Genomic DNA, 115,343 nt, shown 5'->3' with positions numbered 1-115,343 from the left:
GCTTCTCACTAGCAAACGGGTCCGGATACTTGCCGTTGCCTGCGCCGGGCAGCGCGGCCGAGTAGGCACCGCTCCAGGCTGGGATCGTGCCGTCCTTGTTCCCTGCCTTTTCCGCACCCAACGGGGTTAGCGTCGCTCTCAACTGTGCCGCCTCGTCGGCGGAAACGGCGGCCCACGTGGGGCTTGTCGCGAGCGTAGCAATGGCGATGGCTGCGGCCATCTGCTTGTACTGCGTCATGCTGGTCTCCTGGAGTTTTGGTATCTGTGGGTGTCAGAACGTGGTCTGCAACGTGAGCGCGATGAAGTCCCGGTCCTTGTAGAACTGCTGGTACGAGGCATAGGTCGGCGTTGGACCGGTGGACAGGGACGGAGCGGAACCACCGCCACCGAAGAAGTGGGTGTAGTTCAGGCCCAACTTCACATTGCGATGGATGGTCGCGACCATGCCGAGCGACAGATCGCCGCCATGCTCAGGGGCCATGTGCACAACCGCAGAACGGCCGAACAGGCCATAGCCGATGCCGATCGGCACGTCGACATCGACGTTGGGCCAGACCTGGAAGAACGTCGGCGTAAACACGACACGCAGGGTGGCGGCATCGCGCGTGCTGGTCGAGCTGACCGGATCCGGCAGGCCCGGTGCCACGACGGGCCGGTAACTGATATCCAGCAAGCGGTTGTAGGCAAGCTCGCCCACTAGGCTGGCGCCGCCCCACAGCGCGTTGCCGCTCAACACGCTGATGGCCGACAGGTTCAGGTGCAGCGAGTTGCCACGCGCGTAGGGTGTGTTCCGATCATTGTCGGCAGCCGGGTTGCTGCTCATGATCAAATCACCGGGAACCACCAGCGGCACATTGCGGCGCGTGGAAATCTCGCCGGCCACGTTGGTTTCGCCCACGACCGTGGAAAAGCTCGCCCCATACACGTCGATCTTGCGCGCATACATCAGGTTGTACGTGCCGCTGCCATAGTTGCCACCGCCCATCGCGATCGACGGAACATTCAACACCGGGATCGGGCTCTTGTCGTCATAGCGGGCGGCGTACAGGCCGTAGTCGACATCTCCGACCTTGAACCGGAACTGCATGCCGAACTGGCCACTGTTGCGCCCTTTGGCGTCGGGGCCGCGCGTGGCAAATGGCGTCGGCGCACCGAGCGCCTGCTGCATTGCCGGCGGAAGCAGCAACAGGTCGGCGCCATCGCCAACAAAATCGGCTGCGCTGAAGTAGCTGCCGGCAGCGGGAATGCGGTTGGCCCGCCAGCCGAACTGGTAGTAGGCGCCAATGCTCATGTCCGGCGCAATCGAGAAGCTGCCGGAAACTTGCGGCACCGGCAGCGCAATCTCCTTGAACTGGGTATTGGGCAGCGACAGCGCCTTGATTGCATCGACCGGCCCCTGTGCGGCGGCAATGCCGTTCATGCCAAGGAACAGCGACTCGCCATACAGGAGCGTGTGCTGGCCGGCACGCAACGTCAGGCTGTGCTCGCCGATATCGAATTGACCGAAGACGAACGCATCCATCAGGTCAGCACGCTCGCCCATGGTCCGCGCGGTGCCATGGGGGATGGCGTTGTTGGCACCACCAACAGCCGCTGCCTGCGTATTCGGCACCGGGGTGTTGAAGTCGTTGGCCCCACGCGTGTATCGGCTGTCGTTCCAGTACGCGCCAGAAACACGAAAACCAATGTTCTGATACTTCACGTCCAACTCGGACAGCAGATCGAAGCGGCTGTTGATCAGTCCGTTGCGATTGCCCAGATCGCCAAAATCGGTGTTGGGCTGCATGCCGTTCTGATTGGCCACGTTGGTATCTGCGGACTTCAGGCGAAACGCGCCGGTGTACTTGATCGTGTTATCCCAACGCGCCTTGATGTCCGACCATCCCTCCATCTCGAAGGCGTGCGCGCTCTTGCCGCCGAACAGCATGGCAACAGAAGCGAGAAACAGCGGGCTCACAGCGTTCACGCTGCGCCGTGCCTTAGGCTTCTTCATGTCTTCCTCCACCAGTCTTCTGGTTGTTGGTCCATGAACCCGGACCTTCTCTATGTTTGTGCGCCACCACGGCGGGTGGTCAGCTTGGCGCTTTTCCCCTCCCCGGGAGAAGCGCTGATCCTGATCAGGTTTGCATGGGAGCGGGCACGCCAAACACGCCCGGCGGAATCGGTTCACCCAGCATGAACGCGCCGAGAATGGCGGAGAAGTCGTCTTCGTTTTGGGTGATGTGGTTGCACGCGGCCAGCAGCGAGCGGAGTTGGCGCTGCATCGGCGTATTGAGGAAGATGCCGCGGGCGCCGCTCTTCTTGAACAGCATGTGGCCTGCTGAGAAGCAGTCCTTGCCCGTCGCTTGCACGTCCAGGAACTGCTGCACGCGCACGTCCAACGGCACCAGTTCGCCACGCTCGGCATAGGCCCAGGCCTCTTGCGTGCATTGCAGAATGCGGCCACGCGCAGAGCGGATCTGGAGCATGGCGGTGCCCAGTTTTTCCTGGACGAACGGGTTCTTGGCCGGATTGGGCCCCAGCGCAAACTGGTTCTGCTTGGGCTTGGTGTGCTCGATGAAAACGTCGACCATGCCTTGCGCAAAGCCCACGATCGCTGACGAAATCACACCCGAGAACACCTGGTTGAACGGCAGTTGGTAGGTCGCCGCCCCATGGCCCAGCTGATAGTCGAGGAAGCTATGCGATCGATGCTCCGGCACGAAGGCTTCGGTCTTGATCTTCAGACTCTTGCTGCCGGTGCCGCACAGGCCCACCACATGCCAATCGTCGATCAGCTCATAGTCTTCACGCTTGACCAGGAACGAACGCAGGTCGCGGAAGTCGCCCTGTTCGTCATACACACGTGCACCGAGGAAGGCACCGCCGGGCGCATGCTCGGAACCACTCGAGGTCGGCCACTTGCCGGACAGCATCCAGCCGCCCTCGACCTTGCGTGCCTTGCCAAGCGGCGCATAGGACGAGCTGACCAGCACTTCCTGATCGCTCCCCCACACTTCCTCGCCGACGCGCGGATCCATCTTGCCGAACTCCCACTGATGGATACCCAGGATCGCCAGCGTCCACCCGCTCGAAGGGCAGCCGCGACCGACCTCCATCACCACGCGATAGAACGATTCGGGGTTCATCTCATAGCCGCCCCAGGCGGCCGGCTGCAGGATCCGGAAGAAGCCGGCACGGCGGAATGCTTCCACGGTGGACGGCGGCACGGCGCGGTTCTCTTCCACACTCTCCGCCTGCTCGCGCAGCCACGGAATCATGGCCCGCGCGCGCTGCACCAGTTCTTCCGTGCTGGGCACGGCAATGTTCTTTTCCACAACGACGCCCACTTTGTTGTCTCCTTGGTTCTGTTGGTCTCAGCACTGACCCGTGGTCAAGAACGTGCGCATGACGGTGTTGAACTCATCCGGCGCTTCGTATTGCGGCCAGTGCGCGGCATCGGCCTTCATTACGTAGAGCTGCCCCTTGGGCGTGCGCGCACATGCGGCTTCGGCGGAGGCGACGTCATGGACGGGGTTGTACCGTGTCCACAGGTAAAGCGTCTCGCACTGCAAGTCTTGCGGCTGCATCACCGCGCCGGTCTCTTCCATTTCGTGATGGCGCCGAACCAGCGCGAATACCAGCGGTGCCGTCTTCTGGAAATCTGGGCGGCTGTACAACGCAAGCCGGCTGCCGATCAACTCGTCGTCCAGCAGGTGCCAGTTCGACTCATGCATCAGCCATTGCATGCGCAGGCGGATGCTCTCCATCGAAGGCGGTTTGCCGAAATTCTTGCGGTTCAGCTCATCCAGGTCGCGCAGGTCCTGGCGGCCCTTTTCCGTCACCACGGGAATGCCGGCGGCGGTGTTCAGCACCAGCCGCTTGACACGATCCGGGTACATGGCCGCAAAAACGCCCGCCACGAAGCCACCAAGCGATTCGCCTGAAATGTGTGCGGAGCGGATGCCCATCACGTTCATCAATTCGGCCAGCAATTTGGCGTAGGTAATGGGTGTGTACTCAACGTCTTCGCGCTTCTCCGACAGGCCGTGGCCGATGAAGTCCAGTGCGATCACGTGAAACGTGTCGGACAAGGCCACGACGTTCTTCGCGTAGGCTTCGATGTGCCCGCCAATGCCGTGCATCAGGAACAGTGCTTCCGGATTATTCTTGCCGGCTTCAGCGATGCGGATCAAACCGAAGCTGGTCTTGACATAGCGAATCTCAGCACCCAAGAAATCAAGCCACAGGCTCATGGAGGTCTCCCTTTGGGATAGGTTGTGTTTGTGAAATCGAAGAATTGATCAGTACTCACGCGCCGCAGTCATGCCGGCGTCGAAGGCGGCGGGCGATGCCCCCAGTCGCTCAGTTGCGTGTAGTTGCGGATGTTCCAGGCGTCGTCGTCGATCACGATGCCGCCCCAGCCAAACTCAATGGCGAAGCCCGATGGCGCCATGCAGTAGAACGACACCATCCCGTCGTTGGGGTGGTGGCCAATTTCCATCAGCACTGGCACGCCAGCCTTGCGCACCCGGTCGTAGGCCAGGCCGACATCGTCGAGCGACTGCACCTGCAGCAGCAGGTGGTGCATTTTTTTCGGGAAGGGCATGCTGGCCGTGGCGAACGAGTGATGACGGCCAGTGGCAACGTGGAAGAAGGTGGAATCCACCGTCACACCAGGAATGGTCTCGGAGTCGCGGATATAGTCAGAGACCTTGAGGCCGAGCACCTCGGTACTGAATCTGACGGCACCCGCGTAATCGCGCGAGACACCGAAGACATGCCCTACGCCCAGCCGCCCCGTCTCGAACCCCTTGCCAACGAGTACGGAAGAGCGGAACGGTTGCGACATCGGCGCGTGGGTCGGGCCGCAGAAGAACTCATGACGAAAGCCCTCCGGATCGCTGCAATAAAAGACGGCCTCGGCCTGACGAGATTCTGCGAGCTGGCGGCTACCCTCGACGACTTCCACATCGCACGTACGCAAGCCCTTCACGTAGTCCTGCAACGCCTCCTGGGTGTCGAAGTGCCACCCGAGTGCGACCAGATCGTCGTCATCCCCGTGTTCCAAAAGGATGCGCTGCGCCCACTCGTCCATTCGCAATGCCAGCGCGCCGTCCGTACGGCGGCCGCTCTGCAGGCCTAAGATGTTGGTGGCAAATGATTCCCACTGACCAAGGTCGCTCACGTTCAGGACAACGTAACCGAGGGCCGAAATTTCCGACATGCTGTCTCCTTGCTCTCACCTGGCAGTGCGGTCACCGGCAGGCATTGTTCTTAGGTTGAGAAAATCTGCCGTTTTCTTGCGGCGACACCCCCTATCTGCAATGGGCGTGCCAAGACCTCCGGCAAGCGTCGGATGACGCGCCGGGCCGATAGGCATGTACTTGATACAGCGAGGTTTTTTCTGAAGACAAGGACTCGCATCGCCCTGAGAGGTCGCGCGTCCTAAGCGAATCAGTTGCTAAATTTCTGAGGAAGCTGAATTCTCGGCGCTGTTCCGCTTGAGAATTTTCTCAAGCTGCATAGCAACAAAAAAACAAAATCTATGGTCACCCCCACTTTTGCAACCATGATGTTCGATGGTGTGGTTGGCTTGCCTAAATCTATCCGGCGTCAATGTGGGGACGAGCTCCCCGCGCCACGATGAGAGTCGCGCCTGACGGTCCTTAAAACGCCCTCGGCTTCAAGAGCCGATTGTTTTACCAGGGTGTCCGTCAGGCCGGTGTGCCGTTCACGTCATCAAATCTTCAGCAGTCGCAAAACCAGATGGGTTGACTTCAGGGAAACGGAAGTGAGTAGGTTGGGCTCAAGCAGCTATGGTGCTCACTTCCTTCTTGAAGGCGGTGTTGTGGGTCGTCAATGCCCACGCGGTGCGCGCCAGCTTGTTGGCCAAGGCACAGGCCACCACGTTTGAGTGCCGCCGCGCCAGCATGTTGCGCACCCAGTCGGCAAGACGACCGCTCTGGCGCTCCAAGCGCATCATGTAGCTACGCGCGCACTGCACCAGCAGGCGTCGGATGTTCTTGTCGCCTCGCTTGCTGATGCCCAACAGGTGGGCTTTGCCGCCAGTGCTGTACTGGCGCGGCACAAGTCCGAGCGCAGCCGCGAAATCGCGGCTGCAGCCGTACTGCTTGCCATCGCCCATCTCGGCCGCCAGCACGCTCGCGGTAATCGGCCCCACGCCGGGAATCGACAACAGGCGCTGACCGAGATCGTCGTCAGCGAGCTGCTGCCGCAATTCCTTGTCGATCTCGCCAATCTGTTCACTGAGGTACTTGTTGTGCGCGTGCAATCGCTCAAGGATGGCGACCAGGCGCGGGGGCAACGTATGTTCGGCCAGAACGGCCGGCAGCCGCGTGATGGCCGCCATGCCGACCGGCAGACTGATGCCGAACTCAAGCAGGAACCCATGGATCTGATTGACGGCCTTTGTGCGGTCGCGGATCAGCGATTCACGGACCCGATGCAGGGCTGACAGTGTTTGCTGCGACTCCGTCTTAGGTGTGACGAACCGCATGGACGGGCGCGATGCCGCTTCGCAGATCGCCTCGGCATCCACAAAATCGTTCTTGTTGCCTTTGACGAAAGGTCGCACGAATTGGGGCGAAATGAGCTTGGCTTGGTGTCCAAACGTCGCCAGCTTGCGAGCGATATGGTGCGCGCCAGCGCAAGCCTCCATGACCACCGTGCAGGCGTGAAACGTGGCGAAAAACTCGATCAACTGCTCGCGCCCCACCTTCTTGCGAAACACAGCCTTACCGTGTCGATCTTGGCCGTGAAGGTGAAACGTGTGCTTGCCCAGATCGATTCCAACCAGCGTGACGTTCTGCATGATGGCCTCCACAAAGAAAAACACCCTACCAGCGTTACCCGCTCGTAGGGTGGGGGTGACCATCTCATTATGCCCGGTAAGCGCAAACGCTTCCGGGCATGGGCAAGCAGACTGGGCACGCTAGGGCGCCAGCGTGTCAGTACAGCGACGCGCCATCCTCCTCCATCTTCTTGATCCGGTAGGACAGCTGTGCCCGCGTAATCCCGAGCAAACCGGCTGCCTTGGTGAAGTTGCCTTGCGCCGCTTTAAAAGCGGCTTTGACCAGTGTGTTCTCGATGAAGGCCATCGACACCTGCGAGCGCGCAACGATGCCCTCCGCCCAGACATTCAGCGCTTCCGCTTCATGCCCCGCTTCCGGCGACGCATCGTCGAGGTCGTAGTCCCGCTTTTCCGTCAACAAGCCCAGTTCATTGAGCGCCATCGGGCCGTGCGCGCCCATCTCGCTGTCGACGGTCACCAATTGGTGGTAGCCCAGAGGCTGGTCGTCCTCGCCCAAGATGATGCCGCGCTCAATCACGTTCTCAAACTCCCGCACGTTGCCGGGCCACCGATAGCTCAGCAGAATCTGCAACGCTTGCGCTGTCACGCCTGAGATGCGCCGGCCGTAGCGCTCGCTGTACTTGCGCAGCAGATGCTCCAGCAGCAGCGGAATGTCGTCGCGTCGCTCTCGCAGCGGCGGAATCTGGATCGGGAACACATTCAGGCGATAGAACAAGTCTTCGCGAAAGCGGCCCTCATTTACGGCAGCCCAGAGGTTCTCATTGGTGGCGGCGATGATACGTACGTCCACCTTCTTGGTCACCGCACTGCCGAGAGCCTCGAACTCACCGGTCTGGAGCACCCGCAAAAGCTTGCCCTGCGCCGTCATTGGCAAGCTGCCAATCTCATCAAGGAAGAGCGTGCCGCCATCGGCCACCTGGAATCGCCCCGGCCGCGCCTCCCCTGCCCCGGTGTACGCACCACGCTCGACACCGAAGAGTTCCGCCTCCATCAACGACTCGGGAATCGCCGCACAATTGATTTCGAGGAATGGCTTGTCCGCGCGTGCACTGAGGCGTCGCACCTGCCTGGCAAATGCGCTCTTGCCCACACCGCTCTCACCGAGCAAGAGGACGGTCGCCGTCGTCGATGCTACGCGCTGAATCTTGTGCATAACGGTGTTGAAGGCCACAGAGGCGCCGATCACCCCCTCATCGTTGCTGAAGCGGGAGCCGTCCCCCTTCCCGATCGGGATTGCCCGTTCAGCGGGGCGCGCTGATGGCACCTGCGGCGCGAAACTGAAGGGGCGGGGTTCGTAGTAGGCAAGATCCAGCTCCGCATCCGGCCAGTCCTCGACGGGGCGCGCGATGCAGTGGCATACATCCGCACCCATGGCCCGACACTCGACCTCTCGCACGAGAATGCGCCTGCCCAGACAAGTACTGAGAAAGCCGGACGCATAGCCGGTCTCCATCCAGCACGCGGGCGAGCCGCCAATGCCAAACGCCTCAATATGTGATTGGTCTTCGTAGCTGTTCTTCCAGTAGAAGTCGATATGGCAGGAGCCCTTCTCGATATCGACCTCCTGCGTCAGCACGATCGGCGGGCTGACGATGCCTTGAAGGGCATGAAAATAGCCGCCGCTGATGAGTAGCTGCTCCACAGAGGTGCCGGCCGGCTGTAGCTTCAGTGCGAGCTCCGCGTCGCGGCAGCCGGCGGTATAGCCAAAACGCGTCAGCAATCCACGCGTCGCCTCCATACCGACGTTCAGGATGAACTCCTGCCGCAGCGCACCGAGCGACTCCACATGCAGCAAGACCATCCGACGGTCTTCCAGCCAAATGAGCCCTTCGGCCGGATTGAAATGCAGGTGTTTGAGGACATCGCCCGGTTCCAGACTCGGCGTCGCGCGTTCCATCACGCCGTCAGTCTTCCTGCTTAATGACTTCTTCGACATCCCTCTCCTGCCTTGGAGGCGGCCTATGCCGCCAAGTCGGTTTAGCTTTGGCGGTAGCGTATCAGAGTGCGCGCATTTGAGCGGCGACGAGGTGATCTGCTCTTCGAGAAACCAGCGGTGGTCCAGCGCTGCTCGACCCCGGTCGCCTTCCTTGCATACCTGCGCGCGGCGCTCCACCGGCCCCGGGGGGTCCCTCCTCCGCCGAACCTGGACGCGCCTCGTTATCTTTTTGCCGCGCCCGTGGCCGTTGAAGGTCAAGATCGAAACTTCGTGAACTTTGAGCGCCGTCATGATCGCGGTGTCGGGTTCGCGTTGCGTTGCTGGGTAGCGATCTACTCACCAGCCGAGAAGCTCCCGCGCTCGCGTCACGACCCAATCTTGCTCTGGCTCTGAAAGATCCCACTCCCCCCTCTGCACTTTCAGCGCGAACCCTTTACGCACGTTTGTCAGGCAGCGCTCGTGGGTCAATGCAGGATTCTCTGCAACCTTGCGTGTGCAGTAGATGACCCACTGCTGCGCTAGATCCTCGCAGCCGTCGTATCTCTCCAGCCACTCCTCGTCTGTGAGCCCAGAGATGTACTTACCGTTGACCAACCGCGCCGCCAGCTTTGGGTGCGCACCGGGCACGGATGCCAGCGGTGTTTCGCGCGGAAAATCGGGGGGGGATCGTTCGCTCTGCCATCGCTCTGTTCCTATGCTGGGGTCATAGTGTAGTGGTCTAATGAATCCGGACACTCACTTAGGCGAGAATGCTCGCTGTGGAGAGGTGTCTGATGGCCAAGCAACGTCGTTCGTTTTCCCCCGAATTCAAGCAGCAGGCTGCCAGCCTGGTTCTCGACCAGGGCTACAGCCATATCGAGGCGAGTCGCTCGGTCGGCGTCGCCGAGTCGGTGCTGCGTCGGTGGGTGCAGCAGCTTCAGATGGAACGCCAGGGCATCACGCCGCAAGGCAAGGCCATGACCGCAGATCAGCAGCGTATCCAGGAGCTGGAGGCGCGCATTGAGCGCCTCGAGCGCGAGAAGGTCATTTTAAAAAATGTATGGTCTGCCCCGGTTTTGCAAGCTGTCTTTGCCGACGTCAGAAGAACGTTTTGCGTCAATGTATCCGGCCTACGGTTGAGAACGCTGCTCCCTGGCCTTGATGGAATCCGCGCGCGCCTTGCCTCATAAGGCGTTCAGTCACGAAGGACTGCTTTTTTAGCCAGGCTTAAGGTGCGCCGGTCAACGGTTCTGTCATCAACAATCGCGGCTCGCAAAAACAAGACGGTGTGACTTCCTTCAGATGTTCGGTGGTGCTCACGCGGTCATCGGTACATTCGGAAACGGTCGGTACGGTTCACCGCTGACGAGCACCTTCCAGCAGATGCGGGCGATCTTGTTCGCCAGAGCGATCAGGGCAACATGTGGGTGGCTACGTTTCTCGATTTCCTGGAGCCATTGCCCCATGCGAGATCGCTCACGCTTCATGTGGATCATCAGCGCACGCGCACCCTGGATCAGGAGCATGCGCAAGTAACTGTTGCCCCGCTTGCTGATGCCGCCGAGATTGGACTTGCCGCCTGTCGAATACTGTTTGGGGACCAGGCCCAGCCACGCAGCAAGGTCTCGGCCCTTGACGAACGCTTGGCCGCTACCGACTGCGGCGACCATGGCGCTCGCAATGATGGGACCAACCCCCGGCACCGTGATGGCGCGACGGCACAACTCGGAATCCTTGGCGATCTCGTGGATCTCGGTGGAAACCGAATCGATCTCCTTATCGAGTCCCTGCCAGCGTTCCCGCAACCGCTGCAATAGCTGGCGCATCCTGATCGACAAGCCGTTCTCTGCATCTTCCAGAATGCGCGGCAAACTGCGTGCGAACAGGGCGCGGCCGACCGGGACCACGATGCCGTGCTCTAGCAGCAGGGCACGCATCTGGTTCACGACAGCGGTGCGTTCGACGATGAAGCGCTGCCGGACGCGATGCATGGCTTGCATCTCCAGCTGGTCGATCGACTTGAGTGGCACCGTTCGCATGGTGCCGCGGCTGGCGGCTTCGGCAATTGCTTCGGCATCGTTGAAGTCGTTCTTGTTCGACTTCAAGTAGGGCTTCACGAACTGAGCTGGGATCACACGCACCGTGTGTCCGACGTTCTGGAAGCGACGTCCCCAGTATTGCGAGCCGGGACAAGATTCCATGGCGACGATGCACGCCGGCGACGTAGCGGCGAACTCCGCGAGTTGCGCGCGATTGAGCTTCTTGCGAAACAACGGATGGCCTCGATCGTCCATGCCGACAAGATGGAACCAGTTCTTGCCGAGATCAATCCCGATGACGCGAACAGCTTGTGTGCTCATGGCGGCCTCCCGTTGAAGAAACCTCAGTATGCCGATGCTCGGCAGGAGGGGCAGACCATTCCATTAGGCTACCGCGCTCTTGATGTCGGAAGGCATCGAACGTACGAGGTAATCGATCAGATCTGCCGAACCGAATCGGTCGAGTTGGCTTGCGCGGTCTTCGACGTGTCGCGGTCTTGCCTGTATGCCCACCGGCAGCGTTCCCAGCGCGTCGACAGCGAGCGCATGGCACTGCGCAGCCGAGTGCACGAGCTGTTCGTCGAGAGTCGAAGCTCGGCGGGCAGCCGCAGCATCATGGGCATGCTGCGTGAACAAGGCACGGTGATTGGCCGCTTCAAGGTCAGTCGTCTGATGGGGGAACTGGGTCTGATCTGCAAGCAGCCCGGCAGCCACGCCTACAAGCAGGCCACGGTGGAGCGGATCGACATCCCGAACCGGCTCAATCGTCAGTTTGCGGTCGATGCGCCGAATCAGGTCTGGTGTGGTGACATCACCTACGTCTGGACTCAAGGCCGCTGGCATTACCTAGCGGCAGTGCTTGATCTGTTTACGCGCCGGGTCGTCGGCTGGGCATTCTCGACACGTCCCGACGCCGATTTGGTCGTGCAAGCACTGGACATGGCCTATGAGCAGCGTGGCAGACCGCAGGGGCTGCTGTTCCACTCGGACCAAGGTGCCCAGTATGCAAGCCGGAAGTTCCGGCAACGCCTGTGGCGCTACCGGATACAACAGAGCATGAGCCGCCGTGGCAACTGCTGGGACAACTCCCCGATGGAGAGGCTGTTCCGCAGCCTGAAAACCGATTGGTTGCCGTCAGTGGGTTACATGACGGCGCATGAAGCACACCGGGACATCAGCTATTACCTGATGCACCGGTACAACTGGATACGGCCACATCAGTTCAATGACGGACTGGCGCCGGCTGTTGCGGAAGAAAAACTTAACGCAGTGTCCGGGATGGGTTGACCACTACAAAACACCTCGCGGGCGCAGGGCTAGGACAACCCAATCAAGTAGGCTGGGCCTACCCATTAGCTTGGTTGGGTGGCTGTGTCCGGAGATTCACTAGGCTGTTCCACTCGAGCACTTGACTCTGAAAATTGGTCAATAGGATGAACCTGCGTGGCCCGCTTTAGGCCACCACCGTTCCATAACCGGAGAATCCAATTGACCAATAATTTTTCTCTACTGGCATACACGCTCGCGTCCACGCTGTGCCTCTCCGCCTGCGGTGGCGGCGACAGTGCAGTCAGCTCCGATGCTGGCTCCTCATCCAACGTGCCAACGAACTCGCCCACGCAGAGCGTTCCCGGCACGGTAGCAACGCCGCAATACGCCGGCGCGAGCGCCCAGCTCGCAATGTTCATTGCCATCAATCAGTACCGCACTCAGTGCGGCTTTCCCGCGCTGCGGGAGAACACGATTCTCGATCAGGCTGCGCAAGCGCACGCGAAGTACGAAGGGTTGAACAACGTCATAACGGATACCGAAGTGCAAGGTAGGCCAGGCTTCACGGGTGTGACAGGCGCCGATACGGCGGCGACCCTCGGCTGGCCCGCAGGCGTGTTCACAGGACGCGGCGACGCTGGCTTCTATGACGGGGCTCTCGTGACCCCAGCTCAATTCGGCCGGCAGTTCGTCTCTGCATGGGCAAGCGGCGTATATCACGTTTCGATCATGACCTACCCTGCCAACTTGGTCGGCTTTGGCGAATACGAGACTACCTACAACGGTTTCCCTGCCGGTGCGGGCACGGTGCAGTTCGGACAAACGGCAACATACACACTTGCCAACGCACCCCAGACGTTTCCCTGTCAGGGTGTGATGGGTATCGCGTACCGAGGCGCAGGCGAAACGCCGACCCCGCCAAATACCAGTGGCGCTTGGGGTACGCCGGTTGCGGTGATGGGTAATCTCAGCGATACGGTGATGCTCACCAGCGCCATCTACACCGCCCCGGGTGAGGCGCCGATCAGCCTGCAGATACTGAACTCGACCGCCGATCCGAACCACCTTCTTGGGCAGTACCAAGCGGTCGCCTATCCGACCACGCCGCTGCAGCCCAACACGCAGTACAGCGTGGTCCTAAACGGCACAATCAACGGAACAGCGTTCTCACGCACCTTCACGTTTACAACCGGTAGCTAGGCGCTCCAGCATCGCATCACCCAGCGGCCGCACAAGCGGCCGTTGTTTTTGGGCGCTCGCCTATTCCAGCTCTCCACCTTTAGCGCAGGGCCCACGGCTAACTTGCGCCCAGGTTGCCCCACCCGCGCCGACTTGCATCCCGGAATGTGCGTGAGAACCTTGAACTGTCTCTCGATCGACCACGTCGTGAGAAAGCCGAGGCCGAAAGGTCGACCTCCCGCTTTTACCCCCTGGAGAATCCAATGGACCACCACCCACTTTGGAAGGTGTTCGTGATCGAGTGCCGCGACTTTGTCGTGGAGTGCATCGAGCCCTTGCTTGCACTGATTCGCTGGATGCGTTCCCGCCGCCGATGAGTTTGCGGCTCCCGAATGGCCATTTCACCAATCATTCGCCTTTTTGAAGGGACCGACATGCAAATTCGCCGCCCTGTCTCTCACGTTAATCAGCGTGACGTCACCCGTATCACCAATGGCAATAGCCAGCTTCTGATTCCAACGACAGTGCCGCCAAGTGCAGTTGAGGTGTTGCTGCGCCGCTTGCGCGACCGGTTGATACGTCCCCTCGCATGGAAGCGGCGGCAGGAGCGGCAAGAACTTCGGCTTCGTGTCCAGGAAGCCCGCGGACAGGTGCGTCGCGAGCGCCGACAGAAGTCGAGCGGATAGCCTCGTCCTACCTGTGCCTGCCCAGCTTCGCGCCGGGGACTGCCCCAGAGACCTGACTTGCATTGGGGAGACCGGGCAGGACACTAAATCAGCCCGCTAAAAGCACCCTGCCCTGCTATTCCTACTTGCGAGATCACCATGCCACGCATCGCCGCCTTGCCGAAGCCCGCCTCTCAGAATGCTGACGTCGCGCGTACAGGCCATACCGTGCCCCATCCGGCTGATGTGAACCAGTACTCTGACGCCACCCAAGCGTTCGCCCACTGCATCCACAGGCCCCGGCTCAAGTTGGAAAACGTGGCGGGCATGAAAGAAACCAAACAACGGCTGTGTCACAGTGTCTCGGAGATTCTTGATGCCCAGCAAGGCCAAGGTACCCCCCGCAACGGCATCCTGCTCTTCGGCGAACCCGGCAACGGCAAAAGTCTCCTGGCGGAAGCACTGGCAGGCGAATTCTCCCTCCCACTGCTCTCGATCTCCTTCGGCGACGTCGCCTCGAAATGGATCAACGAGACTCCTCAGAAGATCCGGGCGGTCTTTGATGCCGCGCGGGAAATCAGCCCATGCGTGCTCTTCATTGACGAGATCGACTCGTTCCTCAAACCGCGCGACGGCACGGCATCGGCGCACTCGATGGACAAGGACGTGGTCAACACCATGCTCACGGAGATCGTTGGCCTGCGCACCACGCCCATCGTTTTCGTGGCCGCCACTAATTTTCTGGAACAACTGGATGCGGCTGCCATTCGTGAAGGTCGCTTCGATTTCAAGATCGAGATCCCGCCGCCTGATCTCGCGGCTCGGATCTCGCTGCTGACCCATTCGATCGGGACCTGCCTGGGGCCGGATGCTGTTGACAAGGACACCATTCAAGCCCTTGCAGAACGTTGGGACGGTTTCAGCGCCGCGCGCTTGCGTGCGCTCGGCAAGCAGCTTCAGGAAATGCAGGCCGATGGTAAGTTCAGCGGTAAGGTCACCTTCGCCATTGGCCGACAGGCGATGCGGCTTCTGCAGGGCCGGGGCGGACATCTTCCCCCGGACGTCAAGCCAATCGAACAGATCATCATGCCAGCGGAGTCCCGGCATGCCCTACACGACCTTGCCGATCGACTGCAAAACGCCGACCGCCTTGAATCCCTAGGGGCAAGTTTGCCGACGGGGCTGCTGTTTTATGGGCCGCCCGGGACTGGCAAGACACAGGCAGCCATGGCGCTGGCGAGGGCATCCGAATATGCATTTCTGCAGATCGACGGCGCGGACATCATCGGGCGGCCCGACGCCTGGGATCGTCTCATTCGAGAGGCTCGTGACTTGCGGCCCGCCATCGTCTTCATCGATGAAGCCGACGATGTGTTGGCCGACCGTCGCCATTCCGGCTACGCGACATTGACGAACAAGATCCTATCGACGCTCGACGGTGCGCGTGGACGTTTGCGGGACGTCGTGTTCATTGCAGCGACGAACCACTATGACCGCCTGGATCAAGCGGCGTTGCGCTCGGGCCGGTATGGCATCAAGGTCCGCTTCGACATCCCGTCAGGTGCTGATCTTGATGCTTATGTTGCCAGTCGGATTGAAGCCCTTACCAGCTATCTATGGGTTGACGCCGGTGCGTTGGAGAAATGTCAGACGGTGTTGCGTGGTCGAACCATCGCCGATGTGGACACCCTCATTAACGAGGTACTCAGCATTTGCGCGATCCGGGATGTTTACTGCGACGCGACTGAGATACAGGCTGAGGATGTCGATGCTGCAGCGCGGGCACTGTTTGGAATGCCGAAGCGAAGCTCCTGAGACGGGCGCGAGTACGACGCAACTACTTCACTACCTCGGCCGGAAGCAGCCGGCCGGCACTCTATCGACCAGCCGCTGCGACCGACCCACGGCAGCCAGACGCAGTCTGCCGTAGCCGACCCACTGCCGCCGCCTGAAGCCACTAGATCCGACGGCAGCTATCGGAGTGGCACCAGCCATACATGTTGCTCACGAGCAATGCCGACTCATTGCAAGAACCCTGCGTTACGCAGCGCCTCCTCAGCAGCCTCATGGTCTTGAACGGATGTTCCCCCGGAAATACCGATGCCACCCACCAGACGCCCTTCGTAAAAGAGCGGTACGCCGCCGCCTACTGGCGTCAAGCGCGGATGGTGCGCCAGCGGAGCAACGGCGGGTTCGGCCATGTATTGATTCCATTGGTGCGTAGCCATGCCGAACGAGGCGGCGGTCCATGCCTTGTTGATGGCCACGTCAACGGTCAGGAAAGGGGCGGCATCCGCGCGCTCGAACGCGCGCAGGTGGCCTCCTGCATCGGTAATTGCGATTGTCGCAGCGAAGCCGCGCGCGGTGCACGCACGGCGCGCTTCGGCCAGCAGTGCTTGCGCGGCTTCTAGGCTGACCGTTGCCGTGCTGACGATTAGCGATGTCATGTTGATGCTCCCTGTCAGAAAAGTTCAGGGGTTGGCAACGACGACCTTGCCCATCATGTTGCCCGCCTCGACCAGCGCATGCGCTTCGATGAGACCGGCGGCATTGATGCCGTCAATGCGTCGGGTCAGGGTGTGCTTGAGGCGGCCCTGGTCAACCAGTTCCGCCGCGCGGCGCAACAAGGCGTGTTGCCGTGCGATGGAGTCGGTGGTGAACATCGCGCGGGTGAACATCAGCTCCCAGTGAATCGAGATGGATTTCCCCTTGAAGGGTCCGATGTCCAGACCGACCGGGTCATCGATGAGGGCAAACTGACCTTCCGGGCGCAGCACGGCGGCGATTTGCGGCACGTAGGCGGCGCTGTTGTTCAACCCGGCAACGTGGGTCACGTGCTCGATGCCGAGCGCGGCCAATTGGGGGGGCCAAGGCTGATGGTGGTCAAGAACGTCATGCGCGCCATGCGCGAGCACCCACTCGCGGGTTTCGGGCCGCGAGGCCGTGCCGATCACGGTCATACCCGTCAACTCGCGCGCGAGCTGGGTCAGGATCGAGCCGACGCCGCCTGCCGCTCCAATGACCAGCAGCACGTTGTTGTCGCTCGGGTCCGCTGCCTGAACACGCAGGCGGTCGAACAGCAACTCCCACGCTGTGATCGTCGCCAGGGGCAGCGAAGCGGCCTCGGCAAAGTCGAGTGATGTCGGCATGGGGCCGACGATGCGTTCGTCCACGGCGTGCAACTCGCTGTTGCTGCCGGGCCGCGTAATGTCACCGGCATACCAGACGCGGTCGCCCGGCTTGAAGCGTGTAGCCAGCGGACCCGTCGCACGGACGATTCCCGCTGCGTCCCAGCCGGCAATGCGCGCACCGCCCTGGGGGATATCTCCACCGCGCCGGATTTTGGTATCGACCGGGTTGACCGACACCGCTTTCACTTCCACCAACAGATCGTGGTCGCGCAACTCCGGTGTCGGCAGCTCGATATCCTGCAGTGCCTGCGCAAAAAGAAGCTGCGTTGGCGAACTGGTTCGAATCGCTGCGCTGCTCGGCTAGTGACCGCCGTCTCGGCCTTCAACTGCGGGAGTGGTATCGGCGGCGCTATGAGCTTCCGCCACTGCCTTGCTCTACAAACGATGCAATTTCATGGGCAGTCCGAATGTCGAGGTTGCCTCAAACCTAGAACATCGATGGCGTTCGACCATCGGCCGTAATGAGCGGTAACGATGGTCGGTGCACCTCGCCCCATCAACGCAATAGCGGCGTAACTATGCGCTCCAGACGCTCTGCGGTCCAGGCGGGTTCGCGCGAATCCCAGCCGTTGTCGGCCAGTAGGCCATTGCGATCGATCGTGAAATTCACCGGAATGCGCCAGACACGGCCATAGCCCCCCGCATACGCGCTGCCCAACAACCCGACGGGAAAACTCCAACCCGCCGCCATCTGCCGGACCTCGGGCAGCGAAGCCGGCTCATCCAGGCTAAAGCCGAGCACGCGCAAGCCCTGACGCGCGTGTTTGGCCGCGTACTCAGACAGGATGGGTAACTCTTGGTGGCAGGGCCCACACCACGTCGCCCAGAAGGTGAGCATCACTACGTGACCGCGCAGGTCGTCGGTAGAAATGCTCTGTCCGTCCACGGTGTGCAAAACCAAAGGCGGCGCAGGACGGCCAACCTCTAGGCTGGCCGCCTGCGCCACTGTATGTGTGCCGCCCAGACCGGCGCCGAGCGCCAGCGTGCCGGCCGCCTGCAGCAACACGCGTCGCGACCAAGATTGTGCCGATTGGAGTTGTGCATCAGAACGCATAGCTGGCTCCCACTGTGCCCGACCAGCGCGGGAAGAGCTGGTAACCCTGCAGATTGCTGTACAGCGCCTTTTGCAGGAACGCGTAGATCTGCACGTTATGGGACACGCTGATCGTCACGCCAGGCGACAGGTAGACCGCCGTGCCAGCCGTGTTGGTGGTGTCGGCCAGCGCACCCTTGTCGGCGTTCTTGCGCGTCACGTTGAACTGCAACTGCGGGACGATGTGCGGATTGGCTTCGTAGCGCACGCCAAAGCTTATGGTGGCGAGATTGCCGGGGCGGAAGTCCGCACCAGTCTCGCTCAAACGCTGGTGTACGGCGGCCTGGAATTGGCCGTTGATAAAGGCGTCGAAATCCTGACTGACGGGCTGGTAGTAGTACGCGCCAAGGATCAGGTCGGTGCTGCCGGTACCCGGTTGCAGGCTGCTATCTAGTGCCTGTCCACCTGCGACGGGGCCGCTGTTGAAGAACACCGGGTTGCGCCCAACGGTATTGCCGGTCAGTGTGTTTTGCCCGCCGTAGCGCCCCGTAGGCAGCTTGACGCCCAGTTGCACGCCAAGGTTATGCGTGGGCAGAAAGCCCTGATAGCTAGCGATGAGCTTCAGGTCGCCCAGGCCGCTGGCGCTGGCGCCGCTGATGTTGTCCGGGGTGAGCCGGTCCGATGTCGCTGCGCCATACGTGGTATGGCTGCGATCCACGTACGGCACGATCGCGCTGAAGTTCCAACTGCTGTTCGGGCTGTAATGGATGCCGAGGTTCATGTAGCGGTTGATGGTCTGGCGCTCGACTTCCTGATTGCCGCCTGCATCATTGATGCTTGCCACCTGCGCTGGCGTGACCGATTGGGTACCGCTACGCAACTGGTTCTGCGGAAGGTAAGTGTAGTCCAGGCTAATGCGCCAGCCCGGGATGGCCGAGTAGCCCATCGCAGCATCGGTGCTAAGCGAACAACCGCAGGTTGCACAGGCCTGTGCAACAACAGGCGCGAACGCGCCGGTGGCGCAGGCGAGCAGCGCGGCGCGCCGAATGGCCCTACATGGCGTTGTCATTTGAATTCCTCACTCTGATATGTTCGTGCGCGGCTCCTTTGCGCATTACGCGTCATAGGTGCGTCGCACGATGTCTTCCCTAAATCGGCTCCAGCCAGCGGCGAGGCGATCTGTCGTCGCGGCCTCAGCTAACGGGTCAGAGGAGGAAGGGGGAGTCGCGCGGTCGTCCGGTGTGACGAGCCTGATGCACCGGCAGGCGACCGGGCTCGGAGGGCCATGCCGTTGCGTGGATGGGCGCCGGCGACACCATCGACGAGACGGTCGTCGGCACCAGCACGTGTTCTGCGAGCAGATCGCAATAGCCACACGCCGCATGGTGGTGGGCCGGTACCTCGTGTCCGGCCGGCAAATCGACGCTGGCAGTGGCCGACCCATTTGCCTCGCACAGCGGCATGGCATGTTCGAACGTACGCAGTGCGTGCGCCTCCAGCGCCTGGCTCACCATCGGCACAAAAAGCACGAGCACCATCGCCGCCAAGCCGAGCCAGGCAGTCAATTTTTTACGGGTGCGGGCGAAATGCATGGCTATCAGTGAAGCCGCTGGAAATCTTTTGCGGAGCGCGTCTACAGAAATGGATGACGACCATCGACGGGAAGCACTGTCCCCGTTGTGAATCTTAGTGCAACGGCAGTGAGAACTGCGTCAGCTACGTCCTCTGCATTCGCTACCCCGTCCAATGAGGTACGCCGACATTGAAGTTGTCGGAAGGATTGATCCTCTGATTTCCAGAAACCGATATCAGCCGCGTTAGATGACACCGATACGACCCTGATTCTTGGAGCAAGCGCCCTCGCCATCGACAGTGTCATGTTGTCGAGAGCGGCCTTGGAGGCGCAGTAAGCAATGTTGCTTCCCATCGCCGTTTGCGCAGCGGTGGACGAGATATTGATCACCAAGCCGTCGACGGCCCTCTCGAGCAGCGTGCGAAAGGCGCGAACCACCGCGAAGGGGCCACGGATGTTTGTCGAAAGAATATCGTCGAACAGTGCGTCATCCAGGGCGTCGAGGTCGTGATGCGGCACAACCCGCGTAGTACTCGCGCAGTTAACCAGAACATCGACACGATCAAAATAGTCAGCTACACATGCTGCACCCATCCGCAATGCCTGCGTATCGGTGACGGGCAGTGCTATCGGGAGATGCTGCGCTCCCACCGCCGTGGGAAGTGCTTCTGCTAGCGATAGCGCTGCATGGGGAGACTGGTTGAATCCGAGGACTACGCTGGCCCCGGCGGACGCAGCTGCCTCGCAAATTGCTGCGCCAAGACCCCCGGTCGCTCCGGTCACCACGAATGTGCGACCGCGAAGTGGCTGATGATTGGTCATGGTGGACTTCCTCGTTTGAACTGCTTCAGCGCAGCACCTAGCCGTCTGGTACGCCGAAGCGCCAGCCGTGACTGGGCGTGGTCTCGATCGCACTCACTATGCGTCGAACCACGCCTGCTCAGCCTTGGCACATGTATTGGTGTCCTGCAGAAAGAACAGCCACATGTCCACGAAGCTGCATTGAGCCCGGCGATTCTGGGTAGCGAAACTGACTGAACTCTTACTAGACCACGCTTTAGCGATGAGCCGATCACTATGGTTTCCCCTAAAGCAGTCGAGTTGCTACTGCTTTGGCATGTGATCGCGCATCGAGTTGGGGTTAATCAGTATGCAATTCCTCGATAGTCTGCAATAACCAAATATCTTTGTTCCGTAGCGCGCACTACCATCCTTCCAGCCAACTGGCAGGTTGAATGACAGCGCCACACGAAGCGGCGCGAGCGCTTATGGAACGAAGCACCAACACACAGCAAATGAAGCCATGGCAACGGCGCGGATATGTCGCGCTGATTGCCACCATAACGGCACTGCTGCTCACCTACTGTGCCGTGCGGCATCTGTCGTTTGCTTCGTCAAATCTCCCCGAGCAGCAGCATTTCACCGTCCACGTAGATCGAGGCAAGGCACCTTGGGAGCGGCCTGTCTTCGCGATTCGTGAAGGTGTACCCGCCCATATCAACGTGCAGTCGAAAGAGCCTGGCGTGTTGATGGTGCACGAGATACCCGGGGCCTTTGCCGCATGCGCGGCCGGGACCCAGCAATCGCTAGACATCGTTCCGATTGGCATTACAGGGCGCTTCTCGCTGCATTTCCATACCCAGACAGGTGAACAACTCGAACTCGCCACACTCGAGATCTATCCGCGATAGCAAGGGAGCATCGCGCGACATTTGAGCAGTCCCAGGCTTCTACTACGACAACTAATGGAGCAACGACTCCTAGGAGACCATTTCATGCGACGTTACCAGGCGCTAGCCACAGCCCTACTGGCGGCAGCGGCCATCGCGGCTTCTCTTGCGGCTTGCGGTGGCAATGACAGCCCCATCGCGACAACCCTCGCCGCTGATGACCTGCCGGAAACGGGCCTTCAGGGCCAAGTCCCCATCGCCGATCAAAACAACGGCCGCTCAGCGAGCGGCTATCGCAAAGGTATGACGCTCGTCGGACGGTCCACGCTGATGGATCGGGGCGGCAACATGCAACTGGCCTGGTACAAGAACTGCGCCTACGTTGACAACGGCTCGGCGGGCGATCACCCGCTTGAAGGTCTGGCCGTGCTCGATGTCAGCGACCCGACAAAGCCGTCCCTCGCCAAGATTGTCTCGAGCCCCACCGGGCGCAACAGTTGGGAAGGCCTAGAAGTCGGCCAGACCACCGGCGTCATGGTGGCGTTCGCAACGTCGCGCACGAATCCCATTTTCCCGAGCCTGTTCGGCGCAGACAATCCGAGCATCGATGCCATTGCCGCAGATGCGCTGGACGTCTATGACCTCTCGCAAGACTGCAAGAACCCGGTTCGCGTCGCAACGTTGAGCACGCGGGATCTGTTTCCCGGCGGCATGCACGGCTTAAAGATTTCTCCAGATGGCAAGACTGCCTATATTTCGACGATCAAGGGTTCTTCAGCGCCAGCATCGCAAGCCACGCTCGCTGCCGTCGATCTGACTGTGCCGTCATCCCCGAAGGTCATCGCGACCTGGAACTGGAGCGACGACCCGGACAACACCGGTGCCGAGGCCTGGCACGACGGCGACATCAGCCCGGACGGCAACACGCTCTACTGGGGCACCGGCGTCAGCTTCACGACAGAGCCGGTAAAACACACGGGCGTTCGCGCATTCGATGTCACGTCGATCCAGAACCGCTCCGCCAATGCGTCATTCAAGTTGCTCGGGAAAGTTGACTGGACGGACTGCGGAGACCAGCAGGGACACACGGTGCAATTCGCCACCGTCAATTCCGTACCCTATGTCTTCGCAGGCGCCGAGTGCACGGGGGTTCAGTACCACGTCATTCCCGTGAGCGATCCGGCTCACATGACGGTGGCGGCAACGTACATGACAGAAGCCAGCGATCCGAAAAACGCTGCTGCAGTCGCGGCCGACAACGTGACGTACTGGGGCCACTACACCGGCGTAGACAACGTATCGGATGCCACCACGTTGTTCGTCACGTGGTACGGCTCGGGCCTGCGCGCACTCGACATTCGCGATCCGCTGCACATCAAGGAATTTGCGTACTTCAACCCGCCGGCGCATCCGAACAACGTCTTCTGCGGCCTGATGTGTGCCACCAAGAGCGAGTACCTGATGAGCGACGTGCATTACGACACGAGCACCGGAAACATCTGGTTCGCAGGCGTGAATGGCGGCTTCTACGTCGCGCATATCACCGCGTCGGCCGGTTCAAACGGACTGAGCACGCATTGAACCGATGGCTGCCATGCCGCACCTGCGCCGCAAGCGAAGCCTTTTGTGCGGATACGCAAAAGGCTTCTCTGCCCTCGCCTGTGTTGTCCCGTCAGCGGTCCACGCCCATGCATTTGGCGCGACCTATACGCTGCCGTTGCCGCTCTGGCTTTACCTGTATGGCTGCATCGCCGCGCTGGTGGCGTCGTTTGCCGTTGCCATCGTCATCGGACAGGACGGCCGCTGGCTCCGCATGCAGCTTCAGGGGCAGCCGGGCACGCGCGCACTCGGCAATCAGCACATTGGCTGTACTGGTCCTGAGTGGCCTCGTGCCGCCTGGGTGATGGCGCTGCTCGTCTGCGCCGTAAGCGCGGTGGTCGGCTCACAAGTCGCCAGCGCGAACGTGAGCATGACGCTGTTCTGGATACTGTTCGTGCTGGGCTTCCAATATCTGTGCGCCGGCTTCGGAGATCTCTATGCAAGCGTCAATCCGTGGCGTACCGCTGCGCACATCCTGCGTGTCCCGCAGGCCCCCGTCAGGGCAACGCGGCACGCCGGCTCACGCGGCTACTACGTCGTGTTCGCTTTCTTGTACGGGCTGATCTGCATCGAACTGTTTGGAACGGGCAGCCCTCGCGAGCTCGGTATCGCGCTGCTCGCCTACACCGGGATCAATCTGCTGGGCGCCTTCGCCGTGGGCTCACGCGTCTGGTTTGCGAGCTTCGAGGCGTTTGCGGTCTTCTTCAACATCGTCGGGTCGCTCTCGCTGCTGCGCCCATCCAGGCGCGAGCTGAAGATCGTCGACCCGATCATGGTGCCTTGCGCCAATGGCAGCGTACTACGTGCGCCTCCGACCGGGCTCATGCTGTGCATCCTCTTCCTGCTGTCGTCAACAGCCTTTGACGGCTTTCGCGATACGCGCGCCTTTGTCGACCTCTACTGGGTGCACCTCTACCGGCTGCTCACCCCCTGGGTCGGCACGGACATCATCAAGTCGTTTCCGCTCCTGCAGTCGGGCTATCACGCATTGCAATACACCGCGCTACTGCTGTCCCCCCTGCCGTTTGCGTTGGTGCTATGGCTGGCTTGCCTGTGCGGCAAGGCCGTACTGCGGACGAACGTTTCATCGGTCACGCTCGCGCATGCCTTCTCTCCGGCGCTCATCCCCGTGGCTGTCGGTTACAACATCGCCCACTATTTCACATTGGTCGTGTCCCAAGGGCCGGACATCGTCCGGCTCCTTTCAGACCCACTGGGAAGCGGCTGGAACCTCTTCGGGACCGCGTACCACCACCCAACCGCCTTGATCCTGCCCGCAGACGCGGTCTGGCACATCCAGGTGGCCGCGATATTGATCGGCCACGTGGTGGGCATCTTGTGTGCGCACCGAATCGCGCTGCGCATCTTCGGCACGGGAAAGACGGCTGCCTTCAGCCAACTCCCCACACTCATTGTCATGCTGCTCTACACCACGTTCGGGCTTTGGCTGCTGTCGGCCCCGTTCGCGGGCGGCGGCATGGCTGTTGTTCGTTAAAAAAATCGACGCTCATGTCGAATACAAGAGGAGACAACCATGCAACTACCGATTCAGGTGGCGATCGCAATATCGCTTGGTACGCTCGTTCTCGCCGGCTGCGGCGGAGGGTCCGACGACACGGCGGCAGCCGCCACACCCACGGTATCCGTAGCGGACTACATCGTCCCCAAGGTGACAAGCTGCAGCCCCGGTGATACGCCCGAGACAGCGTTGCAAGGCCAGGTGCCGGCCGCGCTTCGGCAGGCCGGCTTTGGCGGTTTCAACTGCAACCTGAAACTCGTCGGCCAGCTCCAGGGGGAAGGCGCATCATGGTCTGCTGCAACCTACACCGACAAGAAAGGGCAAACCTGCTTCTATCACTCGACGATGGGCAGTCCGGCGTTCAACAATCCGGCTGCGCCGCCGCGCGTGAATCCGGGGGTACCGGTCATCAACATCACCAACCCCGCGCAACCCGTACGGGTCAGTTCACTGACCTCCACATCAATGATAGACCCATGGGAATCGCTGCGAGTCAACGTCGCGCGCGGGATCCTTGCTGCAGACAACGGTATCAATGGCGGCGGCGGCCCTGAAATTGATCTGTACGACATTGCTTCGGACTGCACGTCGCCACAGTTACTTGCCAGCGTTCCCGTCGGCACGGGTGCAGACGGAGGCATCGTCCCCGCCACCACGGCACTAGGGCACGAAGGCGGTTTTTCGCCGGATGGGTTCACGTACTACATCGGAGGAAGCGCTGCGAAGGCCTACTACGCTGTTGATCTGACCGTGCCGGCACGGCCAAAGATGATCTCCGCGATCAGCATGTCCGATCTGGGATTCGGAACGTATTCCCATGGTCTGTCCGTTAGCCAGGACGGCACGCGCGCGTACTTTGTCGGAGGAGGAAATGGAGGCCCGGCGGTTGGCATGGGTCCGCCTCCGCTAAACAACCCGAACGCGACTGGGGACAATGGATTCTTCGTCATCGATACCAGCGAGGTACAAAGTCGGCGCCCAAATGCACAAATGCGCCGAATCTCCACAGTGCCCGTCCGAGACGGCAGCTTCGCGCAACACGCACTCTCGTTTTCTGTAGGGGGCAAACCCTATCTTGTCGAGGTTGACGAAGCGGGATCCGCCGGGCTTCAAGACCCCGGGGCAGCAGGCGTAAAAACCGCCTGCAATGCCGGCGTAACACCGTTTCCGCTGGCACACATCTACGACATGTCAAGCGAAGCCTCACCCCAACTCGTGTCTGAGTTGCGACTGGAAACGCACGCAATCGAGAACTGCAACAAGGTCATTCCCGATGTCCTCGGCCTCACGACCTTTACGTATGGCTCTCACTACTGCAGCGTGGATAACCGGGAGAATGCAACGGCGCTGGCTTGCAGCTACTTCAACTCCGGCGTGCGCGTCTTCGACATTCGGGACCCGTCCAAACCCAAGGAGATCGCGTACTACAACCCGGCTTCGGCGAAATCCCCGGGCGCTGGTTCGGGGCATCTCATGTTCGGCCAGTACCGTGCAGGTGGTCCCGACTGGTGCAGCTCGCGCCTCGACTTCGACTTTGACCGGCATCTGTTGACCACTGCGTGCCAGGACAACGGTCTGCTCGTCATGGCATTCGAGAACGGCACGTGGCCATTCCCAGAAAGCACGAAAGCAACAGCCAGCGGCAACTAAACCGCAAAAACCGAGCGCGGCGACATTGACGCCGCGCCACATTGACATTTCTGGCAGTACAAGCGGAGACAAACATGCAAGTCTGGACTCGACTGGTGATCGCGTTATCGCTGGGTACACTCGTACTCACCGGCTGTGGCGGAGGCAACGACGACACCCCAGCCGCTACAACCACCCAACCGACCGTGTCCGTCGCAGACTACGTCGTTCCCAAGGTTCAAAGCTGCGCGACCGGCGATACGCCTGAAACGGCTCTGCAAGGTCAGGTGCCAGCGGCGCTTCGCCAGTCCGGCTTCGGCGGCTTCAACTGCAACCTGAAGCTCGTGAGTCAGGTTCAGGGCGAAGGTGCTTCGTGGTCTTCCGCCACTTACACGGACAAAAAGGGCCAGACGTGCTTCTATCACGCAACGATGGGTGCATCCCCAGCATTTACGAATCCGGCTGCGCCGGTGCGCGTGAACCCCGGAGTTCCCGTGATCAATATCACCGATCCCGCTCGGCCCATTCGGATCAGCTCATTGACGTCCACCGCAATGAACGACCCGTGGGAGTCGCTGCGCGTGAACACCTCCCGAGGGATCCTTGCTGCAGATAACGGGCTCGGTGGTGGTGGTGGCCCCGAAATCGATCTGTACGACATTGCCTCGGATTGCACCCAGCCCCAGTTGCTGGCGAGCGTTCCGGTTGGCACAGGGACTGACGGAGGCATCACTCCGGCCAACAAGCCCCTTGGCCACGAAGGCGGTTTCTCTCCGGATGGATTCACGTACTACATTGGCGGGGCATACAGCAAGTCCTACTTTGCGGTCGACCTGACGGTGCCAACGCAACCGAAGCTGATCTCCGCGATCACCATGGCGGACCTTGGAGTCCAAAGCCTTCCTCACGGCTTATCCGTGAGCCAGGATGGGACACGCGCCTACTTCGTCTCGGCGGGCAACATTGGCGCGATCGGTGGCACGGCAGCCCCGCCACTGAACGACCCCAATGCGACCGGAGACAACGGGTTCTTTGTCGTCGACACCAGTGAAGTGCAGAGTCGGCGCCCCAATGCACAAATGCACCGCATCGCGACGGTTCCGGTTCGAGACGGCAGCGTGGCCCAACATACGATCTCGTTCTCCGTGCGCGGCAAACCTTACGTGATTGAGGTGGATGAGGGCGGATCTGGTGGGATCCAAGACCCTGCCGCCGCAGGCGTCAAAACCGCCTGCAATGCCGGCATGACGCCCTTCCCGCTGGGGCACATCTACGACATGTCCAACGAAGCGGCGCCACAACTCGTCTCGGAGCTTCGACTGGAAACGCACGCGACACAAAACTGCGACAAGGTCATCCCCGACATCCTGGGCCTCTCGGCGTTCACCTATGGCTCGCATTACTGCAGCGTGGACAACCGTGAAAACGCCACGGCGCTGGCCTGCAGTTACTTCAACTCGGGCGTGCGTGTGTTCGATATCCGGGATCCATCCAAGCCCAAGGAAATCGCGTACTACAACCCTGCTTCGGCGAAATCCCCCGGCGCCGGCTCTGGACATCTCATGTTTGGCCAATACCGCCCGGGCGGCCCCGACTGGTGCGCTTCTCGTCTCGACTTCGACTTTGATCGACATCTGCTGACCACCGCGTGCCAGGACAACGGCCTCGTCGTCCTGTCATTCGAAAACGGCGCCTGGCCCTTCCCAGAAAGCTCGAAGGCGATCGAGATCGGCAACTGATACGCACGCACCACGCCCCTTCGTGGCTCGGCCCAAGGGGGCGTACCTAACGAGGTCAACACGAGCACCAACATGCAGCAAAGATTCAGCCTCCCGATATTGGTACTCCTGACCACGCTCGCGGCACCGCTGACGTGTGCCGCATTCGAATCCGATGTGCATTTCGGACTCACCTTGTGGCTGGCGAAGCAGGCCGGATTCGCACCCGGTGAAGCCGAGGCCATTGCCCTCGCCAATCAGCGCTTGGATGCGGGATCGATCGAATACATGACGTCCCCGCTGCAGTTTGCTTGTCTGTCGCGCTTTGCAGCGGATGCCTTGGATGCCCAGACCCGCCACTATCCGAGCGAGCATAAGGTTCCGGGTGGCGCGCAAAGCCGGCCCGTCGTGCCGGGAGGAACGCCAGCCCTGTCTCTGGTCGACACGGCACTGCACCGCGCCGATGGCGGTAAGGCTGCGTTCATGCTCGGCGAGTTCGGACGGTCACTTCATTCGCTGCAGGATTCGTGGGCACATCAGGGCACGCCATCCGTTCCGGACTGGAGCCGCTACGGAATCGACTGTGACGCGCGGTTGGCAATGGCCGCACCGCTCGATCGCGGCACACCACAGAGCCACGCCGCCGACCTCACATGGCGCTGGCCTGCCGATGTGGAAGACATGGCAAAGTCCACCTACACGCAGATGCTGCGCTACCCGAAGATCAACGGATCGCCCAGGCAAGCAGCCGGCTGGGAACAGGTGCGGCAAGCGCTTCCCGACTTTATTGGCGCACGAACAAAACGCGCCAAGTCGGACTGGTTCGTCGCGAACGGCATTGCCGACACGTCGTTTCTGGATGGCACGAGCCTGCCGGACGGCACTGCATGGAAAGCCGTCCGCTGGAAGGGCCGGCGCGATATTCCAACGCCGATGCCGCCGAGCGCGCAGTCCGGCGTGGAGACTGATCTCGTGAATTTCTATACGCGGTTCTTCACCGATTGGGTCACAACGTCGCCGGTGGACAAGCGCTGGCTCCCTGCGCTTTCAGTTGAGCACGCATCCAAGTCCGACCAAGCGCTGGTTGACCAGCTCACCGGCTGGAGACTGCGAGATCACGGAACCTATCTCGCCCTTGAGAACCCGGCACAGCAGGCCCGGCTTTCCTCGTCGCCGTTGCGTAACCGCACTGCATTCGAGGTCTACAAGTCACTGAACGCCGCTGTGCTCCCCCTCATCGTGGAGGGCGACAAGCCATCGCCGATTCTGCCGTTCATCGTTTTCCCATTGCCCGGTTCGAGCGGCGGCAGCAAACGTGCCGTAGCGCTCATCAAGCTGCTCGACGCGCCCCACGACACCATCGGCGTGATTGCCGAGAAGCGAACCGGGGCCGACTGGAAACTCACCGGCGTGATCTCCTCTGCGGACAACTGAGCAGGAAGACGTTGACATGATGGATGACGCTGCAAACGGCGCAACCCACGCGCCACGTAAAGCGGGTCGGCTGGCCCTCTGGTCAGCGCTGATCGTCGCCTGCGTGCCGGCATTGGCACACGCGCATGCCTGGAATATTCCGTACTACCTTCCGGTTCCACTCTGGCTGTATGCGTATGCCGCCACAGGCACGTTGATCATCTCCTTCATGGTCCTGGCCTTTGCATCCGGCAACAGGCTTGCCGATTCGCGGTCTCGCGCGAACCAGCGCAAGAAAGGCGTACGCATACCCGCTTCACTACTGCGAGCCGGACAGCGCGCGAGCGCGATCTTCGTTGTTCTGCTGATCGTCTCGAGCCTCGCTGGAACCCAGAACCCGTTCCTCAACCTCAGCATGTCGGGCTTCTGGATCTGGTTCTATCTGGGATCGGTCTATATCAGCGCGATGTTCGGTGACATCTATGCCTTCACCAATCCGTTCGCCCTGCTGTTGCGAGTCGCCGCGCGTTACTTCCCCACGCTTGAAACTGGGCGGTATCCCTACCCTCAATGCCTCGCGTGGTATCCGGCCCTGCTCGTCTATATCGTGCTCATTGCCCTGGAGTTGTTTGGGGCTGGCAGGCCAAGAGATGTCGGCCTGTTCCTGAGTGGATACGTTGCATATGCGCTCGCAGGTGCGTTCTGTTTTGGACGGGAGCGCTGGCTGCGCCAGTTCGACACGTTCGGCATGCTGTGCGGGCTGTGCGCCAAACTTTCGCCGCTCAAGTGGTCTGCCGCTTCAGGCGACGAAGTCACGATACAGCTAAGAAACCCCGTCGCCGACATCGCTCAGGAGAAGCCTTCGCACATCAGCGTGGTCGCCTTCCTTTCCTTCATGCTCGCCTCGACCGCCTACGACGGTTTGCGCGACACTGCGACCTGGAATGCGTTTTTCTGGCGCGGCGTGTACCCGTATCTCGTTCAGCTATTCCCATCGCTCGGAAAAAACTACGCAATGTCCGGCGAGGTGCTCCTGACCTGGCAATGGCTGACATTTGCGGCAATAGGCGTGGGGTACTACGGCCTGTTCCGAGGTTTCTGCGCGCTCGAAGCGATCGCCTCCCGATCGTCATTCAATGGCAAAGGCGTCGCACGGCAATTCTGCTTCGCGCTGTTGCCCATCGCGCTCTTTTATAACGTCTGCCACTACTTCACGCTGTTCCTGGATCAGGGCCGGAAGATCGCCGCGCTCGCGGCCGATCCGCTGGGGCTCGGCTGGAAGCTGTTTTCTATTCCACCCAATCAGGATTCCGCTGCACAGTCCCTGATCAATGCGGCGTACATCTGGCACGCCCAGGTCATCCTGATTCTCGTCGGGCACATCCTGAGCGTGTACATCACCCACGCGATCTCGATGAGGCGCATCAATCGCGCTGCAAGCACGGCCATCAACCAATTGCCGCTGCTTGTGCTGACGATTGCCCTGACGATCAGCGGCTTGTGGATACTCTCGCTTCCTCTGGCGTAGCGAGGATGGGGGACGGCTTGAGCTCGGACGGCGAGATGCCCCAGCGCTTGCGGAACGTCGCAGAGAAATGGCTAACTGTCGCAAAGCCACAGGCGAGCGCAGCTTTTGTTACATCGCATCGCCCGCTGGTGATCAGATCGCGCGCAGCCTGCAGGCGGTTCTCGATGATGTACTGATGCGGCGTCACCCCGTTGGCCTTCTTGAAGCTTCGGATGAACGAATAGAGATCACCCGGAAAGTCCACTGCATTGGCGACCGCCACAAGCGTCAATTCGTCTCGGAAGTTGCCTTGGATGTATTCGGCGGCCTTTTGCATCATGGGCCCGTGCGCGTACTCTCTCGGGCGCGGGCGCGATTCCAGGTACGCGATGCGCCGCAGTGCAGCCGCCCCGAGCGCTTCCGGGTACATCGGGCCCAGCGGCATTCCTGCCAGCGCATCTTCGTGAATCGCTCGGACGATCTGCATGAGCAAATCGTCACCCACGTCATATCGGGGCACGCTTGAGCCCGGCTGCCAATTCGCCTGCAAACCTGATCGCGCCAACCACGCCGAATCAAAGTGGACGGTGATCCACTCAATAGGCATCGACCATCGTCCAGAGAAGGAAAATCCGGGCGCAACATAGGCCAGCGGCGAGCGGAGGTGCAACGTGGACCACCCTCTACCCTCGCTTCGCAGCTCCACCTTCGCCTGCTTCGTCAGGTACAGGGTGAGCATCGTTCCGGTGGTCTCCATATTGATAAGTTCGGAGTCGCCGGCAAGGCAGTGGTCTACCGTGATCGGGGAAATGGAGGGCGCAATGGAATGCCGCTTCCATGTCGAGGGAGGCTCCCAGCGCGCTTGGCTTCCATTAGGAGCAATGGTGCACAGGCCTGGCATGTTCGTCGGGTTGCCCACGAATCCTCCTGGGTTCGGCATGCATTCTGGAAATTGCCCGACTCACGATCACCGTGCTCCGTGCATCTAGCAACTCTAGGCACCCATTCTTACTCGAGTCTTACCCATTTCTTGATTAGCGCCGAGGCCAGCATTAGTCATGCGGAATACCGAACCAGACCCTGTGGGTTATTGGTGGACAGACGCGGCAGCTGCCGAGGTTGGTCGGCGTCATGCGGGAACTCATGACCACTGCAGACATGCCAGCGCCACGGTTTCCACATCACGAAATTTTTGCAACGAAATTGACGAAATGGGTGGGGGGGTGGGGAGGGTAAAACGACCCCAACCTGGGGGGTATCACACAACGTCGAATTGCCCGAAAAACCTTATAGGATGCGCGCTTCGGGCTCCTCTGTGCGATAGTCTTGCGAACGGATTGTGCAACAGTGTTACAAAGCCGGACCTGGCGCCAGCGGCGAGCGAATGCAGCAACGCGATCGTAGGAGCCGGTGAAGCTCAAGGCACACAGATCAGTGTGGATCTGCTTGAGCGTGCGTCGTTGCTTGCGCGGCTTGTTGGCCTCGGTCTTGAGCCAGGCGGAGAGCTTGGCCGCGTGGCCGTCGAGCTTGCTTGGGCTCTGCCGTGCAGGATAGGCCGGTGCGGTGGTGTCAGCGCGCAGACAGCGCCTGACCGTGTTCCTGGAGATGCCCAAGCGCCTGGCGATCTCGCGCAGCGGGATCTGGTCGCGAAGGTGCCAGCGTCGAATGATGCTCAGTATGGCCACGTCGATCACTCCAATCTCCCGCTCGTTGCCGAGCGGGACAGTGTTCTATACGTGGGTCAACATTCGATGCAAAAACCTACCTCGGGTGGGTCAGGATTCGGTGCAAATCAACACTCTATCTTTACTGCGAAATTCCGCCTACGTGCTACCTGATTCGAATGGCTGCTCATGGCCGCGAACAGTCGGTCAATTTCTGGGCATGGCCTCCTGTCGCTAGGCCATGGTTGCAGCTGAATCAAGCGATCAAGAACTTGTCACGGTTTTTCCCGATCCATGCCGGAGCGCGGCCACGACCGGACCATGTGGCGCCAGTTTTCGGATCTTGATACTTCGGTGCCACGGTCGCCTTCTTCTTGGTAGCGCGACCAGGCTTCGACGCGAGACCAATGTCTTCTGCTGTCAGACCGTACTCTTCCACGACTTGGCGGACCTGCTGGATCACCGATTCAAGCTCTTTGACGCGAGCGCTTTCAAGTTGCTCTTCCAGCTTTGCCTTCTGTGCCAGCAGTTCCTTGTATGTGGCCATGTCCGATCCTTATCAGGGTTTTGGAAATCAGATCATAACTGAGGCTGGGAGGCCTGACCAAAAAATACCGCAACCGTTCCATTGGCTATATGCGCAAGCATGATGGGAAGACCCCCAAGTCATACTGAATGGCGAATGCTTGCCACAAAGCCAATCGGACGAGTGCGGACGCCGAAGCCGTTACGGCTCTCTATATTTGCGGCTCGACCAAGCAGCAGCCCCCTGAATTGAACCCTGAAATGCGCCACAGGAATTACTGCCAATATTGACTCTCCGCGACGAATAAAAATACGCGCCCTGTTGGGCGCGCACATGCCACCAAATCGCAGAAGCTGGGGACCTCAACTTGCCTTACTGCTCCACCCGATAAAAGGCAGAGCCGTCCAACTCACCAACGCTTACGAGATCGTTCGTGCTACCAAACAGCAATTGGGCCACATCCAGCTGAACTTCAAGCTCGTGCAGAACTTTTCGTCCGAACCTCTTTCCGCTCTCGGAAATAGCCTCCCTCTTGATAATGATCGGAAACGTGCACTCTTCAGTGATCCCGTGCCTTTCACAGCGATTCCGGAACTCCATCAGCATGGCGACCGTTACTTTCCCGATTGCTTTTGCCCACATGCGACTCAGCCCTCGATCACGCATCTCCGGAACGATGAAATCGGAACCCAGCTCAACATGTACCGCCGGGATCCCTTGTTCGAAAATCTGATCGATCCGTAGCTCTACAGTACAGAACCCGATCTCTACATTCTGGTCGCACAACACGAAGCAGTGCCGTTGGCTTGCTGACATTCCAAGCCCGGCTACGTGGTGGACGGACGTCTCTGGCCACGCTCCCGGCCTTGCCAGCAAGTCGTTCGTAGATGACGACCTCCCATCGAAATACGTTATTGGGTCATTCACGTCTGACACGCGAGCCTTTTCGTGAAGCGATCGGATCACGGCGGGCAACGTCTTTGACGGGTGACCGTTCGCGTAGACCACCATGGTCGCCTCGCCCAGGTAATTCAACTGCACAAACACAGGGCGCCCCGTCACCCCTTCGATCAAAAACGGTTCAGACAATGCATTAGCGACAGCCTTCGCCAGCGGCGACAGCGTAATCACCTCGCTGTCACTACCAACGTCAACCGAACTATCATGCTGCAACATAGGAAATCCTCCCGCCTGCCAATAAACATTGGCATATAAACGCGCAAGCTAAGGCTTAAAGAGCCAACGCCTGCATACCAAAGAGATACGCTTGTGGATACAAGCGCGCAACGCGATCAATGGAAAACTCGTGACTTCGATTGCGGACTGCCCGAAACCGATCGCAACGTAACGGACAAGATTCAGGGCTGGGATATGGCCGGCGACACTCGCCGATCCCGCCATTTCAGGATTTGTGGACTCGTCATTTTTTCAACACGCAGCAGATCCGAAAAACCTCGTCGTGGACAAAGCTTTTATAGGAAACAAGCTCAAGCTTGGGCGCGGCGCACAGGCGTTGTACACGCCGCGCCTCTCTAGTGCTCGTATTTGCTGGTGCTTGTGGGTGAAAGCCAGGTGGAGAAACTAGATCGAAGTTGGCCTAGCGATACGGCCCAGGACGACGATCAGCGAAACCTCTGGATCGCTTCACAAGACCACAAGATCTGATATTGATGTACATGCCGAACCGTGACGACTGCACGGTGGAGTTGAGATTTATCGAGGCTCAATCAGCCTGATAAATATTGACTCGACGACGGATCGGTCGAGAAGTGAATCATGCCGCTTATGCACGGCTACTTAAACAGTAGCACGGCATTTGACGGTAAAGCAAGCTTGGCAGAGAAATATCATGCAAATTTCCCCGGAGTACCAAGCCTGAAAGCGAAAATACCTTGGCCCACCCTTCCGGCAGGGGGTCGCAATATCATTCCCTACACCACGCGACTGATCGAGGCCGACATCGAGCCCTCGGTCGGCGGCCGCCACAACAGTTGCGTCAATGCGTTGGCACAAACCATCAGGGGGCTGTATGACAATACGGCTGTGTCAGGGCGACTGCTCTGCCTGTCTGTATTGTCGAAAACCGTTTCCACATAAAGCTGTCAAGACCACCCGTCTTGCGTCACAGCCTCGCTTATATGCAACGATTCTGGCGGCGTTTCACTCCGACTCCAGCCCCCTGTGCTAGACACCATGCGCTGCGGAGTAGCGCTGAAGCTCAACCCAAAGATCGGAGCCCGTGATTGAATGCCCCTCCTGCGTGGTAAAACAGTATAAGACCGACGCACACAAATGCCCCGCGTGTCGCCTCAGGCCTCTAACGATCTGCGTTTCCCGGCACCAAGCGAATTCGCCTCAAGCCTCCCGCCACCTCGACAGCATGAGCGTTGCGCAATGAGCTCGCAAAGCGCCACCTAAACGCCACTTAAATCTTGTCGATTTAAGAATCCCTGCTTTTCAGCCCACCAAGTGCCGCCAATGCGCCACTTGTCTACAGCCTCGGAAGCGCTATAGAGCATCGCCACAACCGGGCTTGCGGTCTGATGGCGTCGGTCGGTTCCACATGTATGGATCGTGCGACCACAAGAGAAACGGCTGTGTCAGGGTCAGTCGGCAAAGCGAGTCTCGCTTCAAACTCAAGCCCAACAAGCCTTTAGGCGTTCCAGCTATCGAAAAACGAAATCGTTAAACGCAACGAACGTGAAGATCGCCCGATCCCAGACTTGTAAGCAGCTCCTCATCAAATCGAAATTATCTTAAGGCGGCACTTGCCTAGTCGACCACATTGCCTTATTCTGAAAACTAGAAAAACCGCCGGTATGCCGGCATGAAGCTGATCGACTGCTCAGTTGATCGACACCCAGGCTTAACGGGCGCCCTACCTAGAGTGCCCCCCTGAAGCTAGGAACATCCAGACAACCTGGACGCGCAGATAGCACGTCGCAAGAATGTGCTGATCGCCGGGAAATTGCGATCACCCTGCTGTGATGCAATCCCGCCGGCGCCGAGCTCGACTCGAGTGATGTCGGCAACGACACTCACCAAGAAGCCCCGTCACCCGCAATTTCGACCCCGTGCCGTTCGGCGCGTTCGGGCCCTCAGATGCGCTGCCTTCTGACCGCGCTCAATAAGTCCCCCGCAATCCTCATCCAATCAAGTCTTCGCACGCAGGCCGCGCGCTCGCGAACGACGAAGAAAAAAGCAACATGGCGGCAAGTCGCGTTCCTGCGGGAACGCGCACGGCCTCGAGCCGATCATCTTTCAAAGCAGCGCAGGACAGTACAGACCAACTTGCATCGCGCTATAGCGGCTGCAACATACAGATCGACAACACGAAGGCTTGTGTTTGCAGACGACCCAATGACTTAGGTTGGGGCGCAGATCAATTTGCAGACCAGCTCAGACATTTCATAACCCATCGGAGGGCCCATGCGTACCGAACCTAGCTTCACAAATCGATCGACGACCCTGGGCGTGGACGTCGGTTACTCCTTCACCAAATATGCGTTCATGCACGACGGAAAAATCACCACGGGGAGCATGCCGTCGGTTGCGCGCCGCTTCGCCGAAACTACCTTTGAGTCAAGTCTGGAAGCCGTCGGTGCACGTGAGGCCGATCTTCAGATCGAGGTCAATGGAATGAAGTATCTGGTGGACACCACCGACGCCGAGGTTGTCCCATCAAGCATCATCCGGACCGAAACCGATGATTTCCCAACATCGAACGAATACTATGCCCTGCTCGGCACTACCCTCGTTCGTTGTCAACAAAGGTACATCGACGAGCTGGTGCTGGGGCTTCCTTTGCCAACGTACCAAATGCACGCACGGGGCTTGATCGAGAAATTCCGCGGCAGCCACGACTTTGGTCGTCACGGAACCTTCACCATCCGCAACGTTTCGGTTCTCCCCCAGCCGTTGGGAGCTTATGTGTTTTTGCGGTCGACACACCCGCAGGCATTTTCCGGTGATACGTCGTGCTGCATCGTTGATTCGGGCTGGAATACGACGGATACCTTCGTATCTTCGTCCAGCTTCAAGGTCGACCGAGCGCGTTGCGGCGGCTTGCAAGGCGGAGCAGCGATCGTGCTGCGAGAGATCGCAGCGCTGCTACAGCGCAAACATAAGGGCCGGTTCAGCAACTTGGACCGCATCGATCGGGCGATCGTAACCAACAAGCCGCTGATGCATAACGGTGAAGCGATCGACCTTCAACCGTTCCTTAACTCCGCGCTGCACGTCACGATCCCGATCGTGCGGTCAGTTTTGACCACCATCAAGACACGAGAGGATTTAACTGTGTTTGCGGCGGGTGGCGCGGCGCACTACTACTTGCCGGCGCTTCGTGAGACGCTCGGCGGTGAAATTAATGTCGTCGAGCAGCCTCGCTTCGCAAACGCGGTTGGCTTTCTACTCGCCGGCGAGGCCGCACTTAAGGGGAAACGATGACATTGCTGAAAGGCAGATTCACGGTGCACGAAGTGGAGGATGCCCATATAGCCGAAGTCCTCGCACTCGAGCCGTCCCCTCGCCGACGTTCGCGCTTGCTTGTCCGATATGCCAACCTTGGCCGCATGCTGGAGAAGATGCGATTGGCCGAAGGAGACGGCATTGGCACACGCTTGCGACCGGCTCTCGAAATCAGTGAGGCCCCGCCGTCCCAGCAGCCTACCGTAATCACTGACTTGGGGGATGCATTCTTCGCGAATGCTCTCTCTGACTTCATGTCCCCGCGAGTCGAAGGCGATTAGAGCGATGCCAAAGACAACATGGGCGTTCGGCTGCGTGGTGATTCTCCGTTTCCATAGAGTGGAGTGCTCCGATTCAGTTGTGATCCAATCGCCCATATCGTTGTCCTTTGTATTGCTGTGGCTTAAAGGCAACGCGAGTACGGCTACTTCACGTTGGTCTAAAGTCGGTGTAGTATGTTTTTACGCCGCACATGCGGCATGAGCCCTTCGGGCACGTGTAATCAATCAACTCCAACTTAGAGTTGTAATTCATTCAAGCAAGCGTTTCCTGCGCCTTGAAGAAACGCACCTCCCGCCATTCGCGGAGCACCGGTGCGTTTACCATCGACTGAAAATCCAGCCTGACTGACACCCCGCGCCCAGCGGCGGCGCGTTCTTGTGTCCGTTTGCGCCCTTCGAACCTGTTCCGCCCGCAGCAAGTGCGAATCCGCAATGCCGATACGGTTTGCGACTCGCCTCGGCGACCCGCGCTTCCGAAATCTGTAGTTATCAATCAGGTCGGGGCACCGCGCCCCCCTCGAAAGGCCTTAGCCACGTCGCGCCCCTGGTCCGGGTACGCCTCGCATCAACCCGCAAAGCTTTCTGACCCGTCGCTACATGAGCGACGGCAGCGTTTTGCTGCGCGGGTTGCATTCGCCCTACCGAATGCGAGATTTGTCGTACGGAGGACCTGCCATGTCCAGTCGTAACAAACACTCAAAGCTCGATCGCCCGGAGATCGTCGCTTTTCTACGCCGTTGCGCAGTGGCGCGGCTAAGAGCAGCGGATAAGAGGGTGTATTCGCTCCACAACCTCGCCAGCAGAATTCAAGAGCGCTTCCACATCAAGGCGAACAAGTCGACCATTCATCGGTTCCTTAAATGCCTTGGAATCAATTTCGCGTGGGAGTCGGTCAAATGACGCGGGCAAAGAGAACCTATTCCCCCCAGGAATTGGCGCGCAAGCTGGTCTCATCTGTCGTCGCACTGGGAAAAACAAAGAGTTCGCTCGGTGCACTCCTCGGCCATGTCATCGTGTCAATCGGAACCGCCCGCTGCGTCGAGCAATGCGTACGAGAGTTCCTCACGTGGCGCCTCGGCAGCGGGACAGGGATCGATGCGCCCGTCACTCGCGCCGAACTTGAACAATACCTGATGCAAGAAAGTCAGCGCTGGCGCCAAAAAACTCTGGACCAGCACCGGCAGGCGCTCAGTCTTTTGTTCTGCGTAACGTTGCCGAATCTCGAGGCGGAGATTCCAACGTTCACCATTGGACGCGCATACACGCGCGAAGAGATGGAGCAGATTGCTCGCTGTCAATCGGAGCCCAACGCCCTCGGGACACGGATCGCGTTTAGCGGAGGCTTGCGTGCGAGCGAGCTGATTGAACTGCGCGAAGCACATGAACTTGACCCTGAATCGAATCGCCCATGGCGCCACGATTTATTCCTGGGATTACCAGAAGGCTTCATTTACCGGACGACCGGCAAGGGGGGATTGGCACGCCGCGTTTGGGTTCCACTTGAATTGCACGAGCAGCTACAGTTGCGCCGGCTCGAGACTCCGGCCTCAGTGGTAGATCGCAAGGTACGACGAACTCGCGTGTTTGATATCGGCGGTGGGCAAAGCCTGTCGGAATCCTTTTCTTCTTCGAGTATCCGGACGCTCGGTTTCTCGCTGGGACTGCACGGACTGCGTCACTCCTACGCACAAAATCGCGTTGAAGTTCTCCTGACATTGGGCCTGGCCCCTTTAGATTGCCTGGAAATCGTCAGCCAGGAACTCGGTCATCTCCGGCCCGACATCAGTCTCGCATACACGCCGCGGAGGAAAAATGCCGCCCAAAACTAATCGCCCCGCCGATATGCGTGCGCGCCGTAATCGAGACGGCACGTCCACCTTTTATATGCTCCGTCCCGGAGGGCAGAAGCTCATCCTGGGCAACGACTTTGGCGTCGCCTGCTCTCGGTGGGTCGACGAGCAACACACACGAGTGCGGCAATCTCGCCCTGCTACTGCACTCGCATTGCTTGATGCGTTCGAACAATGCTCTCTGCCATTGCTCGACACACACGCAACTGCGCACAGAAGCAACGAACTGGCGATTCTTCGAGAGTACTTCACCAAACGCCGTAATCCACGCCTCGAAGCAATCAACTGCGAGGTTGACTTCCTAACATGGTACGGAGCGGCCAAGCGCGCAAGTTTGGCAGATGCGGTGATCCGGCTTTTCCGCCTTGTGTGGAAATTCGCTCAGCGGCTAGAAATCAGCAACGACGCATGCCCCTGGAAATCGTTTGATCTCAGCAAGGCCCGCCTTCAGCTCGAGGCCGCTGACGTTCTGCATGGTTTCGCGCCGCCTCCGCTAAAAGATCTGCTCGGCGCGCTGCTTACCAAGGGGGAAACAACGACGATCGAGCATGATCGCGATCCCAGCGAGTCAAAGAGCCTGCAGGTTCAGCTAAGACAGGCGGTATCCCTTGCGGTTGCTAGGCTGCGTAGTTGCGGGAGGCTCGATTTGGTGCCGGCAATGTACCAACTCACTGTTGATGATCTGATCGCACTGCGAGGGTCCCCTACCGTCGCGCTGGCTCGTCCGCCGGGTCGCATTCTGCTGGAGCATCGGCGCAAAGAGGCTCTGGCCTCGCTGCGGTCCGAAGCTAAACCTCCGACCGCAGCGCGAACAGCGTGTGTGAAGTCGCACACAAATGCGGTTTCTCAGACGGACAACAATTTGCCTGTTGTCGCGCCGCGCGCCCTCCGGCAGGAGGAACAATGAGCGATCCACTGTCGACTGCGGAGCTACCGAAAGGGGCCGACCTCATGTTCCTGACAAAAGCGGAACTGGCGTTTCTAACCGGGCGCCATCAGCGACGCAGTCAGGCGCAAGCACTTCGCACGATGGGTATCCAGCACTGTATTCGACCTGACGGCCATATCGTCGTGCTACGACGGCACGTCGAGCTGCTATTTGGCGGCGAGACCGCACGTAGAACAGCCGTGGAACCCACGCCCAATTGGAGCGCAGCATAATGCCTAAAAAGAGAAACGCTGAAAACAAAGGGCTGCCACCGCGGTGGCGAAAAATCCATGGGGCTTACTACTATCGTGTCCCAGAAGGGTTCGAAACAGCGTGGGACGGGAAGAAGCAATTCAGGCTCGGCAAGACTCTGCCGGAAGCGTACAAGGTGTGGGCGGACCGGCTCTCGATACTGGACGACGCAAAGACCATCGGCCAATTGCTTGACCGGTATGCGCTTGAGGTCGTGCCGATGAAGGAGTTGACGACGCAGGCGCACAACGCGGTCGCCCTGAAACGCCTGCGCGCCGTGCTCGGCGCCATGCCGTTGACGTCGATCAAGCCGCGCCACATCTATCAGTACGTCGATAAGCGTTCGGCAAAGACTGCGGCGAAACGCGAAGTCGAAGTGCTGTCGCATGCGTACACAAAGGCCGTCGAATGGGGTTATCTCGACCGGCATCCCTTCAAGCACGAGGTTCGACTCCAGGGCGAGAAGCCGCGCACGCGCTACATCGAGGATTGGGAGATCGTTGAGTGCCTATCGCTTAAATCGCGTCGCAAATCGGGAAGCGTGTTGGCAATTCAGGCATATATGCGGATCAAGTTACTGACCGGCCTACGCCGCGGCGACCTTCTGCGCCTAACGGTGTCCGACATGAACGAGGACGGAATCCATGTCACACCGGGCAAGACCGAGCATACGACTGGCAAGCGTCTTGTCTACGAGTGGACTGATGAACTGCGCGAAGCCGTCACTCTTGCAAAATTAGTGCGCCCGGTATCGCTCACGCCTTGGCTGTTCTGCAACCGCCGCGGCGAGTGCTACTTCAACGACGACGGGCGCGCAGGCGGATGGGACACCATGTGGCGCAATTTCATGGAGCGCGTACTCGAAGAAACAAAGGTGAAGGAACATTTCACCGAACATGACTTGCGCGCGAAGTGCGCAAGTGACGCGGAAACGTTGGAGCATGCGCAGGCGCTTCTCGCGCACGCGGACAGCAGACTGACGGAGCGAGTTTATAGACGGAAACCCGAACGTGTCAGGCCGCTGCGATAGTCCCGGTCACATCAGCAGACCGTTTGCCACGCTCCGCTTCTCCCCTCTGTCTCATAATCCGCTACCTGTTCCCCGGACAGGAAGAAAGGCAAGCCGCTGTGGAACATATCGACCCAGAAAATGAGGAGGACTGGGGGTTCCTCGACGCGAGCTATCGCGCTCGCTGGCCGACTGAGATGCATGGCGACATCGCGATAGACGGTAGCTTAGAGAGAGCGAAGTCTGAACTTCGCTTTCGAAGGCGATGGCAATGTCCTCCTACTACCAAATCTTGGCGCCGCCAACTTCTCGTACAACCTTCTGAAAGCCGCTGCCGGTGACTATGTTGTCATCGGGCCGATCATTTTTGGCGAGGCCAAGCCTGTTCACGTGTTGAGTGAGGCTGGAACAGTCGTCGCATTGTCAAGATGGCTGCACTCCTTGTGGCTGAAGCGAGTGGACGAGCCGCGACGTTGGAGCGCCCCTGGCATTGATGCACTGTCGACGAGTGCGGAATCGTCGACGATGCGTTAGAGGAGTCCCGTGATTCGAAGATACGCCGACTCACGTTCGAATTGTTCGCCCTGGCCCAGCACTCAGATATCACGCTTGAGCTTTTGAGAAGACCCTACTCCGCCTATCGAGCAATTTACGTGGACCTGGTGCGCCAGATAGATTCGTCTGCGACCGCACGAGAATGCCAGGCGCGCGCGACATTGCTCGCAGCACAGACGGAAGGCGCAACCACTTTGATGTTCGGTTCACGAAAGCACCCCGCAGATATCGACCGCATTTACGATTTGATGAGGGTCATAACGATTCGTATCGCGCACGGGAACATCGCCGCGAAGGAGGCTGCGTAGCACCGCAGCCTCCTTCGCTGGTCACACCTGCCCGCTAACGCGCAGGACCCAGCGACCTCAACGGGCGGAGCAACTGGAGCGGCGGGCGTCTCTACGGGCTCCCCGTCTCCCCGGCGCACAGTGTCGCCCCAAGCGGAGACAGTGGCCCGCAGCACCTCGATCAGCACCTGACGCGCCGTAGGAGACGACCAATCAACGACAAGCCTACAGGCCGGGGATTTTCCGCTGAGGTTTTGGTCTTGCCATAGGTGCGTTCCGATCTCTGTGTGTCACTGGATCAGTGCTGCACTTTTGTGTCGCAAGCCCTTGAACTAGCAGGGAAAGCTTGATTTTAGTGGTGCGAGGGAGGGGACTCGAACCCCAGCAATTTGGCTTAACGACGCCTCTTCATACGCAATGTTGGCAAAAAGCTGGCAAACCAGCGAGGCCAACGCAGTGCCTTGTGAGACCCAACTGTCGACCCGACCGCGAATGCTAAGCGGATTCGCCGTGTCCCAGACTAGGTGTCGCGCAAAGGCGCTGCGTAGGTGGACATCGCTACTTCTCCTCGTGGTCATATGGGTTAGGCACGCCGCAGCCGATACCATGCGACACCGACGCCATCGAGGGTGCATTCAACACGGCCAGAATGCATGAGGTAGTTCAGGCATGCCAGGCTCTCGCCCGTGGCCATCCCCAGCAACATCGGGGTCGACTCGTCGATTGGCCGGGCGAACAATGCGCCGAACACATCGACCACGCGTCGCGGCGTGTCCAGTGCGGCTTTTAGCCGGTCGAACGCACGCTGTTGGCCAGCGCTCAATGCGTCAATCCGCGCATGTAGGCCGCGAAAGCAATCGCCGTGTGCCGGCAGCACGAGCACGTCATCCGGCACAGTGCGCTTGAGCTTGGCGAGCGAGTCCAGCCAGTCCGCCATGGGATTGGCATCGGGCTCGACGGGAAACACTGAGACATTCGACGAGATGCGCGGCAGCACCTGATCTCCGGAGATCAGCAGCGCAAGCGCCGGACAATACAGGCAGGCATGTTCGGGAGAATGCCCATTGCCAACAACCACCTGCCAATCATGCTCGCCAATCCGCAATACCTCGCCGTCGCACAGACGGCGGTAGCTGTCCGGCAAGGGGTGGATGTGCTTGCCGAAATCACCAAAGCGAGCGCGGTACGTTTCGATGGCGGAGGCGCTCCAGCCGGCGCGCCGATAGAAGGCGATCGCATCGGGCGGTGCCTCCCGTCCGCTGTCGGACACCAGGACCCGGCAGGTCAGGTATTCGAGGCGGGTCATCCAGAGCCGGATGCCGAATCTGCGCGCCAACCAGCCGGCAAGGCCAACATGGTCAGGATGCATGTGCGTGACGAACACGCGGGTCAAGGGCCGAGCTTCACTGCTGCTCCCGAGCAAGTCACACCAGATGCGCGTGGCCTCTTCGGTGCGGACACCCGTATCGACGACGGCCCAACCCTCGCCGTCGTCGAGCAACCACAGATTAATGTGATCGAGCGAGAAAGGCATCGGCATGCGAAGCCACCGCACCCCCGGCGCGACTTCGATCATCTGCCCGTTCTCCGGCGCAGCAAACGGATAGACCAATCCGGGTTTCCGGGCCGTGATCTGGGTGGGGTTCTCTTGCTCGGTACTGTCCATGGAAAACGGGTCCTCACTGGGTGAGCGGCTATCGCCTCATGTCGCAGGGGTTGATGTCGAGCGTACCGCTCCGGGCCTCGCGACCCTATTCCCGGAGCGGCTTGCGAGCATCAAGCGAGTCAGGCTTAGCCGCTCCGTCAGAACTTATGGCGCAAGCCCACCGCCACACCCAGCATGCTGTTCTGCCCGTTGGGCAGGGCGTAGCTATTGTCCAGCGAAAAGCTGGTGGCAAAGCCGGTGCCCACCGACTCCAGCATCAGCCCGGCATTCTTCGCATACGCGGTGGTCACGTAGACATCGGTACGCTTGGAGAACGCATAGGTCGCCATGAAGGCAATCTGCCAGGGGTTGGCGACATGCGTATCGCCGAACTGGTTCTTGACGTTGTCGTAGTTGTACTCCAGCGTCAGGCCAATGGCCGGGGTGGCCTGGTAGTTCGCGCCGATCCAGTAGAAGTCATCACGCTGGATCAGCACATCGGCCGCGTTCTTGTTCTGGCCCCAGCGGTAACCGCCCATGATCTTGGCCGGGCCATCGCTGTAGCTTGCTGCGATTGTGGCCTTCTTGAAGGCGCCGCTGCCGGTGCCGATGGTCGGATTCCATTGGTCGTAGCCAAGGGCCACGCCGAACGGGCCTGCCCCGTAGGTCGCAGCCGCGCCATAGGCCGTGTCGCGCCGGAACTGGCCGGCGACCTCGCCGTTGCCACCGATCGGCGTGGCCACCGCTGCCGTTGCAGGCAGGGCCAGGCCTGTGCCGAACGACCAGTGCGCCAGCGCCGTGACCGGACCGAATTGGCCGGTGTACTTGACCGTGTTGTCCTCGCGGAAATTCGCGCCCGACTGGAGCACCAGCGGTTCGTACTGCGTGGCGTAGGCCGTGGGCGAGAAGTTGGCCAGGGCCTCGAACATCGAGGTGTACTGGCGGCCCAGTGTGAGCTGGCCGATGCCGGCTTGTTGCACCCCGACAAATGCCTGGCGCCCGAACAGGCGGCCGCTCTGCTGCGAGGTGCCCGTGTCGAGGGCGAAGCCGCTTTCCAGCACGAACAGTGATTTCAGGCCGCCGCCGAGATCTTCCGTGCCGCGCAGGCCCCAGCGTGACAAGGAGAGGCCGCCCGAATCCAGGCGGTAGACAGCATGGGACGGGCCGCGATTGAACTGGTTGAGGCCAGTCGGAACGGCGCCGACGTGATTGACGTATTCCAGGTTGGCGTCCACCACGCCATAGAGCGTGACAGTCGACTGCGCGAAGGCGCCCCCCGAAATCGCGAACAAGACGGCCGCAGCCATGCTCCTGAGTTTCATTGACACTTCTCCTCTGTTTTCCTTTGGTTTTTGATGCGGATATTTCCGCTTAGGTGGGTACTGCTTTGTTGCTGCGCCCTAGGTTGTCGGCGACAACCTAGGGCGCAGAAATGGGGGATGCACGTTCCTATGAGACGGCTGAGATGGGCTGTTCACGGATTAACCATCTCCCTGCATCAACGAGAAGCCACGTAAAACACAAGGCAACGGCCGCCTTATCTCGGCAAGAAGCAAGGCGGCACGGCCCAGGGATACCCTGCACAAGCGACCGATTCTGACGGCGCACCCATTGGACGAACGGCACTCCGAGGAGCTGTCATCTTCCGAAATTCAGCGGATGCAACCAACTGAGCATGAGCCACAGTCAGCGGCAGGTTGAACACACCATAAAACGCAGCCTCAAGCAGGCGGCACGAGCCAAATCCGTAGGACTGCGCAATATCGCCATTCACTTTCGGCAACGCTGGTAGATCAAAAAGAAGACGGGACAGTCGATAATTCCGCACCGTCTCGCGAAAGCTCTCGCCTTCCGCAAAAATCTCGCTCGAAACCGCCTTGCCGCTCATTCCAAATTGCGTGGCGAAAGTCGAGCACCGCCACTCGTGATGCGGCGCAAGGAAGACGCTACGCGCCAGCGCCCGGGTCAGCGCCTTTCCCTGATCGCACTGCAGCACCCTGGCTCTAGACGGATCGAAGCGGGCTAGCCACAGCGCCGGGTTCAACGCCGCCTCCTTCAACGCAGCGCGCTCAACGTCGTCTGTGTGCAGAACGAGTTCGACGATAGCCCCCGGCGCAATACTCAGGTCGAATCGGGCCAACGGCGGCACGTTAAGCCATTCGCCGGCTTCGAGTTTTCTGGTCCAGCCTCGAGCGGTCAGCCACCCCGTATGGGCACGCACCGCGATCGTGGCTGCGAACGGAACGGAGAGTCGGCGAACCACTAACGTCCCAAAACACGGTCCGAAAATCCGAATGCGCACTTTACCCAGCCTTATAGACAGCCTGCACAGGCACATCGCCCGTGCTGGCGGAACACTTTCGGACGGATCGCCCCCCCCCCGCGTCTCATCCGGCACGCCGACCACAGCAACATCCAGGACGGTCGAAGGCACATGAATAACCGCCTCAACCTCTGCCGGGAAACCATCGGAACCACCACTGACAGTCATGTCCCTCTCCCGGTCCACGATCGAGTGACTATGTCAGCGTGGTGCCATGCGAATGGCACCATCCAGACGAATGGATTCAGCGTTCATGTAGCCGCAAGTGGCGAGAAACTCGACGGCATGCGCATACTCCTCGGGTTCGCCCAAGCGCTTGGGAAATGGCACGGATGCCGCCAACGCCTGCTTAACGTTGTCCGGCAGACTTTGCAGCAACGGCGTACCAAAAAGCCCCGGCAGGATTGTGTTGACACGGATCCCCTCGTCCATCAGGTCACGCGCGATGGGCAACGTCATGCCCACGATGGCGGCCTTGCTGGCCGAATAGCTGGCTTGACCAACCTGGCCGTCCTGTGCGGCAGCCGAAGCAGTGTTGACAATGACGCCGCGGTCGCCATCGGCCAGTGGCTCGAGCGTCAACATGCCAGCGACCGACTTGGCAATGCAGCGAAAGGTGCCAACCAGGTTGATCTGAATGATGCGATTGAAGCGATCCACCGGAGAATGACGGATTTCGCCGGTTTTCTTGTCGCGGCTGGCAGTCTTGACAGCGTCGGCGGTGCCGGCGCAGTTCACGAGAATGCGCTCCTGCCCAACGGCAGTGCGGGCCTTAGCAAAGGCCGCGTCTACCTGCTCTTCGGAAGTCACGTCCACGTTGCAGTAAACGCCACCGAGTTCACTCGCCAGCGCTTGGCCGACAGATTCGTTCATGTCGAAGATGGCGACTTTGACGCCATGGCTGGCCAAGCGCCGTGCCGTGGCGGCGCCCAGACCGGAAGCGCCTCCGGTGACGACGGCGGCGATGTTGGAATTCAATTGCATGGCAGTTTCCTTAGTTGGTAATTGGCTGATGCTTACCGGCCGGTGAACCTGGGGGCGCGCTTGCTCAGGAATGCCTCCTGCCCTTCGAGGTTGTCGGCCGAACGCATGGCGACGAAGAAGTTGCGCTTTTCATGCTCCAACCCGTGCTCAAGCGAAGTCTCGAAGCTGCACAGGGCCGCGTCTTTCGCCAACGCCACCGCCAGCGGCGAATTGGCGGCAATCCGACCGGCCATGGCCTGTGCTGTAGCCAATGCCTGACCGTCTGCCGTCACTTCAGCAACAATGCCGGCATCGCAGGCCTTGCGTGCATCGATGAAATCGCCGGTCAGCAACAGGGCCATGGCTTTTGATTTGCCCACGGCTCGGGGCAAGAGCTGGGTGCCCCCGGCACCGGGGATGGCGCCAAGCTTGACTTCCGGCACGCCGAACTTGGTCGACTCGCCTGCGATCACGATGTCGCAGGCCAGCGCAAGCTCCATGCCGCCACCCAGCGCGAGCCGTTCCACCGCCGCGATCACGGGTTTGGGAAAGCTCCGCAGCTCAGCCCAGAAGCTGCCGCCCGCTGCCGCGCGCTCGCCCAGCAACGGCTCGGCGCGTAGTGCGTCAAATGCCGTGATGTCGGCTCCAGCGCAAAACACGCCTTCGCCACCGGTAAGGAGGACCGCGCGCACGGAATCGTCATAGCGCAGTTGCGCAAGCTGGGTGCGGAGTCCATCGAATACCGCGCGGTTCAAACTGTTTTTTGCGCGCGGGCGGTTGATGATCAAGGTGACGATGGCACCGTCACGACTAACAAGCACTTCACTCATGATGGCCCCGCTCATCAAAGTCGTTCGATGATGGTGGTATTGGCCGTGCCCGAGGCCTCGCAGATGGTCTGCAGGCCATAGCGGCCGCCCCGGCGCTCAAGCTCGCACAGCAGGTCGGTGAGCATGCGTGCACCGGTAGACCCCAAAGGATGGCCGATCGCCACTGAGCCACCGTTGACGTTGAGACGTTCGTCGGAAATGCCGAATTCCTGCTGGAACATGAGCGGCACGCCGGCAAAGGCCTCGTTGACTTCAAACAGATCGATGTCGCCGATGGTCAAGCCCGACTCCTTCAGTGCCTTGCGGGTGGCATCCAGAACAGCAGTGAACTGGATGACCGGATCGGCCGCGGCCACGGCGGTACTGACAAAGCGGGCACGCGGCTTCAGGCCATGCTGCTCGGCATATGCTCGGCTGGCGATCAGCAGCGCGGCGGCGCCATCGCTGATCTGCGATGAGTTGGCGGCCGTGGTGGCGCCATCGGCGGCAAACACGGGCCGGAGTGTGGCCATCTTTTCGGGGTTCGGGTCAGCACGCACGCCCTCGTCAGTGGCGACGACCGGACTGGCGGGATTTGCCGGATCATCGGTGAGCCGCACAAGCTGGTCACGAAAGCGGCCGGCTTGTGCGGCCTCGGTGGCACGCCGATGGCTGCGCACACCAAAGGCATCCAGGGCCTCGCGTGTGAACCCGAAGCGCTCATTCATCAACTCCGACGAAGCGCCTTGCGGCAGCAGCGGGTTGTCCCTGTAGCGGGCCAACTCGCGCGGGCTGTATTGCGGCCCGAGCGGTGCGCCGGGCTTGAACGACGGCGGCATCGGCGCCTGCGACATGGACTCGACCCCAGCGCCAATGACCAGCTTGTAAGCGCCAGCCTTAATGCCGTGAACAGCGAAACTGATCGCCTGCTGACCAGACCCACATTGCCGGTCGACCGTCACGGCTGGCACGGATTCGGGCAACCCGGCGGCCAACACGGCATGCCGGCCCAGGTTGCCGTGTTGCTGGTCCCACTGCAGCACGCAGCCGACGATCACGTCATCCAGATCAGTCGGGTCAACGCCCGAGCGCTCAACCAACTGATGCAACGTCTCGCCCAACAGATCCACGGGATGCCATTTTTGCAGGCGCCCACCGCGCTTTCCGACTGGTGTGCGAAGCGCACCGACGATGACGGCTTCATGATCACTCATACTGTTCTCCTGTAGAAAGGCAGGCGTTATTCGGCGTAGCGCTGTGCATGCTCGGCACGCATGCGCTTCTTGTCGTACTTGCCGACGCTGGTTTTGGGGATAGACTCGACGAACAGGATCTGATCAGGCAATTGCCACTTGGCGAAGGCTCTGGCCAGATGAGCATGCAGTTGTTCCAGCGTTGCCTCTTGGCCCGGTTCGAGCACCACCAGGGCCAGCGGACGTTCCTGCCACTTCGCATGGGGAATGCCGATCACCGCGGCCTCACGCACGGCCGGGTGGCTCATCAGCAGGTTTTCCATGTCAATGGAAGAGATCCATTCACCGCCACTCTTGATCACGTCCTTGATGCGGTCGGTAACCTTGAGATAGCCGTTCTCGTCCAGGGTGCCAAGGTCGCCGGAGCGCCACCAGCCGTCCAGGAAGCGCTCCTCGGAGTCGGGCAGGTCGTGGTAGGCGGCGCTGATCCAGGGGCCGCGCAGGCAGATCTCGCCGGCCGAGTGGCCGTCGTGCGGCAGATCCTGGCCGTCGACGCCGACAATGCGAATGTCCACCCCGGTGACGATCAGGCCTTGCTTGCGCTTGAGGTCCCACAGATCGCCCTTGGACAGGCGCTTCTTCAGCGTGGACTTGAGACGGTTGACGGCGACCAGCGGCGTGGTTTCGGTGGCGCCGTAGGCGTGCACTACCTCGGCGCCGGTGAGCTCATGGAAGCCGATCATCATCGACAGCGGCGGCTCGGTGGCGCCGGAGAGCATGCGCATACGGCTGAAGTCCGGCTTGACCGGCATCGTCTTGATGTACTGCAGCATGGGCTGGAAGATGGCCGGTGCGCCGTTGGTGACCGTCACGCCCTCGGCGATCATGGCATCGGTCAGCGGCTTGGTGTCCTCGGCGACGTAGCGGCCCGGCAGCACGATCTTGTTGGCCATCAGCACGGCTGCCTGGGGCAGGCCCCAGCTCTGGCCATGGAACATGGGCGTGATGAACATGGCGCAGTCGTCCAGCGTCATGCCCAGGTTGGTGGCCATGACCGTGGCGTGCAGGTAGATGGCGCGGTGCGAGTAGTACACGCCCTTGGGCCTGCCCGTGGTGCCGGTGGTGTAGCAGGCGCTGTAGGCCGAGCTTTCCTCGATCTCTGGCCAGTCGATCTTCGCGTCGGCGGCCGCCAGCAGGTCTTCGTAGTGGAGCAGCGGCGCCAGCGTGGTCTCGATCTGGTCCAGCGGCTTGTCGGTCATGACGATCCAGCCCTTGATCTGCGGCGCATGCGCGGCAATGGCCTCGGCCACCGGCAGCAATGATTCGTCCACGCACACGTAGGACGCATTGCTGTGCCCGACCACGTAGCCCAGGTCCTCGTGGCCTAGGCGCAGGTTCATCTGCAGCATTACCGCGCCCAGACCAGGGATGGCCCAATACAGCTCGAAGTGGCGCCGGCTATTCCAGTCCAGGACACCGACCCGGTCACCCGGCTCGACGCCCAACGCGCGCAACGCATTGGCGCTGCGGCGGACGCGCGCGTAGCAGTCGGCGTACGTGTAGCGGTCCCAGCCACCGCCTGGTGTGCGGTAGACGATCTCCTGCTCCGGGTGGGTGCGCGCTGCATGCCGGATCAGCGTCGTGGTGTTGAGCTGGCGTGCGTCGCCCATGGTGGAGGGACAGCCACGCACAGGCTTGGCGATCTGGGCGGTGTCGGTCATTTGTTTGTCTCCGGAGTTATTGTGTCGAGTACCTGGAACCGCGGGGCTGGAGCCACATGGATGACCCCCGAGGGGGTGGACTGGTAGATCTGTCGCGCCGCGTTGTGCGGGTGCCGTACTGCCTCGGCCAGGTCGAGCACGGGGGCAAAGCAAGCGTCGCTGCCCTCAAGCAGTTCGCACCAGTACTTCCTGGGTTGACCGCGGATCAGGGTAGCGATGCGCTCCTTCAGCGCGGGCCACGCAGCTTTGTCGTATTGGTCGGCGGGATTCACATCCGTCAAGCCCAGCCTCGAGAGCAGCAGCGCATAGAACGGCGGCTCCACCGCGGCGAGGCTGACGAAGCTGCCGTCGGCACAGGCATACACGTCGTAGAACGGCGAGTCGTGAAATGGACTCGCCTGCGCGCCGTCGATCTGCCCGTTGGCGCGAATCCATTGCACCAGCGTGCCCAGCATGGCCACGATGTCGACGATGGCCGCGTCCACTACACGTCCGCGGCCGCCGGCGCGTGCATCGACCAGCGCGCAGACGATGCCGAAGGCCATACCCAGCGCCCCGGTCGCGTCTCCGAGCACGGTGGGCGGCACGATCGGCGCTTGCCCCTTGCGCGCCGACAGCGACAGCAGGCCCGTCAGCGCGATGTAATTCAGATCATGGCCTGCGGTCTGAGCGAGCGGGCCGTCCTGCCCCCACCCCGTCATCCGGCCGTAAACCAGCTTGGGATTGCGCTCCGCGCAATCGGCAGGGCCGAGCCCCAGGCGTTCCATCACACCGGGCCGATAGCCTTCGATCAGGGCATCGGCTTGGGTGACCAGGTCTAACGCGTGCATCCGCCCGCCAGGCGACTTCAGGTCGACGACCTCGATCTGTTTGCCACGGCGCAGTGGATTTTCCGCTGCGCCGCCAAGCTGCTGCGCCGCGGCCACGGGCTCTGACCGCACCAGTGCGATCACCTCGGCCCCCATGTCGGCCAGCATCCGTCCAGCCAACGGGCCCGGTCCGATGCCCTCGAACTCCACCACACGGATGCCGTGCAGTGGCAGGTAGAGCGTATGCCGCGCGTTCACAGCTTCCTCGAAATCAGGTCCTTCATGACCTCGTTGGCGCCGCCATAGATCTTCTGCACGCGCGAGGCGGCGTACATGCGCGCTATCGGGTACTCGGCCATGTAGCCATACCCACCGAACAGTTGCAGGCACTCGTCGGTCACGCGGCACTGCTGCTCGGTGCACCACCACTTGGCCATATACGCGGCCTCGTCGTCGAGTGTGCCGTCCAGCAGCCGTTGGATGCAGTCGTTGACGAAGCTGCGCACCACGTGCGCCGTGGTGGCCGCCTCGGCCAGCTTGAGGCGCGTGTTTTGCATGTCGAAAAGCGTTGCACCGAAGGCTTTGCGCTGCTGCGTGTATTCCACGGTGAGCGCCAGTGCCTGCTCTATGGTGGCCGCTGCCGGCACGGCGATGAGCATGCGTTCGTAGGGTAACTGTCCCATCAGTTGCTTGAAGCCCTCGCCTTCGATGCCGCCCAGCAGTTGGTCGGCCGGCGCGCGCACGCCGTCGAAGAAGAGTTCGGCCGTGTCCGACGCCTGCATGCCAATCTTTTCGAGCAACCGACCTACATGGAACCCAGGCAGATCCTCGGTCTCGAGCACGATTAACGACAATCCACGGCTGCCCGGTTCACCAGTGCGCGCCACTACGATCAGCAGGTTGCCGGTAAAGCCGTTGGTGATGAAGGTCTTGGCGCCGTCGATCACATAATGGTCACCATCGCGGCGCGCACGCGTCGCGATGGCCTTCAGGTCGGAGCCGCAACCTGGCTCAGTCATCGCGATGGCGGCCAGCATCTCGCCGCTTGTCAATTTCGGCAGCCAGCGCTGCTTCTGCGCCTCGGTGCCGTAGGCCAGGATATAGTGCGAGGCGATGGTATGCACCGCGATGTTCACCGGCATCTCGGCCTTGGCCAGTTCGTCTTGCACCACCAACTGGTAGGCCAGGTTTGCGCCGGCGCCGCCGTAGGCCTCGTCCATCTCGGGCAGCAGGAAGCCCATTTCACCGAAAGGCCGCCAGGTCTCGCGCGGGATGTAGCCCTGGCGACGCCAGCCGTCCAGCTTGGGGGTGAATTCGGCAGCGACGTAGCGGCGGACCTGCTCGCGAAAGGCCTCGATATCGCTGTCCATCCAAGCATGTCGGTATAACTGTGGCAGCATGTTTTCTCTCCTCAGATGCTGCTCAGGCCGCCGCTCCGCAAGACGGTGGTCGCCTTGCTAGCCATGCGGAGATAGGGCTTGTTGACGCCCGGCTTGGCGGGCGTCACTATGCCGACGCCGGCAGCGAATAAATCTCGAATCATGCGCTTGTCTCCTTTTTTGGTAGAGCTCAGATCACTTCTCATCGCGGCATATCTCACAATTCGTTGAGCACTCAGAGCATGCAGGGAATCGTATTAGTCGAGCCCTCAAGTGGCGATGGCAAATCGCTTCGATAAACTGACAAACGACCTCTTATTCTGGGCACCAGCACTCGCTGCGCCCGTTGACCATGCTGCGACCTATCGCCACCGTTCCGATCTTTGCCGTACATGGCCTACTCGACGGCGCACGCGACAAAGGGCTGGCCACTGCGTCATGGTTGGATAACGTTCTGGGGCAAGCCTGTATCGCAGAATCTTTGCTGTATCTGGAGCAGTCGCGGGTGACCATCGAGCAATACATCGCGCTCTTCAGTGCCGTGAAGGACAGCCTCGACGACGAATGCCTGGGCTATCTAAGTGGTAGACCGTTGCGTTGCGGCAGCTTCGTGCTGATGGCTCGCTCAACGCTCGGGGCAAGAACGCTGGCCGCAGCCTTGCAGCGCGTGAGCGAATCCTTCGCCCTGCTGCAGGACGATGTGGCACTTGTGTCTGCCTCAGATGGCTCGCTGTGTGGCGCTGCTCTCGAGGTGCGCGGCGACCGTTGCGAACACTCCGACTTCTTGCATGGGCTACTGCTGCGCGTCTTCTGGCGCCTGCTGGTATGGTTGCACGGCGGCCGATTGGTACCCAGGGGCTTCGATTTCGCCTTCGAGCAACCTCCACATGCCGCAGACTATGTTCGGATCTTCTCTGGGGCGTTGCGGTTTGGGCAGGCAAGATCGGCGGTTTGGTTCGAGGCGTCCTCATTCGCCCAATCGATACACCGTGACACGGCCGCACTTGAGGCTTTTCTACGCGCCACACCGGGCAATCTGGTAGGCCCTCGTCTGAACGAGAGAACATCCTGCGCACGGGTGCGGGCGCTGTTGCAGCAAGTGTGTCCGGAATGGCCCGATCTGGCGGTCGCTGCGCAGCGCCTGCACATGTCGGTCAGCGCGCTGCAACGACATCTGGCCATGGAAGGAACGTCTTTCCAACAGTTGAAGGACGAGTTGCGGCGCGACATGGCGATCGTTCGGCTGACAAGCACCGATGCCACGCTGAGCGCGATTGCCTCGGAGTTGGGATTCGCCGACAACACCGCATTCCAGCGGGCTTTCAAGTCATGGACTGGCAGCGCGCCAGGCGTCTACCGATCGCAGACCCGCAAGACATAGTTCTATTGCAACGCAACCGTGTTAAGTCCGTCTGCGTCGTGCTCGGAAAAAAGGTGTGAGGCATGCCCCGCTTGCGCAAGCGCTGTCGGTGCAGCTCGGAACTGTAGCCCGTTAAATGGAGCAATGAGTTCCGTCCACAACCTTGAGGGCGCCCGCAGCTCCGCATGCTGCTATGCAGACGCTTATTTTCGGGCACCAAAAGCTTCTCCAAGCTGCCGCGCGCGCTTGATCTCATCGCCGTGCAGGTAGATCGAGGTGGTGGAGACTGAGGCGTGGCGCAGGTTGTCCCGAAGGTTGTCAATTCCGCGCCGCGTCCGAGAGCGTGGGTCGCGTACGTATGGCGCATCCAGTGTGGACTCGACTTGCGCAGCTTTTCGGCTAGTACCGCCTGGTCGTTCTCGATGGTGTCGGCAGCTGTCTCAAAAAACCGTTTCACCACACTCCACAGCGGCGTCCCCGTAATCCCGCCGTCAGGATCCAACCCCAGTCCACCAACCAACAGCGTCTTCGGATTCCACCGCGCTCGCGTGACTGGCAGCCCGCGTTCCACTAGGTAGCGATCAAGCGCTCCGCGTGCCAGCGGTGGCAGCGCGACTTTGCCGACGCGACTGCCCTTCCCTATCAAATTGAGCCAGTGATCGCCCTGCCGGTCAGTTTCGACGTCGCCGAACTTGGAAGAAACGAGTTCGCTGGCGCGCAGGCCAGTTGCATAATCAAAATCCAGCACGAAGCGCAGTCGCTGCGCGGCTGGCGCCTCCCAGCCATAGGACCACTCCAAACCGTCCGCAATCGTGCGCACCAACGCCCATTCGCCATCAGTACTCCTCAACCTTTGTTCCCCGTTCCGCTTGCTCGAGCGCTAACGCAATCTGCTCGGCGAACTTGCCAGTCGACCGTACTCACGCGTCGACCTATCCTTGAAGCAGGCACGACACGCCTGAGTCCTACGATCTCATTGAACATCGATCGCAAACCTGCGCACGTATCTACCACCTCGGGCGCTTCTGTGCCTGACTGCCCAGACGAGCCCGCGTAGCGCCTGCTGCTCCGCGCTCTGCACAGCAGCGGTACATTCCTCCAAAACATCATGCTCCGGAAAGAGCATGAGCTCCGCCGCACTCCCCAACACAAGAGCGATATCGAACGGCGAACGGGTCACGAGAGCATGACGCAAAAGGCTGGACAGACGTCGCTCGATAGCGGAACCGTCTGCTCTCGGATCCATAGCAGCATCCTTCCGAATGCTTTCCACAGATGCCCTGATGAAATGGAGCATCTCTTTTGCGGTGGCGGGGGAACACGAAGTCATCGCTGCGTATTACAGTTGAGCGCTTGTTGCTCGGGTGCGATGTCGACTGGGCGATCTCATCAACGTGAGCACTCCCACTTACATGAAGCCCGCGGGGCAAACCAATGCCTCTTTAGATGATTTCAAACAGCCCCGCCGCCCCCATACCACCACCGACGCACATGGACACCACCACGTAGCGTGCACCACGTCGCTTGCCTTCGATGAGCGCGTGACCGGCCAGCCGCGCACCGGTCATGCCGTACGGGTGACCAATCGAAATGCTGCCGCCGTTCACGTTGTATCGAGCCGGGTCGATACCGAGCTTGTCGCGGCAGTACAGCACCTGGCACGCGAACGCCTCATTGAGTTCCCACAGGCCGATGTCGTCGACTGTCAGGCCGTGAAGCTTCAACAGCTTGGGAATCGCATAGATGGGACCAATACCCATCTCTTCCGGCGCATTGCCGACCACGGTCATCCCTCGGTAAATGCCCAGGGGCGTGACACCAAGCTGTTGCGCGAGCTTGCCGTTCATCACCACGCATGCACTCGCACCGTCGGACAACTGGCTTGCATTGCCGGCAGTGATGACGCCGCCTTCCACAACCGGTGACAGTGCGCTGAGCGATTCAAGCGTCGTGCTGGGGCGGTTGCCTTCGTCCTGCGCCAGCGTGATCTCCTTGTGCAAGGTTTGGCCAGTCGCTTTGTCGGTCACCAGCATCTGGGTCGTGATCGGCACGATCTCGTCAGAGAAGCGACCCTCTGCCTGAGCCGCTGCAGTTCGGCGCTGCGATTCAAGCGAATATTGATCCTGGGCTTCTCGCGAGATCTTGTACTTGCGGGAGACGAACTCGGCAGTTTCCAGCATCGGCATGTACGCGGCCTGCTGCATCGCCAGCACGTTGGGATCCCGCTCGGCATACACCCACTCCATGTACCGAGCCTGAACGGCAGAAATGTTTTCCTGACCGCCTGCAAGCACCACCTGCATGCCGTCAACCGTAACCTGCTTGGCAGCGGTGGCGATGGCCATCAGACCCGAGGCGCACTGGCGGTCCAGCGTCTGTGCACCGACCGTAGTGGGCAGACCGGCAGCCAACACACCATGTCGGGCGATATTGTTTCCAGCCGTGCCAGCATTAAGCACCGAGCCGATCACGGCATCTTCGATGCGATCGGGCTCGATCCCCGCGCGCTGCACCGCGTTCCGGATGGCATGACCCAGCAAGGTGGGGGATTGCGTTGCATTGAATGCGCCACGATAGGCTTTGCCGATCGGGGTGCGAGCGGTGGAGACGATGACTGCGTCGATCATGATGCGTCCTTTAACAGATACGAATACGGATAAATCAAGGTGAGCGATGCCATCGCTCAGAACCAGTGTTCGGGCATGTTCAGCGGTGTGGTTTCAACTGGCTCCAGCACGGCAAGCCACCCTGCCACCTTGGGCATCTCCCAGCCAAAGAAGTAATCGCAGGCTGCCAGCTTGCCGTGGTGGAAGTCGTGTGCGTTCGGGCCGCTTGCCAGCGCGTGCGCAGCAATGGCCTGATCGAGCCACAGCCAGCCCACGACAACGTGGCCAAATGCCTCCAGATACGCTGCCGCATTCGCAAGCTGAAGCTCTGGGTCATCAAGACCATGCAGTTCTTCCGTGACTGCGCGGATGCGTACCCAGGCACGCTCGAGCGTGTCGGCATGACGTTGCAACGATGGCACCGCCTGCGCACGTGCAACGGTGTCGACGAGCTTGTTGCCAAGCAACGCCAAGGCCGCACCACTGTTTGCGCGTGTCTTCCGCCCGAGCAGATCCAGCGCCTGAACGCCAAATGTCCCTTCGTGGATTGGGTTGAGCCGGTTGTCGCGATAGAACTGTTCGACGTTGTACTCGCGCGTGTAGCCGTAGCCGCCGTGCACCTGAATCGCCAGATCGTTGGCGACAAGACCCCATTGAGACGACCAACTCTTCACAACCGGTGTGAGCAGGTCCAGCAGACCGTGCGCCTCCTCACGGGCATCGGCATTCTCGAGCGAGTGGATGTCGTCGCTGAGGCGGGCAGCGTACAGACACAGCGCCAGCGCGCCCGAGGCGTAGGCCTTCTGTGCAAGCAGCATGCGCCGCACATCCGCATGGCGAATGATGGGCACTTGCGGTGCGCTCAGCCCGCGCTCGCTGCGCGTGCGCCCCTGCAGGCGCGTCTTCGCATAATCGAGCGCGTGCAGATAACCGGTGTAACCCAACGCTGCGGCACCAAGGCCCACCGAGATGCGCGCCTCGTTCATCATGTGGAACATGTAGGCGAGCCCCTTGCCGGGTTCGCCGACGAGCGTGCCGAGTGCACCAGCCTCGCCCTCCGGACGGAAGCGCCCCTCGCCGAAATTCAATAGGCAATTGACCGTACCGCGATACCCCATCTTGTGATTGATGCCGGCAAGCACGACGTCGTTTCGCTCGCCGAGTTGCCCGTCCGCGCCCACCAGCTTGCGCGGCACCGTAAACAGCGAGATGCCCTGCACGCCAGCGGGCAGTTGACCGTTCTCGTCAGGAATTTTTGCGAGGACGAGATGCACGATGTTCTCGGAGATATCGTGATCGCCACCCGAGATCCACATCTTGTTGCCGAACAGGCGATAGCGCCCATCGCCTGTCGGCACCGCACGCGTGCGGATATCGGCGAGGCTGGAGCCGGCTTGCGGTTCCGACAGGCACATCGTGCCGAAGCACTTTCCGGCGGCCATCGCCTCGATGTAGGGCGAGACCTGCTCGCGCTCGCCATGCGCCATCAGCAGGTTCGCATTGGCGATCGTGAGAAAGGCATAGCCCGCCGTGCCGGCATTCGCTGCAATCAGGTAGGCCATGCCAGCACGCTCTACGGTGCTTGGCAGACTCATGCCATTCCACTCGGGAGGAAATGCCGCACTGATGAGTCCAGCCTCGGCAAAGGCGCGCAGCGCAGCGCCGACTTCCGGATTGACGGTCACACGCTCGCCGTCGAACTCGGGTTCCTGGCTATCGTTCTTCTTGTTGTGGGGCGCGAAGAGGTCAGTCGCGAGGGCTTCATAGACATCCAGCACGGACGTGTAGTCAAACCGGTCCTGACCGGCAAAGCGCGGCCGCTGTGTGAGCGATTCGACCTGAAGCCAATCAAACAGAATGAAGTCCAGGTCGCGACGGGAAAGAATGAGTTCGCTTGTCATGACATTGATGTCGTCAAAAAGAATCCTGGACGTCTTGAAGCCGCTACCAGATTCGAAATCGCCCGATGAGCGTCACGTATTGAGGAGCGTCAACCACTCGGCCACCAGCGCCGGCTTGGGTTGGCCCTCAATCTCCACGGTGACGGCAATCGTCAGCTGGTCATGTCCCGGGCTGCGCTCCGTCACCTGCTTAAGCACGAAGCGGCCGCGTACCCGTTCTCCGCTGCGCACGGGCGTCACGAAACGCAGGCTGTTCATGCCGTAGTTGACGGCCGCGCGCTGGCCCTCAATCGTGGGAATGACGTCGAACGCCATGGCCGAGAGCAACGACAGCGTGAGGAAGCCATGCGCGATCGTGCTGCCAAACGGCCCTGTGCGTGCTGCTTCCACATCGACATGGATCGGTTGCCAGTCGCGCGTGACATCAGCAAAGGTGTCGATCGCGGCCTGATTGATGGAGATCCATTCGGACACCCCGATCTCTTTACCAACGAGATTCAACAACTGCTGTCGCGACAGCGGTACGCGCCCAGACTTCTCGGCAACAGACGCGTCGCCATGCGCTGCATCGTGCGTGTCACGCATATCACTGCCCCGACGCCTGCTTGTCGGTAAAGCCAGCCTTGCGCAATTCGAGCTCCCCTTGCGCCGCGCCCGATGCAGGAACGGTTTCGCTGTCTCGGTTGGCGACGTCGCTGAGCTGTTGCGCGAGGAGATGCGGTACCTGTTCGCCGGCCCCGAGATAGATGCCAGGCGTGAGCGTGATGTGTGCGGCTTCGAAGCTCCCCGCACCAGCACACAGCACCATCCGTGTGGGGGCGTCTTCGCCGACAAGCGCGGCCACCGCCGGGCTAACGGCACCGGGCGCCAAGGCGTTGAGCACGGCCTCAGGCATCAGCCCCTCAAGCATGCGCGTGCCCGCGGTGGGCGCGATGCAGTTGACGCGGATGTTGTTGCGCGCGCCTTCAAGCGCCAGGGTCTGCATCAGCCCGACCAGCGCCATCTTGGCCGCACCATAGTTGGACTGCCCGAAGTTGCCGTACAGCCCCGAAGACGACGTCGTCATCACGATGCGACCGTATTGCTGCTCGCGCATGACGTCCCACACGGCCTTGGTGCAGTTCACCGCGCCCATCAGGTGCACTTCGATGACGGCGCGAAAGTCGTCGAGCGTCATCTTGCTAAAGCTCTTGTCGCGCAGGATGCCGGCGTTGTTCACGAGGATGTCGATACGTCCCCAACGCGACAGCGACTCGGCGACCATGTTCTGCACTTGCTCGGCGTCGGTGACCGACGCACCGTTCGCGATCGCCTCCCCACCGGCCGCTACGATCTCATCAACCACCTTCTGGGCAGCGGTGGCGGAACCGCCTCGGCCACTCACGTCGCTGCCGAGATCGTTGACGACGACTTTCGCGCCCAGCCGAGCAAGCAGTAGCGCATGCTCGCGCCCAAGGCCGGCACCTGCGCCGGTCACGATCGCTACGCGATTGGTCAGATTAATTGTCATGGCTTGCTTCCTTGCTGTGAATTCTGTGATTGCGAACACAACCGCACCGGCCCGCCTTGCGGATAGCGCACGCGAGCGATTGCAGTGTCGTCAACAGGCCCCGTTCGCACCGCCGTCTTCGAGACAAAGCAATACCAACGGAAAGCCGAAAATAGGGTTGTACAGATATCGAACGGGTCGCTAACGTCCACTCAAGTCTGACCTGGGGGCCGCCTGGAGGATTCGGCCTCCAGACGGCGGCCGGGACACATCAGCGATCATTGGGCCGCCGTGCGGGCTGTCAGCTCTCTGCGCGGAAGATCGTCGGCGCGATATTGGTGAAGTTCGGTACGTCGCTGACGACCTTGGCGGTTTTGGCCGACGAGAGAGCAGCGTCAATCCCAGCCTGATCACCGAAACGCAGCATCGCCATGCATGCGAAGGGTTGTGGCCCCGGTGCAGGGAACAGAATCTCGGCCGCGTGCAGCCCAAATTCATCCCATGCGGAGCGGACAAGCGGGACATGGGTCGCAAGGTAATACTCGCGGTCAAATGTCGCACCTTCCGCTGCAGCGTAGCTCACGATTAGGGTAGCCATCTTCAATCCTTTGTAGTGACGTACTGGAGATTCTTAAAGCGCCATGATGTACGTTGGCATTCGGGCAATGTCCATCACATCCGCAGGACGCCTGCCTCATTCATCACGATGCCCGCTCCAGGCCGCTAAGAGCCTGGCCTGAACCAAACTGCAGTTCACGCTGCTGTGCACGCTCCAGCGCGCAATAACCGTAATAGATTGCCGGCGCGAAGTAGGCCCAGCTACACAGCGCAAGCGTGAAGAAATTGAATACGACATTCGTTTCTTCCCCCGGGATCTTGTAGAAATCGTAGATGCCGGCAATGGCGAGCGACGTCACCAGCGCGATGCCAACCAGCATTGCGTTGAACCCCGCCCCCACCGCCAACAACCGTTTGATGAAATAGGCGAGATAAATCGACAGCAAACACCACATCGCGACGAGGTAGTACGGCAGGATTCCCTCAAGGGAATGCACCCCAATCAGAACGAATGTGGCTGCAGCCGAAGCCACAAACGCCAAAATGTCCTGCCGGATCGACGGCTTAAAGCCATGCGTGATTACCATCATGCCGGCCATCGAGATGAGCGGCAGGCCGAAACCTCGAGAGAATACGTCGAAGAAATGAGCGATCGCCCAGGAGACTGGCGACTCGGTGGCAAAGAATACGACAGCGTTCGACGCGGAGGTTCCGACAACCCATAGCTCGATCCCAAGCAGATAGTTGCGCTTCTTGACAAACTTCCAGCCGTACACAAACGAACTCAGCGCCAGCAAGGCGCTGGAAAGCACAAGAACGAGAGACCTGAGATCCATGATTCCACTCCAATATCAATGATCGATTGCGCCGGATGCGTCAATGCTGCTTCGGTTCGAGACTGGCAAGGTAGTTGGCGATCGCCTTGCGGTCTTCAGGGGAGGTGCTTTCAGCAACGCGCTTCATCATGCCGGTGGGTTCACTGCGTGAGCCGGACGCAAATGCGTCGAACTGCGCCAGGATGTAGTCGTAGCCTTGGCCGGCAAGACGCGGAAACTGGTCATGCCCCATCAACGTCGCACCGTGGCATGCAGCGCAATTCCCCGTCGCCACCAGCTGCTCCCCTTTCCCGCGCAGTTGTGGGTCTGGCTTGAAATAGTGGTTTGCCACAGGCGCCGCCTTGGAGAAGTATTCCGCTAGGTCTTTGATCTGTGCGTCGCCCATCGTCATGGCCAACGATCCCATGTTCGGACTGCGTCGTGCACCGCTCGCAAAATTGTGGAGCTGTATCTCCAAATAGACGGCAGGCTGCGCCGTCAGGCTTGGATAGCCCTGATGGAGGGAATTGCCCTTGACGCCGTGACACGCGAAGCAGGTGTCGTTCACGTGTGGCCAAGGGCCTCCGTCGGCCTCGTAAGCCTTCGCTGAGGCGTCGATAAAGCGATCCAGACGATAGAGATCGAGCAGATCCGGACCAAAGAAGATCAGTGCCAGAGCGGCAGTGATGGCGGTAACGCTAATCAAAATGAGTTTCTTCATGTCCGCCCCTTTATGCTCGACGCAGACCATTGAGCACCTGGAGAGACGCCTGATGACCGGAGCGCACCGCACCGTCCATATAGCCAGCCCAGATTTCTGCGGTCTCGGTGCCTGACCAGATCAGGTTGCCGCATGGTGGGCGCAGCGCTTCACCATGCGTTGTCCAGAAGCCCGGCGGAATGGCGGAGACGCACGTAATGGTCCACGGATCGTCGCGGCCCCAATCGTGATCGTGGTAAGCGACCGGGGACAAAGCTTCACGCCCCCATGCCCTGGCGTAGAGCTCTGTCTGCATGGCCTTTGCTGCATCGGGCTCCGACGGAAGCTTCGCACTCATGACAAAGGCGTTGATGACCCCGATTTCTCCACCCGGCGGTGAGTTGTCGTAAGCCCAGATCACTGGCCCACCGATATCAAAGATATGCCCGTTCAGACCCTTGTCGCGCCAGAAGGGGCGGCGATACACCATGGCGGTTTTCCTCGCCGGCGAATGGGCGGGCCACGCACGCTGCAGCGCCGCGCGCTTTTGCGGCAACGGCGGATGGAACTGCACCTGATCACACAGAGCCGGATGGATGGCCATGATGACTTTGCGGGCGTGCACTTCACCTTGATCGGTGTACAGCGTGACGACATCGCGGTCCCAACCGGAAATCTGGCGCACCGGCGTCGACAGGCGCACCTTGTCACCCAACTGCTGTGCCATCTTGCTGCTGAGGACTTGCGAACCGCCGATGAACCGGGTTTCCTGCGCACTGTGCTTGATCGAATCGAGCTGCGAGTAATCGCGGTCGGCAGAATTGATCATGGAAAGAAAATGCAACAGCCCCATCTTGGCCGGGGCCGCGCCACCGGTGAGCATGAGGCTGCCGTTCCATCCCGACTGGTCTTCCGGCTTGATGTTCTGTTTGGCCAGCCAGTCACCGACCGAGAGCTTGTCCAGTTCAGCAGCTCGCGGAGATTTCCACGGCGCGCCCGACGGCACATCGCGGGAGAGCTTGCTCAAGCGCGCGCCAACGGCTTCGTCTGTCCCGAACGTCCCCTTCAGGTCGACCTCCACCCGGCCATCGCCGCCCAAGATGACCGTCTTGCCGGTGTAGTAGCTCGGAAAGGTGCCGACCTCCAGTTCACGGGCGAGATCCGCCACCGCTGTCTGCCCTGGGCCGATCCACTGTCCACCCACCTCGGAAACATAGCCGCCCTCGATGTTGTAGTTGAGCGTCCGCCCGCCGACACGGTCTCGCGCTTCCAGCACCACGAAGGATTGGCAGCCCGCTAATTGCAGGTCGCGCGCTGCAGTTAAGCCGGCCAACCCTGCACCGATGATGGCGACGTCAAGGACACCTTCTGATTTCCGCGCAGTTGCAGCAGCACCGGCGTTTGCTTGCCGTGCGCCGAGCACCAAGCCGCCCGCGGCGGCCGTTGCACCGGCGTATTTCAGCCATTGCCTGCGCTGCAGGTTGGCTGAAGTGTCTGGGGAAGATTTCTCTGCCATGTTGTTTCAGTGACTGCTGTGAATGGGATTCTTTGTATGTGTCTTGCGCCACGACCTCATCGCATCGATCGTGAACTGGCGGATGTTCTGCATGACGCGCTCGCGGTTTCGCGCCGTCGCCACAGAGCGCCGCGGATAGTCGAAGCCATACACTGGACGCCCGCCTCTGCGGCGCTTTCGCTCCCGATCATGGAGCCCGCATTTGCTACGGCACGGTCACACCTTATAGACCTACAATCTACACCTCACTGACCTAATCATAGCGACGCAATGACCTACAATCAAGCTTCTGCAAGGCAGGGAAAACACCGACTGGTACGGCAATATTTCCAGTCGTGAACTGGTGGGCACCGACGCGCCGCAGCATCGGCACTGAATAGCTCCGTGGGGGTGTCGGCGTGCACCAGGGCGCGGGGAAGAGACCGACCATTGGCGATCACAGGGCGCAAGATCAGAGGCCGCTGCGCTTGAGACGGAACGGGGAACGGCGGCCTTACGCACCGGTTTGATGTTCCACGTGGTGCGTCGCCGCAACCTCATGTGCAACGACGCTCGGATTACTCAGACAGCAATGTGAATATGCGCGGTGGCACGATAGGGCTGCCAGCTTTGGGACGTCACGCCCCCACTCACCATTGAGCGGTCGCAGCCCCGAACGAGGAGGAAGCAACGGCTGGAGACATCAGGGATCCTTCGTAAATCATTGATGCGCCCATGACCAAAAACCAGCCCAGCAGCGCCATCCCCGCTCGCGCGCCAGCACAGCCTTCTCGTCACACCTTGAATGGCGACGGAATGGTGCCAGCACATGAAACTCAGTACGTGCGACCGAACAGCGTTACGACGGTAGCGCCGCCCAACCCGCCGTTGTGCTGCAGCGCTATGCGCGCGTTTTCCACCTGCCTAGCCTCCGCTGTGCCGCGCAGTTGGTGCGTAAGCTCGTAGCACTGCGCCAGGCCGGTCGCCCCCAGCGGGTGGCCCTTGGACAGCAAGCCACCCGACGGATTGACGACCACCGCTCCGCCGTAGGTGTTGTTGCCCGCCAGGGCAAACGCCTCGCCTTCGCCTTCGGCGCAAAAGCCGAGCGCCTCGTAGCTGAGTAGCTCGTTCTGGGCGAAGCAGTCGTGCAATTCGCAGACGTCAACGTCCTTGGGGTCGATACCCGAGGTTTCATACACCTGCCGCGCTGCGTCCCGCGACATGCCGTATCCGACCACCGAGATAGCGCTTTGATCTTCAAAGACGTTAGGCCGATCAGTCGTGAGCGCTTGCGCCAGAATTCGCACGTGCGGATCAAGGCCATGCTTCTCGGCAAAATCACGACTGACCAGCAGAGCAGCGGCAGCACCACACGTAGGCGGACAGGCCATCAGCCGCGTCAACACGCCGGGCACGATGGCCGGTGCCGACAGAACCTCCTCTGGCGTGATCTCGCGGCGGAAAAGGGCCAACGGATTCCGCGAGGCGTGCCGACTCGCCTTCGCGCGAATTTTCGCGAAGGTCTCCAGTGCCGTGCCATAGCGCTCCATGTGCTCCTTGCCTGCGGCTGCGAAATAGCGGATCGCACTCGTCAGCTCCGGGTGACCGAAGACTTCATCAACCACTTTGTCGAAGCGCTCGAGCGGGTCGGTCCGATCGTTCCACGGGCTCTGCAGTGCACCGCGCGGCATCTGCTCGAAACCAACAGCAAGAACGCAATCCGCTGCGCCGCTCGCGACGGCCTTGCGCGCCAAATACAATGCCGTGGATCCCGACGCGCAGTTGTTGTTCACGTTGACGATCGGTATGCCGGTCATCCCGACGTCGTATGCGGCCCGCTGACCACAGGTGGAATCACCCATCACGTAGCCCGCATAAACTTCCTGTACGTCGGCGTAGGCCAGCCCGGCGTCCTGCAGCGCCTGATAGATTGATTGGGAAGCCATTTCCGGATACGGAAGGTTGTCGCCCGGCTTCTTGAATGGAGTCATGCCGACACCGGCGACCAAGACCTCGTTTTGCATGATGTATTGTTCCAAGGAAAAAAGAGGAAACATCGCCCGCAATACCGAGCGATGCAGAGAATCAAATCGTCCGCTCGCGGTCATGTCAGTACTTCTTGCGGACTTCGTACTCGGGGATCTTTCCAACGCCACCACGAGCAACCGCTCGACGATTTCGACGCCGTCGAACGCGTTGACGCTGCCCGGCCCGCTCTCTACGAACTGGAGAGGATCTCTGGCGTGGTCACAAGCGGGCGCCCGATCTCGCCCTCTCTCTCAAGGTAGTCACCTGTAGCCCCATGCTTCGACTGGTTCGCCGTACGTTGGCAACACTGTGAAGTTGTCCGCCACACCTAAGGCAGCCTGTCTAACCGGGGCCCCATAGCTTTGATTGACCGAACCAGGTTTGACACCCCGGCAATAGAGGCATCCGCCAGTCAAACGCGGCCAAGCACCTTCATCGCCTTGGTGGGCATCTGTCGATTTCGTGCTATCGCCCTGAACGCGATAGAGAAGCAGGAGACCAGGGCTGAAGATAAAAAGCAGCACGACAACAATGATCGATATATCGAGCAATATGCGTTTCTTCATCCCCGCACTCCAAAAATCGCAATCGTTCTCACGCGACACCCACTGCATGCTCAGCCTGCCAATGCATCTAGAACGTTCGCCCGAAGATCGAATCCTGGCTCACGAACAGGCCACGTCCCGCGGAACGCCTATTCCTTCGTCCACCCGCTCTGATAGAGTTTTCCTGCCAGCACGCCAAGACGTGAAGTGATGGCATAGTTCTCGCCGTCTTCGATCAATGCGGATCGAACATCACGGAAAATTTTCTCGATCGGAAATTCGCGAGTGGTGCCATTGGCGCCGAAGAGCTGGAACGCCTCATGCGTGATCTTCATCGCTTCTTCGGTCACGCTCACCTTGGCCTGTGCAGTCGCGTAAGGGTGGCCTTGCGGCGAAATGCGGGCGTACGCCAGGCTGCGGCGGGCGATCGCACGCGCCATCTCGAGTCGACGCATCATTTCGCCAATGCGCAGTTGCGTCATCTGGTGTTCGATCAGAAGCGCGCCGCCCTGCTTGCGCTCGTGGCAATAGGCGAGCGCAAGTTCGAACGCGGCTCGAGCCGCACCAACGAAGACCTGGCACATATGCGTCCCGGCGTATGACCATGCCGATGCGAGGTTGCCGAGATAGTCGTCCTTCAGCGCTACCGCGAAACGCTTCGGCACCTTGACGTTGTCGAAATAGATTTCGCCCTGCGGCAACGCACGTTGACCGATCTTATCCAGCGGCTTACCGCGCGAGATGCCCGGCAGATCCAGCGGAATGATCATCCCGATGCCGTGGGTGACCGCGCCCTGCTCCCCAGTGCCATAGAAGCCATCACCGTAATCCGCTGCCATGTACGCGAGACCGACCTGCGCCACCGACCCATTCGACACCCACGACGAATACTGTCCGTTGATGACGATTTCGTCGGCGCCAACCTTGGCAGTAACGTTACCCGTCGACTGCTTTCCGCCCGAACTGAGTTCTTCGCGGTAAAGGATCGCGCTGTCCGTGCCACGGTCGGGTTGGGTGTTCAGCCAGCAACCCACCTTGCCCACACACATGTCGATCAGTTCCTGATTGCCGGTCGACTGCGCCATCATGAGCGGAATCATCGCGACCCCAAGCGAAACACCGAGGCCCGAGTCGCCCCAGCCGAATTCTTCGCCAATGATCGATTCAATCCGGACGGCAACCTCCTCGGGAAACTGTGCGATCAGTTGCGGGTCGAGCCCGAGCTTCACGCTCTCGGCCATGGCTGCCCAGTATGGTGACCCTGGGGCAATCACCTCCTCCGGCGTCATGCGGTCGAGCTCTCGCCCAATCGGCCGCAGCACATCGCGCGCAAACCGGTGGACGGTGTTCTGGATTGCATTCTCCTCTTCGCTCAATGGCGTCTCGAAGCCGGTCATTCCGACCAACGGCAACCCTACAGATTTGTGTAGACGAATCATTTCGGCGCTCCTCTTCTCTTGGACTCATGTCCGCCGGATTACAGGGACTCCGGCTTTCTTGGTAGATATCCCGCAGCAAAAGCTCGGGGTTTAGCTTGTTAGCTTCTCAATAGGGCTTGAACCTGAGCAGACTGAAGGCGGCCATCTCCTGGCAAGCCTGAGTTACTCGTCATCCGCCTCATCTTTTTCCTTCACAACAGCGCGCAGTCCTGCCCCAAGGGGTCGCCTGATCTGGTCTTGCCAACCGAATCGTCCACCGACATCCCGCGCGCCAGGTAATGCGAAGTCTCAATAATTCTCGACTCGACCCCCTGCACGTAAGCACGCTTCCCTCGCGTCGCCGCGAGATAAAGTGTTAGCCCATCGACCATTGAGATATGGAGCACTGCTGCCTGCAAACTGTCCGTCAATTCGCATTTCGGGTTGGCGACACGGATAAGCCGCGCAAGCTCGCGCGTCAGCGTGCCGTACCACTCTTCGAGCAACTGCGCACACTCAGGATCGGTTGACGAAAATGTCAGGAAGTGCAACCAAAGTGTGGTGTTTTCAGCATCCTTCGCCTCACGAAGCCTCCGCTCGAGGAACGCGTCCAGCGCCTCGCGAGACGAAGTATTGCCATCAAATGCATGCTTGACATCGTCCAGGCATGCCTCGACTGCAGGCGCCATGACCGCGCGAAGCACAGCCTGCTTCGTCGGAAAGTAGTACTGGAGGTTGCTGACGCTAATTCTGGCGCGAGTAGCAATTGCCCGCTGCGAAAACTCCAGCGCCCCCTCTTCGAACAGAAGCTTTCTTGCCACGCGAACGATGGTGTTGCGCGTGCGTAGGCCTTGGGCTCGCAGGCCGTTGGATCTTGTTCTCGCAGTTGTCCGCGGTTCGGTGCCACTGCGCTGCGCTGTCATCGCATTCGTCATAATGTGGACGCTCCTACCTCGCAAAAAGCCAGATGCACAGCCACTCTCGACGTTGAACACCGGATGCCGTCGGTCCCGATCTTGCTGAACACGACCTCATCCGGGGCTGCCATATCGCTCAGCAACTGCGCTTTCGCTATGCCAGCGGCGAGCAAGCTCAAATCCTCCGTTGCTGTCCTTGCCAGTACTGCTCGCGCAGGTCTTTCTTCAACACCTTTCCGACCGTGCTTCGCGGAAGCGCTGCGACGAAATCCACGCTCTTCGGTGTCCTGACAGAACCGAGCCTCTCCTTGCACAGCGCAATGAGTTCCTCGGCGCTCACGCTCTGCCCCACATTGAGCTCAACAACAGCTTTCACCGCCTCGCCCCACTTCTCGTCGGGTACGCCGATCACTGCGCAATCCTGCACTGCAGGGTGCGACCAGATGACCTGTTCGACCTCGCTCGGGTACACGTTGAAGCCACCGCTGATGATCATGTCCTTGGTGCGGTCTGTAATGTGCAAATAGCCGTCCGCATCCAGATGGCCAATGTCGCCGGTGTGCAGCCAGCCATCGACGATCGTCTCGGCTGTCTTGTCCGGCGCCTTGTAGTAACCCTTCATCAACAGGTCGCCGCGCACGCAAATCTCGCCGCTCTTACCCTGCGGCAACACCTGGCCACCCTTTCCAAGGATCTCTACGCGGATCAGAGGATTGGGGCGACCCACTGAGGAAAGCCTGTCATCCGGCGCAATCCTGCCGGCAACGAAATGCTCGGCAGGAGTCAGATAGGAGATCGACGACGGCGCTTCGGTCTGGCCATAAGCTCCCGCCATGACAGGACCGAACACCTCGATCGCGCGCTTGAGTTTCTCCACCGACATCGGCGCAGCACCGTATAGGAAATACTTGAGCGAGGAGAAATCCCGCTTCTCAATGCCAGGAATATCGAGCAGGCGGTAGATGACCGTCGGCGGCAGGAAGAACTCGGTGACGCGGTACCTCTCGATCGCTTCGAGCAGGAGCGCGGGATCGGGCTTCGTGAGCACGACCACCGTGCCACCGCGCGCAGTACAGGGCAACGAGAGCATCCCTGCGGTGTGCGTCATCGGCGCTGCGGCGAGATTCACCGGGCGCTCCGTTCCGTACGGAAACGCCATCATGAATTGCGCGAAGAAGGTCTGATAGGCGCGGTTCGTGTTCATCACACCCTTCGGTGCGCCCGTCGTGCCACCCGTTCCTGCAAGTGTCACCACGTCGTCCATGTAGTAATCGATACGCACTGCGGTGGAGGGGTGGTCCTCGGTCCACTTCGCCAGCGAAGGCGCCCACGGCAACTCGGCATCGATACACACCCAGAACCGCACCTTCGGCAGGCTGGAACGCAGCGCTTCGATCGTCGATGCGAACGCCTTCTGGAAGAACAGCGTTTCACAGTCAAAGAAGTCGAGAATGAACTGGTTCTCCGCTGGCGCGTTGCGCCCGTTGACGGGAATCAGGGTCATCCCTGCGCGCCACATCCCCAGCATGCAGGTCCAGGCCGTGACGTCGTTATCCGCCCAGACCGCTGCTTTTGCTTCCTTTGCGAATCCGGCGGCAAACAACCCATTGGCGACCCGCCACGAAAGCTCACCGACCTCTTGAAACGAGTAGTTGCGCTCGTCCTGGATATAGGCAATGCCGTGCGGGTTGATACGCCACCCACGGTCGAAGAAATCAATCACTGCCATTTCACGAATCCCCCTGGATCTGCGCCGACCTGGAGAGGTCGCTACGCATGCCTTCCGTGTATGGGTCAAAACGACCGGTGCGCATACCTTCCGTGTACGGGTCAAAGCGGTCGGTGCTGGCATTGTCTGTGTCGGCGTCAGGGCGCGAATCCAGGGCAGCCTTGCTGACCGGCTCAATACGCGCAGCGTGCGCCCATGCGCCGCCGGCCACCAGGCCGCCTGCCAAGATCATCGCGGCGATATCAATGTGCTTGAGTCGCATGGCGAACTCCTTCTTCAACTGATTTTCGATGCTGTCCCAGATGAGTCTGGGATGTCTTCTTATATGTGCCGCCGTGATCCGAACAGCAGACCACGGCTGCACGGCTCTTACAGCTGCGACACCGTCGCGCGCGCGAGCCCACGCTGCTCGAGGAACCCGAGCAGGTAGCGGTGACCAAAGGCTTTCGAGCCGGAAGCGAAGCCGACCTTGGCGGTCTCGCCGTCAATGAGCTTGATCGCGCAGGCAGCCTGAATGGCACCGGTCGAGATATATGGCGTGGTCCCGTGCAAAGTCGCGCGCACCGAGGCGAGCTGGCCGCGTCCGATGGCGAAATCGACAGTGCGCTGAATCGTGGTCCGCTCCCGCGGCGGCATCGTCGGCGTGGTCGAATCGACGACCTGTTTCAGGATCGCGTCTTGTTGTTCGCGCGGCAGATGCTGGTACTCGACCTGCCATTTCTGCTCGAACGCATGCACGGCCTGCATCACATTGTTGTCGTAGAAGCCCACGCTCGAAATACAGCTGCGCACGCGCGGATCCTGCTCGAAGTAGACCGGCAGCGACGTGCCGCCCCACGGCAGGCTGAACACCGATTGCATGAAGGCAGGGTCGACAACGTTGAACGACGCATTCGGAGCATGTTGCTCCAACTTCTTTTCCCACAGATAGCAGGCTTCGTTGCGAGCGCCTTCAAAGATGGTCGCCGCCGAACCCACGCTCACCCCTGCCGAGGTGCGTGGACCGCGACACAACGTGGCGGTCTCCAGCGCGTCGACGCCGGGCGTCTCAAGCGCCAGCTCTGCCGCGATTTCGGCAAACGAGTACATGTACGCATTCGATGGAGACACCAGCAACCCAGCCTGACGATACAGCTCGCCGAACTGGTCGCGCACTTGGCGGATGTACTGTTGCTCGCCGGTAGTGTCGAGGTAATGGCACCCGGCTTTCAATGCAGCTTCGACGGTCACAAGCCCGAAATTGGAAAACGGTCCGACCGTATTGCATACGACCTTCGCGCCGCGGAAGGCAGCGACGAGCGCGTCGACATTGTGTTCCGCTTCGATGATCTCGTAGTTCGCCGACTCAAGGCGCACAACGCGCTGCGCCATCATTTCCTTTACCCGGCCTGCGTTGCGTGCGATGGCCGTGAACGGAATGTTCTCGTCGATCAGCCAATCCATGATCAGCATGCCGGTGTAGCCACTCGCACCGTAGATGACGACGGGGTTCTTTGCCATGATGTCTCCTGCTACTTTGTTGTTAAGAATTGAGGTGATCAAACGTGATTCATATTCGGAGCTGACTTGCACGCCGGGTATGCAAGGCTGGTTTGATGGACGCCATCAACGTGAAGCGCTTGCCTCTGTAGCGTTTCGCTGAAGACCGGGAAGGAAGATCACCAAAGAGCTTCACGTCCGAGGAGACTCTGCATATGCACATCGCACTGGCTACGGTGTCGCGTCACCCGACCCAATCAAACGCATCGGTGAAGCCGGTGTCGAGGTCATCCCTGTGTCGATAAGGATTTACGAAACCTCGTATCGCCCCCCCCTTTCCGCTCCTTCACCTTCCATCCCGGGAGTCTGTGTGGTGCCAGATTCAAACAAACACTTATCTGACCCATCACATACGCTTCATTGACCTAATAGTAGGTCCGCATTGACCTAATTACAAGGCACTAGAGGTCAGGGAAAACACCAACTGGAGCGGCAATACCTTCGTCAATCGGCGGCTTTGCTCACCCCGCCCCACGACGCCCTTGCGCTCGCTAGGCCGTCGTCCTATCAGGCTTGAAAGAGGGCCTCCCCTGATCAGGGGTGCGCCAGGCAAGAAAAAAATGCCGTGCAGGCACGGCATCGAAAGACCCCAGAGGAGACCGGATAACCGGGATCTAGGAGATGTGATCGGCGCAGCTGGATGGCATCGAATCGATGCGTGCGTCGATCTGGTGAGCAGTGGCGACGTCGCCTTAAGGCGAGACGCCGGCCAAGTAGCGCGCCACAACCGGGATGTCTTCGCTCGACAAGGCCGCGGCAACGCCGTTCATGGTGCCGGTTGGATCCTTGCGCACACCCGCTTTGAAGTCGGCAAGCTGCTTCGCGAGATAGTCCGCCCCTTGTCCTGCAAGACGCGGCGCCTGATCCTTGCCCATCAGCTTCTCGCCGTGGCAGGCCTGGCAACTCCGCGCCTGCACCAATGCCAGCCCGCGCTTTTCGAGCGTTGCATCGGCTGTGACTTCTTCGTTGCGTGCGGGCACTTGCTGGGCGAAGTAGGTGGCGAGCGCATCGATCTGCGCGTCGGACATCTCCTTGGCGAGCGGCCCCATGTATGGGTTAGGCCGCTGGTCGTTGGCAAACGCGTGTAACTGGGCTGCGATATACGCCTTCGGCTGACCCGACAGAGCCGGATACCAGGCGTTGAGCGACTGCCCGTGCGGGCCATGGCAGACAAAACAGGTTTCCTGCGTCTGCGGCCACGCGCCCGCGTTGGCCTTGTCGGCTTCACCGATCTGGAACATGGCTTTTTCATAGCGCATGCCAACCATCAAATCGTGTCCATAGAGCGCGCCAGCGATGGCTGCAGCTGCAACCGCCACAACGGTGACGATGATCAACGTCCGCTTCATTTACGCCACCTCGCCCTGATGGGCCAGAGCGGCCAGTGCCTGCAACGCCGCCCGGTGGCCGGAGCGCACTGCGCCGTCCATCGAGCCTGCCCAGATGTCGGCCGTTTCGGTGCCTGACCAGATCACTCGGCCAGCCGACGGATGGAGGAATTTCCCCCACTTTGTCAGGAAGCCCGGCGGCAACGGATGAATGCATTGCAGCGTCCACGGATCGACCCTGCCCCAGTCATGATCGTGAAACTGCTTCGGGTGCAGCGCCTTGTCTCCGAACGCTTTGGCGTAGATCGCCGACAGCGTTTGTTCCGCAGCTTTGGGATCGCTGGGCAGAGAACCCGGTGGCACGAACGCGCTGATAATGCCGACCGAACGATCCGGAGGGGAGTTGTCGTAAGCCATGGAAACGGGGCCACCCACCTGGAAGATCTGGCCGTTCAAACCGTCGTCCCGCCAGAACGGCTTGTCATACACGTGCACCGTCTTGCGCATCGGCGCATTCGCAGGCCAACGTCGCTGCAATTGCGAGCGCCCTTCGGGCAGCGAAGGATCGAAGACGACCTGGTTGCACAGCGCCGGATTCATCGCCACGATGATCTGACGCGCGCGTACGACGCCCTGATCGGTGTGCACCTCGACGACGTCGCGGTTCCAGCCGGCAATCTTGCGCACCGGGCAGGACAACCGGACCTTGTTACCGAGATCCTTCGCCATCTTGATACTGAGGATCTGCGAGCCGCCAACGAAACGCGTCTCCTGCGCGCCACCCTTGGTTGCCTCGAGCTGGTCGAGGCAGTTGCTGGCGCTGTTGATCATCGACAAATAGGCCAGCAACCCGAGCTGGGCCGGTGTGCCGCCTGTCGTCAGCTTCGCGGCCAAGCCCATGAAGTAGCCATCCTCGTATTTCATGCCTTGCTTCAACAGCCAGTCGCCGTAGGTCAGCTTGTCCAGCTCTGCGGCGTCCTTCGCTGTCCACGGTGCGGCTGAGGGCACGCCGCGCGCCAGTTCGCCAAGCTTGGCACCGAGCGCTTCGTCGGAGCCGACGCCGCCGTGGAAATCCTGTGTCACCCGGACATCGCCCGCCAGCACCGTCGTCTTGCCCGCGTAAAAGGTCGGAAAAGTCTCGACCTCGAGTTCGCGCGCCAAATCGAAGATGGCGGTTTGGCCAGGGCCGATCCACTGGCCGCCCGCTTCGGAAACGACACCGTTTCCGATGTCGTGGTTGTATGTGCGGCCGCCAACGCGGTTACGCGCCTCCAGCACGACGAACGATTCGCACCCCGCGCGCTTCAGATCGCGCGCGGCGGTGAGCCCCGCCAGCCCTGCGCCGATGATCGCGACGTCCAGCACGTCAGGCTGCGCCGAGGCCGTAGCAGCCACCGCGCGCGATGCTGCCCCTGCCGCCAGCGACGCCGCGCCCGCTGCTGCAGCAACACCAAGGAGCCGGCGCCGGCTTGGTACTGCCGGCCCACTCTCCGGGGCCATCTTGGATGCCCCTTTTTCGTTTGTCATGTTTTTTGTTCCTCTAACGACGACTAGCCCGGCTTAGCGTTCGGCCAGCACTCCCTCTTTTGAAAACAGAATCGGCTTGCCGCCGGCATCGATCACGGCAGCGGTCAGCGCAGCACGGTCCGGGCGTTGCGCGATATCGAACGGCGCCCCGTCTTCACGCTGCTTCAGCACCAGCCCATCGAGCCCCACCGCCATCAGCCCCTTGCCGGTTGCCACAAGATTGGTGATCGAGCTTTTGGTCTCGGCCGTCAACGGTTGCCAGTTCGCCCCGCCGTCGCTGCTTTGGAACAGGCTGCCGAGCAACCCGCCCACCACGACCCGGCCGTCCGGGGTCACCACACCTGACCAGAGCGAGCCCTTGCCGCCCGTGGCGAGGTAATCCCAGTTGGCGCCGCCGTCGGTCGACTTGAGTACGGTCCCTTGTTCTGCGGAGATGTAGAGCGCGCCCTTGCCATCCGCAAACACGTGGTACAGGTTGCGGTCCGCCTTGCCGCCGTTGGGCGGTTTGGGCAGCGTGGTGCGGGTCCACGTCTTGCCGCCGTCATGCGTCTGCAGCATCAATGACCACAGGCCAACGGCAATCCCATCGTGGTCGTTCGTAAAGAGCACCGAGAACAACGGCTGATCGACCGCCGTGTCCATGCGCTGCTTGGTCCAGGTTTCTCCGCCATCGGTGGTCGCGAGAATCACGCCCCACTGCCCGACCACCCATCCACGCATGTCATCGATGAAGTTGACAGCGGACAGCGTGGCCGAGACCGGCACGCTGCGGGCTTGCCGGTAGGTCTTGCCTTCGTCGTCGGAGAGCAGAACGATGCCGCTCTCACCCACGGCGACGATGCGTTTGCCGGCGTGCGTCGCGTCCAGCAGCATCATGTGCGTCGGCGCGGCCCACGCATGCGCCGGCTTGGCGCTCCAGGTGGCGACCGTTCCTTTGGATTGGGCGAACGCCGTTGAGGCCACGCACAGCGCAATGCCGGCCACAAGAGTCTTGATCATGTCTGTGTCTCCGGATCAGTGGCTGAGCAGGCCCGGCACGCGTGCCGGTTTGCGACGCGGGAACCAGCGCTCCAGCACCGAGGCCAGCGCCGGCAGTGCCGTCATGGCCATCACCAGGTTGACGATGAACATGAACGCCAGCAGCTTGCCCATGTCGGCCTGGAACTTGAGCGCCGAGAAGCTCCACGTCACCACGCCAACCGCCAGCGTGATCGCCGTAAAGATCGTCGCCACGCACTCGAACTCCAACGCACGCTCCATGGCCTTGAGAATCGGATCGCCTTCGGCCAGGTGCCGCTGCAGCCGGTTGTAGATGTAAAGCGCGTAGTCCACGCCGATCCCCACCGCCAGCACCATGACTGGCAGCGTGGCCACCGTCAGGCCGATCTTGAGTTCCTTCATGAACCAGTAGCCGATGAAGGTCGCCACCGTGAGCGGCACGCAGCAGGCCAGCATCGAGCGCCAGTCGCGGTAGGCCAGGAACACGAGGATCACGATGGCTGCGTACACGTACAGCATCATCGGCAGTTCGCTTCTCTCGACTTCGTCATTGGTGGCAGCCAGCACGCCCGCATTACCTGCCGCAAGGCGGATGTTGATGCCCGGGAACGGATGCGAAGTGCGGTAGTGCTTGATGTCATCCAGAACCCGGTTGATGGTCGTCGCCTTGTGGTCGGCTAGGTACAGATGAACGGCAGTCATACTGCAATCGGCCGTCATGAAGCCCTTGAGGCGCGCCACATCCACCGACACCGCCCCGTAGTTGTCTGGGTCGATCGGCACGACGTTCATCTTTGGATAGTCTTCGTTGTAGCCCGCGTTATAGGTGCGCAGCATGGACGAGTACGACTGGACCGACACCACACCCGGCTCGGTGCGCATGGCGGCCGTAAATTCGTTTTCGTACAACCCGACGGCCGGGTTGTCGCACGCCTTGCCAGTCGACTCGATCGCCACCGACAACCAGTCCAGGCCCATGTCGTAGTTGCCGGCGATGGACGTCGCATCGCGATTGAAGCGCGCTTCCTCACGCAACTCCGGAGCCCCCGGCTGCAGCGTGCCGATCACGCGGTCGCGGCTCTGCCACGCCGCCAGCGCAAAGACCACGCAAGTCAGGGCGACCGTGGCTCCTGCATATTTCGGTTGGGCAACCTTGGCCAGCGGACGCAACAGCACCGCGCGTCGACCGCTGCGCTTGAGCGCGCTTTCCGCGTATTCCTTGGTGAAGTTGAAGCACGATGCGGCCACCGGCAGCAGGATCAGGTTCGTGATGATCTTGTAGCCCACACCGAGCGACGCGGTGATTGCCAGTTCGCGCACCATCGGGATCGGGATCAGCAGCAGCGTGATGAACGAGACGAAAGCCGTCACAAGCGCCAGCACGCCGGGGATCAGCAGGCCGGTGAAGCTATGGCGTGCTGCATCGAACGAGTTGTTCCCGCGTGCGATCTCACGCACGATGAAGTTGACCTGCTGCACGCCGTGCGACACGCCAATGGCAAACACCAGGAACGGCACCAGCACGGCCAGCGGGTCCAAGCCAAAGCCCAGCAGCTTCAACGTGCCAAACTGCCAAACCAGCGAGGTCAGCGAGCAGACGATCAGCAGTACCGTAAAGCGCACCGAGTGGCAGTACCAGTACACAGCGAGTGCCGTCAGCAGCAATGCGATCGCGCAGAAGCCCAGCACGGCGGTCGCACCGTCGGCAATGTCACCGATCTGCTTGGCGAAACCGATGATCTGGATTTCGTAGCCGGCATCTTCGAACGGCTTGCGGATCTTCTCTTCAAGCGTGTGGTTGAACGCCACGTAGTCGAGCACCTTGCCGGCGCTGTCACGTTCGTTCAGCTCGGCGGTGATCATCGCGCTGTCTTCGTTGTGCGAGACCAGCGTGCCGACGTAACCGCCCAGCGTGGTCGCGTGACGGATCTTTGCGACAACCTCTGGCGTCAGTTGATCGGGCGTGATCGAGCCCGAGATGATTGGCTCCGCACGGAACCCCTCGTCGGTGATCTCGTTGACGAAGGCGTTCGGCGTCCACAGCGAGCGGACGCCGACGCGATCGACGTTCGGCAGATACGTGACTGCCTGAGTGACTTTGTACAACCGGGTCAATCCTTCCCGTGTCCAGATGGACCCCTTCTTGGCACGCACGACCACGGTGATGCGGTTCGCGCCCAGCAAGTCGTTCCGGTACTTCTGGAACGTTTGGATGTATTCATGGCCAATCGGCATCTGCTTCTCGAAGCCCGCATCCATGCGCAGCTGCACGGCAAAGACGGCCATCACCGCGGTAAACAGGCCGATCACCACAAGCACGATCGCGCGGTGGCCGAAGAAGGCTTTTTCCAGCCCCGCAACAAGACGATTCAACACGACACTACCCCTTCAAGTATTCCAACGGCGCACAACGTGCGCCGTCTCTCACAGGTTCACCCGTCAGAAGTTCCGGGTGACAAACGCACCAATGAAGTTGCGATCCGAGTACGGATTACCCACCGTGTTGTGGCCGCCCCAGAACATCGTGAAGTTGATACCCGCCTGCCACACCGTCGGGTTCTGGTTGAACAGCACGTAGAAGTTGGCCGACTTGGCGCCTTGCATGTAGTTCGCTGTGAACGTCGGCGTGTAGCCGTAAAGCGCGGCGTTCAACGTCACGCCCGGTGTCACCTGCCAGCCGTGGATCAACGTACCGTCATACGTCCAGTTGAAGTCGACCGTCGCGCCCACGGAACTCGATGTACCTTGCGCCATCCCGATGGGATAGCCTGTGCCCGAGTTGTAGTTCAGCCAGGGCAGGTAGCCGGCTTGCGGTACCTGTGTGACCTGCTGGCCATTGATCGTGCGGGTAACGCCGCTCGAACTCAGGCCGGGGTACTTGATCCAAGTCAGCTCCCATGTCAGCGTCGCCGCATCCGCACCGATCAGCTTGATGAACGGCTGTTTGCTAGGCGTCAGGGCCAGAATGCCGTTGATATCGAACTGGATTTTCTTCTTGTCGACCCACTGCTGGCAGTCGATGCCGGCGACGCCGTTCGTGTTCACGTCAAGCGGGCCACCTGCGCCATAGCACCCCGACAGCGCAACGGCGTCACGCGGGCGATACGAAAGCTCGGCGCCAATCGCCCAGTCGCCCACCCCGAAATTCGTGCTGAGACCAAAGAGCTGCCGGTTATCAAGATACGAAACCTGTGCCGTCCCGTTAGCCAGCCCCGTCAGCACTGGAGACTTATCGGTGTAGTTCTCGTAATAGAACCCGAAGTTCGCATCAACGAACGTCGGCGCATAGTTGAACTTCACGCCAAACTGCGGCTTGTACTTCGATGGCAGCTTTGTCGAGCCGGGTATGCCGATATCAAAGAAGGGCGAGCCGGCGAAGTCCCCATTCGCGAGGCCGGCGTTGATGCCATCGATCACCCCCTGATTGCGGCTGGCACCCGGCCCGGCAATCGTCCCTGCACTGGGGCCAGCTGCATTGAAGTTGTTCGTATTGACCGTGATCGATTCCGCGCCGCGGCCAAAAGTGTTCGTGGTCGACCAGAACGATCCCACCGGCGGATAGCGGTTCCCGTTCCACATAAACTGGTAGTAGGCCTCGGTGCTGAGTCCACGGGAAAGTTCTGAGGCGAAGCTAACCATCGGCGCCGGGAGCAGCCCCTGCTTGAGTTGGGTGCCCGGAATCAATAGCTTCTGGATGTCGAGCGAGTTGGTCGCGTTGATGCCGCTCTGCGCAAAGATGCTTTCGCCCCAGTTGATCACCTGGTTGCCGACTCGCACGTGCGCATTCCGCCCGTTGATCGCGAAATCCTTTTCGCCCCACAAGTCCAGGATTTGCGCGTTATAGACGACCTGCGCCGAGGCGGTGCTCGACAGCGGCGTGCGCTCCGTATTCTTGGCCATGAAGTCGTACATGCCCGTGCCGCGCGCCATAAACTTGAGTCCCTCGCTCGGCATCTTCAGGAGCAACTCGCTGGTCGCGCTCAGGTAGGTGGTGAACGGCTGCCCCTTGCGGTAATTCAGGTTGCCGTTGTCGCCGAACCCCCATTGATCGACGTTGGCCGACGCGCCGCAGCCGTTCGAGTTTGGATCGCCAGTCAGCGCGCAACTCGGTTTCTTCGCCCGAATCCCAGCACCTGCCGTGATGTTGCTCACCAGCGAACCCTGGATACTGTCATCTGTACCCGTCGTGAACTCATAGCCGTACGCACTCGACGTGGCTGCTCCCAACACGGCGAGCGAAATCGTGGTCCGCCGAAACATCTTCATTGTTTTCATCGTTCCCTCCTCTATCCCGCTTGATGCCGACGCGCCAATTGGCTCTAACGCGTCGACCACCCTATTCACGCAATGATCTTCAGCGCTCGCTAACTGACCGCAGCGTTTCTGCCGTAAAGAAGTCGGTCTTGAATCGCGGATCGTTGATTTGCTGATACCAGTGGAGGTCTTTGCCTTGACCGATCGAGGAGGAATCGGAAACGTAACGTCCGCTGATCAGATCGTACTGAACGAACGGCTCGTTATCGCATGCGCCACCCAGTTCCCACACCGGGATCGGATAGCTTTCACGCGCCTTCCACAGTTTGCCCTGCGCGTCGTAGTCTTCGCCGGTGAGCACGAGCCAGCTGTCCTCGTCCAGATAGAAGACTTTCTTCGACGTAACGTGGCGTGCCGAGGGCTTGACCGTCGCCTCGACCACCCAGACACGGTGCGTCTCGTAGCGCCGACTGTCAGCGGCGACGCCATTCGGTGTCATCACATCGTGCAGCTTGCTGTTGAACTTGTACATGCCGAACGCGTTGTACGGCACGATCATTTCCTTCTTGCCCGCGAGCTTCCAGTTGAACCGATCGATCGTGCCGTAGAACATGTTTGCGTCATCAACCAGGTATTGGTTTTCGAAACCAATTGCCGGCGCATCGTGCGTATAGGCTGGCATGCGTCGCACGCGCCGCTGGCCGGGGAAGTAATAGAACGTCTCCGACTCCTTGTTGAAATACTGGCGCTGTACAAAAGCCTGCCCTGCCAGCGCCGGTGGCGTATTCATCTGGAAGTAAGTGCCCTGGGCGAATTGATCAACGTCCTGCGGTGTCGTTTTGCCCGCTTTGCCCCACGGGAAATACTGAGTCGCCACGCTGCTGACATCGATCCACTCGCTACCGCCCGGACGTGGGGAAACGGTGGTCACAACCGAGGGCCATTCCAGGCCTTCCCCCCGGTATCGCAACAAGTAGTTCAGGATCGCCTCGGCACCGCTTTTCGGCTGCGGAAACGGCACGCCGGGGAGCATCGCGGCATGCACCATTTCGCCGTTCGGGTCGAGCTTTGCCGACGTGAGATTCGCCTTCGAGTTCTGTGCGGCGACATCCGGCAACTGACATTCACGATGCGACGGGTAGACATCCATTCGATAACCCGTCTTCTGCTTGATCAGTTGGATCTGACCCGGCGAAAGCTTGTCTGCGTACTTGTCGACGTTGGACGCATCGATCGAATAAAGCGGCTTCTCGTTCCGATGTTTCCAGAAATCGCCGCGGAACTTGCCCCACGCCCAGCCGGCCTCGGGTGACTGCTTCCCAACGTAGGCAGGCACAGCGCCGTCCTTGCTCGCTGCGCGGTCGCCGCCCTCAGGCGTGAGGTCGTCTGCCGCGACAGCCGTCCCAATCACCAGCAATACTGCAGCCGCGATAGCAGACGCGACTCCAATTCGATGCTTCTTCATCATGGTTCCCCTTTCGATTCCGCCTTCCCACACCGTTCACGCCTCTTTCAGACGAAACAGGTGCCTTTCGATACGATCGTCCACTACTCGACCAGAGCACTCCTGACCGCGCGCTTCTCACCGTTTCCTGGTCGAGTTAGAGTCAGTGACCAAGGTACGCCTATTCCCTACACTGGATATGCAAGACCATGGTTCTTGCCGATATGGTCTTTCCGACTTACTCACCAAGCACGTTTCACTTCATAGGCACTCCGTAGATTTGCCCGAGGTCTTCCTCCCGACGCGCATTGAGGACGCGCCGGGTGGCTGGCTTAGCTGTGGCCCGATCCGGCCACAGCCACCGCGCGAATCTCGATGCACAACTCGGGAAGGGCCAACTGCGTCACCCCAACAGCGGTCCACGATGGATAGCGGCTCGGGAAGTACTTGTCCTTCACCGCCGCGAACGCCTCCATTTCACCCCGAAGGTCGGTGTGGAAGGTCATCAGTTCAACGACATCGGCTAGGCCCGCGCCCGCTGCTTCGAGAATGTCCTTCAAGCACTCGAACGCGATCTGGGCCTGTGCCTGCATACCGTCGCCCACCTTCATGTCTGCGCCCATCCCGACTTGGCCCGAAACCCAAATCGTGTCTCCAACGCGCGTGGCCGGAGAAAAGTGAAAGGTGTCATACCAGGCTTGGAACGGGGGCGGAACGATCGATTGTTGTTTGATAGTCATTGCCTTGATAGATAAGAAATCCGTTCTTAAACGAACTGACGGAAGCTGCATGGAAGCCTTCCTCCGTCAGCACCCGAAACGCGCGGCTCTTCACCTGACAGGATTGCAAGCCGTCCGGAAAGCCAATGTGGACATCTCGGAGGCTCAGGGAATCAAGCCGACTTCCTGGAAATCCTCCAGCTTCAGGAGCTCGAGCGGCGGCACACTTCGACCATTGCGTTCAATCCAACCGGCGTACGTCTGCCCCATGCCCCAGCCCAGAAGCTGCTGAAATTCTTCAGGGAAAGTTTTCACCTTCTCAATCGGAATGGAGAGGTACTGGTTCTCTTCCTGCCGCAAGTGCGCCAAGATGCAAGGCATCGAGATGCCGGTACGGGGAGCATCCGAGACGTTCGCACCGCCGCCGTGGTACGTCGACCCGAGCCACAGCAGGGCATCGCCCGGGCCCATCTCGGCGGCGACCGTTTCCTCGACTTTCGGCATGCGTTCGTCATCCCACAGGTGACTGCCGGGAATGACCCGAGTCGCCCCGTTCTCGCGCGTGAATTCGGTCAACGCGACCATGAAGTTGACAGTGGTCTCACGCTGAAAACTCGGATGGCGCCAAAAATAGACGGCGTCGTCACGATGCAGCGGTTGCCCGCCTTGCCCGGGCCAAATCTGAATGATTTGCGTGGCGCCGATCTGGATGTCCGGCACAACTTCCGCCTGCTGATCGCCGAACCAGACTTTGGGTGGATTCGCCTGCAGGATCTTGCGCGAAGTCTCCAGGTACAGCGGATTCATCGCGATCGAAACAGCGTGATCCGAGCGTGAAAAGAGCCTAGACATGCGACGCGTCTTGTCACCGTGAAAAAATGGATCATCGCCCGCGGTAGTCTGTTCCAAGAGAGGCAGCAGATCCTGTTGCAAGCCGCTCAGCGTTTCTGGCGTCACAAAATTTTGTACGCAGACAACACCATCTTCCTGCAGGACAGCGGCAATTTCGTCGGGCGACGATGTATTGGGCAGCTTTCGAATGCTCATATCAGAACCTTTCAGTGATTTGACTGGTTTAAACCTATGGAAATCGAAACACTTCACTTTGGCTGGGGCCGACGTCACGCGCCCCAGCCGAACAGCAGTGGCCACATACCGAATCGCTGAAAGGCAACCACTGCCGCGCCTGGATCATTCGCAATCTTTTCGATGACCACAGCAACTTCTCTTCAACACTGACGAGCACGCCTGCCGTCCCCATTCGGCCGGCAGAAAAAGCCTGCCTCGTCAGCGGTCTCGACACAGGGCAAACCACCCCTGCCTTGTCATCCTGTCGGCCAAAGAAGATCACCAAGAAGCCTGTTGTCCGAACAGGCTTCCCAGGAACTTGCTTCAGCACTTATCCCCTACCCCGTCCCCTTCCGCATCGGAGCGGACGCTTGATCACGGTCATGATCACACCCACAAGACCTATCATATGCACCTTGATGACCTAATAGTAGCGACGCATTGACCTACAATCAAGGTACAAGGGGGCAGGGAAAACACCAACTGGAGCGTCGAGACTTCCGGTGAAGAGCGCCGGGGGGGGTCACGCCCATCATGGGGTTGACCTCACGCACCGGGCCCGATGGCGAGCGAATGCCGGATTCAGGCACGATCTCCCGGTAGGGGCGGGGCTAAAATGAGAAGGACGCGACGACGGTTCTTCCTGCCACCGAAGTGACCTATAATCTGCGGCGAATCGATGTACGTTTTTTTGGGAGAACCGACGTGCGACAGAAGGCGGTTGAGCGAGGGACCTCTGACGATATTGGAGAGGCAAGGCCGGATTACGGGCCGGGTGCGCTGCGAAACCGGGAACTGCGCTTTGCGCAGATTAGCCTTGCCGCCCTACAGACATTTCAGGAGGATGGATATACCGGCTTCTCGACACGTCGCGTCGCTGGCCGCGTTGGAATGACACTAGGAAATCTTCAACACTACTTTCGAACGAAAGAGGAGTTACTCAGCGCGGCCCTGCGCACGCGTATTCGTCAGATAGTCAGCGACTACACGGCAATCGCGAACCAGCCGGACATCAGCGCCGAGCGGCGTTGCTCCGCGCTGGTAGAACGCATTTTTCACGACATCAACGAAACCGATCTACCGAAGTTCCTGTTTGAGGTCTGGGCTTTCTCTCAGCACGAACCGCATGCGGCGGAGCTCGTTGACGATATGTACGCCCAGTATCGGGATACCTTCGCAAAGTTGCTATCGGAGCTCCACCCGACTTTGACTAGCGAAGAGACCTTGGCGCGCGCATCCGTTCTTATCACGCAGATGGCGGGAATGATGATATTCGCCTACTACGGCGAAAATTCGGATAAGGACTATGCAGAATTCGTTCGCGTGACAAAGCGAACCGTCAAAATGATTGTGGGCTTATCGCCCCAGGCGCTGGAGAACAACGCGCGTCTTCACGGTTCGCGCGATCGTCAGACACAGGGCACGAGCGATACGCAGGTTGACTCCCTCGGCTCCGAGAAGAGCGTCCGGCATGAACTGTTCGAGTTGAGCATACGGCAGGCAGGACAAGATATCCCCTATTACCGACCCACGGTTCAATGGAAGCGTCGAGAGGTCAAGGTCAACGAAATCATCTCTTCTGCCGCCAGCATTTTGGCGACAGAAGGATATGCGAACTTTACTTTGGTGCGAGTAGCCAAGGAGCTGGGTATTCTGACATCCGCGCTCAAGAACTATTTCCCAACACACGATGATCTGCTCCACTCGACACTTGACGCGCTCGTGAGAGCCTATCTGGAGCGCTATGCAGAGATGGGCAAGCCGAGCAGCAAACCTGCGCTGGATCGACTGTGTGGAATCTTTGACGATGCTTTAGAAGAATCCCGTGATTCGAAGATACGCCGACTCACGTTCGAATTGTTCGCGCTGGCCCAGCACTCGGACATCACGCTTGAGCTCCTGAGGAAGCCCTACTCCGCTTATCGAGGGATTTATGTGGATCTGGTGCGCCAGATAGACCCGTCTGCGACCGCGCGCGAATGCCAAGCGCGCGCGACATTGCTCGCGGCACTGACGGAAGGCGCAACCACTTTGATGTTCGGTTCACGAAAGCAACCCGCAGATATCGACCGCATTTACGATTTGATGAAGCTCATAACGATTCGTATCGTGCACGGGAACATCGCCGCGAAGGAGGCTGCGTAGCACCGCAGCCTCCTTCGCTGGTCACACCTGCCCGCTAACGCGCATGTAGCTGTGCCATTGAGAGAAGCATGCGCTCCTGAAATCAACGATGCATAGCTCGAATCCTCAACCTTCTATGGCACACCTTGCAGTGCCTAAGTGATTGATATCTATCGGTTTCATCGATTCCCCCAAATTGGTTAATAGCCTATCGGGGGTTCGAATCCCCCTCTCTCCGCCAGAACACAAATGCCCGCGCAAGCGGGCATTTTCATTTCTGCGGCACCTTCCATCGCCCAAAAACAAAAGGCCCAGTCTCCCGACAAGGCCTTTTGGATCCCACCGCCGACGCGTCTGCGCGGTCGGCATCCCCTCGCGTAACTCAATGCAGCGTGGCGGGCGTCTCGCTCGTCAGCAGCGTCTGCGTAACCTGATCGCGAATCGACTGGGCTTTCAGCAGCAGGCGCAAGGCGATATCGGCACCACGGCTGTTTGCCACGTGTTCGATAAACGCGTTGCGTGCCCGCTCATTCAGCGTGGCAACGTGCGCTGCCTCTGACCACACGCGCCACGCGGAGGGCTGACCGGCAAACTGCTCGCGGCGGCGAAGCAGGTCCGAGTCAATGGCAGCGGCAATCTCGATGTCTTGAACGGTGCGATTCATGATGGCCCCCTTGCGGTCTGTGCTGTTTTTGCGATCTGTTCGCGGTGCCCTGTGCCGGGCGTGCAGCCTGAGTATGCAACGTCCGTGCCAATACTTGGCGGCCGCTCCATTGGCAGTTTTTGCATGCATGCGTTGTCGTTTTGATCTGTTTGAAACGCCCTGTTGACGCGGGTTGGCGGACAGCATCCCTACGTTGGTGGGGTGCGGAATTCTCATCTGAACACGGCCCCGCCCGCCGGCTCGTTACGCGGAACGTTACGTAACGCGCGGGGCGTTCCACAACCCAATCACGCGCCTCGCACGGCGGCACCACGCCATCTGCAGGGAACGCGTACACAGGCATGCTTGGTGCTTTACCCGTGCGCCCAAGCCCGCTGGCGCGCGGTCGGTCGTGTCACCCACCCCTCTTCTGCGCCGGCCTCTTCGCTTGCTTCGCTTCCCCACCCGGAGCGATCGGCCGCGTGCCGCCACCCTCGGCGCGCCGGCCATCCCCCCACACAAACACAACAAGAGCATTCAAGAGGAGACCCCCATGCAGATGGGCAACCCACGCGTGCGGCACGGCCGCATGCTCATGTCGGCGCTGCTGTGCGCGGCGCTTTCGCTGTCGGGCTGCGGCGGCGGTGACGGTTCCACCGTTGCCAACAGCACACCCGCCGATTCAAACACCACCACGCAACCAACACAGCCCACGCAGCCGGCACAGCCTGCCGCTGCCAACTGGACCACGCTTGGCACGCGCGCCACGCCAGCGCAACCTGGAACGTCCATCACCGGCAACGCCGGCGCCAAGTGGGCCGACTACAATCCGCCCGCGCTCTACGCAGGCGTTGCGAAGCAAGCCACGCAGTACATCACGATGCCCGACGGCACAAAGCTGGCGGCATACGTGACGCTGCCCGCCGACGCATCCGGCAAAGCCGCGACCGGCACGTTCCCGACGGTGCTCGTGCAGACCTCGTACAACGGCGGGAACGCGCAATACGAAGCATCGATTGGCGCAGCGCTGGGCGCGGCGGATCCGTATATCGTCCAACACGGCTACGCGACGGTGGTGGTGGATGTGCGCGGCACCGGCCAGTCGCAAGGCACGTGGGACGCCTTTGGCGCCGATGAGCAGAGCGACTACGGCCACGTGGTCGACTGGGTGACGCAGCAATCGTGGAGCAACGGTGCCATCGGCTTGTACGGCGTGTCGTACCTCGGCATCACGACGGTCATCACGGCGGCGCAGAACCATCCGGCAGTCAAGGCGGCCTTCCCCATCGTGCCGATCGGCGACGGCTACCGCGACATCGTCTTCACGGGCGGGCAGACCAATCTGACCTTCATCCCGGCGTGGTTCGGGCTGGTGTCGGTGCTGAGCCTGACCGACCCGACGCTGGTGACAGACCCGACGATCGGTCTGCCGGCCGTGCTGCAGCACCTGGTGTCAGCGGTCACGACGTTCCAGTTGCCGACCATGTTGCAAGCGCTGCTGGGCAGCACCGCCACGGCCTATGACGGCGCGTTCTGGGCGACGCGTTCGCCGCTGGAGAACGACGGCAAGATCAAGGTGCCGACCTTCGTGGTGGGCGGCCTGCATGACCTTTTCCAGCGCAGCGAGCCGCTCACATACGAGAGCATCAAGACGCAGGCGCCGGCGAAGTTGCTGATCGGGCCGTGGACGCATTTGCAGGCCGCATTGGGCAGCGGCTTGCCGGTCGATGGCGTGCCGCCGCTGAACCACATTCAGTTGCAATGGTTCGACCAGTACGTCAAAGGCATGAAGGTGGGTGCCGATGCGCTGCCCAACGTGACGCAGTACGTGACCGGCCTCGGCCACTACGCCACCGCCACGGACTGGCCCCATCCGCAAGTGCAGGCGCAGCAGCTCTTCCTGCGCGGCGACAAGAGCCTGTCGAGCAGCGCGCCGGCCGCCAACGAAGCGTCGAACAAGGTCGCGCAGCAGCCGCTGAACGGGGCGTGTTCGATCAGCCTGTCGCAATGGACGGCAGGCCTGACGGGCTTCATCCCGCTGTTGTGCCAGACGGACGACACGCTTGCCGAAGCCGCCGACGTGAAGTTCGAAACGCCGCCCATGCCGGCCGATGTCTATCTGAACGGGCCGATCGAAGCGGATGTGTGGATCTCGACCACCGCACTGGACGCCGGCGTCTCGGTACGCATTGACGACGTGGACGCCGCTGGCAACGTCACGCCGCTCACCGATGGGCTCCAGACGGCTTCGTTGCGCGCGGTGGACGCCAGCCGTTCGCGCACGATGAACGGCCTGATGATCCAGCCATGGCATCCGTTCACGCCCGGCTCCGTCCAGCCGCTCGTGCCAAGCCAGGCCGTCATGGTGCCGGTGGAGGTGTTCCCGACCAGTGCCCTCATCGCCAAAGGCCACAAGCTGCGCGTAGCGGTGGGCGCAAGCAACCTGCCGCAGGGCGTGCCGCCGCTGCCTACGCTGCTCAACGCGTTGATCGGCGTGCTGACGATCTATAGCGATGCGGCCCACCCGTCCAAGGTGGTTCTGCCCGTGGTGCCCGCCACCGCGCTGTAGCAAAAGCCGCTTCTGGCAGTCACACGGCCCGCTTCGGCGGGCCGTTTTCTTTACACACCCGACACCACCAAATTACCTAACGGACTAAATCCGTACGTAAAACTACGCACAGCAAGTGATGCCGATAAAAAGAAGGATAACTGACATTAAATAACTTAAATACGGTAGGAAAACGTTGGCGCCATCCGCCCCGCATAATCCATCGCACGATTCGAAATGACGGCAAGCCAGCCCTTGCCACACAAGGTTTCACCGGCAAAACAATCCCCTCGCATGCATTAAGTAAAAACGCGCATGAGAAAGTTATTCAGGATTTTCTTTTGAATGCCGATAACCCCGGGTAGACCGCAAAATCGGACAAAGATGATTCGGTCACACCATGACATAACCTGCATCTTCCTCAAGTGCGCAACACCTTGGATATAACAAACGTGGTCGTCGACCGTCCTTTTCGAGCCGCCCCGGTGCGCGACCGCATCTCCATTCATTCAGCAAACCGGAGGACGCTGTGAACCTTTCCCAGATGACCATCAAGGCCAAGCTCACCACGGGCTTTGGCGTGCTGGCAGCCATTGTTGTCGTGGTATCGGGCATGTCGTTGCGGGCGCTGTCCGAGTCGACCGAAGGATTCTCGAGCTATGTGCACGGCATCAGCGCCCGCGCAGATGTCGCCAACGACGTGCGCACGGCGGTCGACCGCCGCGCCATTGCCGCGCGCAACCTGGTTCTCGTGGTGACGCAAAAAGACCTGGACCTGGAAAAGGCAGAGGTCCTGCGCGCACACGACGACGTGAAGAACAAGCTCAAGCAACTCAACGACATGATCGCGAGCGCCAAGGACGCAACTGACCGCGGGCGCTCGCTGGTACAAGACATCAATCGCGTGGAAGCGCAGTACGGCCCGGTGGCAACCGACATCGTCGGGCTGGCACTGGCCGGCAAACGCGACGAAGCCGTCCAGAAGATGGACAACGAATGCCGCCCGCTGCTGGCAGCGCTCATCAAGACCACTGACGCGTATGCCGCCTACACGCACGAACGTCAGGAGCAGCTCGTGCAGGCGTATGAGGCGCAGTACGTCGCGCAGCGCAATCTGCTGACCGGCTTGTCAATCGGCGCGGTGTTGCTGGCCGTGATTGCCGGCATGGTCATCACGCGTTCGATCACGCAGCCGATCCGCACGGCGGTCGATGTCGCCCGGACGGTGGCGCGTGGTGACCTGAGCAGCCGCATCGACGTGCGCGGCAAGGATGAGACGAGCCACCTGCTTTCCGCGCTGCGCGACATGAACGGCCGCCTGACCGAGATCGTCGACAAGGTGCGCGACAGCAGCAGCAGCGTCGCGGGCGCCGCCAAACAGATTGCCGCCGGCAACGCCGACCTGAGCCAGCGCACCGAAGCGCAGGCGTCGTCGCTGCAGGAAACGGCGGCCAGCATGGAAGAGCTGACGTCCACGGTGAAGCAGAACGCCGAGAATGCACAGCACGCCACCGCGCTCGCTTCCACCGCGTCGGAAGTGGCGCTCAAGGGCAGCACGGTCGTTGGTCAAGTCGTATCGACCATGCACGACATCAGCGAACGCTCGAGCAAGATTGCAGACATCACCGGCATCATCGAGGGCATTGCATTTCAGACCAACATCCTCGCGTTGAACGCCGCCGTGGAGGCCGCACGTGCGGGCGAGCAAGGCCGCGGCTTTGCGGTCGTCGCCAGCGAAGTGCGCAGCCTGGCGCAACGTTCGTCAACGGCGGCCAAGGAGATCAAGGAACTGATCGCCTCGTCGGTGGAACGCATTCACGACGGCTCCACGCTGGCGGGCGAGGCCGGCGAGACGATGACGGAGGTCACACAAGCGGTGGCCCGCGTCACGCACATCATGGAAGAGATTGCCGCCGCATCGGTTGAGCAGAAGCGCGGCATCGAACAGGTCAACCAGGCGATCTCGCAAATGGATGAAGTCACGCAGCGCAATGCGGCGCTGGTGGAAGAAGCCGCCGCCGCATCCCAATCGCTGCAGGACCAGGGGCAGGAGTTGAATGCGACGATGTCGTTCTTCCGCGTCGATCCGCACGCCGTACACGCCTGACCGGGGCACAGTTACCGTAGTAGCCGTCATCTCCAAGTTGTCCTTATGCCCGCCGCCGGAAGGCCGCGGGCTTTTTCTCTTTGTGTTCTGTGTCTTTCGTTAGGCCGTCGTTCGTGACTTCCGCTGCATTGGCGGACTTGTCCGCGCGACGCACAGTGAACTTGCCCCGTCCAACACCCTCGACGGAGCAAGCTCGGGCCGCGCACGGCCCGCCCTGCCGACGAAGGTCACCATGCAAGCCAAGACCTCAGACTTGCGGCGCAGCGCGTTCGGCGCTGCCATGCCGCACACACCAGCCAGCGACGGGAGGCCCGTATGATCCCGCTCGCCCTCACGCAGTGGCTGCGGCTGCGCGCGGTGCAAAAGCCGCAGCCACAAACGAGGCCCCAATCCAGTCCGGCCCTCGCTGAACAACTGCGTGAAGAGTGCGAGGCCATGGCGCGCTACGCCCTGCACCACGGGCTGCCCGTGGCGCCGGATCTCATCGCTCAGCTCGGCGCGCTCATCGACGGCCAGATGCCGGCGCATGCCACACCGCATCACGCGCTGGCCGCCATCCACCGCAAGCTTGCCGCCGCCATTGCACCGGCCACGCCGCAGGCCGTCACGCTGCTCGACGCGCAGCATCGCAGCGATCATCCGTTCCCGTGGCTCGGCCCGGTGCCGTTGATCCGGCTGCTGACCAGCGCCGCGATCGTCTTCCTGATCGCCGTGATTGCCACGGGCATGTCGCCCGACGTATCGAGCGCGAACATCGACCGGGGCTTTCTGGATTCGGACGGCGCGCCCCTGCTATGGAACACGCTGTTCCTGCTGTTCTGCGCGGGGCTGGGCGCGTCGTTTGCCACGCTGTTCCAGGCACATCGCTACGTGGCCGCGTCCACGTACGACCCGAAGTACGACGCCTCCTACTGCGCGCGGTTGATCCTCGGAGTGATTGCCGGATTGATCCTGGTGGAGATGCTGCCCGCGCAATTGTTCGACCGGGGCAGCATGCACAGCTTCGGCAAACCGGCGCTGGCGATGCTGGGCGGCTTCTCCGCCACGGCGGTGCACCGGCTGCTGCAGCGGCTGGTGGATGCGTTGGAAACGCTCGTGCGCGGCGATCGATCCGCCGATGCCGACGCCGCCATGCAGGCCTATCGGGCCCGTGCCGCCAGCGAGCGCACGCAGTGGCAAAGCGAACTCGCCGCCAACCTGATCGATCTGCAGCAGTCGTTTGACGGCACCGCCTCTCCCGAAGCGATGCGCAAGCGCCTGGCCGACTTCACGCGCGCCATGCTCGCCGCCAGCGACCCGGCGGCGCCCCCATCGCCGTCTCTCACGGCTGGCAGCCCTTCCAAGGAGTGACCTCATGCTGTTCCTCTACAACATCCCCGCATGGGCAATGGGCGCAGTCATCGTCTTCGCGACGCTGTTCGTAGCGTTGGTGGGCTACGCGCTGTTCCGACGCATCTTTCCGGTCACGCTCGACGCCGAACAGCGCAACATGACCCTCGCCATGATGACGGCCGTCACCACCATCAACTCATTGCTGGTCGCGTTTTCGGCCATCTCGGTATGGGGCGCCTATCAAGCCGCCGCGGACATCGTGGCCGCCGAAGCTGCGTGCGCCACGGAACTTGCCCGCGACCTCTCCGCGTTCTCGCATCCGAGCGCCGCTGCCGCGCGACGCGAGCTGATCCTGTATCTGGAACGCGTCGTTCATGACGAATGGCCAAGCATGCAGCAGCAAGCGCGCCCGGATGCCGACACGGAGGTCGCATTCAACAGCATGTTCGCCACGGCCAACCGCATCACACCGCGCGACGACCGCGAGCGCGTGCTGCTGATCGAAGTGCTCGCTCGCGTCAACGAGATGGTGAAGCATCGGGAGAAACGGTTGCAGAACCTGGAAGCCGCCATGCCCGCGACACTGTGGGGCGTGATGTTGATCGCCAGCGGCTTGTCGTTGGTGCTGCTCTATGCGCTGCCGGCCACGCGCTTTCACATGGCGCTGGTGGCGGTGTGGGCCACCACGCTGGGCCTGGCGTTCTTTTTTGTGCTGGCCGTGGACCGGCCGTTTGCGGGCGAAGTGAGCGTGAGTGCCGCGCCGCTCGAGCGGGCCATCCAGACGCTCTCGAACGACAAGCCGCAGATCAACCCGTTACCGGACTGAGCGCGCGCTACTTCGCCGCGCCGCCCCCCATTCGCGATGTGGGCTGGCGGGAGAGGTCAGCCCCAAGGGCCGGAGCCCCACACTTCGGCCCTGCCCTTTGCCGGCTCGTCGGGAGCCGGTTTTTTTACAGCGGGTCGCGAATGTAGCCGACGAGTTTGTCGACCACCGGCCGGTTCGGCTTGGTCAACAGGCTCACGACAATCGCCGCCACAAACCCGGCCGGTACGCCGAACGCGCCGGAGGCGATCGGATCCACGCCAAACCACGGCTGGCCCAGCACGCCAGTCATGCGCGTGAAGAACGGGTAGTTGGCGATGATGTAGTACACGCTCACGGCAAGCCCCGTCAGCATGCCCGCGACGGCGCCGGCACGGTTGGTGCGCTTCCAGAACACGCCAAGCACCAGCACCGGGAAGAAGCACGACGCCGCCAATGAGAAGGCCGCGCCGACCAGGAAGAGGATGTTGCCCGGCTTCAATGACGTCACATAGGCCGCCAGCAATGCCACGCCCAGTAGCACGACCTTCGCGCTCGTGACACGCCGCTGGTGGCTCGCCGTGTTGTCGATCATGTGGAAGTACACGTCGTGCGACAGCGCGTTGGCAATGGTCAGCAGCAGGCCATCGGCCGTCGACAGCGCCGCGGCGAGCGCACCCGCCGCAATCAGCCCGGACAGCACGTAGGGCAGGCCCGCAATCTCAGGCGCGGCCAGCACGATCATGTCGGGCTGCATCATCACCTCGGCCCATTGCACGATGCCGTCGCCGTTGATGTCATGCAGCGCAAACACAGGCGGGTCGACCTTGCGCCAAGGCACGATCCACTGCGGCAGGTCGGCAAACGGCGCACCCACCAGGTGCTGCAGCAGATCGAGCTTGACGAGCGCCGCCAGCGCCGGCGCCGACACATACAGCAGCGCCACGAAGACGAGCGTCCAGCTCACCGAGTTGCGTGTCTCACGCACCGACGGCGTGGTGTGAAAGCGCGTGAGGATGTGCGGCAGGCTGGCCGTGCCGACCATCAGGCAGAACACCAGCAGCACGAAGTTCAGCCGCTCGGTGCCGCGCTCGTTTTCTGATGCAGACGGAAACGGCTCGGTGGATGGCGGTGCCATGCGGCTGCGCGCCAGTGCGTCTTCTCGTTGCTGGTTCCACAGGATCGACGCGGTGGCTGCATCGGGCGGAAACTCTTCGCGCTCGCGCTCCAGCGCCTTGATCTCACGCAGCGGCGCATTGCGTTCGCGTGCCAGTTTGAGCTGCGCATTCAGCGCTTCACGCGCATGGTCGAACGACTGCGGCAACTGCGAGATTCGCTCCTGCAGCGCCTGGGCTTCGTTCAGGAAATGGTCACGCACGTGCTGCTCGGCAGGGTCGTGCGCGATGCGCCGCTCCTCTTTCTCGATCTGCACCAGCAGGCGGCCCGTCGACAACTGCGGCACCGGATCGTGATACCGATGCCAGCCGATGATCCCCACGACGCCCAGGAACGACACGATCATGATGATGTACTGCGCCACCTGGGTCCACGTCACGGCGCGCATGCCACCCAGGAACGAACACACCAGAATGCCCGCCAGCCCGAAGAACACGCCCACCGAAAACTCGACGCCGATAAAGCGCGTGACGACCAGCCCGACACCCTGGATCTGCGCGACGAGGTAGACGAAGGAACACAGCGTCGCGCCCAGCACCGCGATGCCGCGCACGACCGAGCTGCCGCCGCGTTCTCCGTTGCCATAGCGGTTGGCCAGAAAATCCGGCACCGTGTATCCACCGAACTTGCGCAGATAAGGCGCCAGCAGGAAAGCGACGAGGCAGTAGCCGCCCGTCCAGCCCATCACATACGCCAGGCCCTCATAGCCTGAGGCAAACACGATGCCCGCCAGGCCGATGAACGAGGCAGCACTCATCCAGTCGGCCGCGGTGGCCATGCCGTTGAAGAATGCTGGCACGCGGCGCCCCGCCACGTAGTACTCGGTGAGATCGGCCGTGCGGCAGATCAACCCGATGCATGCGTAGATGGCGATGGTGACAAACAGGAACACATAGCCGAGCCACACGCCGGGCCCGCGCACGCGTTCGATCGCGCCCATCATCACGATGAAGAGCACCAGCCCTGCGGTATAGAGCCCGTAATAGAGAAACAGCCGCTTGCGGAAGCGGCTGTCTTGTTGGGTGTCGATGGCCAAGATCGGCGGCCAGCGCTGGCGGTTAGCGCGTTTCCTTCAGTTGATCGAGGATGGCCGGGTTTTCAAGCGTGGACGTGTCTTGCGTGATGTCCTCGCCCTTGGCCAGCGAGCGCAACAGGCGGCGCATGATCTTGCCCGAGCGCGTCTTGGGCAGGTTGTCGCCAAAGCGGATGTCCTTCGGCTTGGCAATCGGCCCGATCTCCTTGCCGACCCAGTTGCGCAGCTCGTTGGCGATCTGCTTGGCTTCGTCGCCATCGGGGCGCGAACGCTTGAGCACCACGAACGCGCAGATGGCCTCGCCAGTCATGTCATCGGGGCGGCCCACCACGGCGGCCTCGGCCACGATCGGGTTCGCCACCAGCGCCGATTCGATTTCCATCGTGCCCATGCGGTGGCCCGAGACGTTCAGCACGTCGTCAATGCGGCCCATGATGGTGAAGTAGCCGGTTTCCTTGTCACGGATCGAACCATCGCCGGCCAGATACAGCTTGCCCCCCAGCTCTTCCGGGAAGTAGCTCTTCTTGAAGCGCTCCGGGTCGCCCCAGATCGTGCGGATCATCGAAGGCCACGGACGCTTGACGACGAGGATGCCGCCCTGCCCGTTCGGCACGTCGTGCCCGGTTTCATCGACAACGGCGGCCATGATGCCCGGCAGCGGCAGCGTGCACGAACCCGGCACCAGCGGCGTGGCGCCCGGCAGCGGCGTCATCATGTGGCCGCCGGTTTCGGTTTGCCAAAACGTATCGACGATCGGGCAACGGCCGCCGCCGATGTTCGTGTGGTACCACATCCAGGCTTCCGGGTTGATCGGCTCGCCCACGGTGCCCAGCAGGCGCAGGCTGGACAGGTCGTACTGCTTCGGGTGGACCTTCTCGTCCGCCTCGGCGGCCTTGATCAGCGAGCGGATCGCCGTCGGTGCGGTGTAGAACGTGTTGACCTTGTGACGCTGGATCATGTCCCAGAAGCGGCCGGCGTTCGGATACGTCGGCACGCCTTCGAACACGACCTGCGTGGCACCGGCCGCGAGCGGGCCGTACGCGATGTAACTGTGGCCCGTCACCCAGCCGATGTCGGCCGTGCACCAGAAGATGTCGTCGGGTTTCAGGTCGAACGTCCACTGCATGGTGAGCAGCGCCCACAGCAGGTAGCCGCCCGTGCTGTGCTGCACGCCCTTCGGCTTGCCGGTCGAGCCCGAGGTGTAGAGGATGAACAGCGGGTGTTCCGCACTCACCGGTGTGACTTCGCAGGTGTCCGGCTGGCCGGCTTCGACCTCGTCCATCGCACGGTCGCGGCCTTCCACCCAGTTCACGTTGCCATTGGTTCGGCGATAGACGATCACGTGCTTGACGGCGTCCGTGCCTTCCATGGCGAGCGCTTCGTCGGCGATGGCCTTGAGCGGCAGCGCCTTGCCGCCGCGCATTTGCTCGTCTGCGGTGATGAGCGCCACGGCGCCCACATCGACGATGCGTTCCTGCAGCGACTTGGCCGAAAACCCGCCGAACACCACCGAGTGCGTCGCACCGATGCGCGCACACGCCTGCATGGCGACGATGCCTTCCACCGACATCGGCATGTAGATCACCACGCGGTCGCCCTTCTTGATGCCCAGGGCCTTCAGGCCGTTGGCGAAGCGGCAGACGCGCGCGTGGAGTTCGCGATACGTGATGCGCGAAACGTTGCCGTCGTCGGTCTCGAAAATGATGGCGACCTTGTCGGCGTTGCCGTTCTCAAGGTTGCGCTCGAGGCAGTTGTAAGACGCGTTGAGTTCGCCGTCTTCAAACCACTTGTAGAACGGTGCGTTGGACTCGTCCAGCACCTTGCTGAAGGGCTTGTGCCACAGCAGGTGCTCGTGGGCGAGGCGCGCCCAGAAGCCTTCGTAATCTTTCTCGGCTTCGGCGCACAGGGCACGGTACGCATCCATGCCGGCGATGTTTGCCTGTTTGACGAAGGATTCGGGCGGGTTGAAAACGCGCGTTTCCTGCAGGACAGATTCAATGCCAGCCATGGTGTCTCCTGATAGCGATGTCTGTAGTCGTTTTGCGGCGAATCTAAGGGGCTGACCTGACTCCAGCCTTACGCATTTCTGCGCCGCAAACCGACGTGAAGGGCATTACTATAATGCGTCACTTCTTGTTACGGCACGCATCGCAACGCAACATAACCGGCCAAAGAGCCGCGCCCCGTGCCGGTTTCCACTGAATTCTCATCGTGCCCATCCACGCCCTTTTCCTGATTGCTGCCATGGCACTGGTCGGCAGCAACGTCGGTTTCGGTAAATCGATCGTCGCCGTCATGCCGGTGATGCTGTTTGCGTTGCTGCGCTTTCTGATTGCCATCGTCTGCATGGCACCGTGGTACAAGCCATCGCGGATGCGCCGCGTCACCCGCGGCGAGTGGACGAACCTGTTCCTCCAAGCCTTCTTCGGTACGTTCGGTTTCACGCTGCTGATGCTGAACGGTGTGCGGCTGACCTCGGCGCTGGCCGCGGGCATCATCACGAGCACGATTCCAGCCGCAGTGGCGCTGCTGTCGTGGCTGGTGCTGCGCGAAAAGCCTTCGGGCCGGACGCTGGCGTCGGTGGTGCTGGCGGTGGCAGGCGTCGCGATTCTCAACGCCTACCGCGGCGGCGAATCTTCGGGCGCTGCGCCCGCCGATGCGGCGCAGGCGTTGCTGGGCAATGCGCTGGTGATGGGCGCGGTGCTATGCGAGTCGATCTACGTGATCCTGTCGCGGCGCCTGACGCAAACGTTGCCCGCCATCGAGATCTGCGCATACACGCACCTGATCGGCGGCCTCCTGATGCTGCCGCTGGGGCTGATGCCGCTGCTCACCTTCGATCTGTCCGGCGTGCCGTTGCCCATCTGGGGCCTGGTGCTTTGGTATGCGCTGTCCGCCAGCATCTTCTCGTTCTGGCTGTGGATGAAGGGCATTCGCCACGTGCCCGCTCACCTTGCAGGCGTGTTCACGTCGGTGCTGCCGATTGCGGCTGCCACGTACGGCATCGTCGCACTGGGAGAAACGCCGGGTTGGCCGCACGGCATCGCGCTGGCATGCGTGGTGGCGGGCATTCTCGTGGCGAGCTGGCCCGCGCGGCCACGCCAGCCGATGCAGCGGGGGCGACAACGCGGCCGCGCGGCCGATCCGCTGGACCCGCTGGATCCGTCGCTGGACCGGGAATGAAGCGCGTCACTCGCGTTTTCCGGTAAGCGATTCCGCAATCACGGACCGTTACAATCACGCGGTTTTTCGACCACTCGCCCGTCCTGCCCATGAAGACGCCCATCGCTCCGCTGCGCCCGATTCCGCGCCTGATCTTCTTTTCCCGCTGGCTGCAACTGCCGCTTTACCTGGGGCTGATCATCGCCCAGGCAGCCTATGTGTACCTCTTCGTCGTCGAGGTGTGGCACCTGGTTTCGCACCTGGGCGACATGGACGAAACCAAGATCATGCTCGCCGTGCTGGGCCTGATCGACGTGGTGATGATCTCCAACCTCCTGATCATGGTGATCATCGGCGGGTACGACATCTTCGTGTCCAAGCTCGGCATCGAGGGCCACGAAGATGAGCCCGAATGGCTGGACCACGTCAACGCGGGCGTGCTCAAGGTGAAGCTGTCGATGGCGCTGATCAGCATCTCCTCGATCCACCTGCTCAAGACGTTCATCGATGCGGCCCAGAAAGACACGCACACGATCCTGTGGCAGGTGGCGATCCACGTGGCGTTCCTGGTGTCTGCGCTGGTGATGGCCTGGGTGGACCGCATCGTTTCGCACGCGCATCCGCACGGCGAGGCTGCCGACGCACATTGACGCTGCGCCCTTGTCGGCGCGGCGATTCCGACGAACGCGCTCGGACAATCCGCGCCCGACATTGGGTGTATGATCTCAGGCTGTTCTGAGCCTGCGGCGCCCGCCGTCCAGGTCACAGGCAGGGAGTGAAAGTCACCGACCACTGCCCTGCCGCACCGGCTTTTCATTCCTATACGTTGGTCCCCCACCATGACCGTCATTCGTCAAGAAGACCTCATCCAGAGCGTCGCCGACGCGCTGCAGTACATCAGCTATTACCACCCGATGGACTACATCACTGCTCTGGGCCGCGCCTATGAGCAGGAGCAGAGCCCGGCGGCCAAGGATGCCATCGCGCAAATCCTGACCAACAGCCGCATGTGCGCCGAAGGCAAGCGCCCGATCTGCCAGGACACCGGCATCGTCACCGTGTTCCTGAAGGTCGGCATGAACGTGCGCTGGGACGGTGCCACGATGAGCCTGGAAGACATGGTCAACGAAGGCGTGCGCCGCGCGTACAACGACGTCGACAACAAGCTGCGCGCCAGCGTGCTGGCGGATCCGGCCGGCAAGCGCACCAACACGAAGGACAACACCCCGGCCGTGATCAACATGTCGCTCGTGCCGGGCGACACGGTGGATGTGATCGTCGCGGCCAAGGGCGGCGGCTCCGAAGCCAAGTCGAAGTTCGTGATGCTGAACCCGTCGGATTCGATCGTCGACTGGGTGCTCAAGACCGTGCCGACCATGGGCGCCGGCTGGTGCCCGCCGGGCATGCTGGGCATCGGCATTGGCGGCACGGCTGAAAAGGCCATGCTGCTGGCCAAGGAAGCCCTGATGGAGCCAATCGATATTCAAGACCTGATCGCCCGCGGCCCGAGCAACCGCGCAGAAGAACTGCGCATCGAGCTGTACGAGAAGGTCAACGCGCTGGGCATTGGCGCGCAAGGCCTGGGCGGCCTGGCCACCGTGCTCGACGTGAAGATCCTGGACTACCCGACCCACGCAGCCAACCTGCCGGTCGCCATGATCCCGAACTGCGCCGCCACGCGTCACGCGCACTTCACGCTGGACGGCAGCGGCGTTGCCAAGCTGGAAGCGCCGGACCTGTCGCAATGGCCGAAGGTCGAGTGGGCACCGAACACGGAAACGTCGAAGCGCGTCGACCTGAACACGCTCACGCCGGAAGAAGTCGCCTCGTGGAAGCCGGGCCAGACGCTGCTGCTCAACGGCAAGATGCTGACCGGCCGCGACGCCGCGCACAAGCGCATCGCCGACATGCTCGCCAAGGGCGAGAAGCTGCCGATCGACTTCACCAACCGCGTGATCTACTACGTCGGCCCGGTCGACCCGGTGCGCGATGAAGTCGTCGGCCCGGCAGGCCCGACCACGGCCACGCGCATGGACAAGTTCACCGAGACGATGCTCGCCCAGACCGGCCTGATCGCCATGGTGGGCAAGGCCGAGCGCGGCCCGGTCGCCATCGAATCCATCAAGAAGCACAAGTCGGCTTACCTGATGGCCGTGGGCGGCGCGGCCTACCTGGTGTCCAAGGCCATCCGCGGTTCGAAGGTGCTGGCGTTTGAAGACCTGGGCATGGAAGCCATCTACGAATTCGATGTGAAGGACATGCCGGTCACCGTCGCGGTGGACAGCTCGGGCACGTCGGTCCACAAGACCGGCCCGGCGGAATGGCAAGCCAAGATCGGCAAGATTCCGGTCGCAGCAGGCTGAGCCGTTCACTCATATCCAATATGACGACACGCGCGCAGGCACCGGTCGGGGTCTTTGATTCCGGCCTCGGAGGGCTCTCCGTCCTGCGCGCGATTCGCGCCGAACTGCCGGCCGAATCGCTTCTCTACCTGGCGGATTCCCGCCATGCCCCGTACGGGGAAAAATCCCCCCAATACATTGCCGATCGCACGCTGCGTGTGTGCGAATGGCTCGTCGATCAAGGCTGCAAGGCACTGGTGATCGCCTGCAACACCGCCACGGCGCAGGCCGTGCACGTGCTGCGCGAAAAACTCGCGGTGCCGGTGATCGGCGTCGAGCCGGGCTTGAAACCAGCGGTTGCCACGTCGAAGAGCCGTGTGGTCGGCGTTCTGGCGACGGAAAGCACCCTGCGCAGCGAGAAATTTGCACGCCTGCTGGCCGCTGCCTCCGGCGATTGCCAAGTGCTGAGCCAACCCGGCTACGGCCTCGTCCCGCTGATTGAACGCGGCGATACCCACTCGCCGGCCGTGTTCGAACTGCTGCAGGCCTATCTGCAACCGATGCTCGATGCGAATGCCGACACGCTGGTGCTCGGCTGCACGCACTACCCATTCCTGGAAGATGCCATCCGCGAGATCGCGGGCGACCGGCTGACATTGATCGACACCGGACATGCCGTCGCGCGCCATCTCGGGCGCACGCTGGCGGCGGCGGGGTTGCACGCGTCAGGCCAGGCTGCTTCGCCGCGCTTCATGAGCACCGGCGACGTGCTTCCGCTGCAAGCCATGGTGGCTGCATTGCTCGGAGAAGCGCCCATGGCGCAGCGCGTCGACATTGGCGATGCGCCGCTCGCCCCTGCAGCGACCTCCCTCGCTTCGCCAGCTGAATAAAAAAACGCCACCTGGGTAGGTGGCGTTTTTACTTGGGGCTCAGCCGATGTTCGGCTGCGCGGCGACTTCGGCCTCGCTTTCTTCTTCAGCCGGTTCGTACTTCGCCACCACGGCCGTGGCCAGGCTGTTGCCGATCACGTTGGTGGCCGTGCGGCCCATGTCGAAGAACTGGTCGATGCCGATGATCAGCAGCAGACCCGCTTCCGGCAGATGGAACATCGGCAGCGTGGCCGCCACCACCACCAGCGAGGCGCGCGCCACGCCAGCCATGCCCTTGCTCGTGAGCATCAGCACGAGCAGCAGCGTGACTTGCTGCGTAAAGCTCATCTGGATGTTGTAGGCCTGTGCAATGAACATCACCGCAAACGCCTGATACATCATCGAGCCATCGAGGTTGAACGAATACCCCAGCGGCAGTACGAAGCTGGCCACGCGCTTGGGCACGCCAAACTTCTCCAGCGCTTCCATCGTCTTCGGATACGCCGATTCGCTGCTCGCCGTGGCAAATGCAAGCATGGTCGGCTCACGAATCAAGCCCAGCAGACGGCCCAGCGACCGGCCCAGCAGCACATAGCCGACGAAGAACAGGATCGCCCACAGCAGCGCCAGGCCCAGGTAGAACTCGCCGATCAGCTTGCCGTAGGTCACGAGCACGCCGACGCCTTCCACCGTGATGGCAGCGGCCATGGCTGCAAACACGCCCAGCGGTGCGAAACGCATCACGTAGTCGGTAATGCGGAACATCAGCTTGGTCAGCTCTTCCAGGCCGCGGCCGATCACACTCTCCATCGGATTCTTCATCGTCGACAGCGCAGCGCCGAAGAACAGCGAGAACACCAGGATCTGCAGGATCTCGTTGGTGGCCATGGCCTCCACGATGCTGCGCGGGAACACGTGCGTGATGAATGCCTTGAGCGTGAAGTCGCCCGTCTTCAGGCCCGACGTGGCCGACACGTCCGGCAGCGCCAGGTTCATGTGCACGCCCGGCTGGAAGAAGTTGACCAGCAGCATGCCCAGCGCCAGCGACGTGGCCGACGCGCACACAAACCAGATCATCGCGCGCAAGCCGACGCGGCCAACGGAGCGGCCACCGCTCATGCTCGCCAGCCCCGTCACCAACGTCGAGAACACCAGCGGCGCAATGATCATCTTGATCATGCGCAGGAAGATGTCGGTGATGATGCTGAAGTACGAAGCGATGTCCTTGGCCGCCGCAGCGTCCTTGGCGTATTCGTGGCAGCCCCAGCCGACGGCAATGCCCAGCAGCATTGCCAGCCCGATGTGGGAGGTCAGACGTTTGGTGTTCAAGACTTTCTCCAAGGAATATCGTGGCCGGAGGGACGGCGCGCGACAGACGCGGATCTCATGGGGCCAGGGCCGGCCCAAGTTCGTCACGCTTTGTAAAAAGCGACGATATTAGAGAAGCGCATGGCGATCGTTATGTCGATGTTGCATAGCACCATGCAATTTCTGCATACATTGGAATGGCGCCATGGGCGCCCTGCTGCAATGCCGCACGGGTAGCGGAATCCCGCGGCACGAGCGGATTATTGAGCGCCCCGCAATACCGTCGGGGCGTACCAACAAGCGGCGCTGACAGCACTCAAAATGCGGGGCCTGCATCACACCCGCCGCTGATACCATTCTGGATTCAGCTCACCCACGGGAGTCCCGCGATGAAAATGGCGCCCTTCGCCTTTGGCACGACCGACTGGTCGACCATCGAGCCCACCGAACACACCGGTGAGACCGGCATGGCGATCTGGCGCACGCGCTACTTTGGCGACGAGTCGAATCGCATCCGCGTGCGCATGGTCGAGTACACCCCCGGCTACCTGGCCGACCATTGGTGCAAAAAAGGCCACATCCTCTTCTGCCTGGAGGGCGAGCTGGAAACCACGCTGGAAGACGGCCGGAAGTTCACGCTGACGCCAGGCATGAGCTATCAGGTGGGCGACGATGCCGAAGCGCATCAGTCCCACACAAAAACAGGGGCCCGGCTGTTTATCGTTGACTGACCGGCACGCGCCGCCGGGCCGGCCTCAGCCGCTGCGGCCGGCATCCGTTCGTACCGTCTACAACCCCACCGTCAACGCGGCGTGAATCCAATGGAGCGCCGCTCGCGCAACTCGGGCTTGATGGAATGCTCCTGCCGCAATTGTGCGAGGAAGGCCTCCGGATCGAGCGTCTCGCCCAGCAGCACAGACTGCTGCTTGACCACCGCGAAATCGCCGGGCGTGAGCATGTCGAGCGACGCCAACATCTCGCGCCACACAGGCTTGAGCGCTTCGGCCTTGCCGCCCAGGGCCTCGGCAATGAACATCTGCTCGCGCTGCGCACGCACCAGCGGCTTGAAGCGGATCTTGAATGCGAACCGCCGCAGCGCCGCCTCGTCAATCCGAGCAAACAAATTGGTGGTGCAGACGAAGATGCCGTCAAAGCGTTCCATGCCTTGCAGCATCTCGTTGACTTCCGACACCTCGTAATTGCGCACCGCGCCCTGGCGGCTCTGCATGAAGCTGTCGGCCTCGTCGAGCAACAGCAGCGCGCGTTCCTCTTCGGCGCGCGCGAACATCGCCGCAATCTGCTGCTCGGTTTCGCCGACGTACTTGCTCATCAAGTCTGACGCGCGGCGAATCATCAACGGCATGTCGAGTTGCGCGGCGATATGCTCGGCCAGCACCGTCTTGCCGGTGCCCGGCGGCCCGTAAAAGCACAGCGTCCCGCGTCGCCGCGCGCGCAGCGCCTCGATGATCCGCTCCACAGAAAACCGGGTTTCCAGGTTCAGGTAATCCAGCTTGTATTCAGTCACGACGCGATGCGCCTGCACTTCCGGGCGCAAGCCCATCGCCTGATCGGCGTGGTCAAGCTGACGCTCGATCAGCGATTCAGCAGACTCGTCCATTGCCGGCTGAGTCAGGCGCGCAAAGCGGGCGGCAGAATCAATCTGCGCCGGCGTGAGCGTCTTGCGCGCCGCCAGCTTCGCCATGAAGGCGTCCGACACCTCCAGCCCTTCCAGATGCTTGCGGATGATGCTTTCGCGCACCGTCGGCGGCGGCACCTTCAGCTCGAGGTGGAACTGGAAGCGGCGCAGATACGCCGGGTCGATCTGGCGGATGGAATTCGACACCCAGATCACCGGCACGGGGTTCTGCTCCAGCGTCTGGTTCACCCACGCCTTGCCGTTGACGGAGCCACGCGGCTCCTCGAGGCCGAAGAGGCTCATCAGCTCGCGCGTCGGGCCGGGAAAGACGTCTTCCACTTCGTCGAACAGGAGCACTGCGCCGGGCCGTCCGCGCAGAAACGCCTGCGACACCTGCAGCGAGCGATAGCGGTCTTTGCCCGTGAGGCTGTTGCCGTCCTTGTCGAGGCAATCCACTTCGTACAGCTCGCAACCGGCATCGCGCGCCAGCACGCGGGCGAGTTCGGTCTTGCCGGTGCCGGGGGCTCCATACAGCAGGATGTTCACGCCGGCCGCGCGCTGCTGCGAGGCGTTCTCCAACAGCGCCGTGAGGTAGCGTGCATCGGTTTCCACATGCGGGTAGTCGGACTGCGACAGCGTGGTCGGCGGCGCGGGGCGCGTGAAGACGGCCATCATGTCCGCCTCGCTCGCATAGTCACCGAGCAGGACGTGCAACAAGCGGTCAGAGATGCGCATCAGATCGCCCAGATCGGTGACGCTGTTTTCGGGCAGCGGCGGTTCGATCAGGCCCAGCGTCTCGAGCCGAGAGCCCGGCCGCAATGACGCAGCGACCTCGGCGGTACTTGCGCCCGCCAGGTTGGCGAGCAGCTGGAACGCTTCCTGGCTGTGCGCCACCTTGCAGTCGACCATCACGGCGCGCAGGTCGCGCTTGTATTTCACGAGGGAGGCAAACAGCAGCAACGCGCGTTCGTGCGGCGGTAGGCCGAGCACGCGGGCCAGCATGTCGATGTTGCCGACCAGCAAGACGCGCTCGCCGGAGAGCCGCTCGCCCAGCGCATCGCACGACGCGCCGAACACGGTGAACATGTCCTTGGCGTGATGCTTGACGTATTCGTCCAGGTAATAGAACAGCGAGCTTTCATCAAAGGCGCTGCTCCACTGGCCGTGCCGATCCATGAACGTAGGCAGGTCAAGCTTGCCGACAGCCCGCCAGCCCGGCATGTCGGCGCAGCGCGCAGAAAGGAAGCGCTGCAGGCGCTGGATGACCGTCACCGGCCAGATCAGCTCCGGCGCGCAAACGGTGAGGATGTCGTTGATGTTGGTGCGCAGATTGAAGCGCAGGCCCATCGCGCAGACGGTACGCAGCGCAAATTGCGCACACATGGAATCCAGCGACGACAACTGCAGCGCCTGCGGCTGCCTTCCGCCGGTGGGGACGAACGTGCCATCGTCGTCAGCGTCGTCCATGTTGAGGTTGGCTTCATCCATGGTCGCCCCCTTCTTCCCCGTTTCACGGTTGGCCGGCCGGTCACCGTGTTTGAATGATTTTCATCCTAGCGCGTTTGCGCACACAGCGTACCCCGGGTCGACCCGTGTCTTTGCAAGTTGCGCGCCAACAGCGCCCGGAATCGCCAACCGCCTGCACAGGCAGTTTGGCGCCATCAGCCTTCTGGACGTGATCCCCACCCCACGAAAGACAGGGAATTTCCGTGCAAATAGGAATCATTATCGTTTATACTTCACCTATCGACACAATAGGCTGAACGCAAACCGTGCTCGGTTGTCGCAACACTGTTGCAGTTGCAGGCCTACAATATCTGTCACGCTGGCGGCGACCCCGCCGGCTTCAACGCTAGGCGCCATGGAATTGCTCCTGAGTCTGCTCATCAGCATTGGGATTTCACTGATCGTCTTCGGCAAGCGCTGACGCTGCGCCGCTTTCGTTGTTCATCCCACCACCATCGCATCGCATTCCTTTTTCTGCTTTCGATTCCCGGTCGTTGATGATTCACCCTCGTACTCTCAAGATTCTGGTGGTCGTGCTGTTGCTGCACGCGGGCGTGCTGATGTTGATTCAGCTGGGCCTGATCGCGCCGCGCCCGACCGTCGAAGAACCGCTGGAAATCCAGGCGCACATCATTCCGGCCGCGCCTCAGCCGATCAAGCAACCGGAGCCGCCCAAGCAGCAACCGGTCAAGCAAGAGGCGCCCAAGCCCGTCAACATCGTCAAGCCGGTCGCGCAACCCAAACCCACGCCGATGCCGACGCCCGCGCGGCCGCCGTCGGACACCGCGCCCGTAGTGCCCGCCGCCCCGCCCGCGCCGCCGGCACCGGCCCCTGAACCCGCGCCCGCGCCGACACCAGCGCCGTCTGGCCCCATCAGCATCGGCATCAACGACATCCAGTGCAGCGAGCCGCCGCTGGTCTATCCCAGCATGTCGCAGAAAATGGGCGAGGAAGGCCGCGCCATGGTGAAGATTTCCATCGGCACGGCCGGTGAAGTCACCAACGTGGCAGTCACGTCGTCGTCCGGCTCGCCGCGCCTGGACCGCGCCGCCACCGATGCCGCGCGCGCCATCAAATGCAGCCCCTACAAGCAGAACGGCCGCGCCGTGCCCGTGGTGGCCAGCAAGCCGTTCGTGTTCAAGCTCGATAACTAATTCGATTCCGCTTCTCGCTTAGCCTTTCGCTCAATTCAGGACATTCATCATGCAGGAACTCGGTCTTTCCCATCTCTGGACACAAGGCGACATCGTCACCCGCGCGACGGCGATTCTGCTGCTCATCATGTCGCTCGCCTCGTGGATCGTCATCTTGACCAAGGCGTGGGACATCGTCCGTCTGAAGTCGATGGCGCAAGGCGCTGAAAAGCGTTTCTGGCACTCGGACGATTTCGATCACGCCATGCAGACGCTGGGCTCGCCCAAGGACAACCCGTTCCACACGCTCGCGCAAACGGGTCGCGAAGCCGCGCAGCATCACCGCGCCAGCCAGCCGCAGCTGCATGATGTGATGGACATTTCCGACTGGATCACGCGCTCGCTCAAGAGCGCCATCGATGAGTCGGTGGGCCAGATGCAATCGGGCCTGGCCGTGCTGGCCTCGGTGGGCTCCACCGCACCGTTCGTCGGCCTGTTCGGCACGGTGTGGGGCATCTATCACGCCCTGCTCGGGATCGGCGCGGTGGGCGTGCCCACCATCGACAAGGTGGCCGGCCCCGTGGGTGAATCGCTCATCATGACGGCCTTCGGTCTGGCCGTGGCCATTCCGGCGGTGCTCGGCTACAACGCCCTGACGCGCGGCAACAAGGCCATCATCGCCAAGCTCAACCGCTTTGCGCACGACCTGCATGCCTACTTCGTGACCGGCGCGCGCCTGCGCCCGGGCGCCCCGCGCGACGAGGCTGGCGTGCGCCTCGCTGCGGTCAAGCAGCAGTAAGGAGGGGCCATGTCTTTCGGATCTTTCGACAGCGATGACGAGGTGATGAGCGAGATCAACATGACGCCGCTGGTCGACGTCATGCTGGTGCTGCTGATCATCTTCATCATCACCATTCCGGTGATCAACCACGCGGTAAAGATCGACCTGCCGCGCGCGTCCAACAAGCCCGACGACGCCAAACCACAAAGCGTGAACGTTGAAATCGACGCACAGGGCCAGGTGTTCTGGAACAACCAGCCGGTCGACGAGGCCACACTGCAAGCCGACATCGCACAGGCCGCGCAACAGCAGCCGCAACCTGAGATGCACCTGCGCGCAGACCGCAACGTGCGCTACGAGCGCGTGGCGCAGGTCATGGCGTCCATCCAGCGCGGCGGCCTCTCACGCATCGGCTTTGTAACGGAGCCGCAGCACTAAGGCGGCATCACCACGTTGCCCGAGCGCCGTTCTCGCAGAACGTCCGGCGTCGCGGCACGGCTGACTCACAGCACATCTACACGACCGGGCCTCGCGCCCGGTTTTGTTTTTTCAGGCATGGATCAGCACATCGTCAGTCCACGCTTGTAATGATAACTATTCTCATTTAATCTATTTGACATTCGCTGGAGAGCCTTTGCCAGCCAACGTCTCAGCCCATGTTTCCGCCCGCCAGGACATCGCCATGAACGCTTCCGAACACCAAGACGCAGGACGTACCGTGATCCGCCGTCGCCACGTCATCGTGGCCCGCAAGCAACCCGCCGAGCTGCACGCCACTGCGGGAACGTCCGCGGCCGAGACCGTTCGCGATATGCCAGTCGCCACCATCGGCGACACCCGGACCATGACCTCCGAACAACTCTTTGCCGGTCAGAATGCGGTGGCCATCCGTCACAACGGCGCGGTCTACACGCTGCGCGTGACGCGCTTCGGCAAACTGATCCTGACCAAGTAACGCCGCAACACCCACCGACTTTTGTGGGGACGTCTCTCTCAGGAGACATTCGGCCGTAGCCAGCCGTCGTCATTTCGCATTGCCGGACGACCGCCAGCCAAGCCTTTCTTTTTCCCCCACCGCCCCCAAAGAAAAAGGGCGCGACCTCCGCCGCGCCCTTCCCTTTGAATCTCTTGCGTGATCGCGTATCAGCAGATCACGTTCACGGCGGCAATACCCGCCTTGGCGATCACGACATCCTCCGTCGACTTCACGCCCGACACACCTACCGCACCGGCGCAGACGCCTTCCACCATCACCGGCACGCCGCCTTCGAGCATGCCTTGCAGATGCGGGGCCGACAGGAACGAGATGCGGCCGTTGTTGATGATGTCTTCGTAGATCTTCGATTCACGGCGGCCCAGCGCTGCGGTACGCGCCTTTTCCGGGGCGATGTACGCCGAGATGGTGGCGCAGCCGTCCATGCGGCGCAGGCCCATCAGATGGCCGCCGTCGTCCACCACGGCAATCGTCACGTTCCATTGGTGCGCGCGCGCTTCTTTCTCGGCGGCATCCAGGATCTTGGTGACATCGTCCTGGCACAGGCACGGTTTCGTTTTCATGACGTTCTCCTTGGTGGTTGTAGTGCAATGGCGCAAGGGCTGCGTAGAGCCCGTATCAGGCAAAAGTATGCCACTGGCATCGACCGCTTCCACGACTCTTCCTGAACCAATGACGCAAAAGAGCCGATACATTCGTGCGCTTCAGTATGGTTGAGGATCGTTCCGCTTGTGCCGTACGCCAGCGTTTCGCGGGACGTTCCGGGCCGACGTTAGCACGCGCCCTGCATCAGAAAGATGCACAAAGAAAAAGCCCGGGTATCGCCCGGGCTTGATGTTGCGATGCGGCAGCGCCTCTGCCGCTCTTCCCTTATTTCTGATGATCGCTGCACGCGCCGTCCGTGTACGGATCGGCACGACCCACCTTTGCCCCGTCGGTATAGGGGTCGGCGCGGCCCATCTTCGCGCCATCGGTGTAAGGATCTGCACGGCTGACCTTGGCACCGTCTGTGTAAGGGTCGGCGCGGCTGACCTTTTGGGCGGGCTGATACGGATCAAGCGAGCCGGCGTGCGCGACCGCTGCACCCAGCGCCAAGGCCAGGCCGCTTGCGGCGGCAATCAGGGTGCGCGTTGCAATGCGTTGCGTGGTGACTTGCATAGGAACTCCTTCGGTCATGACACTGCGAACATGACGTGCACCGCTGCGGCACACGTGCCCGCATCATTCATGCGGACGTCATATCGACCGGGTAGGCAGACCGCCGGTTCTGCCCCGCGCTCCTTTGTCGCGGTGCAGGTGGGCGCCTATCCGTCGTGCAAATCGACGCAGTTCCCGTGCCACGCGCGCACGCCGATAAAGAAAAAGGCCCCCGCAGGAGCCTTTGTTCTCGGCAGAGGGCTTAACGCCAATGCCCCCAGTGACGGCCGTCGTACCAGCGGTAACGCGGGCCCCAACGGTACCAGCCCGCGCCCACCACCACAGGTGCCGGGCCATAGGCAGGCGGACCGTAGTAGACCGGCGCCGGGGCGTAATACGCCGGAGGCGGCGGAGGCGGCGCGTAGTAAGCCGGGGGCGGCGGCGGGTAATACACCGGCGCCGGCGCCACATACACGGGCGCGACCGGCACGCCAAATCCGATGCCGACGCTCACGTGCGCCGACGCCATCTGCGGCACAGCCAGCACTGCCAGTGCGGCTGCACCTGCAATCCACAGCACATTGCGTCGAATCATCTTCATCACCTGCGGCTTGGAGCGCCGGGCAAATCCGTAGCCGGCGCGGAATACGGTATTTGTATTGTATTCAGGGCCGCAGACACAGGTGATACGGCGCTGGCGAATTGGTAACAGAACGTAACGCCACGCCGCGACGCCAGCATCATCAAAATCGCTGACATCAATCCAGCGCGGGGCTGCAGTCAAGCTCGCCGGAAGCGATCATCGCTTCGGCATATGCGCGCGCCGCCTCCATGGCACTTGAAGCGCTCGGATACGTGTTGGCCGATGCGCGCACCGTCGTACGGGCTAACAGGGTCTCGCCATCGCTGACGCGCAGGATACTGACTTCGGCGCGCCACGCTTGCGGCGAGAGTTCATAGGCAGATACCTCGATTTTGCAGTCGTCTCGGAAAGTCATGCGTCCTCCGTGTCGTATTGGATAAGCCAGGCTGCGTGTCAATGCACGAACAGCCAGATCACCAGCAACACAATCGCGGGAACACCCAAGAGCCACGCAACGAGATAGGACATGACGACCTCCTACATGTTGATAGGCATGTAGGAAGTGTAGAGATGCGCGCACGGGCGGACTGTCGACCTCCGCCCGTGCTGTTTTGTAGGACTGTACCGAAATGACTGTCGGCCCACGCCGACGCTTCTCACCCGTATAGAGGAGGTTCAGCGTGCAGTGCCGTCCCTGGCGGCCACGTCACTTGGCACCAGAATCCGGCTCCCGCCGGCATCCTCAGCCGCTTCAGCGGCGGCCACTTCCAGACCCACGGACGCCTTGAAAAAATTCACCGCCGCCTCGGCCCCAGGAGGCGCTGCGTCCGCAAGATTTTCTGCAACGAAACCCCATTGGCGACGCACCTCATCACCGTGGCGTTGCAGGGCGCGGGCAATGCCGTTTTGGGTCTCCACGCCGATCTCGACAAAGTTGCGTGTGTAGCCGGAGACGCGTTCGCCGGCGGGTTGCAGATAGCGCGCTTGCGCATTCCACCATTCGCCTGCGTCCTGTGCGCCAGCGGCGTCTTGCAGGCAATGTTCCGTCTCGCCAAGACCCGCCTTGATGGCCTGCAGATTGAGCCCGATCAGGCGATTGACACCGCTCACCGCTTCCTCAGTGACAGCCATCCAGGTTTCAAGTTGTGAGCGTTGCAGAACGCCGAGTTGCTCCAGAGTCATCATGTCGGTTACTCCTCGTGAGATGGATGATTACGGCCAGCAGGTGCCGAGCGTTTCAGTGTAGTTGCGTGCGAAGCCGATTTCCGCGACATCACCCGTTTGTCCTACAGGTGTTTCGGACGCGCTCGCCTGCGCCGGCAGCCATGTGCGCGTTAGAGTCGATCGCATTCCTTCACCAGACCACGGAGTCACGATGAAACGTCTCGCTGCTGCCCTGATCGCTACCGCCTCCATTGCCGCCGCGCCGCAAGCTTTCGCGCAAGTCGCGGGCCACGCCGCGCTCGGCGTATCCGTGACCGAACTCGATGCGGTCATCAAGGGCGTGAGTGTGAAGAAACAAGTGCTGGGCAAGACCATCTACAACGAGGCCAACGAGAAGGTTGGCAATGTGCAGGATCTGATCGTGACGCCGGAAAACGCCGTCTCGTTCGCCATCGTGGGTGCGGGCGGTTTTGTGGGCGTGGGGCGCCACGATGTTGCGATCCCAGTGAATCAGTTCAAGTACGACCAAGGCAGGATCGTGCTGCCTGGCGCGACCAAAGACGCCATCAAGGCGCTGCCGGAATTCAAGTACGACCGGCAGGAGAAGCCTGCCAAGGCCTGAGGACCGCCGGAAACTTTGGCCTCGTAAGCCGTGCGCGATGTGTGGGAATCGGCTGACACGCCTTTCAGGCAACGTCACCTGCACATCACGGTGCGCACGACCTTCAATAGAGGTACACAAACGACAAAAGGAGTTTGTTATGCGTGCCTTCGTATCCTTGGTTCTGGCGGCCGCATTGGCATCCGTCAGCGGATGCGCGGACATGACGCCAAAGCAGCGTAATACCGCGCTGGGCGCAGCCGCAGGTGGTGTCGCCGGGGCGGCCATCTGGGGCGGCCCGGGCGCGACGCTCGGCGGTGCTGCGCTGGGTGGCGTGGTGGGTAACGCCGTCACCAAGTAACCCCCGCCAAGCGCGCTGCGATACGCGCGCTGCAAACTCGGGCCAGGCCACGTCGCCTGGCCCTTTTTATTGCCTGAGAGCAACACCACGCCATCGCACATTCCCCTCATACGCATATGCAAATGCCGGCGCATAATCGGCGTTTTGCAACGGAGGCAATGTGCGATACGAGCAAGAGGGTTTTGGCGTGAGCAGCACACCGATCCTGAGCGTCGAGGGCCTGCGCAAACGTTACGGTGACCAGACGGTTGTCGACAACCTCAGCTTCAGCGTCCGGCGCGGCCAGTGCTTCGGGCTGCTTGGCCCCAACGGCGCCGGCAAGACCACCACGCTGCGCATGCTGCTCGGGATGACGATGCCCGATGCGGGCAGCCTGAGGCTGTGCGACGAGCCGGTTCCCGAAGCCGCGCACCGCGCTCGCATGCGCGTAGGCGTGGTGCCGCAGTTCGACAATCTCGACCCTGATTTCTCCGTCTCGGAAAACCTGCGGATCTTCGGTCGCTACTTTGGCCTGTCGACGGCGACCATTCGCGAACGCATCCCAACCTTGCTGGAATTTGCGCGGCTCGAACAAAAAGCCGATGCGCCCGTGCGCGCGCTCTCGGGTGGCATGAAGCGGCGGCTGACGGTCGCACGCGCGTTGATCAACGATCCGGACATCCTTGTCATGGACGAGCCCACCACGGGCCTCGACCCGCAGGCGCGGCACCTGATCTGGGAACGCCTGCGCTCGTTGCTTGCTGCCGGCAAGACCATCCTGCTGACCACGCATTTCATGGAAGAAGCCGAGCGCCTGTGCGATGAACTCTGCGTGATCGACAACGGCCGCAAGATCGCGCAAGGCAAGCCGCAGGAACTCATCGCACGCGAAATCGGCTGCGACGTGGTTGAAGTCTACGGCGACGATCTCAACGCCCTTCGCACGCTGCTCACGCCCCTGGCGGAGCGCGTCGAAATCAGCGGCGAGACGCTCTTCTGCTACGCGCGCGATCCGCAGCCGTTGGTGGCCGCGCTGCGCACACAGGCCGAAACGCACACCATGCCCGGCCTGCGCTACCTGCACCGCCCGGCCAATCTCGAAGATGTGTTCCTGCGCCTGACCGGCCGCGAAATGCGTGACTGAGAGAACCGCACATGTCTACTGAAACCGCACTCACTCCGCCACAGCAGCAGGCCTTTCCGCAGCCGCTGCTGCCGCTCAACTTCCGCAACTGGCAGTACGTCTGGCTGCGCAATTTCATGGTGTGGCGCAAGCTGGCCATTCCGTCGATGGCAGGCAACCTGGCCGACCCGATGATCTACCTGTTCGGTCTCGGCCTCGGGCTCGGCCTGCTCGTCGGGCGCGTTGACGGCGTGTCGTATATCGCCTTCCTGGCGGCCGGCACCGTGGCGTCCAGCACGATGATGTCGGCGAGCTTCGAAGCGATGTATTCGGCGTTTTCGCGCATGCACGTGCAACGTACGTGGGAGGCGATCCTGTACGCGCCGCTGAGCCTGGGCGACGTGGTCCTCGGCGAGCTGTTCTGGGCGGCCAGCAAGTCGGTGCTCTCTGGCCTGGCGATCATGCTCGTCGCGGGCGCCCTTGGTTATGCGTCGATGCCGCAGGCGCTGCTTGCCCTGCCCGTCATCGTGCTGACCGGCTTCACGTTCGCCTGCCTGGCAATGAACATGACGGCGCTTGCGCCCAACTACGACTTCTTCATGTTCTACCAGACGCTGGTAATCACGCCGATGATGCTGCTCTCGGGCGTGTTCTTCCCGTTGTCACAGCTGCCGGCGCCTGTGCGCGCGGCGACAAGCGTCCTGCCATTGCCGCATGCGGTGGACTTGATCCGCCCCCTGATGCTCGGGCGCACGCCTGACAACATCGCGCTGCACCTCGGCGTCTTGCTGCTATACGCCGTGGCCGCGCTGCTGCTGTGCCTGTGGCTGCTGCGTCGTCGCATGCTCAAGTAAGGCACGATCGCAACGCCCAACAAAAAAGCCCGTCGCAATGACGGGCTTTTCTTTGCTGCGTTCGAGATTTACTCGTTCACGGCAGAGCGCTGCAGGTGCAGTTGCGTGCGCGGATCATCGTTCTGCGCATTCTCACGATCCGCCTTGGCCGAATTGTTGCGCGCGGCTTCCAAGCGATCGAGGTACGCCTCGTCAATGTCGCCCGTCAC

General features: G+C 61.2%; 96 protein-coding genes and 4 pseudogenes (2 of these 100 running past the window's edge). 37 read left to right on the top strand and 63 right to left on the bottom strand.

Annotation, left to right across the window (positions count from 1 at the left end):
- The 7 genes from R2676_RS19845 to R2676_RS19815 all read right to left on the bottom strand — a co-directional run.
- Positions 1 to 238: the beginning of a DUF1329 domain-containing protein gene (locus R2676_RS19845; protein ID WP_316887407.1), read on the bottom strand. It extends 1,106 nt beyond the left edge of the window; the window shows 238 of its 1,344 coding nt (coding positions 1-238); the start codon lies at positions 236 to 238; its stop codon lies off the left edge, out of view.
- 33 nt (positions 239 to 271) lie between these two features.
- Positions 272 to 1,993 carry a DUF1302 domain-containing protein gene (locus R2676_RS19840; RefSeq protein WP_316887406.1) on the bottom strand — a complete coding sequence of 574 codons (1,722 nt, stop codon included), beginning with the start codon at positions 1,991 to 1,993 and terminating at the stop codon, positions 272 to 274.
- 124 nt (positions 1,994 to 2,117) lie between these two features.
- The gene (locus R2676_RS19835) at positions 2,118 to 3,329 is read right to left on the bottom strand and encodes an acyl-CoA dehydrogenase family protein (RefSeq protein WP_316887405.1); all 1,212 of its coding nucleotides are present in this window, start codon (positions 3,327 to 3,329) and stop codon (positions 2,118 to 2,120) included.
- 27 nt (positions 3,330 to 3,356) lie between these two features.
- A complete protein-coding gene (locus R2676_RS19830; RefSeq protein ID WP_316887403.1) occupies positions 3,357 to 4,235 on the bottom strand; it encodes an alpha/beta fold hydrolase in 879 nt (292 codons plus the stop codon).
- A 68-nt stretch (positions 4,236 to 4,303) separates the two neighbouring features.
- Positions 4,304 to 5,206, bottom strand: a complete 903-nt coding sequence (locus tag R2676_RS19825) for a VOC family protein (protein WP_316887402.1) — start codon at positions 5,204 to 5,206, stop codon at positions 4,304 to 4,306.
- A 582-nt stretch (positions 5,207 to 5,788) separates the two neighbouring features.
- Positions 5,789 to 6,814 carry an IS110 family RNA-guided transposase gene (locus R2676_RS19820; RefSeq protein ID WP_316887400.1) on the bottom strand — a complete coding sequence of 342 codons (1,026 nt, stop codon included), beginning with the start codon at positions 6,812 to 6,814 and terminating at the stop codon, positions 5,789 to 5,791.
- A 136-nt stretch (positions 6,815 to 6,950) separates the two neighbouring features.
- Positions 6,951 to 9,041 carry a sigma 54-interacting transcriptional regulator gene (locus tag R2676_RS19815; RefSeq protein WP_316887397.1) on the bottom strand — a complete coding sequence of 697 codons (2,091 nt, stop codon included), beginning with the start codon at positions 9,039 to 9,041 and terminating at the stop codon, positions 6,951 to 6,953.
- Positions 9,042 to 9,523: 482 nt separating this feature from the next.
- Between R2676_RS19815 and R2676_RS19810 the strand changes: the two are divergent.
- Positions 9,524 to 9,784: pseudogene (locus R2676_RS19810) on the top strand (transposase); the annotation flags it as partial.
- 261 nt (positions 9,785 to 10,045) lie between these two features.
- Here R2676_RS19810 and R2676_RS19805 read toward each other — a convergent pair.
- Entirely contained in the window at positions 10,046 to 11,089 is a 1,044-nt protein-coding gene (locus R2676_RS19805; RefSeq protein ID WP_316887395.1) for an IS110 family RNA-guided transposase, read from the bottom strand.
- A 42-nt stretch (positions 11,090 to 11,131) separates the two neighbouring features.
- Between R2676_RS19805 and R2676_RS19800 the strand changes: the two are divergent.
- The 3 genes and pseudogenes from R2676_RS19800 to R2676_RS19790 form a co-directional block, all read left to right on the top strand.
- Positions 11,132 to 12,055 (top strand): annotated as a pseudogene (locus R2676_RS19800) (IS3 family transposase); the annotation flags it as partial.
- 201 nt (positions 12,056 to 12,256) lie between these two features.
- Positions 12,257 to 13,237 carry a CAP domain-containing protein gene (locus R2676_RS19795; protein WP_316887393.1) on the top strand — a complete coding sequence of 327 codons (981 nt, stop codon included), beginning with the start codon at positions 12,257 to 12,259 and terminating at the stop codon, positions 13,235 to 13,237.
- An 803-nt stretch (positions 13,238 to 14,040) separates the two neighbouring features.
- Positions 14,041 to 15,696: an AAA family ATPase gene (locus tag R2676_RS19790; RefSeq protein WP_316887390.1), complete on the top strand. Its 1,656-nt coding sequence runs from the start codon at positions 14,041 to 14,043 to the stop codon at positions 15,694 to 15,696.
- Positions 15,697 to 15,902: 206 nt separating this feature from the next.
- Here the strand turns inward: R2676_RS19790 and R2676_RS19785 are convergent, their stop codons facing one another.
- The 6 genes from R2676_RS19785 to R2676_RS19760 form a co-directional block, all read right to left on the bottom strand.
- Entirely contained in the window at positions 15,903 to 16,328 is a 426-nt protein-coding gene (locus R2676_RS19785; RefSeq protein WP_316887388.1) for a GlcG/HbpS family heme-binding protein, read from the bottom strand.
- 24 nt (positions 16,329 to 16,352) lie between these two features.
- Positions 16,353 to 17,357, bottom strand: a complete 1,005-nt coding sequence (locus tag R2676_RS19780) for a zinc-binding alcohol dehydrogenase family protein (protein ID WP_316887439.1) — start codon at positions 17,355 to 17,357, stop codon at positions 16,353 to 16,355.
- Between the two features lie 211 nt (positions 17,358 to 17,568).
- Complete coding sequence (locus R2676_RS19775) at positions 17,569 to 18,126, bottom strand: TlpA disulfide reductase family protein (RefSeq protein WP_316887387.1); 558 nt, start codon at positions 18,124 to 18,126, stop codon at positions 17,569 to 17,571.
- Complete coding sequence (locus tag R2676_RS19770; protein ID WP_316887385.1) at positions 18,116 to 19,174, bottom strand: transporter; 1,059 nt, start codon at positions 19,172 to 19,174, stop codon at positions 18,116 to 18,118. Before R2676_RS19770 ends, R2676_RS19775 begins: the two co-directional genes overlap by 11 nt.
- A 136-nt stretch (positions 19,175 to 19,310) precedes the next feature.
- A complete protein-coding gene (locus R2676_RS19765; RefSeq protein ID WP_316887383.1) occupies positions 19,311 to 19,697 on the bottom strand; it encodes a DUF2946 domain-containing protein in 387 nt (128 codons plus the stop codon).
- A 41-nt stretch (positions 19,698 to 19,738) separates the two neighbouring features.
- Positions 19,739 to 20,500, bottom strand: coding sequence for an SDR family NAD(P)-dependent oxidoreductase (locus R2676_RS19760; RefSeq protein ID WP_316887382.1), 762 nt, complete (start codon positions 20,498 to 20,500; stop codon positions 19,739 to 19,741).
- Between the two features lie 446 nt (positions 20,501 to 20,946).
- On the opposite strand from R2676_RS19760, the gene R2676_RS19755 reads away from it, so the two are divergent.
- The 7 genes from R2676_RS19755 (at position 20,947) to R2676_RS19725 (ending at position 30,754) form a co-directional block, all read left to right on the top strand.
- On the top strand, positions 20,947 to 21,369 hold the full coding sequence (locus R2676_RS19755) for a hypothetical protein (RefSeq protein WP_316887380.1): 423 nt from the start codon (positions 20,947 to 20,949) through the stop codon (positions 21,367 to 21,369).
- 84 nt (positions 21,370 to 21,453) lie between these two features.
- Positions 21,454 to 22,929 carry an LVIVD repeat-containing protein gene (locus R2676_RS19750; RefSeq protein WP_316887378.1) on the top strand — a complete coding sequence of 492 codons (1,476 nt, stop codon included), beginning with the start codon at positions 21,454 to 21,456 and terminating at the stop codon, positions 22,927 to 22,929.
- A 4-nt stretch (positions 22,930 to 22,933) separates the two neighbouring features.
- On the top strand, positions 22,934 to 24,442 hold the full coding sequence (locus R2676_RS19745; protein WP_316887376.1) for a hypothetical protein: 1,509 nt from the start codon (positions 22,934 to 22,936) through the stop codon (positions 24,440 to 24,442).
- A 39-nt stretch (positions 24,443 to 24,481) separates the two neighbouring features.
- Positions 24,482 to 26,116 carry an LVIVD repeat-containing protein gene (locus R2676_RS19740; protein ID WP_316887374.1) on the top strand — a complete coding sequence of 545 codons (1,635 nt, stop codon included), beginning with the start codon at positions 24,482 to 24,484 and terminating at the stop codon, positions 26,114 to 26,116.
- 74 nt (positions 26,117 to 26,190) lie between these two features.
- Positions 26,191 to 27,834, top strand: coding sequence for an LVIVD repeat-containing protein (locus R2676_RS19735; protein ID WP_316887373.1), 1,644 nt, complete (start codon positions 26,191 to 26,193; stop codon positions 27,832 to 27,834).
- Between the two features lie 72 nt (positions 27,835 to 27,906).
- Positions 27,907 to 29,247 carry a DUF6765 family protein gene (locus R2676_RS19730; protein ID WP_316887372.1) on the top strand — a complete coding sequence of 447 codons (1,341 nt, stop codon included), beginning with the start codon at positions 27,907 to 27,909 and terminating at the stop codon, positions 29,245 to 29,247.
- Between the two features lie 16 nt (positions 29,248 to 29,263).
- Entirely contained in the window at positions 29,264 to 30,754 is a 1,491-nt protein-coding gene (locus tag R2676_RS19725) for a hypothetical protein (RefSeq protein ID WP_316887371.1), read from the top strand.
- On the opposite strand, the gene R2676_RS19720 is transcribed toward R2676_RS19725, so the two are convergent.
- The 4 genes and pseudogenes from R2676_RS19720 to R2676_RS19705 form a co-directional block, all read right to left on the bottom strand.
- Positions 30,717 to 31,652, bottom strand: coding sequence for a helix-turn-helix domain-containing protein (locus R2676_RS19720; protein WP_316887369.1), 936 nt, complete (start codon positions 31,650 to 31,652; stop codon positions 30,717 to 30,719). The two genes, R2676_RS19725 and R2676_RS19720, sit on opposite strands and share 38 nt — an antisense overlap.
- Before the next feature lie 439 nt (positions 31,653 to 32,091).
- Positions 32,092 to 32,427 (bottom strand): annotated as a pseudogene (locus tag R2676_RS19715) (winged helix-turn-helix transcriptional regulator); the annotation flags it as partial.
- A gap of 226 nt (positions 32,428 to 32,653) precedes the next feature.
- On the bottom strand, positions 32,654 to 32,944 hold the full coding sequence (locus R2676_RS19710) for an H-NS histone family protein (protein WP_316887368.1): 291 nt from the start codon (positions 32,942 to 32,944) through the stop codon (positions 32,654 to 32,656).
- Between the two features lie 351 nt (positions 32,945 to 33,295).
- Positions 33,296 to 34,099 (bottom strand): hypothetical protein, encoded by an 804-nt coding sequence (locus tag R2676_RS19705; RefSeq protein WP_316887367.1) that lies wholly within the window; start codon positions 34,097 to 34,099, stop codon positions 33,296 to 33,298.
- Between the two features lie 600 nt (positions 34,100 to 34,699).
- On the opposite strand from R2676_RS19705, the gene R2676_RS26215 reads away from it, so the two are divergent.
- The 7 genes from R2676_RS26215 to R2676_RS19670 all read left to right on the top strand — a co-directional run bounded on the left by R2676_RS26215 (position 34,700) and on the right by R2676_RS19670 (position 42,247).
- Positions 34,700 to 35,020 carry a hypothetical protein gene (locus R2676_RS26215; protein WP_410482520.1) on the top strand — a complete coding sequence of 107 codons (321 nt, stop codon included), beginning with the start codon at positions 34,700 to 34,702 and terminating at the stop codon, positions 35,018 to 35,020.
- 1,332 nt (positions 35,021 to 36,352) lie between these two features.
- Positions 36,353 to 37,372 (top strand): ParM/StbA family protein, encoded by a 1,020-nt coding sequence (locus R2676_RS19695; protein WP_316887366.1) that lies wholly within the window; start codon positions 36,353 to 36,355, stop codon positions 37,370 to 37,372.
- A 1,162-nt stretch (positions 37,373 to 38,534) separates the two neighbouring features.
- A complete protein-coding gene (locus R2676_RS19690; protein WP_316887365.1) occupies positions 38,535 to 39,503 on the top strand; it encodes a hypothetical protein in 969 nt (322 codons plus the stop codon).
- Complete coding sequence (locus R2676_RS19685; RefSeq protein WP_316887364.1) at positions 39,487 to 40,431, top strand: hypothetical protein; 945 nt, start codon at positions 39,487 to 39,489, stop codon at positions 40,429 to 40,431. Before R2676_RS19690 ends, R2676_RS19685 begins: the two co-directional genes overlap by 17 nt.
- On the top strand, positions 40,428 to 40,685 hold the full coding sequence (locus tag R2676_RS19680) for a DUF4224 domain-containing protein (RefSeq protein WP_316887363.1): 258 nt from the start codon (positions 40,428 to 40,430) through the stop codon (positions 40,683 to 40,685). Before R2676_RS19685 ends, R2676_RS19680 begins: the two co-directional genes overlap by 4 nt.
- Positions 40,685 to 41,734, top strand: a complete 1,050-nt coding sequence (locus R2676_RS19675; protein WP_316887361.1) for a tyrosine-type recombinase/integrase — start codon at positions 40,685 to 40,687, stop codon at positions 41,732 to 41,734. The genes R2676_RS19680 and R2676_RS19675 overlap by 1 nt, the downstream gene beginning before the upstream one ends.
- A gap of 222 nt (positions 41,735 to 41,956) precedes the next feature.
- Positions 41,957 to 42,247 (top strand): phosphate acyltransferase, encoded by a 291-nt coding sequence (locus R2676_RS19670; RefSeq protein WP_316887438.1) that lies wholly within the window; start codon positions 41,957 to 41,959, stop codon positions 42,245 to 42,247.
- 891 nt (positions 42,248 to 43,138) lie between these two features.
- Here R2676_RS19670 and R2676_RS19665 read toward each other — a convergent pair.
- The 10 genes from R2676_RS19665 to R2676_RS19620 form a co-directional block, all read right to left on the bottom strand.
- Complete coding sequence (locus R2676_RS19665; protein WP_316887360.1) at positions 43,139 to 44,221, bottom strand: MBL fold metallo-hydrolase; 1,083 nt, start codon at positions 44,219 to 44,221, stop codon at positions 43,139 to 43,141.
- A gap of 137 nt (positions 44,222 to 44,358) precedes the next feature.
- Positions 44,359 to 45,522 carry a porin gene (locus R2676_RS19660; RefSeq protein WP_316887359.1) on the bottom strand — a complete coding sequence of 388 codons (1,164 nt, stop codon included), beginning with the start codon at positions 45,520 to 45,522 and terminating at the stop codon, positions 44,359 to 44,361.
- A gap of 215 nt (positions 45,523 to 45,737) precedes the next feature.
- Positions 45,738 to 46,691 carry a hypothetical protein gene (locus tag R2676_RS19655; RefSeq protein ID WP_316887358.1) on the bottom strand — a complete coding sequence of 318 codons (954 nt, stop codon included), beginning with the start codon at positions 46,689 to 46,691 and terminating at the stop codon, positions 45,738 to 45,740.
- Between the two features lie 33 nt (positions 46,692 to 46,724).
- A complete protein-coding gene (locus R2676_RS19650) occupies positions 46,725 to 47,507 on the bottom strand; it encodes an SDR family NAD(P)-dependent oxidoreductase (RefSeq protein ID WP_316887357.1) in 783 nt (260 codons plus the stop codon).
- 32 nt (positions 47,508 to 47,539) lie between these two features.
- The gene (locus R2676_RS19645) at positions 47,540 to 48,316 is read right to left on the bottom strand and encodes an enoyl-CoA hydratase/isomerase family protein (RefSeq protein ID WP_316887356.1); all 777 of its coding nucleotides are present in this window, start codon (positions 48,314 to 48,316) and stop codon (positions 47,540 to 47,542) included.
- 14 nt (positions 48,317 to 48,330) lie between these two features.
- Complete coding sequence (locus R2676_RS19640; protein WP_316887355.1) at positions 48,331 to 49,509, bottom strand: thiolase family protein; 1,179 nt, start codon at positions 49,507 to 49,509, stop codon at positions 48,331 to 48,333.
- A 26-nt stretch (positions 49,510 to 49,535) separates the two neighbouring features.
- On the bottom strand, positions 49,536 to 51,209 hold the full coding sequence (locus R2676_RS19635) for a long-chain-fatty-acid--CoA ligase (RefSeq protein WP_316887353.1): 1,674 nt from the start codon (positions 51,207 to 51,209) through the stop codon (positions 49,536 to 49,538).
- Positions 51,206 to 52,276 (bottom strand): CaiB/BaiF CoA transferase family protein, encoded by a 1,071-nt coding sequence (locus tag R2676_RS19630; RefSeq protein WP_316887351.1) that lies wholly within the window; start codon positions 52,274 to 52,276, stop codon positions 51,206 to 51,208. The genes R2676_RS19635 and R2676_RS19630 overlap by 4 nt, the downstream gene beginning before the upstream one ends.
- Positions 52,273 to 53,418: an acyl-CoA dehydrogenase family protein gene (locus tag R2676_RS19625; RefSeq protein ID WP_316887349.1), complete on the bottom strand. Its 1,146-nt coding sequence runs from the start codon at positions 53,416 to 53,418 to the stop codon at positions 52,273 to 52,275. Before R2676_RS19625 ends, R2676_RS19630 begins: the two co-directional genes overlap by 4 nt.
- Before the next feature lie 11 nt (positions 53,419 to 53,429).
- Complete coding sequence (locus tag R2676_RS19620) at positions 53,430 to 53,561, bottom strand: hypothetical protein (protein WP_316887347.1); 132 nt, start codon at positions 53,559 to 53,561, stop codon at positions 53,430 to 53,432.
- Positions 53,562 to 53,749: 188 nt separating this feature from the next.
- Here R2676_RS19620 and R2676_RS19615 point away from each other — a divergent pair, with 188 nt between their 5' ends.
- A complete protein-coding gene (locus R2676_RS19615; RefSeq protein ID WP_316887346.1) occupies positions 53,750 to 54,778 on the top strand; it encodes an AraC family transcriptional regulator in 1,029 nt (342 codons plus the stop codon).
- A 182-nt stretch (positions 54,779 to 54,960) separates the two neighbouring features.
- Here R2676_RS19615 and R2676_RS19610 read toward each other — a convergent pair.
- The 24 genes and pseudogenes from R2676_RS19610 to R2676_RS19495 all read right to left on the bottom strand — a co-directional run.
- Positions 54,961 to 55,598, bottom strand: a pseudogene (locus R2676_RS19610) (tyrosine-type recombinase/integrase); the annotation flags it as partial.
- Positions 55,599 to 56,199: 601 nt separating this feature from the next.
- Positions 56,200 to 57,384: an acetyl-CoA C-acyltransferase gene (locus tag R2676_RS19605; RefSeq protein ID WP_316887344.1), complete on the bottom strand. Its 1,185-nt coding sequence runs from the start codon at positions 57,382 to 57,384 to the stop codon at positions 56,200 to 56,202.
- Between the two features lie 56 nt (positions 57,385 to 57,440).
- The gene (locus R2676_RS19600; protein ID WP_316887342.1) at positions 57,441 to 59,264 is read right to left on the bottom strand and encodes an acyl-CoA dehydrogenase; all 1,824 of its coding nucleotides are present in this window, start codon (positions 59,262 to 59,264) and stop codon (positions 57,441 to 57,443) included.
- Between the two features lie 72 nt (positions 59,265 to 59,336).
- Complete coding sequence (locus R2676_RS19595; protein ID WP_316887340.1) at positions 59,337 to 59,849, bottom strand: MaoC family dehydratase; 513 nt, start codon at positions 59,847 to 59,849, stop codon at positions 59,337 to 59,339.
- Between the two features lies 1 nt (position 59,850).
- Positions 59,851 to 60,774: an SDR family NAD(P)-dependent oxidoreductase gene (locus tag R2676_RS19590; protein ID WP_316887338.1), complete on the bottom strand. Its 924-nt coding sequence runs from the start codon at positions 60,772 to 60,774 to the stop codon at positions 59,851 to 59,853.
- Positions 60,775 to 61,054: 280 nt separating this feature from the next.
- The gene (locus tag R2676_RS19585) at positions 61,055 to 61,351 is read right to left on the bottom strand and encodes an EthD family reductase (RefSeq protein ID WP_316887337.1); all 297 of its coding nucleotides are present in this window, start codon (positions 61,349 to 61,351) and stop codon (positions 61,055 to 61,057) included.
- A 103-nt stretch (positions 61,352 to 61,454) separates the two neighbouring features.
- Positions 61,455 to 62,147 (bottom strand): hypothetical protein, encoded by a 693-nt coding sequence (locus R2676_RS19580; RefSeq protein WP_316887335.1) that lies wholly within the window; start codon positions 62,145 to 62,147, stop codon positions 61,455 to 61,457.
- A 40-nt stretch (positions 62,148 to 62,187) separates the two neighbouring features.
- Positions 62,188 to 62,847: a c-type cytochrome gene (locus R2676_RS19575; protein WP_316887333.1), complete on the bottom strand. Its 660-nt coding sequence runs from the start codon at positions 62,845 to 62,847 to the stop codon at positions 62,188 to 62,190.
- A 10-nt stretch (positions 62,848 to 62,857) separates the two neighbouring features.
- Entirely contained in the window at positions 62,858 to 64,342 is a 1,485-nt protein-coding gene (locus R2676_RS19570; RefSeq protein WP_316887331.1) for a flavin monoamine oxidase family protein, read from the bottom strand.
- A gap of 815 nt (positions 64,343 to 65,157) precedes the next feature.
- Positions 65,158 to 66,345 (bottom strand): lipid-transfer protein, encoded by a 1,188-nt coding sequence (locus tag R2676_RS19565; protein ID WP_316887437.1) that lies wholly within the window; start codon positions 66,343 to 66,345, stop codon positions 65,158 to 65,160.
- A gap of 264 nt (positions 66,346 to 66,609) precedes the next feature.
- A complete protein-coding gene (locus R2676_RS19560; RefSeq protein WP_316887330.1) occupies positions 66,610 to 66,915 on the bottom strand; it encodes a hypothetical protein in 306 nt (101 codons plus the stop codon).
- Positions 66,916 to 67,043: 128 nt separating this feature from the next.
- Positions 67,044 to 68,333, bottom strand: coding sequence for an acyl-CoA dehydrogenase family protein (locus R2676_RS19555; RefSeq protein WP_316887329.1), 1,290 nt, complete (start codon positions 68,331 to 68,333; stop codon positions 67,044 to 67,046).
- A 191-nt stretch (positions 68,334 to 68,524) separates the two neighbouring features.
- Positions 68,525 to 69,247: a TetR/AcrR family transcriptional regulator gene (locus R2676_RS19550; protein ID WP_316887327.1), complete on the bottom strand. Its 723-nt coding sequence runs from the start codon at positions 69,245 to 69,247 to the stop codon at positions 68,525 to 68,527.
- A gap of 157 nt (positions 69,248 to 69,404) precedes the next feature.
- Positions 69,405 to 70,958, bottom strand: coding sequence for a class I adenylate-forming enzyme family protein (locus R2676_RS19545; protein ID WP_316887326.1), 1,554 nt, complete (start codon positions 70,956 to 70,958; stop codon positions 69,405 to 69,407).
- A gap of 1 nt (position 70,959) precedes the next feature.
- Positions 70,960 to 71,220, bottom strand: coding sequence for a hypothetical protein (locus R2676_RS19540; protein ID WP_316887436.1), 261 nt, complete (start codon positions 71,218 to 71,220; stop codon positions 70,960 to 70,962).
- A 107-nt stretch (positions 71,221 to 71,327) separates the two neighbouring features.
- A complete protein-coding gene (locus R2676_RS19535) occupies positions 71,328 to 72,458 on the bottom strand; it encodes a saccharopine dehydrogenase family protein (protein WP_316887434.1) in 1,131 nt (376 codons plus the stop codon).
- A gap of 731 nt (positions 72,459 to 73,189) precedes the next feature.
- A complete protein-coding gene (locus tag R2676_RS19530; RefSeq protein ID WP_316887325.1) occupies positions 73,190 to 73,846 on the bottom strand; it encodes a c-type cytochrome in 657 nt (218 codons plus the stop codon).
- A complete protein-coding gene (locus R2676_RS19525) occupies positions 73,847 to 75,325 on the bottom strand; it encodes a flavin monoamine oxidase family protein (RefSeq protein ID WP_316887433.1) in 1,479 nt (492 codons plus the stop codon).
- A 60-nt stretch (positions 75,326 to 75,385) separates the two neighbouring features.
- On the bottom strand, positions 75,386 to 76,351 hold the full coding sequence (locus R2676_RS19520; RefSeq protein WP_316887323.1) for a WD40/YVTN/BNR-like repeat-containing protein: 966 nt from the start codon (positions 76,349 to 76,351) through the stop codon (positions 75,386 to 75,388).
- A 15-nt stretch (positions 76,352 to 76,366) separates the two neighbouring features.
- Entirely contained in the window at positions 76,367 to 78,727 is a 2,361-nt protein-coding gene (locus tag R2676_RS19515; protein WP_316887322.1) for an efflux RND transporter permease subunit, read from the bottom strand.
- Between the two features lie 63 nt (positions 78,728 to 78,790).
- A complete protein-coding gene (locus R2676_RS19510) occupies positions 78,791 to 80,626 on the bottom strand; it encodes a DUF1302 domain-containing protein (protein ID WP_316887321.1) in 1,836 nt (611 codons plus the stop codon).
- A gap of 79 nt (positions 80,627 to 80,705) precedes the next feature.
- On the bottom strand, positions 80,706 to 82,073 hold the full coding sequence (locus R2676_RS19505) for a DUF1329 domain-containing protein (RefSeq protein ID WP_316887319.1): 1,368 nt from the start codon (positions 82,071 to 82,073) through the stop codon (positions 80,706 to 80,708).
- 308 nt (positions 82,074 to 82,381) lie between these two features.
- Positions 82,382 to 82,789 (bottom strand): RidA family protein, encoded by a 408-nt coding sequence (locus R2676_RS19500; protein WP_410482521.1) that lies wholly within the window; start codon positions 82,787 to 82,789, stop codon positions 82,382 to 82,384.
- 144 nt (positions 82,790 to 82,933) lie between these two features.
- Positions 82,934 to 83,815 carry a phytanoyl-CoA dioxygenase family protein gene (locus R2676_RS19495; RefSeq protein ID WP_316887317.1) on the bottom strand — a complete coding sequence of 294 codons (882 nt, stop codon included), beginning with the start codon at positions 83,813 to 83,815 and terminating at the stop codon, positions 82,934 to 82,936.
- Positions 83,816 to 84,490: 675 nt separating this feature from the next.
- On the opposite strand from R2676_RS19495, the gene R2676_RS19490 reads away from it, so the two are divergent.
- Complete coding sequence (locus R2676_RS19490) at positions 84,491 to 85,981, top strand: TetR/AcrR family transcriptional regulator (protein ID WP_316887315.1); 1,491 nt, start codon at positions 84,491 to 84,493, stop codon at positions 85,979 to 85,981.
- Positions 85,982 to 86,342: 361 nt separating this feature from the next.
- Here the strand turns inward: R2676_RS19490 and R2676_RS19485 are convergent, their stop codons facing one another.
- Positions 86,343 to 86,624, bottom strand: a complete 282-nt coding sequence (locus tag R2676_RS19485; RefSeq protein WP_037027186.1) for a DUF7696 family protein — start codon at positions 86,622 to 86,624, stop codon at positions 86,343 to 86,345.
- 532 nt (positions 86,625 to 87,156) lie between these two features.
- Between R2676_RS19485 and R2676_RS19480 the strand changes: the two genes are divergently transcribed.
- The 4 genes from R2676_RS19480 to R2676_RS19465 all read left to right on the top strand — a co-directional run bounded on the left by R2676_RS19480 (position 87,157) and on the right by R2676_RS19465 (position 93,416).
- The gene (locus R2676_RS19480; protein WP_206275229.1) at positions 87,157 to 89,172 is read left to right on the top strand and encodes a CocE/NonD family hydrolase; all 2,016 of its coding nucleotides are present in this window, start codon (positions 87,157 to 87,159) and stop codon (positions 89,170 to 89,172) included.
- 523 nt (positions 89,173 to 89,695) lie between these two features.
- Complete coding sequence (locus R2676_RS19475) at positions 89,696 to 91,258, top strand: methyl-accepting chemotaxis protein (protein ID WP_206275291.1); 1,563 nt, start codon at positions 89,696 to 89,698, stop codon at positions 91,256 to 91,258.
- 315 nt (positions 91,259 to 91,573) lie between these two features.
- Positions 91,574 to 92,608 carry a hypothetical protein gene (locus R2676_RS19470; RefSeq protein ID WP_206275228.1) on the top strand — a complete coding sequence of 345 codons (1,035 nt, stop codon included), beginning with the start codon at positions 91,574 to 91,576 and terminating at the stop codon, positions 92,606 to 92,608.
- A gap of 4 nt (positions 92,609 to 92,612) precedes the next feature.
- Positions 92,613 to 93,416 (top strand): bestrophin-like domain, encoded by an 804-nt coding sequence (locus R2676_RS19465; RefSeq protein ID WP_206275227.1) that lies wholly within the window; start codon positions 92,613 to 92,615, stop codon positions 93,414 to 93,416.
- A 124-nt stretch (positions 93,417 to 93,540) separates the two neighbouring features.
- On the opposite strand, the gene R2676_RS19460 is transcribed toward R2676_RS19465, so the two are convergent.
- Together R2676_RS19460 and acs are read right to left on the bottom strand one after the other, a co-directional pair.
- Complete coding sequence (locus R2676_RS19460; RefSeq protein ID WP_206275226.1) at positions 93,541 to 95,604, bottom strand: sodium:solute symporter family protein; 2,064 nt, start codon at positions 95,602 to 95,604, stop codon at positions 93,541 to 93,543.
- A 22-nt stretch (positions 95,605 to 95,626) separates the two neighbouring features.
- A complete protein-coding gene (gene acs / locus R2676_RS19455; protein WP_027681116.1) occupies positions 95,627 to 97,609 on the bottom strand; it encodes an acetate--CoA ligase in 1,983 nt (660 codons plus the stop codon).
- A gap of 203 nt (positions 97,610 to 97,812) precedes the next feature.
- On the opposite strand from acs, the gene R2676_RS19450 reads away from it, so the two are divergent.
- From R2676_RS19450 to murI, 4 genes are all read left to right on the top strand, one after another.
- The gene (locus R2676_RS19450; RefSeq protein ID WP_206275225.1) at positions 97,813 to 98,784 is read left to right on the top strand and encodes a DMT family transporter; all 972 of its coding nucleotides are present in this window, start codon (positions 97,813 to 97,815) and stop codon (positions 98,782 to 98,784) included.
- A gap of 89 nt (positions 98,785 to 98,873) precedes the next feature.
- Entirely contained in the window at positions 98,874 to 99,413 is a 540-nt protein-coding gene (locus tag R2676_RS19445) for a TIGR00645 family protein (RefSeq protein WP_206275224.1), read from the top strand.
- 189 nt (positions 99,414 to 99,602) lie between these two features.
- On the top strand, positions 99,603 to 101,126 hold the full coding sequence (locus tag R2676_RS19440) for a fumarate hydratase (RefSeq protein ID WP_206275223.1): 1,524 nt from the start codon (positions 99,603 to 99,605) through the stop codon (positions 101,124 to 101,126).
- 20 nt (positions 101,127 to 101,146) lie between these two features.
- Positions 101,147 to 101,995 carry a glutamate racemase gene (murI, locus tag R2676_RS19435; protein WP_206275222.1) on the top strand — a complete coding sequence of 283 codons (849 nt, stop codon included), beginning with the start codon at positions 101,147 to 101,149 and terminating at the stop codon, positions 101,993 to 101,995.
- Positions 101,996 to 102,034: 39 nt separating this feature from the next.
- On the opposite strand, the gene R2676_RS19430 is transcribed toward murI, so the two are convergent.
- Complete coding sequence (locus R2676_RS19430; protein ID WP_206275221.1) at positions 102,035 to 103,303, bottom strand: dicarboxylate/amino acid:cation symporter; 1,269 nt, start codon at positions 103,301 to 103,303, stop codon at positions 102,035 to 102,037.
- Between the two features lie 368 nt (positions 103,304 to 103,671).
- On the opposite strand from R2676_RS19430, the gene R2676_RS19425 reads away from it, so the two are divergent.
- Positions 103,672 to 104,013: a DHCW motif cupin fold protein gene (locus R2676_RS19425; protein WP_102067540.1), complete on the top strand. Its 342-nt coding sequence runs from the start codon at positions 103,672 to 103,674 to the stop codon at positions 104,011 to 104,013.
- 71 nt (positions 104,014 to 104,084) lie between these two features.
- On the opposite strand, the gene R2676_RS19420 is transcribed toward R2676_RS19425, so the two are convergent.
- Positions 104,085 to 106,406, bottom strand: a complete 2,322-nt coding sequence (locus tag R2676_RS19420) for an AAA family ATPase (RefSeq protein WP_206275220.1) — start codon at positions 106,404 to 106,406, stop codon at positions 104,085 to 104,087.
- A gap of 515 nt (positions 106,407 to 106,921) precedes the next feature.
- Between R2676_RS19420 and R2676_RS19415 the strand changes: the two genes are divergently transcribed.
- The 4 genes from R2676_RS19415 to hemP all read left to right on the top strand — a co-directional run bounded on the left by R2676_RS19415 (position 106,922) and on the right by hemP (position 109,293).
- Positions 106,922 to 107,578: an energy transducer TonB gene (locus tag R2676_RS19415; protein WP_206275219.1), complete on the top strand. Its 657-nt coding sequence runs from the start codon at positions 106,922 to 106,924 to the stop codon at positions 107,576 to 107,578.
- Between the two features lie 49 nt (positions 107,579 to 107,627).
- Positions 107,628 to 108,356 (top strand): MotA/TolQ/ExbB proton channel family protein, encoded by a 729-nt coding sequence (locus R2676_RS19410; protein ID WP_027681107.1) that lies wholly within the window; start codon positions 107,628 to 107,630, stop codon positions 108,354 to 108,356.
- A 9-nt stretch (positions 108,357 to 108,365) separates the two neighbouring features.
- Positions 108,366 to 108,776, top strand: a complete 411-nt coding sequence (locus tag R2676_RS19405) for an ExbD/TolR family protein (RefSeq protein WP_027681106.1) — start codon at positions 108,366 to 108,368, stop codon at positions 108,774 to 108,776.
- A 244-nt stretch (positions 108,777 to 109,020) separates the two neighbouring features.
- Positions 109,021 to 109,293 carry a hemin uptake protein HemP gene (hemP, locus tag R2676_RS19400; protein WP_206275290.1) on the top strand — a complete coding sequence of 91 codons (273 nt, stop codon included), beginning with the start codon at positions 109,021 to 109,023 and terminating at the stop codon, positions 109,291 to 109,293.
- A 188-nt stretch (positions 109,294 to 109,481) separates the two neighbouring features.
- On the opposite strand, the gene R2676_RS19395 is transcribed toward hemP, so the two are convergent.
- The 5 genes from R2676_RS19395 to R2676_RS19375 all read right to left on the bottom strand — a co-directional run bounded on the left by R2676_RS19395 (position 109,482) and on the right by R2676_RS19375 (position 112,237).
- Positions 109,482 to 109,895 carry a GlcG/HbpS family heme-binding protein gene (locus R2676_RS19395; protein ID WP_024972523.1) on the bottom strand — a complete coding sequence of 138 codons (414 nt, stop codon included), beginning with the start codon at positions 109,893 to 109,895 and terminating at the stop codon, positions 109,482 to 109,484.
- Positions 109,896 to 110,202: 307 nt separating this feature from the next.
- Positions 110,203 to 110,490 carry a hypothetical protein gene (locus tag R2676_RS19390; RefSeq protein WP_206275218.1) on the bottom strand — a complete coding sequence of 96 codons (288 nt, stop codon included), beginning with the start codon at positions 110,488 to 110,490 and terminating at the stop codon, positions 110,203 to 110,205.
- A 241-nt stretch (positions 110,491 to 110,731) separates the two neighbouring features.
- On the bottom strand, positions 110,732 to 111,070 hold the full coding sequence (locus R2676_RS19385) for a hypothetical protein (RefSeq protein ID WP_206275217.1): 339 nt from the start codon (positions 111,068 to 111,070) through the stop codon (positions 110,732 to 110,734).
- Positions 111,071 to 111,227: 157 nt separating this feature from the next.
- Positions 111,228 to 111,467, bottom strand: a complete 240-nt coding sequence (locus R2676_RS19380; RefSeq protein WP_027681102.1) for a hypothetical protein — start codon at positions 111,465 to 111,467, stop codon at positions 111,228 to 111,230.
- 260 nt (positions 111,468 to 111,727) lie between these two features.
- A complete protein-coding gene (locus R2676_RS19375; protein ID WP_027681101.1) occupies positions 111,728 to 112,237 on the bottom strand; it encodes a phasin family protein in 510 nt (169 codons plus the stop codon).
- Between the two features lie 190 nt (positions 112,238 to 112,427).
- Between R2676_RS19375 and R2676_RS19370 the strand changes: the two genes are divergently transcribed.
- From R2676_RS19370 to R2676_RS19355, 4 genes are all read left to right on the top strand, one after another.
- Complete coding sequence (locus R2676_RS19370) at positions 112,428 to 112,838, top strand: PRC-barrel domain-containing protein (protein ID WP_206275215.1); 411 nt, start codon at positions 112,428 to 112,430, stop codon at positions 112,836 to 112,838.
- 139 nt (positions 112,839 to 112,977) lie between these two features.
- A complete protein-coding gene (locus tag R2676_RS19365; protein WP_027681099.1) occupies positions 112,978 to 113,178 on the top strand; it encodes a glycine zipper 2TM domain-containing protein in 201 nt (66 codons plus the stop codon).
- Between the two features lie 160 nt (positions 113,179 to 113,338).
- A complete protein-coding gene (gene nodI, locus R2676_RS19360; protein ID WP_206275214.1) occupies positions 113,339 to 114,301 on the top strand; it encodes a nodulation factor ABC transporter ATP-binding protein NodI in 963 nt (320 codons plus the stop codon).
- A gap of 11 nt (positions 114,302 to 114,312) precedes the next feature.
- Positions 114,313 to 115,134 (top strand): ABC transporter permease, encoded by an 822-nt coding sequence (locus R2676_RS19355; protein WP_012762247.1) that lies wholly within the window; start codon positions 114,313 to 114,315, stop codon positions 115,132 to 115,134.
- Positions 115,135 to 115,202: 68 nt separating this feature from the next.
- Here R2676_RS19355 and purF read toward each other — a convergent pair whose 3' ends face one another.
- Positions 115,203 to 115,343 carry the 3' end of an amidophosphoribosyltransferase gene (gene purF / locus R2676_RS19350; RefSeq protein ID WP_206275213.1) on the bottom strand. Its footprint extends 1,395 nt past the window's final position, so only the last 141 of its 1,536 coding nucleotides appear in the window; the start codon falls outside the window, past its right edge; it ends in the stop codon at positions 115,203 to 115,205.

The sequence above is a fragment of the Ralstonia flatus genome (assembly GCF_958439105.1).
GTDB classification, from domain to species: Bacteria; Pseudomonadota; Gammaproteobacteria; order Burkholderiales; family Burkholderiaceae; genus Ralstonia; species Ralstonia flatus.
The sequence above is the reverse complement of the archived record's forward strand: the minus strand, read 5'-3'. Positions and strand labels throughout refer to the sequence as shown.

Excerpts from the sequence above, each read along its gene's own strand:
- R2676_RS19710 (WP_316887368.1), bottom strand. The coding sequence starts at position 32,944 with ATGGCCACATACAAGGAACTGCTGGCACAGAAGGCAAAGCTGGAAGAG.
- R2676_RS19395 (WP_024972523.1), bottom strand. The coding sequence starts at position 109,895 with ATGAAAACGAAACCGTGCCTGTGCCAGGACGATGTCACCAAGATCCTG.
- R2676_RS19565 (WP_316887437.1), bottom strand. The coding sequence starts at position 66,345 with ATGCAAAACGAGGTCTTGGTCGCCGGTGTCGGCATGACTCCATTCAAG.
- R2676_RS19525 (WP_316887433.1), bottom strand. The coding sequence starts at position 75,325 with ATGGCCCCGGAGAGTGGGCCGGCAGTACCAAGCCGGCGCCGGCTCCTT.
- R2676_RS19760 (WP_316887382.1), bottom strand. The coding sequence starts at position 20,500 with ATGACCAATCATCAGCCACTTCGCGGTCGCACATTCGTGGTGACCGGA.
- R2676_RS19830 (WP_316887403.1), bottom strand. The coding sequence starts at position 4,235 with ATGAGCCTGTGGCTTGATTTCTTGGGTGCTGAGATTCGCTATGTCAAG.
- R2676_RS19690 (WP_316887365.1), top strand. The coding sequence starts at position 38,535 with ATGCCTTGGAATCAATTTCGCGTGGGAGTCGGTCAAATGACGCGGGCA.
- R2676_RS19385 (WP_206275217.1), bottom strand. The coding sequence starts at position 111,070 with ATGAAGATGATTCGACGCAATGTGCTGTGGATTGCAGGTGCAGCCGCA.
- hemP (WP_206275290.1), top strand. The coding sequence starts at position 109,021 with ATGAACGCTTCCGAACACCAAGACGCAGGACGTACCGTGATCCGCCGT.
- R2676_RS19550 (WP_316887327.1), bottom strand. The coding sequence starts at position 69,247 with ATGACGAATGCGATGACAGCGCAGCGCAGTGGCACCGAACCGCGGACA.
- R2676_RS19685 (WP_316887364.1), top strand. The coding sequence starts at position 39,487 with ATGCCGCCCAAAACTAATCGCCCCGCCGATATGCGTGCGCGCCGTAAT.
- R2676_RS19590 (WP_316887338.1), bottom strand. The coding sequence starts at position 60,774 with ATGACAATTAATCTGACCAATCGCGTAGCGATCGTGACCGGCGCAGGT.
- R2676_RS19570 (WP_316887331.1), bottom strand. The coding sequence starts at position 64,342 with ATGGCAGAGAAATCTTCCCCAGACACTTCAGCCAACCTGCAGCGCAGG.
- R2676_RS19535 (WP_316887434.1), bottom strand. The coding sequence starts at position 72,458 with ATGGCAAAGAACCCCGTCGTCATCTACGGTGCGAGTGGCTACACCGGC.
- R2676_RS19605 (WP_316887344.1), bottom strand. The coding sequence starts at position 57,384 with ATGATCGACGCAGTCATCGTCTCCACCGCTCGCACCCCGATCGGCAAA.
- acs (WP_027681116.1), bottom strand. The coding sequence starts at position 97,609 with ATGGCTGGCATTGAATCTGTCCTGCAGGAAACGCGCGTTTTCAACCCG.
- R2676_RS19745 (WP_316887376.1), top strand. The coding sequence starts at position 22,934 with ATGGCTGCCATGCCGCACCTGCGCCGCAAGCGAAGCCTTTTGTGCGGA.
- R2676_RS19445 (WP_206275224.1), top strand. The coding sequence starts at position 98,874 with ATGAAGACGCCCATCGCTCCGCTGCGCCCGATTCCGCGCCTGATCTTC.
- R2676_RS19530 (WP_316887325.1), bottom strand. The coding sequence starts at position 73,846 with ATGAAGCGGACGTTGATCATCGTCACCGTTGTGGCGGTTGCAGCTGCA.
- R2676_RS19510 (WP_316887321.1), bottom strand. The coding sequence starts at position 80,626 with ATGAAAACAATGAAGATGTTTCGGCGGACCACGATTTCGCTCGCCGTG.
- R2676_RS19415 (WP_206275219.1), top strand. The coding sequence starts at position 106,922 with ATGATTCACCCTCGTACTCTCAAGATTCTGGTGGTCGTGCTGTTGCTG.
- R2676_RS19600 (WP_316887342.1), bottom strand. The coding sequence starts at position 59,264 with ATGACAAGCGAACTCATTCTTTCCCGTCGCGACCTGGACTTCATTCTG.
- R2676_RS19380 (WP_027681102.1), bottom strand. The coding sequence starts at position 111,467 with ATGACTTTCCGAGACGACTGCAAAATCGAGGTATCTGCCTATGAACTC.
- R2676_RS19815 (WP_316887397.1), bottom strand. The coding sequence starts at position 9,041 with ATGACGGCGCTCAAAGTTCACGAAGTTTCGATCTTGACCTTCAACGGC.
- R2676_RS19675 (WP_316887361.1), top strand. The coding sequence starts at position 40,685 with ATGCCTAAAAAGAGAAACGCTGAAAACAAAGGGCTGCCACCGCGGTGG.
- R2676_RS19735 (WP_316887373.1), top strand. The coding sequence starts at position 26,191 with ATGCAAGTCTGGACTCGACTGGTGATCGCGTTATCGCTGGGTACACTC.
- R2676_RS19680 (WP_316887363.1), top strand. The coding sequence starts at position 40,428 with ATGAGCGATCCACTGTCGACTGCGGAGCTACCGAAAGGGGCCGACCTC.
- R2676_RS19660 (WP_316887359.1), bottom strand. The coding sequence starts at position 45,522 with ATGAAACTCAGGAGCATGGCTGCGGCCGTCTTGTTCGCGATTTCGGGG.
- R2676_RS19440 (WP_206275223.1), top strand. The coding sequence starts at position 99,603 with ATGACCGTCATTCGTCAAGAAGACCTCATCCAGAGCGTCGCCGACGCG.
- R2676_RS19425 (WP_102067540.1), top strand. The coding sequence starts at position 103,672 with ATGAAAATGGCGCCCTTCGCCTTTGGCACGACCGACTGGTCGACCATC.
- R2676_RS19560 (WP_316887330.1), bottom strand. The coding sequence starts at position 66,915 with ATGAAGAAACGCATATTGCTCGATATATCGATCATTGTTGTCGTGCTG.
- R2676_RS19650 (WP_316887357.1), bottom strand. The coding sequence starts at position 47,507 with ATGCAATTGAATTCCAACATCGCCGCCGTCGTCACCGGAGGCGCTTCC.
- R2676_RS19645 (WP_316887356.1), bottom strand. The coding sequence starts at position 48,316 with ATGAGTGAAGTGCTTGTTAGTCGTGACGGTGCCATCGTCACCTTGATC.
- R2676_RS19555 (WP_316887329.1), bottom strand. The coding sequence starts at position 68,333 with ATGATTCGTCTACACAAATCTGTAGGGTTGCCGTTGGTCGGAATGACC.
- R2676_RS19410 (WP_027681107.1), top strand. The coding sequence starts at position 107,628 with ATGCAGGAACTCGGTCTTTCCCATCTCTGGACACAAGGCGACATCGTC.
- R2676_RS19770 (WP_316887385.1), bottom strand. The coding sequence starts at position 19,174 with ATGACAACGCCATGTAGGGCCATTCGGCGCGCCGCGCTGCTCGCCTGC.
- R2676_RS19540 (WP_316887436.1), bottom strand. The coding sequence starts at position 71,220 with ATGCGACTCAAGCACATTGATATCGCCGCGATGATCTTGGCAGGCGGC.
- R2676_RS19840 (WP_316887406.1), bottom strand. The coding sequence starts at position 1,993 with ATGAAGAAGCCTAAGGCACGGCGCAGCGTGAACGCTGTGAGCCCGCTG.
- R2676_RS19375 (WP_027681101.1), bottom strand. The coding sequence starts at position 112,237 with ATGATGACTCTGGAGCAACTCGGCGTTCTGCAACGCTCACAACTTGAA.
- R2676_RS19825 (WP_316887402.1), bottom strand. The coding sequence starts at position 5,206 with ATGTCGGAAATTTCGGCCCTCGGTTACGTTGTCCTGAACGTGAGCGAC.
- R2676_RS19725 (WP_316887371.1), top strand. The coding sequence starts at position 29,264 with ATGATGGATGACGCTGCAAACGGCGCAACCCACGCGCCACGTAAAGCG.
- R2676_RS19465 (WP_206275227.1), top strand. The coding sequence starts at position 92,613 with ATGCTGTTCCTCTACAACATCCCCGCATGGGCAATGGGCGCAGTCATC.
- R2676_RS19480 (WP_206275229.1), top strand. The coding sequence starts at position 87,157 with ATGCAGATGGGCAACCCACGCGTGCGGCACGGCCGCATGCTCATGTCG.
- R2676_RS19585 (WP_316887337.1), bottom strand. The coding sequence starts at position 61,351 with ATGGCTACCCTAATCGTGAGCTACGCTGCAGCGGAAGGTGCGACATTT.
- R2676_RS19805 (WP_316887395.1), bottom strand. The coding sequence starts at position 11,089 with ATGAGCACACAAGCTGTTCGCGTCATCGGGATTGATCTCGGCAAGAAC.
- R2676_RS19615 (WP_316887346.1), top strand. The coding sequence starts at position 53,750 with ATGCTGCGACCTATCGCCACCGTTCCGATCTTTGCCGTACATGGCCTA.
- R2676_RS19390 (WP_206275218.1), bottom strand. The coding sequence starts at position 110,490 with ATGCAAGTCACCACGCAACGCATTGCAACGCGCACCCTGATTGCCGCC.
- R2676_RS19575 (WP_316887333.1), bottom strand. The coding sequence starts at position 62,847 with ATGAAGAAACTCATTTTGATTAGCGTTACCGCCATCACTGCCGCTCTG.
- R2676_RS26215 (WP_410482520.1), top strand. The coding sequence starts at position 34,700 with ATGCCGCTTATGCACGGCTACTTAAACAGTAGCACGGCATTTGACGGT.
- R2676_RS19405 (WP_027681106.1), top strand. The coding sequence starts at position 108,366 with ATGTCTTTCGGATCTTTCGACAGCGATGACGAGGTGATGAGCGAGATC.
- R2676_RS19485 (WP_037027186.1), bottom strand. The coding sequence starts at position 86,624 with ATGAATCGCACCGTTCAAGACATCGAGATTGCCGCTGCCATTGACTCG.
- R2676_RS19740 (WP_316887374.1), top strand. The coding sequence starts at position 24,482 with ATGCAACTACCGATTCAGGTGGCGATCGCAATATCGCTTGGTACGCTC.
- R2676_RS19625 (WP_316887349.1), bottom strand. The coding sequence starts at position 53,418 with ATGCTGCCACAGTTATACCGACATGCTTGGATGGACAGCGATATCGAG.
- R2676_RS19730 (WP_316887372.1), top strand. The coding sequence starts at position 27,907 with ATGCAGCAAAGATTCAGCCTCCCGATATTGGTACTCCTGACCACGCTC.
- R2676_RS19545 (WP_316887326.1), bottom strand. The coding sequence starts at position 70,958 with ATGGCAGTGATTGATTTCTTCGACCGTGGGTGGCGTATCAACCCGCAC.
- R2676_RS19655 (WP_316887358.1), bottom strand. The coding sequence starts at position 46,691 with ATGACTGTCAGTGGTGGTTCCGATGGTTTCCCGGCAGAGGTTGAGGCG.
- R2676_RS19820 (WP_316887400.1), bottom strand. The coding sequence starts at position 6,814 with ATGCAGAACGTCACGCTGGTTGGAATCGATCTGGGCAAGCACACGTTT.
- R2676_RS19765 (WP_316887383.1), bottom strand. The coding sequence starts at position 19,697 with ATGCATTTCGCCCGCACCCGTAAAAAATTGACTGCCTGGCTCGGCTTG.
- R2676_RS19705 (WP_316887367.1), bottom strand. The coding sequence starts at position 34,099 with ATGTTGCAGCATGATAGTTCGGTTGACGTTGGTAGTGACAGCGAGGTG.
- R2676_RS19495 (WP_316887317.1), bottom strand. The coding sequence starts at position 83,815 with ATGAGCATTCGAAAGCTGCCCAATACATCGTCGCCCGACGAAATTGCC.
- R2676_RS19665 (WP_316887360.1), bottom strand. The coding sequence starts at position 44,221 with ATGGACAGTACCGAGCAAGAGAACCCCACCCAGATCACGGCCCGGAAA.
- R2676_RS19620 (WP_316887347.1), bottom strand. The coding sequence starts at position 53,561 with ATGATTCGAGATTTATTCGCTGCCGGCGTCGGCATAGTGACGCCCGCC.
- R2676_RS19785 (WP_316887388.1), bottom strand. The coding sequence starts at position 16,328 with ATGACATCGCTAATCGTCAGCACGGCAACGGTCAGCCTAGAAGCCGCG.
- R2676_RS19420 (WP_206275220.1), bottom strand. The coding sequence starts at position 106,406 with ATGGATGAAGCCAACCTCAACATGGACGACGCTGACGACGATGGCACG.
- R2676_RS19470 (WP_206275228.1), top strand. The coding sequence starts at position 91,574 with ATGATCCCGCTCGCCCTCACGCAGTGGCTGCGGCTGCGCGCGGTGCAA.
- R2676_RS19370 (WP_206275215.1), top strand. The coding sequence starts at position 112,428 with ATGAAACGTCTCGCTGCTGCCCTGATCGCTACCGCCTCCATTGCCGCC.
- R2676_RS19695 (WP_316887366.1), top strand. The coding sequence starts at position 36,353 with ATGCGTACCGAACCTAGCTTCACAAATCGATCGACGACCCTGGGCGTG.
- R2676_RS19355 (WP_012762247.1), top strand. The coding sequence starts at position 114,313 with ATGTCTACTGAAACCGCACTCACTCCGCCACAGCAGCAGGCCTTTCCG.
- R2676_RS19775 (WP_316887387.1), bottom strand. The coding sequence starts at position 18,126 with ATGCGTTCTGATGCACAACTCCAATCGGCACAATCTTGGTCGCGACGC.
- R2676_RS19790 (WP_316887390.1), top strand. The coding sequence starts at position 14,041 with ATGCCACGCATCGCCGCCTTGCCGAAGCCCGCCTCTCAGAATGCTGAC.
- R2676_RS19595 (WP_316887340.1), bottom strand. The coding sequence starts at position 59,849 with ATGCGTGACACGCACGATGCAGCGCATGGCGACGCGTCTGTTGCCGAG.
- R2676_RS19520 (WP_316887323.1), bottom strand. The coding sequence starts at position 76,351 with ATGATCAAGACTCTTGTGGCCGGCATTGCGCTGTGCGTGGCCTCAACG.
- R2676_RS19635 (WP_316887353.1), bottom strand. The coding sequence starts at position 51,209 with ATGACCGACACCGCCCAGATCGCCAAGCCTGTGCGTGGCTGTCCCTCC.
- R2676_RS19755 (WP_316887380.1), top strand. The coding sequence starts at position 20,947 with ATGGAACGAAGCACCAACACACAGCAAATGAAGCCATGGCAACGGCGC.
- R2676_RS19640 (WP_316887355.1), bottom strand. The coding sequence starts at position 49,509 with ATGAGTGATCATGAAGCCGTCATCGTCGGTGCGCTTCGCACACCAGTC.
- murI (WP_206275222.1), top strand. The coding sequence starts at position 101,147 with ATGACGACACGCGCGCAGGCACCGGTCGGGGTCTTTGATTCCGGCCTC.
- R2676_RS19580 (WP_316887335.1), bottom strand. The coding sequence starts at position 62,147 with ATGGATCTCAGGTCTCTCGTTCTTGTGCTTTCCAGCGCCTTGCTGGCG.
- R2676_RS19475 (WP_206275291.1), top strand. The coding sequence starts at position 89,696 with ATGACCATCAAGGCCAAGCTCACCACGGGCTTTGGCGTGCTGGCAGCC.
- R2676_RS19500 (WP_410482521.1), bottom strand. The coding sequence starts at position 82,789 with ATGACTATCAAACAACAATCGATCGTTCCGCCCCCGTTCCAAGCCTGG.
- R2676_RS19365 (WP_027681099.1), top strand. The coding sequence starts at position 112,978 with ATGCGTGCCTTCGTATCCTTGGTTCTGGCGGCCGCATTGGCATCCGTC.
- R2676_RS19750 (WP_316887378.1), top strand. The coding sequence starts at position 21,454 with ATGCGACGTTACCAGGCGCTAGCCACAGCCCTACTGGCGGCAGCGGCC.
- R2676_RS19505 (WP_316887319.1), bottom strand. The coding sequence starts at position 82,073 with ATGATGAAGAAGCATCGAATTGGAGTCGCGTCTGCTATCGCGGCTGCA.